Source organism: Massilia suwonensis, from assembly GCF_042655665.1.
Classification (GTDB): domain Bacteria; phylum Pseudomonadota; class Gammaproteobacteria; order Burkholderiales; family Burkholderiaceae_D; genus Telluria; species Telluria suwonensis.
The window spans coordinates 57672-143338 of the sequence record NZ_JBHSMR010000011.1 but is presented as its reverse complement, the minus strand read 5'-3'; the positions used below and the strand labels follow the sequence as shown (position 1 = coordinate 143338).

Annotated in this window: 64 protein-coding genes (1 of these 64 only partly in view); 42 read left to right on the top strand and 22 right to left on the bottom strand. The window is 65.2% G+C overall.

Translation table 11 applies throughout. The features are described from left to right. Nucleotides 1-203: 203 nt before the first annotated feature. The 6 genes from ACFPQ5_RS07165 (at nt 204) to ACFPQ5_RS07140 (ending at nt 6348) form a co-directional block, all read left to right on the top strand. Complete coding sequence (locus tag ACFPQ5_RS07165; protein WP_379752797.1) at nt 204-1505, top strand: metallophosphoesterase; 1302 nt, start codon at nt 204-206, stop codon at nt 1503-1505. A gap of 38 nt (nt 1506-1543) precedes the next feature. Further along, entirely contained in the window at nt 1544-2233 is a 690-nt protein-coding gene (locus ACFPQ5_RS07160; RefSeq protein WP_379752794.1) for a response regulator transcription factor, read from the top strand. Beyond that, nucleotides 2220-3506, top strand: coding sequence for a sensor histidine kinase (locus tag ACFPQ5_RS07155; RefSeq protein ID WP_379752791.1), 1287 nt, complete (start codon nt 2220-2222; stop codon nt 3504-3506). The genes ACFPQ5_RS07160 and ACFPQ5_RS07155 overlap by 14 nt, the downstream gene beginning before the upstream one ends. A gap of 66 nt (nt 3507-3572) precedes the next feature. Then, nucleotides 3573-5213: a phosphoethanolamine transferase gene (locus ACFPQ5_RS07150; RefSeq protein WP_379752788.1), complete on the top strand. Its 1641-nt coding sequence runs from the start codon at nt 3573-3575 to the stop codon at nt 5211-5213. Between the two features lie 2 nt (nt 5214-5215). Then, on the top strand, nt 5216-5989 hold the full coding sequence (locus tag ACFPQ5_RS07145) for a phosphatase PAP2 family protein (RefSeq protein WP_379752785.1): 774 nt from the start codon (nt 5216-5218) through the stop codon (nt 5987-5989). A gap of 71 nt (nt 5990-6060) precedes the next feature. After that, nucleotides 6061-6348: a hypothetical protein gene (locus tag ACFPQ5_RS07140; RefSeq protein WP_379752782.1), complete on the top strand. Its 288-nt coding sequence runs from the start codon at nt 6061-6063 to the stop codon at nt 6346-6348. 1 nt (nt 6349) lies between these two features. Here the strand turns inward: ACFPQ5_RS07140 and ACFPQ5_RS07135 are convergent, their stop codons facing one another. Both ACFPQ5_RS07135 and ACFPQ5_RS07130 read right to left on the bottom strand, forming a co-directional pair. After that, entirely contained in the window at nt 6350-7780 is a 1431-nt protein-coding gene (locus ACFPQ5_RS07135; RefSeq protein ID WP_379752779.1) for a DHA2 family efflux MFS transporter permease subunit, read from the bottom strand. Between the two features lie 123 nt (nt 7781-7903). Continuing rightward, entirely contained in the window at nt 7904-8461 is a 558-nt protein-coding gene (locus tag ACFPQ5_RS07130) for an acyloxyacyl hydrolase (protein WP_379752776.1), read from the bottom strand. 105 nt (nt 8462-8566) lie between these two features. Between ACFPQ5_RS07130 and ACFPQ5_RS07125 the strand changes: the two genes are divergently transcribed. Further along, nucleotides 8567-9466, top strand: a complete 900-nt coding sequence (locus ACFPQ5_RS07125; protein WP_465263124.1) for an NAD(P)-dependent oxidoreductase — start codon at nt 8567-8569, stop codon at nt 9464-9466. Between the two features lie 118 nt (nt 9467-9584). Here the strand turns inward: ACFPQ5_RS07125 and ACFPQ5_RS07120 are convergent, their stop codons facing one another. Next, a complete protein-coding gene (locus ACFPQ5_RS07120) occupies nt 9585-10778 on the bottom strand; it encodes a M20 aminoacylase family protein (protein WP_379752770.1) in 1194 nt (397 codons plus the stop codon). Nucleotides 10779-10925: 147 nt separating this feature from the next. Here ACFPQ5_RS07120 and ACFPQ5_RS07115 point away from each other — a divergent pair, with 147 nt between their 5' ends. The 6 genes from ACFPQ5_RS07115 to pbpC all read left to right on the top strand — a co-directional run bounded on the left by ACFPQ5_RS07115 (nt 10926) and on the right by pbpC (nt 25924). Beyond that, nucleotides 10926-13031: a molybdopterin-containing oxidoreductase family protein gene (locus tag ACFPQ5_RS07115; RefSeq protein WP_379752767.1), complete on the top strand. Its 2106-nt coding sequence runs from the start codon at nt 10926-10928 to the stop codon at nt 13029-13031. Continuing rightward, entirely contained in the window at nt 13015-14133 is a 1119-nt protein-coding gene (locus ACFPQ5_RS07110; RefSeq protein ID WP_379752764.1) for an aminopeptidase, read from the top strand. The genes ACFPQ5_RS07115 and ACFPQ5_RS07110 overlap by 17 nt, the downstream gene beginning before the upstream one ends. 160 nt (nt 14134-14293) lie before the next feature. Then, complete coding sequence (locus tag ACFPQ5_RS07105; protein WP_379752803.1) at nt 14294-15991, top strand: long-chain-fatty-acid--CoA ligase; 1698 nt, start codon at nt 14294-14296, stop codon at nt 15989-15991. Nucleotides 15992-16090: 99 nt separating this feature from the next. Continuing rightward, entirely contained in the window at nt 16091-17773 is a 1683-nt protein-coding gene (locus tag ACFPQ5_RS07100) for a long-chain-fatty-acid--CoA ligase (protein ID WP_379752761.1), read from the top strand. A gap of 340 nt (nt 17774-18113) precedes the next feature. Beyond that, complete coding sequence (locus tag ACFPQ5_RS07095) at nt 18114-23834, top strand: alpha-2-macroglobulin family protein (RefSeq protein ID WP_379752758.1); 5721 nt, start codon at nt 18114-18116, stop codon at nt 23832-23834. After that, complete coding sequence (gene pbpC / locus ACFPQ5_RS07090; RefSeq protein WP_379752755.1) at nt 23834-25924, top strand: penicillin-binding protein 1C; 2091 nt, start codon at nt 23834-23836, stop codon at nt 25922-25924. The genes ACFPQ5_RS07095 and pbpC overlap by 1 nt, the downstream gene beginning before the upstream one ends. 5 nt (nt 25925-25929) lie before the next feature. On the opposite strand, the gene ACFPQ5_RS07085 is transcribed toward pbpC, so the two are convergent. Both ACFPQ5_RS07085 and ACFPQ5_RS07080 read right to left on the bottom strand, forming a co-directional pair. Further along, nucleotides 25930-27492, bottom strand: coding sequence for an alkaline phosphatase D family protein (locus tag ACFPQ5_RS07085; RefSeq protein WP_379752752.1), 1563 nt, complete (start codon nt 27490-27492; stop codon nt 25930-25932). Beyond that, nucleotides 27493-27933 (bottom strand): acyl-CoA thioesterase, encoded by a 441-nt coding sequence (locus ACFPQ5_RS07080; protein WP_379752749.1) that lies wholly within the window; start codon nt 27931-27933, stop codon nt 27493-27495. It abuts the gene before it with no gap. Nucleotides 27934-27995: 62 nt separating this feature from the next. Here ACFPQ5_RS07080 and ACFPQ5_RS07075 point away from each other — a divergent pair, with 62 nt between their 5' ends. Further along, a complete protein-coding gene (locus ACFPQ5_RS07075) occupies nt 27996-29846 on the top strand; it encodes an ABCB family ABC transporter ATP-binding protein/permease (RefSeq protein WP_379752746.1) in 1851 nt (616 codons plus the stop codon). Between the two features lie 140 nt (nt 29847-29986). Here the strand turns inward: ACFPQ5_RS07075 and ACFPQ5_RS07070 are convergent, their stop codons facing one another. The 3 genes from ACFPQ5_RS07070 to ACFPQ5_RS07060 all read right to left on the bottom strand — a co-directional run bounded on the left by ACFPQ5_RS07070 (nt 29987) and on the right by ACFPQ5_RS07060 (nt 33724). Continuing rightward, a complete protein-coding gene (locus ACFPQ5_RS07070; protein WP_379752743.1) occupies nt 29987-31072 on the bottom strand; it encodes a type II asparaginase in 1086 nt (361 codons plus the stop codon). 26 nt (nt 31073-31098) lie between these two features. Next, nucleotides 31099-32382 carry a metal-dependent hydrolase family protein gene (locus ACFPQ5_RS07065; RefSeq protein WP_379752740.1) on the bottom strand — a complete coding sequence of 428 codons (1284 nt, stop codon included), beginning with the start codon at nt 32380-32382 and terminating at the stop codon, nt 31099-31101. Between the two features lie 73 nt (nt 32383-32455). After that, the gene (locus ACFPQ5_RS07060) at nt 32456-33724 is read right to left on the bottom strand and encodes a dicarboxylate/amino acid:cation symporter (RefSeq protein WP_379752737.1); all 1269 of its coding nucleotides are present in this window, start codon (nt 33722-33724) and stop codon (nt 32456-32458) included. A 180-nt stretch (nt 33725-33904) separates the two neighbouring features. Here ACFPQ5_RS07060 and ACFPQ5_RS07055 point away from each other — a divergent pair, with 180 nt between their 5' ends. The 5 genes from ACFPQ5_RS07055 to ACFPQ5_RS07035 all read left to right on the top strand — a co-directional run bounded on the left by ACFPQ5_RS07055 (nt 33905) and on the right by ACFPQ5_RS07035 (nt 38091). After that, nucleotides 33905-34630 (top strand): amino acid ABC transporter ATP-binding protein, encoded by a 726-nt coding sequence (locus ACFPQ5_RS07055; RefSeq protein ID WP_379752734.1) that lies wholly within the window; start codon nt 33905-33907, stop codon nt 34628-34630. 178 nt (nt 34631-34808) lie between these two features. Further along, a complete protein-coding gene (gene pyrC / locus ACFPQ5_RS07050; protein ID WP_379752732.1) occupies nt 34809-35858 on the top strand; it encodes a dihydroorotase in 1050 nt (349 codons plus the stop codon). Further along, on the top strand, nt 35859-36659 hold the full coding sequence (locus tag ACFPQ5_RS07045; RefSeq protein ID WP_379752730.1) for a DUF3025 domain-containing protein: 801 nt from the start codon (nt 35859-35861) through the stop codon (nt 36657-36659). An 11-nt stretch (nt 36660-36670) separates the two neighbouring features. Beyond that, nucleotides 36671-37663 carry a Gfo/Idh/MocA family protein gene (locus ACFPQ5_RS07040; protein ID WP_379752728.1) on the top strand — a complete coding sequence of 331 codons (993 nt, stop codon included), beginning with the start codon at nt 36671-36673 and terminating at the stop codon, nt 37661-37663. 86 nt (nt 37664-37749) lie between these two features. After that, nucleotides 37750-38091 carry a hypothetical protein gene (locus tag ACFPQ5_RS07035; RefSeq protein WP_379752726.1) on the top strand — a complete coding sequence of 114 codons (342 nt, stop codon included), beginning with the start codon at nt 37750-37752 and terminating at the stop codon, nt 38089-38091. A 44-nt stretch (nt 38092-38135) separates the two neighbouring features. On the opposite strand, the gene recG is transcribed toward ACFPQ5_RS07035, so the two are convergent. Continuing rightward, complete coding sequence (gene recG, locus ACFPQ5_RS07030) at nt 38136-40196, bottom strand: ATP-dependent DNA helicase RecG (protein WP_379752724.1); 2061 nt, start codon at nt 40194-40196, stop codon at nt 38136-38138. A gap of 106 nt (nt 40197-40302) precedes the next feature. Here recG and queA point away from each other — a divergent pair, with 106 nt between their 5' ends. The 5 genes from queA (at nt 40303) to secF (ending at nt 46107) form a co-directional block, all read left to right on the top strand. Next, on the top strand, nt 40303-41328 hold the full coding sequence (gene queA / locus ACFPQ5_RS07025) for a tRNA preQ1(34) S-adenosylmethionine ribosyltransferase-isomerase QueA (protein ID WP_379752722.1): 1026 nt from the start codon (nt 40303-40305) through the stop codon (nt 41326-41328). Between the two features lie 6 nt (nt 41329-41334). Continuing rightward, complete coding sequence (tgt, locus tag ACFPQ5_RS07020) at nt 41335-42474, top strand: tRNA guanosine(34) transglycosylase Tgt (RefSeq protein WP_379752720.1); 1140 nt, start codon at nt 41335-41337, stop codon at nt 42472-42474. Between the two features lie 321 nt (nt 42475-42795). Next, nucleotides 42796-43128: a preprotein translocase subunit YajC gene (gene yajC / locus ACFPQ5_RS07015; protein ID WP_379752718.1), complete on the top strand. Its 333-nt coding sequence runs from the start codon at nt 42796-42798 to the stop codon at nt 43126-43128. Between the two features lie 66 nt (nt 43129-43194). Next, a complete protein-coding gene (gene secD, locus ACFPQ5_RS07010) occupies nt 43195-45072 on the top strand; it encodes a protein translocase subunit SecD (RefSeq protein WP_379752716.1) in 1878 nt (625 codons plus the stop codon). 15 nt (nt 45073-45087) lie between these two features. Further along, nucleotides 45088-46107, top strand: coding sequence for a protein translocase subunit SecF (gene secF / locus ACFPQ5_RS07005; RefSeq protein ID WP_379752714.1), 1020 nt, complete (start codon nt 45088-45090; stop codon nt 46105-46107). Nucleotides 46108-46584: 477 nt separating this feature from the next. Here secF and ACFPQ5_RS07000 read toward each other — a convergent pair whose 3' ends face one another. From ACFPQ5_RS07000 to ACFPQ5_RS06990, 3 genes are all read right to left on the bottom strand, one after another. Next, on the bottom strand, nt 46585-47418 hold the full coding sequence (locus tag ACFPQ5_RS07000; RefSeq protein ID WP_379752712.1) for an HDOD domain-containing protein: 834 nt from the start codon (nt 47416-47418) through the stop codon (nt 46585-46587). 177 nt (nt 47419-47595) lie between these two features. Further along, nucleotides 47596-47877 (bottom strand): hypothetical protein, encoded by a 282-nt coding sequence (locus ACFPQ5_RS06995; protein ID WP_379752710.1) that lies wholly within the window; start codon nt 47875-47877, stop codon nt 47596-47598. Next, the gene (locus tag ACFPQ5_RS06990) at nt 47874-48344 is read right to left on the bottom strand and encodes a MarR family winged helix-turn-helix transcriptional regulator (protein WP_379752708.1); all 471 of its coding nucleotides are present in this window, start codon (nt 48342-48344) and stop codon (nt 47874-47876) included. The genes ACFPQ5_RS06995 and ACFPQ5_RS06990 overlap by 4 nt, the downstream gene beginning before the upstream one ends. Before the next feature lie 119 nt (nt 48345-48463). Between ACFPQ5_RS06990 and ACFPQ5_RS06985 the strand changes: the two genes are divergently transcribed. The 4 genes from ACFPQ5_RS06985 (at nt 48464) to ACFPQ5_RS06970 (ending at nt 52568) form a co-directional block, all read left to right on the top strand. Beyond that, nucleotides 48464-49366, top strand: coding sequence for a DMT family transporter (locus tag ACFPQ5_RS06985; protein WP_379752706.1), 903 nt, complete (start codon nt 48464-48466; stop codon nt 49364-49366). 21 nt (nt 49367-49387) lie between these two features. After that, nucleotides 49388-50329, top strand: a complete 942-nt coding sequence (locus tag ACFPQ5_RS06980) for a GlxA family transcriptional regulator (RefSeq protein ID WP_379752704.1) — start codon at nt 49388-49390, stop codon at nt 50327-50329. Nucleotides 50330-50521: 192 nt separating this feature from the next. Further along, on the top strand, nt 50522-52159 hold the full coding sequence (locus ACFPQ5_RS06975) for a mechanosensitive ion channel family protein (protein ID WP_379752702.1): 1638 nt from the start codon (nt 50522-50524) through the stop codon (nt 52157-52159). 55 nt (nt 52160-52214) lie between these two features. Further along, nucleotides 52215-52568, top strand: coding sequence for a hypothetical protein (locus ACFPQ5_RS06970; protein ID WP_379752700.1), 354 nt, complete (start codon nt 52215-52217; stop codon nt 52566-52568). On the opposite strand, the gene ACFPQ5_RS06965 is transcribed toward ACFPQ5_RS06970, so the two are convergent. Then, a complete protein-coding gene (locus tag ACFPQ5_RS06965) occupies nt 52565-53014 on the bottom strand; it encodes a DUF488 domain-containing protein (RefSeq protein WP_379752698.1) in 450 nt (149 codons plus the stop codon). The two genes, ACFPQ5_RS06970 and ACFPQ5_RS06965, sit on opposite strands and share 4 nt — an antisense overlap. 211 nt (nt 53015-53225) lie before the next feature. On the opposite strand from ACFPQ5_RS06965, the gene astC reads away from it, so the two are divergent. The 9 genes from astC (at nt 53226) to ACFPQ5_RS06920 (ending at nt 67763) form a co-directional block, all read left to right on the top strand. Continuing rightward, nucleotides 53226-54470 carry an acetylornithine/succinylornithine family transaminase gene (gene astC, locus ACFPQ5_RS06960; RefSeq protein WP_379752696.1) on the top strand — a complete coding sequence of 415 codons (1245 nt, stop codon included), beginning with the start codon at nt 53226-53228 and terminating at the stop codon, nt 54468-54470. Between the two features lie 97 nt (nt 54471-54567). Next, nucleotides 54568-55593 (top strand): arginine N-succinyltransferase, encoded by a 1026-nt coding sequence (locus ACFPQ5_RS06955; protein WP_379752694.1) that lies wholly within the window; start codon nt 54568-54570, stop codon nt 55591-55593. 10 nt (nt 55594-55603) lie between these two features. Continuing rightward, a complete protein-coding gene (gene astA, locus ACFPQ5_RS06950) occupies nt 55604-56635 on the top strand; it encodes an arginine N-succinyltransferase (RefSeq protein WP_379752692.1) in 1032 nt (343 codons plus the stop codon). Then, nucleotides 56628-58097: a succinylglutamate-semialdehyde dehydrogenase gene (gene astD, locus ACFPQ5_RS06945; protein WP_379752690.1), complete on the top strand. Its 1470-nt coding sequence runs from the start codon at nt 56628-56630 to the stop codon at nt 58095-58097. The genes astA and astD overlap by 8 nt, the downstream gene beginning before the upstream one ends. A gap of 3 nt (nt 58098-58100) precedes the next feature. Beyond that, complete coding sequence (gene astB, locus ACFPQ5_RS06940; RefSeq protein ID WP_379752688.1) at nt 58101-59444, top strand: N-succinylarginine dihydrolase; 1344 nt, start codon at nt 58101-58103, stop codon at nt 59442-59444. Nucleotides 59445-59740: 296 nt separating this feature from the next. After that, on the top strand, nt 59741-64453 hold the full coding sequence (locus tag ACFPQ5_RS06935) for an NAD-glutamate dehydrogenase domain-containing protein (RefSeq protein WP_379752686.1): 4713 nt from the start codon (nt 59741-59743) through the stop codon (nt 64451-64453). Between the two features lie 3 nt (nt 64454-64456). Continuing rightward, the gene (locus ACFPQ5_RS06930; RefSeq protein WP_379752684.1) at nt 64457-65452 is read left to right on the top strand and encodes a succinylglutamate desuccinylase; all 996 of its coding nucleotides are present in this window, start codon (nt 64457-64459) and stop codon (nt 65450-65452) included. Nucleotides 65453-65665: 213 nt separating this feature from the next. Beyond that, nucleotides 65666-66778 (top strand): NADH:flavin oxidoreductase/NADH oxidase, encoded by a 1113-nt coding sequence (locus ACFPQ5_RS06925; protein ID WP_379752682.1) that lies wholly within the window; start codon nt 65666-65668, stop codon nt 66776-66778. Nucleotides 66779-66899: 121 nt separating this feature from the next. Beyond that, a complete protein-coding gene (locus tag ACFPQ5_RS06920) occupies nt 66900-67763 on the top strand; it encodes a head GIN domain-containing protein (protein WP_379752680.1) in 864 nt (287 codons plus the stop codon). Nucleotides 67764-68060: 297 nt separating this feature from the next. On the opposite strand, the gene ACFPQ5_RS06915 is transcribed toward ACFPQ5_RS06920, so the two are convergent. Together ACFPQ5_RS06915 and ACFPQ5_RS06910 are read right to left on the bottom strand one after the other, a co-directional pair. Beyond that, complete coding sequence (locus tag ACFPQ5_RS06915) at nt 68061-69257, bottom strand: globin domain-containing protein (RefSeq protein WP_379752678.1); 1197 nt, start codon at nt 69255-69257, stop codon at nt 68061-68063. Between the two features lie 86 nt (nt 69258-69343). Beyond that, nucleotides 69344-69808 (bottom strand): RrF2 family transcriptional regulator, encoded by a 465-nt coding sequence (locus ACFPQ5_RS06910; RefSeq protein ID WP_379752676.1) that lies wholly within the window; start codon nt 69806-69808, stop codon nt 69344-69346. Between the two features lie 178 nt (nt 69809-69986). On the opposite strand from ACFPQ5_RS06910, the gene ACFPQ5_RS06905 reads away from it, so the two are divergent. From ACFPQ5_RS06905 to ACFPQ5_RS06895, 3 genes are all read left to right on the top strand, one after another. After that, nucleotides 69987-71456 (top strand): APC family permease, encoded by a 1470-nt coding sequence (locus tag ACFPQ5_RS06905; RefSeq protein WP_379752674.1) that lies wholly within the window; start codon nt 69987-69989, stop codon nt 71454-71456. A 186-nt stretch (nt 71457-71642) separates the two neighbouring features. Further along, the gene (locus ACFPQ5_RS06900; RefSeq protein ID WP_379752672.1) at nt 71643-74111 is read left to right on the top strand and encodes an MASE4 domain-containing protein; all 2469 of its coding nucleotides are present in this window, start codon (nt 71643-71645) and stop codon (nt 74109-74111) included. A gap of 22 nt (nt 74112-74133) precedes the next feature. Next, nucleotides 74134-74565, top strand: a complete 432-nt coding sequence (locus ACFPQ5_RS06895) for a thiol-disulfide oxidoreductase DCC family protein (protein ID WP_379752670.1) — start codon at nt 74134-74136, stop codon at nt 74563-74565. 15 nt (nt 74566-74580) lie between these two features. On the opposite strand, the gene ACFPQ5_RS06890 is transcribed toward ACFPQ5_RS06895, so the two are convergent. From ACFPQ5_RS06890 to ACFPQ5_RS06875, 4 genes are all read right to left on the bottom strand, one after another. Beyond that, complete coding sequence (locus ACFPQ5_RS06890) at nt 74581-76113, bottom strand: methyl-accepting chemotaxis protein (protein ID WP_379752668.1); 1533 nt, start codon at nt 76111-76113, stop codon at nt 74581-74583. Between the two features lie 212 nt (nt 76114-76325). Continuing rightward, on the bottom strand, nt 76326-78485 hold the full coding sequence (locus ACFPQ5_RS06885; RefSeq protein ID WP_379752666.1) for a S46 family peptidase: 2160 nt from the start codon (nt 78483-78485) through the stop codon (nt 76326-76328). Nucleotides 78486-78589: 104 nt separating this feature from the next. Continuing rightward, nucleotides 78590-79867 carry a phospholipase D-like domain-containing protein gene (locus ACFPQ5_RS06880; RefSeq protein WP_379752664.1) on the bottom strand — a complete coding sequence of 426 codons (1278 nt, stop codon included), beginning with the start codon at nt 79865-79867 and terminating at the stop codon, nt 78590-78592. 74 nt (nt 79868-79941) lie between these two features. After that, entirely contained in the window at nt 79942-80211 is a 270-nt protein-coding gene (locus ACFPQ5_RS06875) for a GlsB/YeaQ/YmgE family stress response membrane protein (protein ID WP_056336677.1), read from the bottom strand. 298 nt (nt 80212-80509) lie between these two features. Between ACFPQ5_RS06875 and ACFPQ5_RS06870 the strand changes: the two genes are divergently transcribed. Continuing rightward, entirely contained in the window at nt 80510-82003 is a 1494-nt protein-coding gene (locus ACFPQ5_RS06870) for a hypothetical protein (protein ID WP_379752662.1), read from the top strand. 78 nt (nt 82004-82081) lie between these two features. Here ACFPQ5_RS06870 and ACFPQ5_RS06865 read toward each other — a convergent pair whose 3' ends face one another. The 3 genes from ACFPQ5_RS06865 to ACFPQ5_RS06855 are packed head-to-tail and all read right to left on the bottom strand — an operon-like array spanning nt 82082 to nt 83775. Next, a complete protein-coding gene (locus tag ACFPQ5_RS06865) occupies nt 82082-82651 on the bottom strand; it encodes a YceI family protein (protein ID WP_379752660.1) in 570 nt (189 codons plus the stop codon). 24 nt (nt 82652-82675) lie between these two features. Beyond that, nucleotides 82676-83227 carry a YceI family protein gene (locus ACFPQ5_RS06860; protein ID WP_379752658.1) on the bottom strand — a complete coding sequence of 184 codons (552 nt, stop codon included), beginning with the start codon at nt 83225-83227 and terminating at the stop codon, nt 82676-82678. Then, a complete protein-coding gene (locus ACFPQ5_RS06855; RefSeq protein WP_379752656.1) occupies nt 83224-83775 on the bottom strand; it encodes a cytochrome b in 552 nt (183 codons plus the stop codon). Before ACFPQ5_RS06855 ends, ACFPQ5_RS06860 begins: the two co-directional genes overlap by 4 nt. Nucleotides 83776-83957: 182 nt before the next feature. On the opposite strand from ACFPQ5_RS06855, the gene ACFPQ5_RS06850 reads away from it, so the two are divergent. Next, nucleotides 83958-85667: the 5' portion of a TOL_0244 family TonB-dependent receptor gene (locus tag ACFPQ5_RS06850; protein ID WP_379752654.1), read on the top strand. It continues 240 nt past the right edge of the window; only the first 1710 of its 1950 coding nucleotides appear in the window; the start codon lies at nt 83958-83960; its stop codon lies beyond the right edge, outside the window.

The window sequence follows — 85667 nt, the reverse complement described above, 5'->3', positions numbered from 1 at the left end:
AGTGCTGCAACCAGTGTGAAAGTAGGTTATCGTCAGGCTAGTTATAAAGAAAAAACCCGCTGATTCAGATCAGCGGGTTTTTTTTCGTCCCGATTCTTTTTGCAACTCGGCTGCGTTATTCGGCAGTTCGTCGCAAATACACGAACTTCTATTCATCCCCCAATTATGATTTCCAGTCAGAAATGACTTAAAGGATGGGGCGCATGAAGCGTGCAGCAAAACTGAAATGGTCAATGATCGGTACAGCCGTGTTCGTTATCGGAACGCCGCTCGTCATGCTCATGCAATCGAAGGTCGAGATGACGCCGAACGGCGTGCACACGCGCCTCCTATTGCCTGCCGGTGACCGCAACATCGGCATCCACCTGTATTCCGGCACCGGCGACACCCCGCGTATCCCCCAATTCCTCGACGGTCCCATCGTCCGGCCGGCGCCGAATGGACAGTGGACCGCCACCTGGTTCTGCGAGGACGCCGTGCACCGGCAATCCGGCAGCGGCGACGTACTCGAGATCGACTGTGCAGGCAGGCAGACGCGCTATCCCATGCGCGCAGCCGGCATGCAGCCCGCAAACGACATCGCTGCGCCAGGGCGCATGCTGGTGTTGAGCGATATCGAGGGCAATGCCGCCTTCCTCGACGCCGCCTTGCGCGAACTGGGCGTGCAGGATGCCGCCGGACGCTGGTCGTATGGCACGGGGCACCTCGTCATCGCCGGCGATGCCGTCGACCGCGGCCGCGATGTGTTCGCCGTGCTCTGGCGACTGTATGCACTGAGCCTGCAGGCGGCCGAGCAGGGCGGGGCAGTGCATCTCGTGCTGGGTAATCATGAGCAGTACATGTTGCTAGGGAATATGTCCCGTGCGAACCGCGAACATATCCATAGCGCCGAACGCATGGGCGGCTTCAGTCAGGCCTTCGGCGCCGATACGGTCCTGGGCGCATGGCTGCGCCGCCAGCCGGTCATCCTGAAAGCGGGACGCGTCGTGGTCGCGCATGGCGGGATCAGCCCGCAGGTGATTGCAAGCGGCATGTCGGGCGAACAGCTCAACGAGGCCCACCGGCATTACTGGCAAGGTCCCGCGAAGCCGGTCCCGGTGCTCCAGGCGGTGTTCGGTCCCGCCGGCCTCACCCAATACCGCGGCTACTTCGACGGCGACAAGGAGGTGCCCCGCGCAACGCCGGCCCAGGTGACGCAGGCGCTCGAGCACTTCGATGCCGATACCATCGTCGTCGGCCATACGCCGGTGGAACAAATCACTCCCTTGTACCAGGGACGCGTCTACGCCATCGATGTGAACACCCCCAGCGCCAGCTCCGAAGCACTGCTTTTCGAAGATGGCATGGCACGGATCGTCCCCCTGCAGGCCCGGCGCATGCTGGCCGCCGAGCGGCCGCCCGTGAAAACGCGCGCGCTGAACCTGGCGGACGCCGGGGATTGGCGCATCATCCAGCGCTGGCTGGCACGCAGCCGCGAGCTGACCCAGCTGTCGCATCCCTACTGAGGCGCACGCTCCGCGCCGGCTCGTCTTACAATAGGCCGATGCGCATCCTCATCGTCGAAGACCATCCCGACATCCTGGCCAACCTGTACGGCTTCCTGGAGCCGAAAGGACATGTCCTCGACTCCGCCCGCAATGGCTACGCCGGGCTGGCCCTGGCCTCGGAAAACGAGTACGACGTGATCGTGCTCGACATCGGCTTGCCCGGCCTGAACGGCCTCGAGCTATGCCAGAAACTGCGCGGCGAACTGGCTTTGTCGACGCCCGTGCTGATGCTCACCGCGCGCGACAGCCTGAACGACAAGGTCGCCGGCTTCGACAGCGGCGCCGACGACTACCTCGTCAAACCCTTTTCGCTGGTCGAACTCGACGTGCGCCTGAAAGCCCTGGTGCGGAGAGCGGAAGGGCGCAACTCTGCCAACAGAGAGCTGCGCTTCGGGGAGCTCGCCTTCGATCCGGACACCCAGCAGGCCAGCCGCGCCGGCCAGCCGGTGACGCTCACCCGCACCGGCTACGTGCTGCTGCACGCCTTGCTGAAAGCCGCGCCGCGCATCGTCACGCGCGAGACGCTCGAACAAGCTGTCTGGGGCGAGGACCGCCCGGACAGCGACGCCCTGCGCACGCACATCCACGCGCTGCGCCAGGCGATCGACAAACCGTTTACACATTCCATGCTGCTCACCGTTCCCGGTGTCGGCTACCGCCTGGCGCTCCCCGATGCAAGCACGTGAATCCCTGCGGCGGCGCATCGTCGTCGCCTTTGTCTCCTTCGGCATCGTCCTGTCGCTGTTCTTCGCGGTGCTGGCCGCGGTAGCGGTCGAGGGCATCGAAGTGCACCTGGTCGACAACCGCCTGGCCGAAGTCGCGAAATGGGCGCTGCCGCGCCAGGCGGCCGGACTCGCCGTCGACCTGCCCTCGGGCCTGCGTTTCCATCGCGGCGGCGCCATCCCCCTGTCCCTGCGCGACTTGCCTCCAGGGGTGAGCGACGTCGAAGTCGATGGCGTCGGCCTGCACGTGCTGACCGGCAGCGACGCCGCGGGTCCCTACGTCGTGGTCGACCACGAAAGCGACTACGAGAAAATCGAGCTCGTCGTGTATTCGCTGTTCGCCGCCTTTTTCATCGGCTTCCTGGTATTCGCCGCCGGGCTCGGCGGTTTTGTTGCGCGCCGTATCGTCAATCCCATCAGCGAACTGGCCGATGCCGTCGGCCGTGGCGGCACGCCCTTGCCGGGCCTCGAGCGCAAGGACGAGCTCGGCATCCTGGCGCGCGCCCTCGCGGCCCACACCGCCGAATTGCGCGCCTTCCTCGACCGCGAACGCTTTTTTACGGGCGATGTCAGCCATGAGCTGCGCAGCCCGCTGACCGTGATCATGGGCGCCGCCGAAATTTTGATGGCGAACGCCGCCAGCGAGACGACCCGCGCGCCGGCCGAGCGCATCTACCGCGCCGCGCACGAGGCGGCCGAATGCGTCACCGTGCTGCTCCTGCTGGCCCGCGCGCCGGAACTGAAACGCCTGCCGCTGGTCGACATCGACGCCATCGCCGCGCGCGAAGTCGAGCGCTATCGCCCGCTGGTGGACGCCAAACCGGTCGAGCTCGGATACGACGACGGGCCCGCGTTCGCGATCCAGGCGCCGGCCGAACTGTGCGCCGCCGCCATCGGCAACCTGGTGCGCAACGCCTGCCAGTACACCGCGCAGGGAGCAGTGAGCGTCGCCCTCGGAGCGGGCCGCGTCGTCGTCGAAGACACCGGCCCCGGCTTGCCCGCAGCCGTGCGCGAGACCCTGGCCGGCCATGGCGCGACAGCGCACGCGATTCCTTCGCGCGGCTCGGCCGGCACGGGACTCGGCCTGTCGCTCGTGCTGCGCATCTGCGAGTATCTCGGCGCCACGCTCGCCTACGAAGACCGCCCCGGCGGCGGCAGCCGTTTTACGATCAGCTTCGCCGCCGCCCAGCCGGCGCCGATTTCACGCGATCTTAACGCCTCCCTGACCGGGCACTGACAGGCTCCCCTCTATCCTCGCTGCATACGTGGCCGATTCCGGCCGCAATGCTTCGATGGATGAGTTTTGGATAAATTGCTTGCACGGCGCATCAGCGCACCTTTCCTGACCCTGGCCGTTGCCTTCCTGCTGGCCTCGGCCGGCAACCTGCCGTTCTGGTCCACCCTGACGCGCGCGGCCGGCGGCCTGACGCTGGACAACCTGCCGCTGCTGCTCGGTGCCTTTGCCATCGTCGTGCTGTTCTTCAATGCCTGCCTGACCCTGGCCAGTTTCCGTTTCGTCGCGAAACCGGTCCTGATCGTGCTGGTCCTGAGCGCGGCCAGCGCCAGTTATTTCATCGCGAATTATGGCGTCGTGATCGACAAGGCGATGATCCAGAACGTGTTCGAGACCGACACCCGCGAAGCGGCCGAACTCTTCAGCTGGCACATGGTCTTCACGATCGGCCTGCTCGGCTTGCTGCCCGCCATCCTGATCGCGCGCGCCAACGTCGGCTTTCCGCAAGGGATGCGCGGCCTGCTCAAGCGCGCAGGAATTGCCGGCGGCTCGCTGGCGCTCGCCGTGCTGTTGCTGGTGGTCTTTTTTAAAAGCCTGGCGCCGGCCGTGCGCGAGCACCGCGAACTGCGCTTCCTGCTGACGCCGACGAATACCATCCAGGCCCTGCACGGCTACCTGCGCGGCAAATGGGCGACGCCGGTGGTGGTCGCGCCGCTCGGACGCGATGCCATGAAGGGGCAAGCCTGGGCCGGGCAGCAGCGGCGCACGGTGACGATCCTGGTGGTCGGCGAAACGGCGCGCGCCAAAAATTTCTCCCTGAACGGTTATGGACGCGAGACCAATCCGCTGCTGGCGCGCCAGCCGGGCCTGATCAATTTCTCGCAAGTGTCCTCGTGCGGCACGGCGACGGCCGTCTCCGTCCCTTGCGTGTTTTCCGCCCTCGGCCGCGAGCATTACTCGGAAACCAAGGCCTCGAGCCAGGAAGGTTTATTGGACGTCCTGCACCACGCCGGCTTCCAGGTGCTGTGGCGCGACAATAACTCGGGCTGCAAGGGCGTCTGCGCCCGCGTCGGCTTCGAAGACCTGTCGCAAGCCACGCCGGGCGACCCGCACTGCGAGAGCGACGAGTGCCATGACGAACGCCTGCTGGCCGGCTTGCCGGAACTGATCCGCAAGAGCAGCGGCGACATGGTGATCGTCCTGCACCAGAAGGGCAGCCATGGCCCGGCCTATGCACGGCGCTACCCGGCCGGCTTTGGACGCTTCGGCCCGGTCTGCAATACCAACGAATTCGAAAAGTGCTCGCGCGAATCGATCGAGGCGGCCTACGACAACACCATCCTGTACACGGATTATTTCTTGAGCAAGACCATCGACCTGCTGCGCCAGACCGCCTCGAACGAAGGCGTGGACACGGCGATGCTGTATTTTTCCGACCACGGCGAATCCCTGGGCGAAAACAATATGTACCTGCACGGCGCGCCTTACCTGTTCGCGCCGAGCGAGCAGACCCGGGTGCCGATGATGCTGTGGATGTCCGATGGTTTCAGTTCGCGCTTCAGGATCGACCGCACTTGCCTGATCGCGCGCCGCAACCAGCCGATGTCGCACGATAACGTGTTCCACTCGGTGCTCGGCATGCTGGATGTGAACACGGCGGTCCTGAATCCGAAACTGGACTTGTTCCGCGCCTGCACCCGGGGCGCCTGACGATGCGCGCTCCCATCGACTCCGCACCGACCCTGCTCGGTGCGCGCCAGATCCTGTTCCTCTGCGCCGGACTGTTTGCTTCAGCACTCTTGATCCTCTGGATAGGCCGCGCCACCGATCTCGACCTGGTGCTGGCCGACGCCCTGTACGACGCCGGCGCCGGTACCTTCCCCTGGCGCCATGCCTGGCTGACCGAAACTTTTAATCACACGATCCTGAAAAGCATCCTGACGCTGGCGGCCGCCTGGTTCATCGCCGCGGCGGCTTGGGATGCCTTCCGCCCGCGTGCCGGGCGCCAGGCGCTCGAGCGCTTGCGCCTGCGCGTGGTCGGCGCCTCAGCTTTGCTGGTGCCGCTCGTGATCAGCACCCTGAAACAGGCGAGCGTCGCCCATTGCCCCTGGGACCTGGCGCGCTATGGCGGCACGCAACCCTACCTGCGCCTGTTCGATGCCTTGCCGCTGGGCGTGCAGGCAGGTCACTGCCTGCCGGCAGGGCACGCATCGAGTGCGCTGTGGCTGGTGTCGCTGTGCGTGTACTGGCTGCCGGGAAGGCCGACGGCGGCGCGCCAGGCGGCGCTGGTGGCGCTGCTGTTGGGCGGCCTGGTCGGATGGATGCAGCAATTGCGCGGCGCGCATTTTCTGACCCATACGCTGTGGTCGATCTGGCTCGCCTGCGCAGTGGTGTTGATCGTGATCGTCAGCCTGCAACGCCTGCCGGCGCGGCGCACGGCCAGCGTGCCCGACTATCTGGCGGAAACGGTCGAAGACGCCGGCTGATTGCTTCAGCTCAGCGCGTAGTATTTTCCAAGCGGCAAACTTTCCAGGTTACTTACCACCTGGAGAAACCCATGCACGCTGACGCATCCGGCCTGACCGACAAGCTGGCCGCTCCGATGAATGCCATCGTTTCGCGCCACCGCGCTGCCCTGATGCCGATGCTGGGAGGTAGCGGCCCGGCCGCACGGGCCGCGCTGGAGAACGACGAAGCCGTACGTAAAGTCGCCATGTTCTGCTATCCGCTGCTGCCCGGCATCGTGCGGCTGGCGGTGAAGGAACACAGCTTCGTCAACTTCGTGATGAACAACCGCCAGCACCTGCTCTCGCGCCTGACCGTGGATACCCCGAGCGCAGCCTGAATTACTGGGCCACCGGCTCGGCTTCCTTGGCGACAGCACGGCCGCGGCTGATGCTGTCGCCGTCCTGGCGGCGCAGGCGCCAGAAGATCGCGGCCGACAAGACCGTCATCACGGCCAGCGCCCAGAAAGCGTGATGCAGGGCGCCGGTCACCAGCACCTGGTTCGTCTGCGGCACCCGGCCCAGGAACCAGGCCGTCACCAGCGAGCCTGCCGCCAGGCCAAAACTCATCGACAGCTGCTGGAAGGAGCTGGAAATCGTGCTCGCCATGCTGGTGTCGTTCGCTTCGATGTCGGCATAAGCCAGCGTGTTCATGCTGGAAAACTGCAGCGAATTGAAAAAGCCCTGCATCAGGCTGATGCAGACGATGGCGGCCAGCGGCGTCTCGCGTCCGACCATGCCATACAGGGCGATCGTCAGGCCGATGAACAGGGTATTGAAGACAAGAACTTGCCGGTAGCCGAAGCGAGCCAGCACCTTCGGGGCGATCAGTTTCATGCCCATGGCCGCAGCTGCCGACGGCATCATCAGCAGGCCCGACTGCCAGGCCGGCAAGCCCAGGCCCAGCTGATATAAAAGCGGCAGCAGGAAGGGCAGGCCGCCCACCCCCAGGCGCGTGACGAAGCCGCCGACCACGGAAATGCGGAAAGTACGCACCTTCAACAGGGCCAGGCGCAGCAGCGGAAAGCGGATGCGGCTCGCATGCCAGGCATAGGCGGCGAGCAGCCCGATCGAGACGCCCAGCATCAGGGTCATCGTCGCGCCGCTCAAGGTATGTTCGCCGAACACTTCCAGCAGCCAGGACAGGATGGCCGTGCCCGAACTGAAGAGGATCAGTCCCAGCACGTCGAGTGGACGCCGTTCGTCGCCGTGGTAGTCCGGCATGTGGCGCCAGACCAGGTACATGGCGATCAGGCCGAAGGGCACGTTGATGAAGAAGATCGCGCGCCAGGACGTCCAGTGCACCATCAGGCCGCCGACGGTCGGTCCCAGCAGCGGACCGATCAGGGCCGGGATGATGACGAAGTTCATCGCCCCCAGCAACTCCGATTTCGGGAAGGTGCGCACGATGGCCAGGCGCCCGACCGGCATCATCATCGCCCCGCCCAGGCCCTGCAGCAGGCGTGCGGCCGTCATCATGGAAGCGTTCGGCGCCAGGCCGCACAGGACGGAAGCGAGGGTAAAAATGCCGATGGCGGTAAGGAACACGCGGCGGGTGCCGAAGCGGTCGGCCATCCAGCCGCTGACGGGAATGCCGACGGCAAGACCGAGGATGTAGCTGGTGACGACCGATTTCAGGCTCAGCGGCGTGACCCCGAGGCTGGCCGCGATGCTGGGAATGGCGGTATTGACGACCGTGGCGTCGAGCTGCTCCATGAACAGGGCAGTGGCGACAAGCCAGGGTAAATAGGTCTTGACGGTGGAACTATTCAAACGGGCCTCATCCAGACAGGCGCGCGCGGGTGCGCAAGCTTGTCTGGATTGTCACATAAATCATGAGATGCCGATTTTCTGGCGGACGCTGTCTGTACGGCATCCGCTTACCCGGCTGCGCTCTCAGAACTGGTAGCGGGCGCTCGCGACCAGGAAGTTGGCGCCGCTGTTCGGACGCTTGATGCTGGCGTTCGAATAGTGCTGGATTTTCAGGCCCAGGTCCCACTTGCTTTGGGTGACGTAGCCGACGCCGATGTGGTCGCCGAACTGGAAGGCGGTCGACAGCTGGTTGTCGTCGTTGTTGTACAGCTCCGAGAACAGGTTGGCGCCGATGCCGCCCTCGACGTACCAGCCGAGCTTGTCGTCACGCTGGTAGCGCGCGACTGGCGTGATGCCGACCACGAACAGGTTCTGGTGCTGGCCCGGCACGTTGCGGTAAGCGGTGCCGCGCCAGTAGGCGGCCGACAAATCCCAGTAACCACCCAGGTGGCGTCCGTTCGAGGCGAACCAGCGGGCATCCCAGTTCTTTTGCACGGCCAGGCGCGCCATGCGCACTTTCGGACCGGTGCCGAAGTCGAAGGAAGCTGAGTCGACCCAGCCGCTGTCCTGGGCATGGACGCCGCCGGCCAGCAGGGCGGTAGCGATGCCGGACAGGATGGCAATTTTCTTATTAATGGCCATAATTGCTTTCGTAAAGGTATACGCCAGTCCATGCTGGCGAATAGAAATATTGTACTAGCGCGAACAAAAGCGCGTAGCGCACGTCAACACTTTGAAAGGAACCGCATGCCCCATTCTACTGTCGCTTTCCTTGGCATCGGCCTGATGGGTCATCCGATGGCCGCACGCCTGGCCGGCGCCGGCATCTACCCGCGCGTCTGGAACCGGACGCTTGCCAAGGCCGAGGCATTGGCCGGCACGGGCGCCATTCCCTGCGCGTCCGTGGAAGAAGCGGTGAATGGCGCGGCGATCGTGATTTCGATGCTGGAAGCGGGGCCGGCCGTCGCCGCGACCATCGAGGCCGCCTTGCCGGCGATGGCGCCGGGAACCCTGTGGATCGACATGAGTTCGACCCGCCACGACGAGGCGCTGGCCTTCCATGCGCGCCTGGCGGGGCAGGGCATGCGCTTCATGGATGCGCCGGTGTCGGGCGGCGTTGGCGGCGCCGAAGCGGGAACACTCGCCATCATGGCCGGCGGCAGCCTGCACGATTTTAACGAGGCGGCTAGCGTGTTCGCGCCCATGGGCAGCGCGCAGCTGGTGGGGCCGCATGGCAGCGGGCAGGTTGCCAAGCTGTGCAATCAATTGATTGTCGGTGCGACGATCAATGTGGTGGCCGAGGCTTTATTGCTGGCGCAGGCGGCAGGGGCCGATCCGGGCGCCGTGCGCGAGGCGATCCGCGGCGGCTTTGCGGGCAGCCGGATTCTCGAGGTGCATGGGCAGCGTATGCTGGACCGGAATTTTATTCCTGGTGGGCAGGTGAAAAGCCAGTTGAAGGATCTGCGCAATGTCCTGGCGGCGGCGGGGGAGGCGGGATTGGTGTTGCCGCTGACGAGTGCGGCGGCGCGCAGTTACGAGTCGATCGAAGGGGAATTGCCGCATGCGGATCATGCGGCGGCCTTATTGGCGTTGGAGCGGATCAATCCGGGGCAGCGGGTGGGGAGTGGGCCGGATCGGTTGCCGTGATGTTGCGGTGTGCACCGGCACGTACGCGTGGACTCGGGAGTCCACCCTACAGTAGGGTGGGCTCCGCCCACGCGTTATCACCGTCCGCACATCGGCGCTTTAACTCTGGGCCGCACACTCACGCAACCGGCAACCCCGTCTCCACCAACCTCACCCAATAACTTGCCCCGATCGGCAGCAACTGATCATTGAAATCATAACTCCCGTTATGCAACTGGCACGGTCCTAACCCGTGCCCGCCCGCGCGGTGCTCGCCCTCGCCATTGCCGATAAAGACATAGCACCCCGGCTTCTCCTGCAGCATGAACGCGAAATCCTCCGCGCCCATGGTCGGTTCGACCTCGGTATTCACGTTCGCCGCACCCACCACCGCGCGCATCGCCTCGACCGCAAACGCGGTCTGCTCCGGATGGTTGATCAGCGGCGGATAATTGCGCTTGAAGCCGAAATCGACGCTGGCCTTATAAGCCGCTGCGATCCCGTTCGCCATCTCCGACATGCGCTGTTCCACCAGGTCGAGGACAGAGGTCGAGAAAGTACGCACCGTACCGATCATGACCGCCTCATCGGGAATGACGTTCGTCGCGCTGCCTGAATGAATCTGCGTGATCGACAGCACCGCCGTCTCCAGCGGATTTTTCTCGCGCGAGATGATGGTCTGCCAGGCTTGCGCGATCTGCACCGCCACCATCACCGGATCGATGCCGCGATGCGGTTGCGCCGCGTGTGCTCCCTTGCCTTTGACGACCACGCGGAACTCGTTACTCGATGCCATCATCGGCCCCGGAATTACGCCGAAGCTGCCGGCCGGGAGGCCTGGCCAGTTATGCATGCCGTACACGGCTTCCATCGGAAACTGGTCGAACAGGCCATCGTCCATCATGCGCCGCGCGCCGGCGCCACCTTCTTCGGCCGGCTGGAAAATCAGATACACGGTGCCATCGAAGTTGCGATGACGCGACAAATAGTGGGCTGCGCCCAGCAACATCGCCGTATGACCGTCATGGCCGCATGCATGCATCTTGCCGGGGTGGCGCGACGCATGGTCAAATGTGTTGAGTTCCTGCATCGGCAGCGCATCCATGTCGGCGCGCAGGCCGATCGCACGGGGCGAATTGCCATTCTTGACAATGCCGACCACGCCGGTGCCGCCCAGCCCACGGACGACCGGGATGCCCCAGTCTTCGAGGCGCGCGGCGATGACGTCGGCGGTGCGGTGTTCTTCGTAGCAGAGTTCCGGATGCGCGTGCAGGTCGCGCCGGATGGCTTCCAGTTCGGTCTGGAAGGCGAGGATAGGTTCCACGAGTCTCATCTTGTTCTCCCTGTTTGCATGGACATGAATGCAAGCTGTTTGAAGATTGTAGCCCGCCTCAACATGGGAAATCCAGCATCAGACACCGGCCCCGGCCGAATCAGCTAAAGTATTGGTTTGTCGACGTTTTTCCCAAGAATAGATCCGATGTCCATCACACAAGTCCGCGCCGCCTGCCCTCACGATTGCCCCGATACCTGCGCCTTGCTCGTCACCGTCGAAGACGGTGTCGCGACCGAAGTGCGCGGCGACCCGGAGCATCCGACCACGGCCGGTGTGTTGTGCACGAAAGTGTCGCGCTACGTCGAGCGCACCTATTCGCCAGACCGCCTGCTGCACCCGATGCGCCGCGTCGGCAAGAAGGGTGAAGGAAAATTCGAACAGATCAGCTGGGACGAGGCGCTCGATGAAATCGCGTCGCGCCTGAAACCGATCGCCGCGCGCGACCCGCAAGCGATCCTGCCCTACAGCTATTGCGGCACCATGGGCCTGGTGCAGGGCGAGGCGATGGCCATGCGCTTCTTCAACCAGCTCGGCGCCTCGCTGCTCGACCGCACCATCTGCGCCACGGCCGGTTTCACGGGCTACAAGTACACGGTCGGCGCCTCCATCGGCACCGACATGGAGCAGTTCCAGGACGCGAAGTTGATCATCATCTGGGGCGGCAATCCGATCGCCTCGAACCTGCACTTCTGGATGCGCGCGCAGGAAGCGAAACGCCGCGGCGCGAAGCTGATCGCGATCGATCCCTATCGCTCGCTGACGGCCGAGAAGTGCCATCAGCACATTGCGCTGCTGCCCGGCACGGATGCCGCCTTCGCGCTCGGCCTGATGCATGTGCTGATCGGGGAAGACCTGCTCGACCACGACTACATCGCGCAGCACACGCTGGGCTTCGAGGAGCTGAAGGAACGCGCCCTTGAGTGGACCCCGGAACGCACGGCCGAGACTTGCGGCGTGACAGCGGCCGAAGTGGTCGACCTCGCACGCCTGTACGGCGAGACCGCCAAGCGCGGCGAGCCGGTCGCGATCCGCTGCAACTACGGCGTGCAGCGTGCGCGCGGCGGCGGCATGGCGGTGCGCAACATGAGCTGCCTGCCGGCCCTGGTCGGCGCCTGGCGCCATGCGGCCGGCGGCATCCAGTTGTCGACCTCGGGTTCCTTCCCGGCCAACAAGGCCAAGCTGCAGCGTCCCGATTTGCTGGCCGGCCGCAACCCGCGCACGATCAACATGACCACCATCGGCGATGACCTCCTCAAGGAAGCCTCGCCGGAATTCGGCCCGAAAGTCGAAGCCGTCATCGTCTACAACGCCAACCCGCTGGCGATCGCGCCCGATTCGAGCAAGGTACAAAAGGCCTTCGAACGCGAAGATTTGTTTACCGTGGTGCTGGAACATTTCAGGACCGACAGCGCCGACTATGCCGACATCCTGTTGCCGGCCACGACCCAGCTCGAACACGTCGACGCCCACCTCGCCTATGGCCATTTGTACATGATGGCGAATAACGCGGCCATCGCGCCGATGGGCGAAGCGAAGCCGAACACGGAAATCTTCCGCCTGCTGGCCGCGCGCATGGGATTCACGGATCCATGCTTCCAGGAGAGCGACGACGAACTGGCCGCGCAAGCTTTTGATAAGACGCATACGCGCGCCATCCACTTCGACTGGGAATCGCTGAAGCAGAAGGGCTGGCAAAAGCTGAACATGCCGGACGCGCCGTTTGCCAACGGCGGCTTCCCGACCCCGTCGGGCAAGTGCGAGTTTTATTCGAGCTCGATGGCGAACGACGGCCTCGATCCGGTGCCGGCCTATATCGCGCCCTACGAGTCGGTCGCATCGAATCCGGTCTTGGCGAAAAAATATCCGCTGGCGATGATTTCTCCGCCGGCACGGAACTTCCTGAACTCGACCTTTGTCAATGTTCAGAGCCTGCGTGCAACCGAGGGCGAGCCGCACCTCGACATTCACCCGAACGACGCCGCCCCGCGCGGCATCGCGCACGGTGACATGGCCCGCATCTATAACGACCGCGGCTCTTTTGTTGCCAAGGCGCGCGTGACCGAGAAAGCGCGACCGGGCCTCGTGGTGGGCTTGTCGATCTGGTGGAAGAAACTCGCCAGCGACGGCAAGAACGCCAACGAAGTGACCAGCCAGCGCCTGACCGACATGGGTCGGGCGCCCACTTTCTACGACACCCTGGTGCAGGTCGAAAAGGCCGCACCCCGACCCGGACATGAAATCCATCGCTAAACTTTCCCCCTTGGTCCGGCGCGCGCTCGTCGCCGCCGGTGCCGTCTCCGTACTTGCCAGTTGTTCTACTCTGAATTACTACACCCAGGCCGCCCAGGGCCAACTCGAACTCCTCTCCGACGCACGACCCATCGATGACTGGCTGGCCGATCCGGCCACCAACACCACGCTGCGGCATCGCCTGGAAACGGCGCGCCAGATCCGCCGCTTCGCGGTCCAGCAGATGGGCCTGCCCGACAACGACAGCTACAAGAACTATGCGGCCTTGAAGCGCCAGTACGTGCTCTGGAACGTCGTCGCCACGCCGGAACTGTCCCTGAAACCCTTGCAGTGGTGCTTCCCGGTGGCCGGTTGCGTCAACTACCGCGGCTACTACAGCAAGGACGACGCGCAAGCCTATGCGAAAGAGTTGCGCGCCCAGGGCCGCGATGTCGAGGTCGGCGGCGTCAGCGCCTATTCGACCCTCGGCTGGTTCAGCGATCCGCTGATCTCCACCTTCATCAATTATCCCGACGCCGAACTGGCGCGCCTGATCTTCCACGAACTGGCGCACCAGGTGACCTATGTCGCAGGCGACTCGCGTTTTAATGAATCCTTCGCCAGCGCGGTGGAAGAGGCCGGCGTCGAACTGTGGCTGGAACGCTTCGGCAATCCGCAAATGCGCGAGGGCTATGCGCGTTACACGGCGCGTCGAAAAGATTTCCTGGCGCTGCTGCTGAAGTACCGCAAGGAGCTGGAACGCACCTATGCGTCCATCATTCCCGACGAGGAAAAGCGCATCGGCAAGGCACGCCTGTTCATCGCGCTGAAAGAGGAATACCAGGTGCTGAAGGCGAACTGGGGCGGCTACGCGGGCTACGACCGTTTCTTTGCCGAGCCGCTCTCGAATGCGCACCTGGCCTCGATCGCGACCTACAACGACTACGTGCCGGCCTTCCGCGCCATGCTGCGTGAGGAAAAGAATTTCGGCGCGTTTTACCGCAAGGTGAACCGCCTGGCGAAACTCGATAAATCCGAGCGCCAGGCTGCTTTGAGGCTGATCGACGTCGCTTCGCCACCGGCAAATTTCATGGTGCAGCGCACCAATGCGGCGGCGCCGTAGAGTCCCTGTTCCAATCGTGCCAAAAGCGCTTGCTTCCGCGAGCGCTGCCCGATAGCATCATAATCAGCAATAGCAAAGGCACAAGCACGCCTGGCCCTTTCGCTGTGCGGACGAGGCCACGGACGATAACGATTCTATTCGAGACAAAAGGGCACTGATGATGGACAAAATTTGGCTGAAGTCGTATCCCCCCGGCGTCCCCGCCGAGATCAATCCTGACCAGTACACCTCGCTCGTCCACTTGCTGGAAGAGTCGTTCCAGAAGTACGCACAGAACAATGCGTACGTCTGCATGGACAAGTTCCTGACCTACGCCGAACTCGACGCCTGCTCGAAGCGCCTGGCCGCCTGGCTGCAAAGCCGCGGCATGGCCAAAGGCGCGCGCGTGGCCGTCATGATGCCCAACGTCTTGCAGTACCCGATCGCGATCGCCGCCATCCTGCGCGCCGGCTACACCGTGGTCAACGTCAACCCGCTCTACACCGCGCGCGAACTCGAGCACCAGCTGAAGGACTCGGGCAGCGAAGCGATCATCGTGTTGGAGAACTTCGCGCACACGGTCGAGCAGGTATTGAAGAACACCGCGGTGCGCCACGTCGTGGTGGCCAGCATGGGCGAACTGCTCGGCGGCGCCAAGGGCATGCTGGTCAACTTCGTGGTCCGCAACGTCAAGAAGATGGTGCCGGACTTCGCGCTGCCGAACATGGTGCGCTTCAAGGATGCGCTTAGCCAGGGCGCGAAGATGCCGTTCGCGGCGCCGACCCTGAGCGCGTCCGACATCGCCTTCCTGCAGTATACGGGCGGCACCACGGGCGTGTCGAAGGGCGCCACGCTCACGCACCGCAACGTGATCGCCAACGTGCTGCAGGCCGAAGCCTGGGCAGAACCGGCCAATTCGCAGCCGCCGCACGTCGAGTTCCCGACCATCGTCTGCGCGCTGCCGCTGTACCACATCTTCGCGCTGACGGCCTGTGCCATGTGGGGCATGCGCGTCGGCGCCCTGAACATCCTGATCCCGAACCCGCGCGACATCCCCGGCTTCATCAAGGAACTGCAGAAGTACCAGATCACCACGCTGCCGGCGGTGAACACGCTGTACAACGCGCTGGCCAACCATCCCGACTTCGCCAAGCTCGACTTCTCGCACCTGAAAACCGCGAACGGCGGCGGCATGGCCGTGCAGCAGGCGGTCAACGACAAGTTCAGGCAAGCCACCGGCAAGAGTATCATCGAGGGTTACGGTTTGTCCGAAACCTCGCCGGTCGCCACCTGCAACCGCGCCGACGAACAGGGCTTTACCGGCACCATCGGCTTGCCGGTGCCCTCGACCGACATCGCCATCCTGGATGACGACGGCAATCCGGTCCCGCTCGGCCAGACCGGCGAGATCGCGATCCGCGGCCCGCAGGTGATGGCCGGCTACTGGAACCGTCCGGACGAAACGGCCAAGGTCATGACGGCCGACGGCTTCTTCAAGTCGGGCGACGTCGGCATCATGGACGAACGCGGCTACGTGAAAATCGTCGACCGCAAGAAGGACATGATCCTGGTCTCGGGCTTCAACGTCTACCCGAACGAACTCGAAGGCGTGATCGCCGGCCACCCGGGCGTGCTCGAATGCGCCGTCGTCGGCGTGCCGGACGAGCACTCGGGCGAGGCCGTCAAAGTGTTCGTGGTGCGCCGCGATCCGAACCTGACGGAAGCCGCGCTGATGGACTACTGCAAGCAGCAGTTCACCGGCTACAAGAAACCGAAGTACATCGAATTCCGCGACGAACTGCCGAAGACCAACGTCGGCAAGATCCTGCGGCGCGCGCTGCGCGACGAGCAGCCGCAAAAACAAAAGCAAGCAGCCTGACGCTTCATTATAGGAGCGTCTGGTTGGCAAAGCCGCCCGGCTTTTCGGGCGGCTTTGCATTTTTATCGGACAAAGAGTTTTAAGAAGGCGAGGCATCAGATGGACAAGTTTTGGCTCAAGTCGTACCAGGGAGGCGTGGCGGCGGAGATCGACCCGACGCAGTACCGTTCTCTCACCCATTTGCTGGAAGAGTCCTTCCGCAAGTACGCGAACCAGAACGCCTTTGCCTGCATGGACAAGACCCTGACGTACGCCGACCTCGACCGCCTGTCGGCCGGGATGGCCGCCTGGTTCCAGAGCCGCGGCCTGCAGCCGGGTGCGCGCGTGGCGATCATGCTGCCGAACGTGCTGCAATATCCGGTGGCGATGGCCGCGGCCCTGCGCGGCGGCTACACCATCGTCAACGTCAACCCGCTGTACACCCCGCGCGAACTGCAGCACCAGCTGAAGGACTCCGGCGCCGAGGCCCTGGTCGTGCTGGAAAACTTCGCGCACACGGTGGAGCAGGTGATCGCCAACACCCCGGTAAAACACGTCATCGTCGGCACCATGGGCGATTTGCTGGGCGGCGTGAAGGGCGCGATCGTCAACTTCGTCGTCCGTAAAGTGAAGAAGATGGTCCCGGGCTGGTCGCTGCCGGGTGCCACCTCGTTCAAGAAGGTGCTGGCCGAGGGCGCGCGCCTGACGTTCAAGCCGGTGAAACTGGGTCACGACGACATCGCCTTCCTGCAGTACACGGGCGGCACCACGGGCGTCTCGAAGGGCGCCGTGCTCCTGCACCGCAACGTGCTGGCCAACGTGCTGCAGAACGAAGCCTGGTTCGGTCCTTCGCTGGGCCGCGCCCCGGCCGGCCGCCAGCTCGAATTCATGTGCGCGCTGCCGCTGTACCACATCTATGCGCTGACCGTCTGCGCGCTGCTCGGCATGCGCCTGGGCGCGATGAACGTCCTGATCCCGAACCCGCGCGACATGGACGGCTTCATCAAGGAACTGGGCAAGTACCGCATCAACGTCTTCCCGGCCGTGAACACCCTGTACAACGGCCTGGTCAACCAGCCGGCATTCGCCAACCTGGATCACTCGAGCTACCTGGTCTGCCCGGGCGGCGGCATGGCGGTACAGCAGGCGGTGGCCGACAAGTGGCTGAAGATTACCGGCACCCCGATCGTCGAGGGCTACGGCCTGTCCGAGACTTCGCCGGTCGTCACCGCCAACCGCTGCGACATCACCGATTTTACGGGCACCATCGGCCTGCCGCTGCCTTCCACCGAAGTGCTGATCCTCGATGAAGCGGACAAACCTGTCCCCTTCGGCCAGTCGGGCGAGATCGCCGTGCGCGGTCCGCAGGTGATGGCCGGCTACTGGAAGCGCGACGACGAGACGGCCAAGGTCATGACCGCCGACGGTTTCCTGAAAACGGGCGACATCGGCATCATGGACGAACGCGGCTACACCCGCATCGTCGACCGCAAGAAGGACATGATCCTGGTCTCGGGCTTCAATGTCTACCCGAACGAAGTCGAGAACGTAGTCGCTTCGCACCCGGGCGTGCTGGAAGTGGCCTGCGTCGGCGTGCCGGATAAACATTCGGGCGAAGCGGTGAAGCTGTACGTGGTCAAGAAGGACCCGGCGCTGACGAGCGAGGCGCTGATGGACTTCTGCAAGGAAGAGCTGACCGGCTACAAGCGTCCACGCCTGATCGAATTCCGCGATACCCTGCCGAAGACCAACGTCGGCAAGATCCTGCGCCGCGAGCTGCGCGACGAGAAGCAGAGCGCGTAAGGGGCGGGGGCGCTTGGGCGAATCAACCGTTGAATCCGCGTGGGGCCAGCGAGGCCAATGGCCTCGATGGCGGTTTCACTACGGAGTGCCCACTCTACGGTGTACCGCCACCACAGGTACTTATCGCTCCCCGGCGCATCCCGTAGGGTGCGCACTCCGTGCGCACGCGGATTCAATGCGCCGCTAACAGTGCAGGCAACAGCCCCACGACCGTCCCCGCACTGAGAATCCGTTGACTCTTCCACACCTTTTTGCAACACTCATCTGGCTGTTGACCTAGGCCAGACACGCCCCTTGCGCGCCACCGTAGGTTGGCAGTTTCCCCTCTGCGGAGCTGCGAATGCGCGCCTTGTCCCGAGTGTTGTCCGTCCTGGCCCTGACCCTGTGCGCGCACGCCGCCACGGCCCAAACCACCGTCTCCGCCTTCTCGCCCGAAGGCGCCGTCAAGGGCGTACGCCAGGTCACCGCGCGCTTCTCGAACCAGATGGTGGCCTTCGGCGACCCGCGCGCCGCCGACCCTTTCACGGCCGACTGCGCCGAAAAAGGCAAGGGACGCTGGATCGACGGCAGCACCTGGAGCTACGACTTCGAACGCGACCTTCCCGGCGCCACGGCGTGCACCTTCACGCTGCGTCTTGATGCCCGCGACCTCGCCGGCCAGCCGCTGGCCGGCCAGCAGGCCTTCGCTTTCAATACGGGCGGCCCCTCGGTACTGCGCTCGCTGCCGCACGAAGGCAGCCAGCAGGTCGACGAAGGGCAGGTCTTCCTGCTCGCGCTCGACGCCCCGGCGCGTACCAAAGACATCGAAACCCACGCCTGGTGCCGCGCCGGCGGCATCAACGAAAAGATCGGCGTGCGCGTGCTCCAGGGAGAAGAGCGCGAACGCCTGCTGGCGCTGCGCCGCGATTTCGTCGACCGCCACCTCACCTTGTACTGGCGCGCGCGCGGCCAGACCTGGCAGGCCTCGGTGCCGCTCAAGAACAAGCTCGACGACGGCTTCCCGATCGTCGCCCTGCAGTGCCGGCGCACGCTGCCGGCCGATACCGACCTGACCCTGGTCTGGGCCAAGGGCATCGCCGCGCCGAACGGCGTCGCCACCGGCGCCGACCAGGAACTGGCCTACCAGACGCGTCCCGACTTCCACCTGGCGCTGCGCTGCGACCGCGTCAATGCGAAAGCCGGCTGCGTGCCCTTCCTGCCGGTGCGGCTCGACTTCAGCGCCCCGGTGCCGCTGGCCGCGGCGCGCCAGATTTATCTCGAAGACTTGAGAGGCCAGCGCTTCGCGCCCGCCTTCGGCGACGAGTCAAAAAGCGGCTTCGTCAGCGACATCAACTTCCCCGGTCCCTTCCCCGAGCTGGCGACCCTGCAGTTGCGCCTGCCCGCGGACCTGAAGGACGACGCCGGCCGCCCGCTTACCCTGGGCAAGCCCGGCGTGCCGGTGCTGCGCGTCGACCGCCAGCCGCCGCTGGTCAAGTTCAGCGCGCCCTTCGGCATCATCGAAGCGCGCGGCGACCGCCTGCTGCCGGTCACGGTGAGGAATGTCGAAGCGAAGCTGGCGACCAGCGTGCGCAGCAGCGGCGCCAGCCTGCGCGTGAGCCAGGAGCAGGACGTGATGGCCTGGCTCGCCAGATTGAACCGCTACGGCGGCGCGGCCGCGACCCCGCGCGAGCAGTACGGCGACTCCCTGGAAAAGCAGGTCTTGGGGCCGCAGGCCACGGACGAGGTAAAACGCTTCGCGCTGCCCAAGCCGAACGGACGGCGCGCCTTCGAAGTGGTCGGCATCCCGCTGCGCCAGCCGGGCTTCTACGTCGTCGAACTGGCCAGTCCCCAGCTGGGCCGCGCGATCAACGACAAGGGCCGTACGGCCTATGTGCACACCACGGCGCTGGTCACGAACCTGGCCGCGCACTTCAAGCACGGCGCGGAGTCCTCGCTGGTCTGGGTCACCTCGCTCGACAAGGGCCGGCCGGTGGCGGGCGCCCAGGTCGCGGTGCGCAGCTGTGCCGGCAAAGTGCTGTGGAGCGGCGCCACCGACGCCAGCGGCGTGGCGCGCATCCGGCAGGCACTGCCCGCCAGCAGCTGCCGCAATGGCCGCGGCTACTTCGTCAGCGCGCGCAGCGGCGAGGATTTCACCTTTACCTTGTCGGAGTGGCAGCGCGGGATCGAGCCATGGCGCTTCCACCTGAACACGGAGTCGCTCGACAAGGACAGCCGCTTAGTTGCCACCGTGTTCGACCGCACGCTGCTGCGCGCCGGCGAGACGGTGCACATGAAGCACTTCCTGCGCCGCCGCGTCGGCCGCGGCCTGGCACTGGTGAACCCGCGCGATCCGGCGCCGCGCAACGTGTCCTCGATGCTGGACGAGGACGCCGCCGCCGACAAGGCGCCGCGGCCGTCGAAGGGCGTGCTGGTGCACCAGGGCAGCGGCGAAAAAACCGTCTTCGATCTCAAGTGGGATGCAGGCGGCCAGTCGCATGGCGAGTGGACGATCCCGCGCGAGTCCAAGCTGGGCCAGTACGACGTCGTCATCGGCGGACAGGTGGCCGGCAGCTTCCGGGTCGAGCAGTTCCGCGTGCCGACCATGAAGGCGGTCTTGAAAGGGCCGCCCGAACCGGCGGTGGCGCCGCGCGCCCTCACGCTCGACGCCCAGGTGAACTACCTGTCCGGCGGCCCGGCCGCATCGGCCCCGGTCAAGCTGCGCACGCTGCTGGAGCCGGCGGCGCTGCGTTTCGACGACTACGAGGGCTTCGCGTTTGCCGGCGGCGACGTCAAGGAAGGCGTCGAGCAGGAGGGCTCGCAGTCGGACGATGACGAAGGCTGGGCGGAGGAGGAGAGCGGCGCGGAAGGGAAAAGCGGCGAGGCCGCGCGTACGCACAGCCTGACGCTGGACCGCGCCGGCGGCGCGCGCATCACGGTGCCGGACCTGCCGCCGCTCGAGCGCCCGCGCAGCCTGCTGGCGGAGCTGAGCTACCAGGACGCGAACGGCGAAACCTTGACCGCCTCCACGCGCGTGGCCCTGTGGCCGTCGCGCCTGGTCGTCGGCATCAAGCAGGGCAGCTGGCTGAGCGGCGACACCCTGAAATTCCAGGTGGCCGTGCTCGACGTGAAGGGCAAACCCGCACCCGGCGTTCAGGTCGACGTCGACGTGTTCCAGCGCCAGACCTATTCGCACCGGCGGCGCCTGGTGGGCGGCTTTTATGCCTACGAGAACAGCAGCGAGACCCGGCGCATCGGCGCGGCCTGCGCCGGCGCCAGCGATGCACGCGGCTTGCTGCTGTGCGAACTGAAGGCGCCGGCCGAGGGCAATTTGATCCTGCGTGCGCGCGCCCTCGATGCCGATGGCCGCCCGAGCATCGCCCGCAGCGAGGTCTGGGTGGCCGGCCACGATGAACAGTGGTTCGAAGCGTCCGACAACGACCGCATCGACCTGCTGCCCACCCAGCCGCGCTACGAGCCGGGAGAGAACGCGCGCTTCCAGCTGCGCATGCCCTTCCGCTCGGCTACCGTGCTGGTGACGGTGGAGCGCGAGGGCGTCCTCGACACCTTTGTCCGGCGCATCTCGGCGCAGGACCCGAGCATTACCCTGCCGATGAAAGCCAGCTATGCGCCGAACGTGTTCGTCTCCGCGCTGGTGGTGCGCGGCCGCGTCGCCGGCGTGCAGCCGACGGCGCTCGTGGACCTGGGCAAACCGGCCTATAAACTGGGGATCGCGCCGGTGCGGGTCGGCTGGGCCGCGCACGAACTGAAGGTGCAGGTCGCCAGCGACAAGCCGGTCTATAAGGTACGCGAGCGCGCCGCCGTGCGCGTGAAAGTGACGCGCGCGGACGGCAAGCCGCTGCCTGCCGGAGCCGAGATCGCGCTGGCGGCCGTGGACGTCGGCCTGCTGGAACTCAAGCCCAACGACAGCTGGAAGCTGCTCGACACCATGATGAGCGAGCGCGGCCTGCAGGTGGAAACATCGACCGCGCAGATGCAGGTGGTCGGTAAACGCCACTTCGGCCGCAAGGCGGTCGCGCACGGCGGCGGGGGAGGCCGCGGCGCCAGCCGCGAGCTGTTCGACACCCTGCTGCTGTGGCAGGGAAAAGTGAAACTCGACGCCAATGGCGAAGCGCAGCTGATCGTGCCGCTGAACGATTCGCTCACCAGTTTCCGTATCGTGGCCGTGGCCAGCGCCGGCGCCGGCCTGTTCGGCACCGGGGCAGTGGAGGTGCGCAGCACGCAAGACCTGATGCTGATGTCCGGCCTGCCGCAGCTGGTGCGCGCCGGCGACCGCCTGCGCGCCGGTTTCACGGTGCGCAATGCATCCGTACGCACGCAGCAGGTCCAGCTGGCGGCGCGCATGACGGCCGACGAGGGCGCGCCGCACATCCTCGCCGCGCAAACCGTGACGCTCGACGCCGGCGTCTCGCGCGAAGTCGGCTGGGACATCGCGGTGCCGCAGGCGCAAGCGCTGCGCTGGCAGGTCGATGCGAAGAGTGCCGTGGCGAGCGACAGCATCCGCATCACGCAACAGGTCGGCGCCGCCGTGCCGGTGCGTACGCTGCAGGCGACCTTGCTGCAGCTGGACGGGCCGAAGACGATGCAGGTCGAGCGCCCGCTTGATGCGCTGCCGGGCCAGGGCGGCGTGCGCACCAGCTTCAGCGCGCGCCTGGGCGGCAGCCTGGCCGGCGTACGCGACTACATGGCGGCCTATCCCTATACCTGTTTCGAGCAGCGCACCTCGCGTGCCGTGGCGCTGGGCGACGACAAGGAGTGGACGCGGGTCGTTGCGACCCTGCCGGCGCATCTCGACAGCGACGGTTTACTCAAATACTTCGCTTCGATGGATGAAGGCAGCGACAGCCTGACGGCCTACGTGCTGTCGGTGACGGGGGAGGCAGGCTTCGAGATCGACGCCGAGCAGCGCGGCCGCATGCAGGCCGGTCTGCTGGCCTTCGTCGAAGGGAAGATCGTGCGCGGTTCAGGCTTGCGCACGGGCGAGCTGGCGGTGCGCAAGCTGGCCGCGCTGGAGGCGCTGTCGCGCATCGAACCGGTGCGTGCCGACTGGCTGCAGTCGTTCACCATCGCGCCGACCCTGTGGCCTACCTCGGCCGTCATCGACTGGTATCTGGTGCTGCAACGCTCGCCCGCGCTGCCCGACCGCGACAGCCTGCTGGCCCAGGCGCAGCAGATCCTGCGCGCGCGCCTGAACCTGCAAGGCACGACGATGGGCTTCTCGACCGAACGCAGCGACGACTGGTGGTGGCTGATGGCCTCGCCCGACGTGAACGCCAACCGCCTGCTGCTGGCCATGCTCGACAATCCGGAGTGGCAGGGCGACATGGGGCGCCTGGCGCGCGGCACGCTGGGACGCCAGCACCAGGGCCGCTGGGGCACGACCCTGGCCAACGCATGGGGCAAGCTGGCGCTGGACAAATTCTCGGCCAGGTTCGAAGCGCAGCCCGTCACCGGCAACAGCAGCGCCGTGCTGGCCGGCGCCGGCAAACCCGCCAGCTGGAGCAGCAGCGTGCCGGCCACTGTGCTGCAAGGCTGGCCGCAAGGTCCGGCCCAGCTGACGCTGCGCCACGAGGGCGGCGGCAAGCCCTGGGCCACGGTGCAGAGCCTGGCGGCCGTGCCTTTGAAAGCGCCACTGTCCTCGGGCTACCGCATCGCGCGCACCGTCACGTCGGTCGAGCAGGCCAGGCCGGGCGCCTGGACGCGCGGCGACGTCTACCGCGTCAAACTCGAACTGGAAGCCCAGGCCGACATGAGCTGGGTCGTGGTCGACGATCCGATTCCCGCCAGCGCCAGCATCCTCGGCACCGGCCTGGGGCGCGATGCGCAGATCGCCAGGGCTGGCGAAACCCGGCGCGGCTGGGTGCAGCCGGACTACGAGGAACGGACCCATGGCGCTTTCCGTGCCTATTATTCCTGGGTCCCGAAAGGCAAGTGGAGCATCGAGTACACGGTGCGCCTGAATAACGAAGGGACGTTCAGCCTGCCGCCGACGCGGGTCGAAGCCATGTACAGCCCCGAGATGTTCGGCGAAGCGCCGAATGCGGCGCTGGTGGTGGAGCGCTGATGCGGCGTCTCCTGTTGGCGGCATGCGCGCTGGCGAGCGCCCTCGCGCAGGCCGCGGTCCCGACGCCGGTCCAGGTGCAGGCCGCCTACCAGGCGTCCGACGCCCGCCTGCTGGACCGTCACGGCGAGCCGATCGACGCGATCCGCATCGACATGCGGGTGCGGCGCCTGGCCTGGACGCCGCTGGCCGAGATCTCGCCCGCGCTCGGCGCGGCGGTGCTGCAGGCCGAGGACCAGCGCTTCATGGAGCATGGCGGCGTCGACCTGCGCGCCGCCGGCCAGGCCGCCTGGGACAACCTGTTTCGCGCGCGCCCGCGCGGCGCCTCGACCATCACCATGCAGCTGGCCGGCCTGCTCGACGCCGAACTGCGCGCAGGAAGCGCCGGCCGCTCCTGGCGCCAGAAATGGAACCAGGCGCTGGCCGCGCGCGAGATCGAGGCCGGCTGGAGCAAGGGGCAGATCCTCGAGGCCTACCTGAACCTGGCCTCTTTCCGAGGCGAGCTGCAGGGCGTGCGCGCGGCGTCGAATGCACTGTTCGGCAAGGCGCCTTCCGGACTGGACCAGGCCGAGGCCAGCATCCTGGCCGCGCTCCTGCGCGCACCCGGTGCCGCGCCACAGGCGGTGGCACGCCGGGCCTGCGCGCTGGCGCGCGAACTGCAGTCGCAGGCCGGCTGCACCACGATCGAATGGCAAACCGAGGTCGCACTGGGCCGGCCGGCGGCGCAGCCCGGACAGGGACTGGCGCGCCAGGCCGCGCGCAGGCTGCTGGGCGAGGCGGGCCTGTCCGGCCGCAGCACGCTCGACGCCGGCCTGCAGCGCTTCGCGTTCGAGTCGCTGCGGCGCCACCTGCGCGAACTGGCCGAGCGCAACGCCGGCGACGGCGCTGTGCTCGTGATCGACAACGCCAGCGGAGAATTGCTGGCCTATGTCGGCAATGCCGGCAACAGCGAAGTCGACGGCGTGACGGCGCTGCGCCAGGCCGGTTCCACCCTGAAACCCTTCCTGTACGAGCTCGCGCTCGAGCGGCGCCTGTTGACGGCGGCTTCCCTGCTCGACGACAGCCCGATCGACGTCGCCGCCGGCGCCGGCATGTACGTGCCGCAGAATTACGACCGCCAGTTCAAGGGCTATGCCAGCGTGCGCACCAGCCTGGCCAGTTCGCTCAACATCCCGGCCGTGCGCACCCTGCTGGCGACCGGCCTGGAACGCTTTTACTCCCGTCTCAAGACGCTCGGCCTGGAATCGCTGACCGAGGATGCGCAGTTCTACGGCCCCTCGCTGGCGCTCGGCTCGGCCGACGTCTCGCTGCTGGACCTGGCCAACGCCTACCGCACGCTGGCCAACGGCGGCCTGCACGGATCGCTGACTTTGCGCCGGCGCGCGCCTGAACCGGGGCGGCGCGTGCTCGACGCGGGCGCCAGCTTCATCGTCGGCGACATCCTGGCCGACCGCGCCGCACGCAGCCCGACCTTCGGCCTGCGCAGCGAGCTCGCCACCGCCTACTGGAGCGCGGTTAAAACCGGCACCAGCAAGGACATGCGCGACAACTGGTGCCTGGGCTACTCCGACCGCTACACGGTCGGGGTCTGGGTCGGCAATTTCGACGGGCAGCCGATGTGGGACGTGTCGGGCGTGTCCGGCGCGGCCCCGGTCTGGCGCGATGTCATGGATTACCTGCACCGCGACCGCGCGGGCCGCCAGGGCGCCGCGCCTCCCACGCTGGTCCGGCGCGAAGTGCGTTTCCTTCCCGCGCACGAGGCGGCGCGGCCGGAATGGTTCCTGGCCGGGACCGAGAGCGCCGTGATCGAAGCCGTGCCGGCCGCCCGGCGCGCGCCGCGCATCGTCTATCCGCTTGATGGCAGCATCATCGCGACCGATCCCGACATTCCCGAACAGCTGGAACGGGTCGTGTTTCGCGCCCAGGCCGGGGCCGGGCTGCGCTGGCGCCTCGACGGGGCCGACCTGGGGCCTGCGGAAGCGTCCACGGCCTGGCGTCCCGTCGGGGGCGAACACCGGCTCGAGCTGGTCGACGGCGCCGGCAAGACGATCGCCACCAGCCGCTTCGAGGTGCGCGGCAATCGCGCACCGTAAGCTGGTCAGGCGCGGCGCAGGTTGGGCGAGCGGTCCGCCACCACGAACACGGCCGATTCCGACTGGCCGGATGCCGGATCGCGCACGTCGTCGAGCGCCATGAAGCGCGTGCGCGCGGCCTGCGGCGTCAGGTCGATCAGCATGTAGCCGCGGCGGTCGCTGCGGCCATAGTGCATGTGCGGATTGCGCTCGACGTTCTCGGCGGTGCGCGCCTGTGGCCGCGAGCTCGAGGTGATCGAGGTGCCGCACAGTTCCGCCGCGACGACCGGGTTCGCTTTCGACACCGGCCGCGAGAAATCGCGCCGCAGCTCGCTCGCATAGAAGGTGTGAACGTCGCCCGCCAGCACCAGCGGATTCCTCGCGCCGCTCTTCACCAGGGTATCGAGCAGGCGCCGCCGCGCCAGCGGATAGCCATCCCAGCCGTCGGTCCAGAAGCGGCCGTCCTCGGGAGATTGAATCGGCACGCCGCTCGACTGCGCCATCGGCGTCTGCTGGGCCAGGATGTTCCAGTACGCGCGCGAGGATTGCAGGCCCTGGGCCAGCCAGGCTTCCTGTTCGCCGCCCAGCATCGTGCGCGCGGGATCGCGCAATGCGTCGCAGGCGCGCGCCAGCACGACATTGGAGCCGCCGCGGCCCGGTTTCGAACAGGGTAGCGGCGAGCGGTACTGGCGGTCGTCGAGTACGTGGAAGCGCGCCAGGCGGCCCCAGTCATATCGTTGGTACATGCGCAGGCTGCCGAAGCGCCCGTCGCGTGGCGGCGGCAGGCGCAGCGGCATATGCTCGTAAAAGGCCTGATACGCAGCGGCGCGGCGGGCGGCGAAGTCGCCCGATAAGCGCTCGTCGATGTCGCCGGCGTAGTCGTTGGCCACTTCGTGGTCGTCCCAGGTCACGATCCAGGGCGCGGCCAGGTGCGCCGCCTGCAGGTCGCGGTCGCTCTTGTATTGCGCGTAGCGCGCGCGGTACTGGGCCAGCGTGAACGACTCGTCGCTGCGTACCGCGCGCGGCGGATGCTGCAGGCGATACGGACCCCACTCGTAGATGTAATCGCCGAGGAAGGCGACCAGGTCGGGCGCGGCGGCGGCGATATGGCGATGCGCCGCGTAGTGGCCGAATTCCCAGTGCTGGCAGGAGGCGACGGCGAGTTTCAGGTTCGCGGGCAGGGCATCGCGCGCGGGTGCGGTGCGCGTGCGGCCGACGGGACTGACGGCGTCGCCCAGCATGAAGCGGTACCAGTACCAGCGGTCCGGTTTCAAACCCTGGGCGTCGACGTGCACGCTGTGGGCGAGGGCAGGAGAGGCGACCGCGCTGCCGCGCACGGCAATCTTGCGGAAGGCTTCGTCCTCGGCCACTTCCCAGCGCACGTTCAGGGCCAGCGGCGGCACCGATGCCGCGTTCAGCGGATAGGGCAGGATGCGGGTCCAGAGGATGACCGCGTCGGGCAGCGGCGAGCCGGAGGCGACGCCGAGGGAGAAAGGATAAGCGGGACTGGCAGCGGCTGCACCGGAAGGTACGGCTGCCGCGGCCGTCAGGCGCGCCGCATCGAGGAGAAAAGTGCGGCGCGTGTTCAATTAGGGATGCGAGATCAGCGATTCGATCGGCGGCAGCTGGCGCGGCTTGCGGTCCGGGCCGGTGGCGACATAGGTCAGGGTCGCTTCCGTCACCTTGACGATGTTTGACTGCAGCCGGTTGCGCTCGGCGTAGACCTCGACATAGACCGTAATCGAGGTATTGCCGACCTTGACGATGTCGGCGTAAAAGGAGAGCAGGTCGCCGACGAAGACCGGGTTCTTGAACAGGAAGGAATTCACGGCAATGGTGGCGACGCGGCCGTTGGCGCGGCGGGTGGCCGGCAGCGAGCCGGCGATGTCGACTTGCGCCATGATCCAGCCGCCGAAGACGTCGCCGTAGACGTTCGCGTCCGGCGGGCCCGGCATCACACGCAGCTGCGGCATTTTTCCTTCCGGCAGACGGTTTGTATGGGCAGGAGCGGTGTTTTCTGGCGTCGTCATCTTGAAATCTCGTGAAAAGCTACAATCGTCCCGAATTGAACCATAAATCCCGGACCCCTGCCATGCGACGCTCTTCACCCAGTTCCCTCCCGCCCGCGCCGAACGCGACCGGCCGCCAGCGCAGCGACTGGGCCACGCTTAAAACCCTGTTTCCATACCTGTGGGTCTACAAATGGCGTGTGATCGCCGCGCTCGGCGCGCTGATTGGCGCGAAAATGGCCAACGTCGGCGTGCCGCTGGTGCTGAAACAGCTGATCGACCAGCTCGCCATCGATCCGGCCCACCCGCAAGCCCTGCTGGTGCTGCCGCTGGGCGCGTTGGTCGCCTACGGTTTATTACGCCTGTCGACCACGGTGTTTACGGAGCTGCGCGAATTCCTGTTCGCACGTGTCACCCAGCGTGCGGTGCGCACGATTGCATTAAAGGTGTTCCGGCATTTGCACGCGCTGTCGCTGCGCTTTCACCTGAACCGCCAGACCGGCGGCATGACGCGCGATATCGAACGCGGCACGCGCGGCGTGAATTCGCTGATCTCGTATTCGCTTTTCAACGTGCTGCCGACCCTGGTCGAGATCACGCTGGTGCTGGGCTACCTGGTCATCCACTACGACAAGTGGTTCAGCATCATCACCGCCGTCGCGCTGGCGACCTACATCACGTTCACGGTGCTGGTGACCGAATGGCGCACCCACTTCCGCCGCACGATGAACGAGCTCGACTCGAAAGCCAATACCAAGGCGATCGACTCGCTGCTGAACTACGAAACGGTGAAATACTTCGGCAACGAAGACTACGAAGCCAAGCGCTACGACCAGGGCCTGCAGCATTACGAGAACGCGGCGGTGCGCTCGCAGACCTCCTTGTCCGTGCTGAACACGGGCCAGTCGCTGATCATTGCCACCGCCGTGACGCTGATCCTGTGGCGCGCCACCGAAGGCGTGATTGCCGGGACCATGTCGCTCGGCGACCTGGTGCTGGTGAACTCCTTCATGATCCAGCTGTACATCCCGCTGAATTTTTTAGGCGTGATCTACCGCGAGATCAAGCAGGCGCTGGCCGACATGGAGCGTTTATTCGGCCTGCTCGACCAGAACCGCGAAGTGGCCGATGCGCCGGGCGCCCAGCCGCTGGTGACGAAGGGTGCGCAAGTGGCCTTTTCGCACGTCGAGTTCAGCTACGAGACCAAGCGCCAGATCCTGTTCGACGTCGACTTCGCGATTCCCGCCGGGACTACCACGGCGGTGGTCGGTCATAGCGGCTCGGGCAAGTCGACGCTCTCGCGCCTGCTGTTCCGCTTCTACGACGTGAACAAGGGCGCGATCAGCATCGACGGCCAGGACATTCGGAACGTCACGCAAGCCTCGCTGCGTTCCGCGATCGGCATCGTGCCCCAGGATACGGTGCTGTTCAACGACACCATCGAATACAACATCGCCTATGGCCGCCCGGGCGCGAGCCGCGAGGACATCGTCGCCGCCGCGCGCGCCGCGTCCATCCACGAGTTCATCGAGAGCCTGCCGGACGGGTACGCGACCATGGTCGGCGAGCGCGGTCTGAAACTGTCGGGCGGAGAAAAGCAGCGCGTGGCGATCGCGCGCACGCTATTGAAGAACCCGGCGATCCTGATCTTCGACGAGGCAACGTCGGCGCTCGACTCGAAGTCGGAGCAGGCGATCCAGGCGCAGCTGAAGGAGATTGCACGGAATCGCACCACGCTGGTGATCGCGCACAGGTTGTCGACGATCGCGGATGCGCAGCAGATCATCGTGCTCGATCACGGCAAGATCGTCGAGCGCGGCACGCACCAGAGTCTGCTGGCGGCGCGCGGCCTGTATGCGCAGATGTGGGAGCGCCAGTTGGCGCGGCCGGATGAGGAGTTGGCGAGTCCGCCCTTGGAGTTGCAGGGCGAGTGAGAACGTGGCGCCGTCGCGTGATACGTTAATGGTCGGTTGAATCCGCGTGGGCATGCCCACCCTACAGTGACCGTAGGGCGGGCATGCCCGCGCGGATTCAACCGGCCACGAACACAACACGCGACAGCGCCACAAAGGTATCAGTACGTATAAAACATCTTCTGGATATCGCGCGTATTGGTCGTCTTGGTCAAGGCCAGCATCAGCAAAATACGCGCCTTCTGCGGCGACAGGTTATCCCCCGCCACGAAGTCCAGCTCATCGTCATTTGCTTCGCCATTCCTCGCCACCATACCCTGGCCGACGCGGCTCGAGCGCACGATGATCACGCCCTTCTTGCGCGCGGCGGAGAGTGCCGGACGCACCTTCGCCGGCAGCGAACCGTCGCCCACGCCCGCATGCACCAGCCCCTTGGCGCCGGATGCCACCAGCGCGTCGATCGCGACCGGACCCACGTTCGCATGGGCGTAGGCGACTTCCACCTGCGGCAGCACCGACAGGTTCATCACGTCGAATTCGGTGTCGACCGTGTGCTTGCGCGTCGTGGCGCGGTAGAAGAAGGGCTTGCCGCCGACGATGTAGCCGAGCATGCCCAGTTCCGTCGTCTTGAAGGTATCGAGCGAGGTCGTATTCGTCTTGCTGACGTCGCGCGCGCCGTTGATCTGGTCGTTCAGGGCCACCAGCACGCCGCGTCCGGCAGCGTCGGGCGAGGCGGCCAGCAGCACGGCGTTGTAGAGATTGGCCGGACCGTCGGCCGACATGGCGGTCGAAGGACGCATCGAGCCGACCAGCACCACCGGTTTTTTACTCTTGACGACCAGGTTCAGGAAATAGGCCGTCTCTTCCAGCGTGTCGGTGCCGTGGGTGATGACGATGCCATCCACGTTCGGCTGTGCCAATAAGGTGTTCACGCGCTTGGCGAGAAGCAGCCAGTGCTCGTTGCCCATGTTCTCGCTGGCGATCTGGAACACCTGCTCGCCGCTGACGTTGGCGATCCTGGTCATCTCGGGCACGGCCTGGATCAGCGCCTGCACGCCGACGGTGGCGGCCGTGTAGCCGACCGTGGTGGTGCTGGTGGCGCCGGTGCCGGCGATGGTCCCGCCGGTGGCGAGGATGGTCACGTTCGGCAGTTTGACTGAGGTGGTTTGCGCCTGCGCGGCAAGCGCAAGGCATAACAGGAAGCCGAACAGCGCGGCGGCCGAACGGGCGGTTTGACGGAACAACATGGACATCTCCTTTTACTAAAAACGCGTTACAACTTCTTGTAAACGACGCCGTCCTTCATCACAAATTTCACTTGTTCGAGCACCTTGACGTCGCGCAGCGGATCGCCGTCGACCGCGACGATGTCGGCCGCGAAGCCCGGCGCCACCATCCCGAGGCGCTGCGACTGGTCGAGCAAGGTCGCCGCGTGGATGGTCGCGGCGCGGATCGCCTCGATCGGCGCCATGCCCGCTTCGACCATGTAGCCGAACTCTTTGGCATTCTCCCCGTGCGGGAACACGCCGGCATCCGTGCCGAAGGCGATTTTGACGCCGGCCTTGTGGGCGCGCGCGAAGGTCGCCTGCAGCTGCGGGCCGATGGCGGCCGCTTTCGGGCGTACCAGCGCCGAATAATACGAGGGATCCTTGGCCTTGTCGGCGACGTAGCGGCCGGCCGAAATCGTCGGCACGTACCAGTGGCCGGTCTTCTTGAAGAGGGCGATGGTTTCGTCGTCCATCAGCGTGCCATGCTCGATCGAGTCGACGCCGGCGCGCAGGGCGCGTTTCATGCCTTCTGCGCCGTGCGCGTGGGCGGCGACGCGAAAACCGTAATCTTTGGCGGTGCTGACGATGGCGCGCAGTTCGTCCTCGGTGTACTGCGAGTTCTGGCCGTTGGCCGCCTGGCTCAGCACGCCGCCGGTGGCGGTGATCTTGATGAGGTCCGCGCCTTCCTTGTAGCGGGCGCGCACGGCCTGGCGGCCCTGCTCGGGGCTGTCGATCACGCCCTCGGTCGGGCCCGGGGTGCCGATGGCCTCGCCCAGGAAGTGCGACAGGTTGTTGGTCGGATCGGCGTGGCCGCCGGTGGTGGCGATCGACTTCCCGGCCGTGAACATGCGCGGACCGGGAATCGAGCCGGCGGCGATCGCACGCTTGAGCGACACGTTCAGGGCCTGCTCGGCGCCGAGGTCGCGCACCGTCGTAAAACCGGCCAGCAGGGTGCGCTCGGCGTACTTGACGGAGCGGTAGGCCATGTCGGCCGGATCGGCCGTGAGGCGGTCGCGGTAGGCGTCGACGGCCGGCTGGGTTTCGCTGGTGAGATGTACGTGCATGTCGATCAGGCCCGGCAGGCAGGAGCGGTTCGACAGGTCGATGTGGTCGGCACCTTGCGTCATCGGGTTCACCGCCGTGACGACGCCGTTCTCGATCACGATGCTGACGCGCTCGCGCCAGGTGCCGCTTTTCACGTCGAGCAGGCGGCCGCAATCGACCGTCTGCGTGGCGCCGTGGGCGCCGTTCAATGCAAGCAGCATCGCTGCCGCGGCCAGCTGTTTCATACCTGTCTCCTGTGTTTTTATAAGAAAAAAAGGCCTCCCATCGCTGGAAGGCCTTGTCCGCGTCCCGCCGCGATCAGCGTAGCGGCGAGGTGGCGACGTCCTTGTGCGGTACCGCCTCTTCGAGATCGCCTTCCCACTTCGCGACCACGGCGGTGGCGATGCCGTTGCCGATCACGTTGGTGGCCGAACGCGCCATGTCGAGGAAGTGGTCGATGCCCAGCAGGAGCAGCAGGCCCGCTTCCGGGATGTTGAACTGGGCCAGCGTGGCGGCGATCACGACCAGCGAAGCGCGCGGCACGCCGGCCATGCCCTTCGAGGTCAGCATCAGCACCAGCATCATCATGATCTGGGTCGACATCGGCAGCTCGATGCCGTAGGCCTGGGCGATGAAGACGGCGGCGAAGGTGCAGTACATCATCGAGCCATCCAGGTTGAACGAGTAACCGATCGGCAGCACGAAGGCGGCCAGGCGGTTCTTGACGCCGAATTTCTCGAGACCTTCCAGGGTTTTCGGGAAGGCCGCTTCCGACGAGGCGGTCGAGAAGGCCAGCAGGGTCGGCTCCTTCAGCAGGCCGATCAGGCGCAGCACGCGCGGGCCGAGGAAGGCCATGCCGATCAGGATCAGGATCACCCACAGCAGGATGATGCCGAGGTAGAACTCGGCCATGAAGATGCCGTAGGTTTGCAGCACGCCCAGGCCGCTCTTGGCGACGATGCCGGCCACCGCCGCGAAGACGGCGATCGGCGCGAAGTTCATCACGTAGCCGGTCACTTTCAGCATGATGTGGGCGACGCCGTCGACCGCGTCGATCAGCGGCGTGGCGCGCGCGCCGACGGCTGCGGCGGCGGTGCCGAAGAAGATCGAGAACACGACGATTTGCAGGATCTCGTTCTTGGCCATGCCGTCGACGATCGAGGACGGCACCAGGTGGGTGATGAATTCCTTCAGGGTCAGGCCGGAGGTGACGATGCCCGAGGAGGTGCCGACCGCCGGCAGGTGGCCCGAGACCGCCATCGCGTCGCCCGGACGGAACAGGTTCACCAGGATCAGGCCCAGCGACAGCGAGATGACGGAGGCGATGATGAACCAGCCCAGCGCCTTGACGCCGATGCGGCCGACTTCCTTGGCGTCGCCCATCTTGGCGATGCCGACCACCAGGGTCGAGAAGACCAGGGGCGCGATGATCATCTTGATCAGGCGCAGGAACAGCGTCGTCACCAGCGACATGGTGTCGGCGAAGCCGGTCGGATTGGCGGTGTTCGCATTGACGAAGTAGCCGACGACGACCCCGAGCACGAGGCCGATCAGGATATAAGTGGTGAGACGGTTTCGATTGTTCATAAACTTCCTGTGTCAGCCTGCGCGTTCAGCCCGGCATGCAGGGTGGATTCTGCGTGTCGGGGTCGTCAAATGAAGGTGATTCTGCGTGCGAACGAGGGGTCGTTCTGAGTAACTTGGCAAGTTCCGCAGTATCCTAGGGGCTGTTAGTGCTGTCAAGCACGCTCACAGGTGTGGTGAAACGTGATCGAAATCGACAAGGTCAGCAAGTGGTACGGCGACTTCCAGGTGCTCGCCGATTGCAGCACGCAGGTGGCGCGCGGCGACGTCGTCGTGGTCTGCGGCCCCTCGGGTTCCGGCAAGTCGACCCTGATCAAGACCGTCAACGGCCTGGAGCCGGTGCAGCAGGGCGCGATCCGGGTCGACGGCATCACGGTAACCGACCGCAGGACCGACCTGCCGAAGCTGCGCGCGAAGATCGGCATGGTGTTCCAGAACTTCGAACTGTTCCCGCACCTGTCGGTGCGCGAGAATCTGACGCTGGCGCAAATCAAAGTGCTGGGGCGGGCGAAAGGGGAGGCGCTCGAGCGAGGCCTGCGCTACCTGGACCGGGTCGGCCTGCTGGCGCACCAGGACAAATTCCCGTCCCAGCTTTCGGGCGGCCAGCAGCAGCGCGTGGCGATCGCGCGCGCCCTTGCGATGGACCCGGTGGCCATGCTCTTCGACGAACCGACCTCCGCGCTCGACCCGGAAATGATCGGAGAAGTACTGGACGTGATGGTGAAGCTGGCGCAAGAGGGCATGACGATGATGGTCGTGACCCACGAAATGGGCTTCGCGCGCAAGGTGGCGGACCGGATCGTGTTCATGGATCACGGTCGCATCGTCGAGGACACGCCGACGGAGGCGTTCTTCAGTGCTCCGCGCTCGGAGCGGGCGCGGGAATTCCTGGCCAAGATCATCCACTGACGGCAGGTGTTCGCAGGGTGGGCATGCCCACGCGGTACGAACGCCTCCGCGAGTCCTCAGCAGTCGTCCCATCGCTCGTCTTGCCATTCTGTTCACACCTCCTGGCACCGAAGACAAGCGCGGCGCGCCGCCCCCTATACAGGTAAAATGACGCCGTCCCGCAATCCGAGAGCCCGCCATGTCCCCCATCGAGACCCCCAATTCCATCACCATCACCCGTCCAGACGACTGGCACGTGCACCTGCGCGACGGCGCCGGGCTGGCCAGCGTGGTATCGCACACGGCGCGCCAGTTTGCGCGTGCGATCGTGATGCCGAACCTGAAGCCGCCGGTCACGACCGCCGCAGCCGCGCAGGCCTACCGCGAGCGCATCCTGGCCGCGCTGCCGGGCGACTTGAAGTTCGAGCCGCTGATGACGCTCTACCTGACGGACAACACCGATCCGGACGAGATCCGCCGCGCCCAGGACACGGGTTTCATCCATGCGGTCAAACTCTATCCGGCCGGGGCCACCACCAATTCGGATGCCGGCGTGACCGATCTGAAGAAGTGCTACAAGGTGCTGGAAGTGATGCAGGAAGTCGGCATGCCGCTGCTGGTGCACGGCGAAGTCACCGACCACGACATCGACCTGTTCGACCGCGAGGCCGTCTTCATCGAGCGCGTGATGCGTCCGCTGCGGCGCGACCTGCCGGCGCTGCCGATCGTCTTCGAGCACATCACGACCAAGGATGCGGCCCAGTACGTGGCCGAAGCAGAAGGCCCGATCGGCGCGACGATCACCGCGCACCACCTGCTCTACAACCGCAACGAGATTTTCAAAGGCGGGATTCGTCCGCACTATTACTGCCTGCCGGTGCTCAAGCGCGAAGAACACCGCCTGGCGCTGGTGACGGCCGCCACCAGCGGCGACGAGCGCTTCTTCCTCGGCACCGATTCGGCGCCGCACGCCGTCGGCGCGAAGGAGTCGAGCTGCGGCTGCGCCGGCTGCTACACGGCCCTGCACGCGATGGAGCTGTACACGCAAGCCTTTGCCGACGCTGGCGCGCTCGACAAACTGGAGGCCTTCGCCAGCCTGAACGGCCCGGCCTTCTACGGCCTGCCGGTCAACGAAGGCACGGTCACCCTGACGCGCGAATCGTGGACGCTGCCGGCCACCGTGCCTTTCGGCGAGAACGACCTGGTGCCGCTGAATGCGGGCGAACGCATCGACTGGAAGATGCTGTAAGTGACGCAGGCGCTCGCGCAGATCGACTGGTCGCGGCCCTGGTACGACGCCGTGCGCCCCGCCTGGCAGGCCCTCGGCCTGGAGGGCGAGGAGTTCGCCGGCGCCTTCAACCGCCAGGCCGCGCAGCGGGCGCTGCGCAATCACCGCGATCTGCCCATCACCTTCGTCCCGCAGGAATCGCTGCCCGAAGGGATGGCGTACGAGGAGTTCATCAGCGCCACGGGCAATGTGCCGACGCGCGAGAACCTGCACGATTTTTTCAATGGTCTCGTGTGGCAGACCTTCCCGCTGATCAAACGCGAACTGAACGCCTTGCAGGCGGCGCAGATCGAAGCCGCCGGCGGCAACAAGGCCCGCGGTCCGGCGCGCGACGCGGCCACCATTTTCGACGAGAACGCGGCCTTGCTGGTGGTGCGTGCCTCCAGCGCAGGGCGCGAACTGGTGGACGAGCTGCGCGCCCACTGCTGGGATGCGGCGCTGTTCGAAAAGCGTGCCATGTTCGGCCCCGATGCCCAGTTGTGGCTGTTCGGGCACGCGCTGATGGAAAAGCTGGTCGCGCCGCGCAAGGCGATCACGGCGCACGTGCGCGTCGTGTTCGCGCCGGATGACTATTTCGGCTTCGATGCGGACGCCCAGCGCGCCTGGATCGACGGCACGGTGGCGCAGACGCTGCGCGCCGAGGGCCTGAGCACCTCCAGCTTCACGCCGCTGCCGGTGCTCGGCGTCCCGGGCTGGTGGCCCGGACAGGACCAGGCCTTTTACCTGGACACGGGCGTCTTCCGGCCCAAGCGGGTCAATTGAGGGGAGCGGTCATGGACAAGCCAGTTCGTTGGGGCATCCTTGGTACAGGCAAGATCGCGCGTGCCTTCGCCACCGCGCTGCAGGACGTGCCGGATGCGGTACTGGCCGGCGTCGCCTCGCGCAGCCTGGACAAGGCCGACGCCTTTGCCGCCGAATTCCGCGCCGGCGCCGCCTATGGCTCTTATGAGGCACTCGCGCAAGCCGACGGCATCGACCTGGTCTACGTCGCCACGCCCCATCCCCAGCACGCGAGTAACGCGCTGCTGGCGCTGGGCGCCGGCAAGGGAGTATTGGTCGAAAAGCCGTTTACCATGAATGCGCGCGAGGCCGAACAGCTCATCGCACTGGCGCGTGCCAACAAGCTGTTCCTGATGGAGGCGATGTGGACGCGCTTCATGCCCGCGCTGGCGGAAGTAAAGCGCCTGATCGCCGCCGGCGAGATCGGCAGCGTCCAGCAGGTCGTGGCCGACTTCGGCTTCACGGCCAACTTCGGTCCCGAACACCGCGTCTTCAATCCGGAACTCGGCGGCGGCGCGCTGCTCGATCTCGGCATCTACCCGCTCTCGATCGCCGCCAGCCTGCTCGGTCCCGTGCTCGAGGTGAAAGCGCAGGCGATCATGGGCCCGACCGGCGTCGACGTCCAGACCGGCTTCACGATGAAGCACGCAAGCGGCGCCATGTCGGCCTGCAGCTGCTCCTTCCTGGCGCGCACGCCGGGCGAGCTGACGGTGTCCGGCGCGCGCGGCCACATCCGCATGAACACCATGTTCCACCGCGCCCGTTCGATCACGGTGGCGCTGGACGACGGCAGCACGCGCACGATAGCCACGCCTTATCTCGGCAACGGCTACGTGCACGAAGTGATCGAAGCCCAGCGCTGCTGGCGAGAAGGCTTGGTCGAAAGCCCCGGCATGAGCCATGACGAGACGCTGGCCCTGATGCGGGTGATGGACGAGATCCGGCGCCAGATCGGGCTGCGCTACAAGGCCGACGACGCGTCGTGAACACGCAACGCCGCGCGGCGTATGCATGTTGACAACATATCGTGATGGCCGAATACTCGGCAGCTCATTGCCTCCGTGAGTTCATCATGCACCTGCTTCGCACCCTCATCCTCAGCGCCTGCCTGCTGCCGCTGGCCGCCCAGGCCGATCCCGTTCCGGTTCCGCCCGAGAAGATGGCCTATGTCGGCGACTGGCAGGGCAAGGACATGCGCATCCAGATGGCCAAGGACGGCAAGGTCAAGTACAAGCGCAACCAGCCCGGCAAGAACCTCGACCTCAGCGTCGACCTGCAGGGTTTTAGTGGCGATAACTTCGATGTCGGCGTTTTTCTCGTGCGGTCCACGTTCGTGGTCAGCAAGCCGCCGCATCGCGAGAATGGCAAGTGGACGATGACGGTGGATGGGGTGGAATTGACCCGCGTCGATTAACACGGGCGGCGCATGAATGGTGGGCGCCCCGAGCCCACCATGCATTACACCTTCAGGAACTCTTCCCGCCCACCCAGCCAGCGCGCCAGGTGCGCATCGACGATCTCCACATTCGGCCCCGTCTCGCTCTCCAATAAACTCGCCGCGATGTCGCGTGCGTGCTCGACCAGCCACTGGTCCGTCTCCAGGTCCGCAAAACGCAGCATCGCCTGCCCCGACTGGCGTGCGCCCAGGAACTCGCCCGGTCCGCGGATCTCCAGATCGCGCCGCGCGATCTCGAAACCGTCGGTCGTCTCGCGCATCGTCAGCAATCGCTGCTTGGCCACCTGCCCGAGCGGGCTTTGGTAGAGCAGCAGGCAGACGCTGGCCGCCGAACCGCGCCCGACGCGCCCGCGCAGCTGGTGCAGCTGCGAGAGGCCGAAGCGCTCCGCGTGCTCGATCACCATCAACGAAGAGTTCGGCACGTCGACCCCGACCTCGATCACGGTGGTCGCCACCAGCACGTGCACCTCGCCCGCCGAGAATGCATCCATCACCGCCTGCTTCTCAGCCGGCTTCATGCGGCCGTGGACCAGCCCGACCTGCAGGTCGGGCAGCGCTTCGGCCAGGGTTTCGTAGGTCTCGGTCGCCGTCTGCAACTGCAGCGCTTCCGATTCCTCGATCAGCGGACAGACCCAGTAGGCCTGGCGTCCCTCGAGCACGGCCGCGTGCACGCGTTCGATGACTTCATCGCGCCGGTTCTGGTCGATGGCGCGGGTGACGATCGGCGTGCGTCCAGGCGGCAGTTCGTCGATCACCGACACCTCGAGATCGGCGTAATAGGTCATGGCCAGCGTGCGCGGGATCGGCGTGGCCGACATCATCAGCTGGTGCGGCACCAGGCCGTCGCTGCCCTTGTTGCGCAGGGTGAGGCGCTGGCCGACGCCGAAGCGGTGCTGTTCGTCGACGATCACCAGGCCGAGTTTGGCGAACTGCACGGTATCCTGGATCAGGGCGTGGGTACCGATCACCAATTGCGCTTCGCCCGATTCGACCATCTCGCTGGCCGCCGTCTTTTCCTTTTTCTTCAGGCTGCCCGTGAGCCAGGCGACTTTCACGCCGAGCGGCTCCATCCAGGCGGCGATCTTCCTGAAATGCTGTTCGGCGAGGATCTCGGTCGGCGCCATCAGGGCCGCCTGGTAGCCGGAATCGATGGCCTGCGCCGCGGCCAGCGCCGCAACGACGGTCTTGCCGCTGCCGACGTCGCCTTGCAGCAGGCGCTGCATCGGGTAGCCTTCGTAGAGGTCGGCACGGATCTCTTTCACCACGCGTTGCTGGGCGCCGGTGAGCGAGAAGGGTAAGGCACGCAGAAAACCTTCGGACAGTTCGCCGACCGCGCGCAGGTGCGGCGCGCCCTTGTCGCGGCGGGCGCGCTGGGCCCGTTTCAGGGACAGCTGCTGCGCCAGCAGCTCGTCGAACTTCATGCGCGTCCAGGCCGGATGCGACTTTTCCATCAGCGCGTATTCGTCGACGTCGACCGGCGGGTAGTGCAGCAGTTTCACCGCCGGCTCGAAGTCCATCAGGCCCATCTGGCGGCGGATCGCGGGCGGCACGGTGTCGACCCAGCTCACGCGCCGCATCGCTTCCGCGATCGCGCGGCGCAGGATCGGCTGCGACAGGCCTTCGCCCGACGGGTACACGGGCGTGAGCGAGGTCGGCAGCGGTGCGTTCTCGTTCACGACCTTATAGGTCGGGTGCACCATCTCGGCGCCGAAGAAGCCGTGCTTGATCTCGGTACGCGCCCGCACGCGCACGCCCTCGGCCAGCTGCTTGACCTGGCTGCCGTAGAAATTCATGAAGCGCAGCAGCACCTCTCCGCTGTCGTCGGCGATTGTCACCAGCAGCTGGCGGCGCGGTTTCAGGGCGATCTCGTTCTTGATGACGATGCCCTCGACCTGCGATACATGGCCGCCGCGCAGGCAGGCCTCGCGGATCGGCACGATCTTGGTCTCGTCCTCGTAGCGCATCGGCAGGTGCAGGATCAGGTCCATGTCGCTGCGCAGGCCGAGCTTGGCGAGCTTGGTTTGTGTCGTTTTCGGGGCGGGAGGCGTCTTGGGAGCGGGCATAAAAGCGGCGAATTGGCAGGGTTCAGCGTAAAATAGAGGGTTCGCCGTACCTACTTGGGGCCATATTGTAAGGCTGCCAGCACTTATTTTCCCAGAATTGAACAGAATGTATTCGCTCTCCGATTTCGATTTCGACCTGCCGCCCGAGCGCATCGCCCAATTGCCGCTGCCGGACCGCAGCGCCTCGCGCCTCCTGCAACTCGATGGCGAGCAGATCACCGACCGCCATTTCGCCGACATCCTCGACCAGCTGCAAGCCGGCGACCTGCTGGTGATGAACAACACCCGGGTGCTAAAAGCGCGCTTCTTCGGCGTGAAGGAAACCGGCGGCCAGGTGGAAGTGCTGGTCGAGCGCGTGCTCGACAGCCGCACCGTGCTGGCCCAGGTGCGCGCCTCCAAATCGCCGAAGCCCGGCAACCGCATCCGCCTGGCCGACGCTTTCGACGTCACCACCGGCGAGCGCGCCGGCGAGTTCTTCACCTTGCACTTCGAGGGCGACGTGTTCGAGCTGATCGAAGCGCACGGCCGCCTGCCGCTGCCGCCCTATATCGAGCACACGGCCGACGAATTCGACGAGCAGCGTTATCAAACCGTGTATTCGAAGGAACCGGGGGCAGTCGCCGCGCCGACCGCCGGCCTGCATTTCGACCAGCCGCTGCTCGATAAACTGGCCGCGAAAGGCGTGAACATCGCCTACGTCACCCTGCACGTGGGCGCCGGCACTTTTCAACCTGTGCGCGTGGAAGACCTTTCGCAGCACAACATGCACACCGAGTGGTACACGATCGCGCAGGAGACGGTGGACGCCGTGCGCGCCGCAAAAGCGGCAGGGCGCGACGTGGTCGCCGTCGGCACCACCAGCTTGCGCGCGCTTGAATCGGCATCCCAATCGGGCGAACTGGTCGCCGGCAGCGCCGACACGGCCCTGTTCATCACGCCCGGTTATAAATTCAAGACGGTGACGCGCCTGATCACCAATTTCCATTTGCCGAAGTCGACCCTGCTGATGCTGGTGTCGGCCTTTGCCGGCTATGCCGAGATCCGCAAGGCCTATGCCCATGCGATCGCCAACGAATACCGCTTCTTCAGCTATGGCGATGCCATGCTGCTGACGACTCACTCCCGCCAATAATCACCGATGCTCGAATTTACCCTTCTTAAAAAAGACACCAGCGGCCTGTCGCACGCGCGCCGCGGCCGCCTCACACTGAATCACGGCACCATCGAAACGCCGATCTTCATGCCGGTCGGGACCTACGGTTCCGTGAAGGCGATGGACCCGATGGAGCTGAAGGAAGTCGGTTCCCAGATCATCCTCGGCAATACCTTCCACTTGTGGCTGCGCCCCGGCACCGAGGTGCTGAACAAGTTCGGCGGCCTGCACGGCTTCATGGGGTGGGACAAGCCGATCCTCACCGACTCGGGCGGCTTCCAGGTGTTTTCGTTGGGTGCGATGCGCAAGATTACGGAAGAGGGCGTGACCTTCGCCTCGCCGATCGACGGCTCGCGTAAATTCCTGTCGCCGGAAGTGTCGATGCAGATCCAGCGCGCGCTGAACTCGGACATCGTGATGCAGTTCGACGAGTGCACCCCGTATGAAATCGACGGCCGCGCCGCCACCGCCGAAGAGGCGGCGAAGTCGATGCGCATGTCGCTGCGCTGGGCCCAGCGCTCGATGAACGAATTCAAAGGGGGCGAGAACCCGAACGCGCTGTTCGGTATCGTCCAGGGCGGCATGTACGAGCACCTGCGCGACGAATCGCTGGCGGGACTGGAAGACATCGACTTCCCGGGTCTCGCCATCGGCGGCCTGTCGGTGGGCGAGCCGAAGGAAGACATGCAGCGCATCCTGGCCCACGTCGGCCCGCGCCTGCCGGAGAACAAGCCGCACTACCTGATGGGTGTCGGCACGCCGGAAGACCTGGTCGAAGGCGTGGCGAACGGCGTCGACATGTTCGACTGCGTGATGCCGACCCGGAATGCCCGGAATGGCTGGCTGTTTACCCGCTTCGGCGACGTCAAGATCAAGAACGCGCGTTATAAGGAAGACATGGCGCCGCTGGACGAGTCCTGCGACTGCTACTGCTGCAAGAATTTCTCGCGCGCGTATTTGCACCACCTGCACCGCTCGAACGAGATCCTGGGGGCGCGGCTGAACACCATCCACAATCTGCACTATTACCTGAAGCTGATGCAGGAGATTCGTGATGCGATCGATGCGGATGGCTTCCACGGCTTCCGCCTGAAGTTTGCTGCGGATCGCGCCCGCGGGGTGTAAATACTGTCGCGGCATCGCTGCCGCCCGTTGACGCGTGGAGTCGGGACTCCACCCTACATCTGTTTGGACGCGTGGGCGGGGAACCCGCCCACCTTACATTCCCTGCTCACGCGGCGACACTGACCCGTAAGGTGGGCGGGTTTCCCGCCCACGCGGTCAACGAACGCCCGCTATCCACTTCCCGTCGCATTCCTCCGCATTTTCTGCGATTTCCATCTTGCAATTTATGAATGTCATTCCCACATACCGCGGAATGGCCGCTGGCAGTTCGCCGGTGCTAGAATACAGCGCTGTTTTTTTTATCTCACAATCGGAGTCCTTGTGTTCATTTCCAACGCGTACGCGCAAACCACCACTGCTGCCTCCCCTGGCCTGATGGACAACATTGGTGCCTTCGCCCCAATCCTGATCATGTTCGTGGTCATGTATTTCCTCATGATCCGCCCGCAGCAGAAGCGTCAGAAAGAAATGAAATCGATGATGGAAGCGCTGGCCAAGGGCGACGAAGTCGTCACCGCCGGCGGCATCCTGGGCCGCGTCGTGCAAGTGAAAGACGCCTACGTCACCCTCGAAATCGCGGCCGGCACCGAGATGGTCGTGCAGAAGAACGCCGTCACCACGCTGCTGCCGAAGGGTACGCTGAAGTCCCTGTAAGCCTGCGTCGCGGCCCCCGCTCGACACCGGCAGGGGCCGCCGCTCAACACCCAACGCTGGAACACTATGAATCGCTATCCCGTCTGGAAATACATACTGATCGCTGTCGCGCTCCTGCTGGGCGCGCTGTACACGGCGCCTAATTACTTCGGCGAATCGCCGGCGTTGCAGGTCACGACCGGCAAAACGGCGGTCAAGATCACGAGCGACACCACGGCGCGGGTCGCGGATGCGCTCAAGCGCGAAGGTGTTCCGGCAAACCAGGTTTCCCTGGAAGGTTCGGGCAACTCGGCGGCCGTGCGGGCCCGCTTCAGCACCACCGATGCCCAATTCAAGGCCAAGCTGGCGCTCGAGCGCCAGCTGAACCGCGACGCGGCCGACCCCGATTACATCGTCACCGTCAACCTGGTCAAGAATACCCCTGCCTGGATGCAGGCCCTGCACGCGCTGCCGATGAACCTCGGCCTCGACCTGCGCGGCGGCGTCCACTTCCTGCTGCAGGTCGACGCCAAGGCCGTGCTGGAAACCAAGATGAAGGGCACGCAAGCGAGCGTGCGCAGCATCCTGCGCGACAAGAACGTGCGCCACGCCGGTATCGAGCGTAACGGCAACACCGTCGAAGTCAGCTTCCGCGATGCCGAAACCCGTAATGCCGCCCGCAACGTCCTGTCGTCCCAGATCCAGGACCTGCAACTGGCCGACGCCGCCGACGGCAGCGACCTGAAACTGCTCGTCACCCTGAAGCCGGCCGCGCTGCAGCGTACCGTCGAAGAAGGCGTGAATCAGAACATCACGACCCTGTCCAAGCGTATCAACGAACTCGGCGTGACCGAGCCGGTCATCCAGCGCCAGGGCGCCGACCGCATCGTCGTGCAGCTGCCGGGCGTGCAGGACGTGGCCCGTGCGAAAGACATCATCGGCCGCACCGCGACCCTGGAAATGCGCATGGTCGATCCGACCGTGACCCCGGGCACCGAACTGTCGGCCGCGATTCCCCTGAATTCGGAACTGTTCACCGAAGGCCGCGGCGGCCCGGTCGTGGTGTCGAAAGACATCATCCTGACCGGCGACTACATCTCCAGCGCCGTCGCCACCTTCGACCAGAACCAGCAGCCGGCCGTCTCGATCGACCTGAACGGCGACGGCGGCCGCAAGATCCGCCTCGTGACCCGCGAAAACATCGGCAAGCGCATGGCGGTCCTGCTGAAAGAGAAGGGCAAATATACCGTCCCGACCGCCCCGACCATCCAGGGCGAACTCGGCTCGACCTTCCAGATCACCGGCATCGGCAGCATCCAGGACGCCAATGAGCTGGCCCTGCTGCTGCGCTCGGGCGCGCTGTCGGCGCCGATGGAATTCATCGAAGAACGCGTGGTCGGCCCGCAGCTCGGCGCCGAGAACATCAGCCGCGGCCTGCACTCGACCCTGTGGGGCTTTGTGGCGATCGTGGTGTTCATGGTCATCTACTACCACATGTTCGGCGTGTTCAGCTCGCTGGCGCTGGCCGCCAACGTGCTGTTCCTGCTGGCCCTGCTGTCGATGCTGCAGGCAACGCTGACCCTGCCGGGTATCGCGGCAATCGCGCTGGCGCTCGGTATGGCAATTGACGCCAACGTGCTGATCAACGAGCGTATCCGCGAGGAGCTGCGTGCCGGCGCCACGCCGCAGCAAGCCATCACGCAGGGCTTCAGCCACGCCTGGGACACGATTTTCGACTCCAACGTGACCACCCTGATCGTCGGCCTGGCGCTGCTGATCTTCGGTTCGGGCGCGGTGCGCGGCTTCGCCGTCGTCCACACCCTCGGCATCCTGACCTCGATGTTCTCGGCCGTGTTCGTCTCGCGCGGCATCGTCAACCTCTGGTACGGCCGCCGCGGCAAGAAAGTCGCCAAGCTCTCGGTGGGCACCGTCTGGACCCCGGGCCTGCCCGCTGAAAAGAAATAAAGACTAGGAATCGTCATGGAATTTTTCAAGATCAAGCGGGACATCCCGTTCATGCGCCACGCGTTGATTTTCAACGTGATCTCGGCGCTGACTTTTGTTGCCGCGGTGTTCTTCCTGGTGACCAAGGGCCTGCACTTCTCGGTCGAGTTCACCGGCGGCACCGTGATGGAACTGCGTTATCCGCATGCGGCTGACCAGGAAAAGATCCGCGCCACGCTGCGTTCGATCGGCCATGAAGCGCCGGAAGTGGCCAGCTTTGGCACCGCCCAGGACATCATGCTGCGCCTGCCGCCGGTCAAGACCGCCGCCGGTTCGACGGTGTCGTCGGAAGCCTTCAAGGCGGTCTGCGCTTCCGAAGGCGGCACCCCGAAACAGGTGACGGTGACGGAAAAGGGCCAGCCGGTGGAACGCACCAGCTGCGCCAACGCGGCCGGCGCTGAGGTCGTGACCCTGCAGCGCGTCGACTTCGTCGGCCCGCAGGTCGGCGACGAGCTGGCCGAGAGCGGCCTGCACGCCCTGATCATGGTCGTGGTCGGCGTCGTGATCTACCTGGCCGTGCGCTTCGAATGGAAATTCGCCGTCGCCGCGATCCTGGCGAACCTGCACGACGTCGTCATCATTCTCGGCTTCTTCGCCTTCTTCCAGTGGGAGTTCTCGCTGACGGTGCTGGCGGCCGTCCTGGCCGTGCTCGGCTACTCGGTCAACGAATCGGTCGTCATCTTCGACCGGATCCGCGAAACCTTCCGCAAGCAGCGCAAGATGAGCGTGACCGAGGTCATCGACCACGCGATCACCAGCACCATCTCGCGGACCATCATCACCCACGCCTCGACCCAGATGATGGTGCTGTCGATGCTGTTCTTCGGCGGCCCGTCGCTGCACTACTTCGCGATGGCCCTGACGATCGGTATCTGCTTCGGTATCTACTCGTCGGTGTTCGTCGCCGCCGCGCTGGCCATGTGGTTCGGCGTCAAGCGCGAAGACCTGATCAAGCCGGTCAAGGAAAAGGACGAAACGGACGGCGCCGTCGTCTGATCGAGTCAGGCATCTTCGGATGCCCCGATTAAAAAAATGCCGCCTGACAGTCAATCAGGCGGCATTTTTCATTCAAGAGCCGGTTTTGTCGTGCAATGACCCGTTCCGCATATCGATTTGCACAAAGAAACTGCTGGATTATGAGATTTCAGTCTCATGTGTGAGTTATCGCACAGAGGGGACAGATAGCGGAACCTTATAGTGGAACCGTCTCTTTCAGGACATCCCTAGTTTTGGACTTCACCCGCTCCCCCTCGGAGCGGGTTTTTTTTGCCCTGAATGGAAATTGTGACAACGGCAGAGAAAGATGTCACAAGTGTGAAGTGGCGCACAGAGTATGCGGGAACCGGGAACTATTATGGACTCGTCTCTTTCAGGACATCCCTAGTTTTGGACTTTGCCCGCTCCCTGAGCGGGCATTTTTTTTGGGATCGTTCCGCGTGGGCACCCCGTGCCCACGCGGGAACGATGCGTACCTTACAGCAGCGCCGAGGTCAGGCTCTGCACCTCGTGCGCCGACTCTTCCATGATGCGCGCGAGCGTGCCGTCGCCGACGGCGAAGTCGATGGTGGCGGCCGCCTGCACCGTGGTCGCACCCGGACGCTCGAGCAGGGGAGAAGGCACCGGCGACAGGTCGTTCGCCAGCAACAAGGTGTCGCCCAGGGTTTCCGGCGGCAGCGCGCGCATGCCGTTCCACATGGCCTCGATCGCGCCCATTACCGGCGCCGGCACGCCCAGGCGCAGCAGGACGCCGCGGCCGACGGCCACTTCGCCATGTTCGAGCCACTCGTCGGCATCGCCATCGAGCAGGCCAGGGTACAGATGCGCCTGCGACAGCATGTAGAAGCCGCCGACTTCGTGCACGATGCCGGCAAACATCGCCGTTTCCGGGTCGACGAAGGAAACGCGGCGCGCGATTACCTGGGCCAGCGCGGCCACGTGGGCCGAGTGGCGCCACAGGGCGTCGGCGCGGGCGCGCAGGTCGGGTTCGGTGATTTCGCTGCTCAGCTGGCGCACGATGACGCTGGCCGCCAGCGCGCCCAGCGTGCGGAAGCCCACGCGCTGGACCGCCGCACGCACGTTGGTCACGTCGTTGCCGGAGCGGTTATAGGTAACGGAGTTGGCAATCGCCACGGTGCGCGCCGCCAGCAAGGGCTCGGCCTGGACCAGGCGGGCCGCCGCATCGGCGTGGCAGTCGGGATCGTTCAGGGCTTGCTGCAGCCTGAGCGTGGCGTCGACATTCGTCGGAAAGCTGAGTTCGCCGCGAATGGCCTGTGCCGCGATACTCTTGAGGGCGTCGAGTCTGTCCATCGAAAAATTATACCTGTAACGGACAGACTCACCCCAGGCAAAGTTTGCCTTGGGGCACTTTTACAACGTGGAGCGAGTGGAAAGATCGTCAGGGCAAGGCGCATCGGCGAAGACAGTACAGTGGTACGGCGAGACGATGCAACGCAGCCATGGCGATTTTTCCACTCGCTCCGGTGCTTACTCTTCACTAAAAATCGCGTCGCAGCCTTCTTTCAGCTCTTCGGTGTCCTGCAGCTCGTCCACCAGGCCGAGGTCGATCAACTCTTCGACGGCATTCATGAAGTTGTTCAATTTCGCAGCGCCGATCAGGCGATAGATTTCGCCGGCTTCGTTGCGCACGCCGATCAGCATCTTGTGCTGGCGGACTTCGTCCTCGGTAGCCACGTCGAGCAAGATATTGCCGATGATATGCTTGTCGAAATGGGCGGGCTTTTTGCCCTCGAGCAGGGTGGTTTTCAAGATTCTTCCTTTTGTTGTAGAGATAAGGGGGATGGGCGCCCGGCATTGCCAATGCGCTCGCGCAGCTTTTTCAGGGCGCCATCCATTTCGTCGAATTCGGCCTCGCTGTACTCCGCAAACAACTGCTTGCCATGGGCAACCACTTTCGGGAACACCTCCCGGAACACGGCATCGCCCGCATCGGTCAGGCGCACATGGAAGGAGCGCTTGTCGTCGCTGCTGCGTTCGCGCAGTACGATGCCCTTCTGTTCCAGGCGCTCGATGACGCCGGTCAGCGTGCCCTTGGTAATCAGGGTGCGCTCGCCGAGTTCCTTGTAACTCATCCCGTCGGTATTGCCGAGTGTCGCGATGATGTCGAATTGCGCGTGCGTCAAACCGTACTGCCGCACCGTCTCGCCCGAATACCGCTCGAAACCTTGCAGGCATTCGGCCAGCAAGCGGACGCTTTTTAGATATCGTTCCCCCATGACCTGGAATTATAGCTGTCCAGGGGCGAGGGGCGCGCCTGTCAGCAAGCATAGGCGGCCGCGGTTCGCGTTTTATGGAAGAGGCGCGTACCATAGACGCTTTTGCCGCTTTTTCAAGAATGACCCGTCACCTCCACGGCATCCTCGCCTTGCTGCTCGTCACCCTGGTCTGGGGCACGACTTTCCCCGCCATGAAAGATTTGACGGGCCATTTCTCGGCGGTGTGGATCATTCTGGTGCGCTTCGCCTTGGCGGCCTTACTGCTGTCGCCCTTCCTGTGGCGCGCGAAACTGGCCGACGTCAAATCGGGCGCGATTCTCGGCGGCCTGCTGTTCTTCTGCTTCGTGTTCCAGGTCGAGGGCCTGGCGCTCACCAGTTCCAACCGCAACGCCTTTATTTGTGGCCTCAACGTGCTGGTCGTGCCCCTGCTCGGCGTGCTGGCCGGACGCCTGCCCGAGCGGCGCATCGTGCTGGCCTTGATCATGTCGATCGCCGGCTTGGCCGCCCTGTGCTGGGACGGCGGCGCCTGGGGCCTCGGCGATTCGCTCGCCCTGATGAGCGCGCTGTGCTTCGGCGTCTATATCAAGGTGATGGAAGTGCGGACCCGCAGCGCCACCCGACTGCTCAGCGTCACCGCTGCCCAGATCGGCATCGTCGCCCTGTGCGCGATGGTGTGGCTGCTGGCGCGCGAGGTGCCGGCCGATGCAGCAGAGCGCGGCGCCCGGATCGGCGGCGTGGTGAGCGCCATCGGCCAGCACGTGTGGAACTTCGCCTACCTCGGCGTGATCGCCACCGCCGCCATCATCTCGCTGCAGACCTGGGGCCAGTCGCGCACGACGGCCAACGAGGCGGCCGTCGTCTACGCCTTCGAGCCGGCCGCCGCCGCCTTCTTCGGCTACTTCTGGCTGGGAGAAGCGATGACGGCGCGGGGCTGGCTCGGCGGCTTGCTGTTGATCTCCGGTATGATAGTCAGCCAATGGAATTCCGAACGCCGGCCCGCCGCCGCGCTGGCCCCCGAGTGATGACGCTGTCAACCCGTCCCGATGCCGCAAGCTGAACTGTCCGTCCTGGCGCAGGAACGGCCGCTGCGCATCCTGCTGGTCAACGCCGGCGAACCGGACGCGCTTACGTGGTCGGGCCTGGTGCAACCCCTACGTCAGGCCGCCAAGATCCTCGGTCCCGAGCGCCTGCACGTCGACGTGCGCAGCCCGGACAAGTTTACAAGCGACGCCCAGCGTCATTGGCACCTGGTCTTGCTTGCCGCCGACGAAGCCCAGTCTGGATTAAAGCCTGCCAACTTCCGCGCGCTGGTCGAGCGCTGCCGTGCTGCGCCTTTCTGGGGCGGCGTCGGGGCAGGGGTATTGTGGCTGGCGGAAGCCGGGGCCTTGAATGGCGTACGTACCGCGTTTCCGTGGTCGCTGTATGCCGATGCGGATAGCCGGGCGGATCAGGCGATTTTTACGCCGCACCTGTATGAGATCGATGGGAATCGGCTGACTTGCTGTGGGGGCGCTGCCTCCGTCGATTTTGCGCTGACGCTGATCGACATCATTTTCGGCTCCAACGTGCAGGCGCCTGTGAAAGAGTTGCTGTGCGTGGATCGGGTACGCGGCAAGGAGGAGCGGCAACGGGTGGCCTTGCAGGCGCGCTTCGGGACCTTGCAGCCGAAGCTGACGGAAGCGGTGACCTTGATGGAAGCGAATATCGAGGAGCCGCTGTCGACCGATGAGATTGCCCAGCTGGCCGGTGTCTCTCGCCGGCAGCTCGAAAGACTGTTCAAACAGTACCTCGGCAGCTTGCCATCGCGTTATTACCTCGAGCTGCGTTTGAACCGGGCGCGGCAGTTGCTGCTCGATACGAATTATTCGATCGTACAGGTGGGGCTGATGTGCGGATTTTCGTCGGGGTCGCACTTTTCGACGGCCTTTGGCGCCTTGTTCGGCAACACGCCGCGCGAAGAGCGGCAGCGCAAACTGGCCGAGTAAGCGTGTGGGCGCCTGTCGCGTCCGGTGCTAGACTTGTAGCCGTCTGACATCCAATGCCGGCTGAGGGCGCGCACATGTGCCGCGTGCCTCACCCGTATCCCGCGTTCCGGTTTTCGCCGGCAGCGCCACCCGGCCCACGCCCGCAGGCTGCGCCCGCTATCCCCATTTCCAGCTTCAAGGAGTTTTTTGAGCATGCGGTTTTCTCCTTTCACATTCGTGCTTCTGATCTTGCTTGCCTTGGCCTCGCCGGCCCGCGCCAGCCTGCTGCCCGGGGCGCAGGCGTCCGCGCCTCCTCAGCCCGTCGTGCTGCCCGATCCCCTCAAGCGCGAGACGCCGCGCTCGATGATCTCCGGCCTGATCGCCGCCCTGGCCGAGCACGACTACGACCGCGCCGCCCAGTACTTCGATTCGCCCCTGAACAGCAACCGCCAGCGCATCAACGCCGCCACCCAGGCCCGCAATTTCCAGGCGCTGCTCGATAACGGCGGCTCGCTCGAACCTTATGCCGCCGTCTCGAACGACGCCGTCGGCCGCATCGACGACGAACTGCCGGTCGAACAGGAGCGCGTCGGCCAGGTCACCATCGGCGGCAAGAAAGTCCCGGTGCTGCTGAGCCGCGCCGAAGAAGACGGCGTGCAAGTATGGAAAATCTCGCGCGACACCGTCAGCCAGATCGCAGCGGCGGCCCAGCGCGCGCCGCAGGCGGCCACGCAGGACGAGCTGATCGTCGCCGGCGCCCCGCTCAAGGACTGGGGCATGCTGATCGGGCTGGGCGTGATGATCTTCGGCGGCCTGTGGATCGTGGCCGCGCTGCTGGTGGCCGCCATGCGGCGCGTGGTCGCCGACCCTGCAAGCGGCCTGTACCGCTTCTTCGAGGCGGCTTTGCCGCCATTCAGCCTGCTCATCGCCGGCTTCGTGTTCTTCACCTGGGCCGAACGGCTCCCGGTCGCCATCGTCGCGCGCCAGACCCTGCTGCGCTACACCGGCATCGTCTCCGTGATCGCCTTTGTCTGGTTCGGCCTGCGCATGGTCGATGCCGTCTCCCAGCTGGCGATCGCCCGCATGCAGCGCCGCCAGCGGCGCCAGGTCGTCTCCGTGATCACCCTGCTGCGGCGCACGGTCAAGGTGCTGTTGCTGCTGTTCTCCGGCATCGGCATCCTCGACACCTTCGGCATCGACGTCACCACCGGCATCGCCGCCCTCGGTATCGGCGGTATCGCCCTGGCCCTCGGCGCCCAGAAAACCGTGGAAAATCTGGTGGGCAGCGTGACCGTGATTGCCGACCGCCCCGCGCAGGTAGGCGACTTCATCAAGGTCGGCGACCTGGTTGGGACCGTGGAGGACGTCGGCATCCGCTCGACCCGCATCCGCACCCTCGAACGCACGCTGGTGACGATTCCAAACGGCGATTTGTCGGCGCGCCAGATCGAAAATTTCGCTGCGCGTGACCGCTTCCTGTTCAATCCCGTGATTGCCATCGACTACCAGGTGCCCTCGGCCAAGCTGCGCGAGGCGCTCGGCATCGTGCACGGGGTGCTGGCCGAGCACGACAAGATCGCCGAAGGCTTCCGCGCCCGCCTGGGACGGATCGCCGAGCGTTCGTTCAATATCGAAGTGTTTGCGTATATCGACGTGAGCGACTTCGAGGTCAATGTCGTCATCCGCGAGGAGCTGCTGTTGACGATTTACGAGCGGCTGGAGAAGGCGGGGATCGGGCTGGCGTTCCAGACGCAGATGACGGTGTTTTCGCCGGAGCAGCTGGGGGTGTTGACGCGGGATCGGTCATTGTTGCGGGAGCGGGCGGCGAATGCGTCGCGCATTGGCTCCTAATCGCAAAGGCCGACGCCGGGAGTAGACTGGCTGTATGCAAAAAGGGAGGTGCGCCATGAGAACCGTTGTGGCCGCGCTGCTCGCCAGCGTCGCCTTTTCCGCCCACGCCGATTTTAGCGCTGCCCATCAGGTTAACCTCGACACGCCCGGAGCACTCGAGCGTGTTCAGCGCGACAATCCCACCCATTTCCGCGCGATTAGCGAGATCCTGCGGGAAGCACCATATCGGCAGCCACAGGCACTGTCCGGCTGGGTGCGCACCGCATTCGATGCAAAAATGGCGTCGGCTATGCTGATCAAGACCAGTTATCCGCCGCAGGCCCGGCTCCAGTTCGTGCTAGACGATACGGAATACCGGGCGCTGGTCACGCTGCGCAATGTTGAACCGTCTGTGACTCCTGCACGTTAAAAAAGATGAGAGACATTGAGCTTGCCACCCCATCTGGCATTGAGATACTCGGTTGCAAGCCGCCGATGGCAGTGGTGCGGCTTGTCCTCGCTACAGAGCAGGCACCCTCCCTCGAACAGGGACATGTCCAGGTGATCTTCCACGCGGCGCCGCTCCAGCAGGTCGATATAGAACTGTGCATAGGCGTCCCACGTCATCTCTTTCGCCCGGTAACGCTTGAGCATTGCTCCTTCTGGCGCCAGGTCAGGTAATTCGATGTACTGCGCCCCAAGCAGTTCAGAGAGAAAAAATTTCAGGTCGGTCTTTTTGGCGAAACCCGCGAGTTGCGACGTGTTATTCAAGCGGACGTCGAGCATGGTGCGCACGTTTGCTGTGCGCAAGAGTTTGAAAAAAGTTTCTGCTGACTTGTTGGTGAAGCCGATTGTCGAAACTGCAATTTTCGTCATAGCCTGCTCCTTTTTTCGTCAGCGGTGCGGACAAGCCTGGCACTGGGCCATTTTACTTTGTTGAGGTAGCCAGCGCCCCTTCATTCCCTGCCAAAAATGAAAATCCCCGTCGCACTTCTGCAAGAACCCGCCAGCCCTCCCTCCGTATAATGCCCAGACTCGGCGCCCGCGTCCCGGCGCGCCTGTCACTACATAGGATGAGGAAAAAGTCATGAATGCAAAGCTTGATTCGGGTGTCACAACGCGGCCTGTCACTCGGCAGACCTTCGACGAAGTCCTCGTTCCGACCTACGCTCCCGCCGCGATGGTGCCGGTGCGCGCTTCGGGCCTGGACGTGTGGGACCAGGAAGACAAGCACTACCTCGACTTCACCTCGGGCATCGCCGTCTCCAGCCTCGGCCACGCCAACCCGGTGCTGGTCGATGCGCTGACCAAGCAGATCAACACCCTCTGGCACCTCGGTAACGGCTACACCAACGAGCCGGTGCTGCGCCTGGCCTCGGCACTGGTCGAGGCGACCTTCGCCGACCGCGCCTTCTTCTGCAACTCGGGCGCGGAAGCGAACGAAGCGGCCCTCAAATTGGCCCGCAAGTACGCGCACACCAAGTTCGGTCCACACAAGTCGCGCATCATTTCCTGCCTGTCGTCCTTCCACGGCCGCACGCTGTTCACCGTCTCGGTCGGCGGCCAGCCGAAGTACACCGAAGGCTTCGAGCCGCTGCCGCAGGAAATCAATCACATTCCGTACAACGACATCGAAGCGGCGCGCGCCGCCATCCTCGATGACGTGGCCGCCGTGATCGTCGAGCCGATCCAGGGCGAGGGCGGCGTCATCCCGGGTAACCACGACTATCTGGAAGCGCTGCGCGAGTTCTGCGACAAGACCGGCGCGCTGCTGATCTTCGACGAAGTGCAGTCGGGCGTGGGCCGTACCGGCGCCTTCTACGCGTACATGGACACCCCGGTCATTCCGGACATCCTCACCAGCGCCAAGGCCCTGGGCAACGGCTATCCGATCGGCGCCATGCTGACGACGAACGAGATCGCCCAGCACTTCAACGTCGGCTCGCACGGCACCACCTACGGCGGCAACCCGCTGGCTGCGACCGTCGCGCTGAACGTGGTCGAGATGATCAACCAGCCGGCCTTCCTGGCGCGCGTCAAGGAAGCCAGCGCCAAGATCTTCGCGAATCTCGAGAAGCTGAGCGCCGATTACCCACAGCTGTTCGGCAAGGCACGCGGCATGGGTCTGCTGATCGGTCTCCCGCTGGCCGAAGGTTTTAAAGGCCGCGCCAAGGACGTCACCAAGATAGCCGAGAAGATGGGCCTGATGCTGCTGATCGCCGGCCCGGACGTGATCCGCATGGCGCCGGCGCTGATCGTGTCGGATGCGCAGATCGCGGAAGCGGATCGCATCCTGCGCGCCGCGGTCGATGAGTTCCTCGCCGCCGCTTGAACGCCAGCGCTTGAACTGCCGTCCCGGCTTGTCGCTGCAGAGCGCGGCCGGGATTCGTTCGTAATGCCCCCGCAGTGACCCCAATAAGGGAGACCCTATGTATGTTGTCCGTCCGGTAGAACTTGCGGATGTCGACGCGCTGGTGCGCCTGGCGGCCGTGCTTGAGGGCGGCGTGCACACGCTGCCGCGCACGCCCGAGACCATCGCCGCCTTCGTCGAGCGCTCGATCGCTTCGTTCGCGGCGCAAGTCGATATCCCGAGCGAGGAGTCCTACCTGTTCGTGCTGGAAGATTCGGCCAGCGGCGAAGTCGTCGGCACGGCCGCCGTGCACGCCTCGGCCGGCTCGAACGGCACCTACTTCGCGTTCCGCAACGACGTGATCCAGCAAGTCTCGCGCGACCTGAACATCTCGCACAGCGTGCATGCGCTGACGCTCTGCTCCGAACTGACGGCCTGCTCGCAGCTGGCCGGTTTTCACTTGCGCGACCGCGAACACGCCGGCATCGAAGCCGCGCTGCTGTCGCGCGCGCGCCTGCTGTTCGCGGTGCTGGCGCCGCACCGCTTCGGCGACCGCTTCTTCGTGCCGCTGGCCGGCGTCACCGATTCGGACGGCCAGTCGCCGTTCTGGAATGCGCTCGGCCGCAAATTCTTCAAGATGGATTTCCTCGACGCCGAGCGCGTCATCGGCGGCGCGAGAAATCGCACCCTGATCGTCGAGCTGATGCCGCACTATCCGGTCTACGTGCCGCTGCTGCCGGGCGACGCCCAGGCGGCGATGGGCCAGATCCACCCGAGCGGCCAGCTGGCTTTCAAGCTGCTGACGGAAGAGGGCTTCGAAGCGGACGAATATGTCGACATCTTCGACGGCGGTCCAATCCTGGCGGCGCACAAGCTCTCCTTGCGTTCGTTCTGCGCCTCGCAGAAGCGCCGCGTGGAGAACGCGTCGCGGGGAAGTGCGGAGAACCTCGTCACCTACGCGGTGGCGACCAACGCCGAGCGCTTCCGCGCCATCACCGTGTCCTGCCCGCCGTGCGACACCTCCGACGCCCTGTGCCTGCCCGCGGCGGCACAGCAGGCGCTGGGCGTGGCGCCGGGCGACAGCGTCATTTGCGTCCGAATCTGAGGAAAGCACCATGCTAGTCATCCGTTCCATTGCTGCCTCGGACCTCGACCCGCTGATCGACATGGCGCGCGAGGTCGGCGGCGGCATGACCACCCTGAAACCGGACCGGCAAATGCTGGGCGACCGCGTCGCCTGCGCCGTGGCCTCGTTCCAGGAAACGATCCCGCCCGAAGAACGCGACTATATGTTCGTGCTCGAGGATACCGACACCGGCAAGCTGGCCGGCGTCTGCGCCATCAAGGCCGCCGTCGGGCTGAACGAGCCGTTCTACAACTACCGCATCGGCACCCTGGTGCACTCCAGCCGCGAACTGAACGTGTTTACGCGCATGGAGACCCTGTACCTGTCGAACGATCTCACCGGTGCGACCGAACTGTGCTCGCTGTTCCTGCAGCCGGATTACCGGGTCGGCTACAACGGCAAGTGGCTCTCGAAAAGCCGTTTCCTGTTCATCGCCCAGTTCCAGCAACTGTTCACGGAAAAAATCATCGCCGAGATGCGCGGCTACCTGCTGGAAGACGGCACCAGCCCCTTCTACGAGGGCCTGGGACGCCACTTCTTCAAGATGGATTTCAACCACGTCGACGGCCTCACCGCGATGGGCAAGAAGTCCTTCATCGCCGAACTGATGCCGCGGCAGCCCTTGTACGTCGACTACCTGCCGGAGTCGGCGCGCGAAGTCATCGGCCAGGTGCACCGCTCGACCCTGCCGGCCCGTAAGCTGCTGGAGCAGGAGGGCATGCACTACGAGGGCTATGTCGACATCTTCGACGCCGGTCCGGTGCTGCAGGGACGGGTAAAAGAACTGCGCTCGGTGCGCGACAGCGTGCTGCGCGTGTCGCGCGAAGGCCGTCCGGAAGGCGAGACCGAATGCCTGCTGGTCTCGAACACGAAGCTCGACGATTTCCGCATGGTGCTGGCGCAGACCACGATCGAGGGGCTTGAGGTCTGCCTCTCGACGCAGGAACTGGCGCTGCTGCACGTCCAGGCGGGCGACCCGGTGCGCACGCTGACACTCAACGTAAGGAAGAACAATGGCTAACCTGTCGAATTTTATTAACGGCGAGTGGCTCGCCGGCAGCGGCGCGGAACTGGTCACGATCGACCCGTCGAATGGCCGCCAGACCTGGACCAGCAACGAGTCCACCGCAGAGGACGTGGCCCGCGCCGCCGAAGCCGCGCGCGACGCCTTCGAGGAATGGGCACTGCATCCGCTAGAAGAACGCATCGCCATTGCGACCCGTTTCCGTGACCTGCTGAAGGAACACGCGGAAGAGCTGGCGGGCATCATCGCAGAAGAAGTCGGCAAGCCGCTGTGGGAAGCGCGTACGGAAGTCGCGACCATGGCCAATAAAATCGACATCTCGGTCCAGTCCTACGGCGCCCGCACCGGCGAGACGAATGCCAAGGTCGCCGACGGCAATGCCGTGCTGCGCCACCGTCCGCACGGCGTGTTCGCCGTCTATGGTCCGTATAACTTCCCGGGCCACCTGCCGAACGGCCACATCGTGCCGGCCCTGATCGCCGGGAACACCGTCGTCTTCAAGCCGAGCGAGTACGCGCCGCGCACCGCCGTGAAAACCGTGCAGCTGTGGGAGCAGGCCGGCCTGCCGAAGGGCGTGCTGAACCTGGTGAACGGCGGCCGCGACACCGGCATCGCCCTCGGCCAGAATTCGCTGATCGACGGCGTGCTGTTCACCGGCAGCAGCCAGACCGGCGCCGCCCTGCATAAACAGTTCGGCGGCCAGCCTGGCAAGATGCTGGCACTGGAAATGGGCGGCAACAACCCGCTGGTGGTGTGGGATGTCGAGAACGTCGACGCCGCCGTGCACCACGCCGTGATGTCGGCCTTTGTTTCGGCCGGCCAGCGCTGCACCTGCGCGCGCCGCCTGATCGTGCAGGACTCCCCGGCAGGACAGGCCTTCGTCGAGCGCCTGGTGGAAGTGGCGGCCAAACTGCAGGTCGGCGCATCGAAGGCCGAGCCGCAGCCGTTCATGGGTCCGGTGGTGTCGAGCGCCGTGGCCAAGCGGCTGGTGCAGGCACAGGCCGAGATGGAAGCAAAAGGTGGAAAAGTGCTGCTGCAGATGCGCCAGCTCGATCCGAACGCCGGCTTCGTCACGGCCGGCATCGTCGACGTGACCGATGCGAAAGGGATTCCGGACGAAGAGTGGTTCGGCCCGCTGCTGCAGATCATCCGCGTCAAGGATTTCGATGCGGCGGTGAAGGCGGCAAACGCCACCGAGTTCGGCCTGGCTGCCGCGCTGCTGTCGCCATCCGAAGAGCTGTGGAAGCGCTTCGCGATCAAGGCGCGCGCCGGCATCGTCAACTGGAACCGTCCGACCACGGGCGCGGCCAGCTCGGCGCCGTTCGGTGGCGTCGGCAAATCGGGCAATCATCGCCCAAGCGCGTATTATGCTGCCGATTACTGCGCTTACCCGGTCGCCTCGATCGAGACCTCCGAACTTGAACTGCCGGCCAAGCTGTCGCCGGGACTGGTGTTTTAATTTATGCGTAACGCTCGCGAATATAACTTCGACGGCCTCGTCGGCCCCTCGCACAACTATGCCGGCCTCTCGTTCGGCAACGTCGCTTCGTTCAGCAATGTGCGCAGCGCCTCGAACCCGAAGCTGGCCGCGCTGCAGGGCCTGGCCAAGATGCGGGATCTGGCCGCGCGCGGCTTTGCGCAGGCCGTGATGCCGCCGCAGGCGCGTCCGAACTTCCGCCTGCTGCGCAGCCTCGGCTTCTCGGGGACCGACGCCGACGTGCTGGCGCAAGCCTGGCGCGACGCGCCGGTGATCCTGTCCTGCGCCTGGTCGGCCGCGCCGATGTGGACCGCCAACGCGGCCACCGTCAGCCCCTCGGCCGATACCCGCGACGGCCGCGTGCACTTCACCGCCGCCAACCTGAACAACAAGCTGCACCGCTCGGAAGAGCACGTACAGGCCACGCGCACGCTGCGCGCGATCTTCGGCGACCACGACCACTTCGTTGTGCACGATCCGCTGCCGGCCACGCCGGCCTTCGGCGACGAGGGCGCGGCGAACCACACCCGTTTCGCGGCGAACCATGGCGCGGCCGGTGTCGAGTTCTTCGTGTACGGCCGCGTCGAGTTCGATCCGTCGGCGCCGTTCCCGAAAAAATACCCGGCGCGCCAGACCCTGGAAGCCTCACAGGCGGTTGCGCGCCTGCACGGCCTCGATCCGGCGCGCACCGTGTTCGCGGCGCAGAACCCGGACGTGATCGACCAGGGCGTGTTCCACAACGACGTCATCGCGGTCGGCAACGGGAATGTGCTGTTCTACCATGAGGAAGCGTTTGCCGACGAAGCGGCGACCATCGATGCGCTGCGCCGTTCGGTGGCCGGCGTCGGCGCCGATTTTATTCCAGTGCGTGTCGCCGGCGGCATGGTCCCGGTGGCGGACGCTGTCGCCAGCTACCTGTTCAACAGCCAGCTGTTGACCAAGCAGGACGGCAAGATGGCGCTGCTGGTGCCGCATGAGTGCCGCGAGAACGCGGCGGTCGCGAATTACCTGGCCGGGCTGGTGTCGAGTGGCGGGCCGATCGACGAGCTGCTGGAATTCGACCTGCGCCAGAGCATGCGCAATGGCGGCGGGCCTGCCTGCCTGCGTTTGCGCGTGGCGCTGACGGATGATCAGGCGGCGGCGATGCATGGCGGCGTGATCATGACGGAAACGCTGTACACGCAGCTGGTGAGCTGGGTCGAGAAGCATTACCGGGATCACGTGGAGCCGAAGGATCTGGCGGATCCGCAGCTGGCAATCGAGTGCTATGCGGCGCTGGAGGCCTTGCAGGGCATCCTTGGTTTGCCGGGTTTGTACGATTTGAGTTAATTCGCCGGTGAGCGGACCGTGAGGCGGCGTGGGCACGGAGTGCCCACCCTACCAAAGCGGCATACCGTAGGGTGGGCACTCCGTGCCCACGCGGTACGGCGTTAAAGAGCAAATACAGCAGCAAAGAACCGGACCCGGCGCACAACGCGCTGTTCCGACCAAAACGAGTTACACGCTTCTGGAACAAGGAAGCCCAGGACCTGGACGGGACAACCCTGTCCAATAAAACGCCGGTGCACGCAAAGCCACAAGCCGCAGCGCGCACGGGCGACAACATTAGCTTTGGAGAAGCAACAATGAACGACATGTCGCACGATTTGCGTACGCAGACCCTCAACCTGGTGAGCAGCCAGCCCGCCGCCGGCGCCACCGACAATGTGCGCGCCCTGATCAGCGCCTGGCTTGGATCGCTCGATGAGGAAGACCTGGCCGGCACCGCGCCGCAAGCGCTGGCCCCCGTCCTGTGGGACGGCTTCACGCAGGCCGCGAAGCGTACTTCGCAGGGCTGCCAGATCACCCAGCTGCGTTACACCGATACCCGCGGCGGCATGGCGACGGCGCTGCTGATCCTCAACGACGACATGCCTTACCTGGTCGACTCCTTCGTCATGGCCCTGCGCAAGGAACGCGTCACCGCCACCGGCGTGATGAACGCCGTGCTGCCGGTCCAACGTGACGCGAACGGCGTCGTCACCAGCGTCGGCACCGCCGGCGCGCCGCTCGAATCCTATGTACTCGTGCTGCTGAACGACGAACTGGCCTTCGAAGAACTCGACAAGCTGACCGCGCGCATCCGCATGGTCGCCAACGACGCCGCCGTCGTGCACCGCGACGCGCTGGCGATGGGCGACCGCATGACCGAAGTGGCGGCCGCCGCTGCCGCCCACGGCACCCCGGCCGGCCAGGAAGTGGCCGCCTTCCTCGAGTGGGCCAAGAACGAAGGCTTCGAGCCTTTCGGCTACGCCTACTACGAAGTGCAGCCGGGCCAGCCGCAGCTGGTGCGCGACATCCCGAGCCGCATCGGCGTCCTGAAAGACACCGCGCACCCGGTCTACGGCACCTGCCTGGCCAACATCCCGGGCGAACTGGCGACCCTGTCCGCCCGCGCCGAGACACTGTCGATCGTCAAGGCCGACGTCGAAGGCACCCTGCACCGCGACCAGCCGCTCGACTTCATCGGCGTGCGCAACACCGACGCGCAAGGCAACATCCTCGGCGAGCACTGCTTCGTCGGCCTGTTCACCCGCGCCGCCACCTCGACCCCGCTGGCGCGCCTGCCGTTCGCGCGTGGCCGCGTGGCCAAGGTCCTGAGCCTGGCCGGCGTGCGTCAAGAGGGCTTCCGTGCCGAGAAATTCCTCGAGATCCTGGAATCGCTGCCGCGTACCGAAACCGTCGAAGCCGATCCGGAATGGCTGGCGCAAGTCTGCGGTTCGGTCGTCTCGCTGTACAAGCAGCCGCGCCCGAAAGTCTTCGCGCGCCGCGACGTATATGGCCGCCACCTGAACGCGCTGGTCTACCTGCCGCGCGAGCGCTACAGCGCCGCGGTTGCCGCCAGCCTGGCGCAAGCCCTGAAGGAAAGCTCGGGCGCGCACGACGTGCGTTCCTTCACCCTGGTCGCCGACGGTCCGCTGGCCCGCGTCTACTTGATCGCCCATGGCGCGCGTTATCCGCTCGACCTCGAAACCGACATCCAGCAGCCGCTGCTGGCGGTGCTGGACGGCTGGCATGACCGCTTCGCCACCATGACCAACGGCGTCGAAGACCACGCCCAGCGCAGCAGCCTGCGCAAACTCGGCACCAACCTGCCGGTCTCGTTCGTGACCGCCACCGCCCCGGACGTCGCCTTCCGCGACCTGCAGGCGATGCTGGGCCTCGGCCAGCAAGACCGCGTCGCCGTGCGTATCGAACCTGGCAGCGGCGCCGGCAACGAAGCCCACGACGCCTCGATCCGCCTGTACTCGGGCGAGAACGTGCCGTCGCTGTCGCGCATCCTGCCGGCCCTGCAAAACGCCGGCATCGCGGTCGACCGCGAGCAGACCTGGTCGATCACGACCACCGACGGCGTGCGCCACCACGTGACCGCGCTGGCGGTCGACGACGAAAGCGGCGACAAGCTGGTGAAAGCCGGCATCGCCCCCGTCGCCGAAGAGCTGTTCACCGCCCTGTTCAACAACGAAGCCGAAGACGGCCGCCTGAACGGTCTGACCATCGAAGGCGGCCTGTCGGTGCGCGAAGTGCAGCTGGTCCGCGGCTACATCAGCTACTGGCGTCAGCTCGGCTCGAAGTTCTCGGTGCGCTACATGGCCGAGACGCTGCGCGCGCAGCCGGCCCTGGTGAAGGAATTCGTCACCGCCTTCCTGCAGCGCTTCAACCCGGCCGCATCAAACGCCGAGCGCGAAGCCGGCACCGCGAAACTGGTGTCGCTGAAGGCCGGCCTGTCGAGCGTGAACCACGCCGACACCGAGGAAATCATGGCTGCCCTGGTCGAGCTGGCGCTGGCGACGGTCCGCACCAACTACTTCCAGAACGACGGCGAGAAGATCATCTTCAAGTTCGACACCAGCAACCTGTCGCTGGCGCCGGAACCGCGTCCGTACCGCGAGATCTACGTGTTCTCGCGCCGTTTTGAGGGCGTGCACCTGCGCGGCGGCCCGGTCGCCCGCGGCGGCCTGCGCTGGTCGGACCGCATGGAAGACTACCGCACCGAGGTGCTGGGCCTGGTGAAGGCGCAGATGGTCAAGAATGCCGTCATCGTGCCGGCCGGCTCGAAGGGTGGCTTCGTCTGCAAGCAGATGCCGAAGGACGCCGTGCGCGAGACCATCGCGCAAGAAGGTGAAAGCGTCTACCGCCTGTTCATTTCCAGCCTGCTGGAAGTGACCGACAACCGCGTGCGCGGCACCATCGTCGCACCGGAAAACACCGTGCGCTACGACCAGGACGACCCGTACCTGGTGGTCGCCGCCGACAAGGGCACCGCGACCTTCTCCGACATCGCCAACAGCATCGCCGTCCAGCGCGGCTTCTGGCTGGGCGACGCCTTCGCATCGGGCGGTTCGAACGGCTACGACCACAAGAAGATGGGCATCACAGCGAAGGGCGCCTTCGAAGCCGTCAAGCGTCACTTCTACGAAATCGGCCATGACATGAGCACGACCCCGATCACCATGGTCGGCGTGGGCGACATGTCGGGCGACGTGTTCGGCAACGGCGTGCTGCTGTCGCGCCAACTGAAAGTGCTGGCCGCGTTCGACCACCGCCACATCTTCCTCGATCCGACGCCGGACGTCGCCGTCTCCTTCGCCGAGCGCCAGCGCATGTTCGCGCTGCCGCGTTCGTCGTGGGAAGACTACAACAAGGACCTGATCTCGGCGGGCGGCGGCGTGTTCCCGCGCTCGGCCCGTTCGATCGAATTGAGCCCGCAGATCCGCGCCGCGCTCGACATCCAGGAAACCGCGCTGGCACCGGAAGAGCTGATGCACCGCATTCTGCTGGCGCCGGTCGACCTCTTCTACAACGGCGGCATCGGCACCTACATCAAGTCGTCGAGCGAGACCCACGCGCAGGTGAAAGACCGTGCCAACGACCGCATCCGCGTCAACGGCAATGAGCTGCGCTGCAAGGTGGTGGCCGAGGGCGGCAACCTGGGTGCGACCCAGGCCGGCCGTATCGAGTTCGCACTGGCCGGCGGCCGCATCTTCACCGATGCGATCGACAACTCGGCCGGCGTGGATTGCTCGGACCATGAAGTCAACATCAAGATCTGGCTGGATACCGAAGTCAGCGCCGGCAAGCTGCCGGAAGCCGACCGTAACCGCATCCTGAACGAGATGACCGGCGCCGTCGAGAAACTGGTCCTGCGCGACAACGAGCAGCAGACCCACCTGCTGACCCGCGAAGTGCAGGCACAGCAGAACGGCTCCGTGGTCGACAGCTACGCTGCCCTGATCACCAGCCTGGAATCGGAAGGCGCTGTCTCGCGCGAGCTGGAACAGCTGCCGACGGACACCGAACTTCAGCGCCGTAAAGCGCTCGGCGTCGGCCTGACCGCACCGGAACTGGCCGTCGTCGTCGCCAACGTCAAGAACCGCTTCAAGCGCATCCTGGCCGCGCTGCCGCTGACCGACGAACCATGGGCGGAAACGGTGCTGCGTCCGTACTTCCCGGCGCAGCTGGTCGCGACCCGCGATCCGCTCGATCACCCGCTGGCCAACGCGATCCTGGCGACCGTGCTGGCGAACGAAGCGGTCAACCGCTGCGGTCCGCTGATGATCCGCGACCTGGCCGCCGAGCACCGCGTCGACGAAGCCGAAGTCGTCAAAGCCTGGGGCCGCGCCTGGTCGGCGCTGAACCTGGCGCCGACCTTCGACGCGCTCGACGCCGATGCCCTGAGCGTGCCGCGCGACGTCTCGGTCGCCGTCGACCAGCGCACCCGTGCGCTGCTGCGCGCCGTGATCGAAGGCGTGCTGTCGCTGCCGCAGGGTACGGACGGCATGCAGGAACTGTCGCAACTGTTCGCGAATAACGATCAGCTGCGCCAACTGATGCCGGCCAAGTCGGAGGCCGACGGTCACGCTGGTCTGAACGCCGGTTTCGTGCAGGCCTGGAAGTCGGTCGAAACGATCGAGTCGCTGGCCACCTTCCTGTTCGCGGCAGTGTCGGTGCAGCGTCCAGCCGGCATGTCGCTGGCCCAGTTCCTGCAAGTGGGCATGGCGCTGCGCGAGAAGGCCGGCATCGACACGCTGGAGCGCGGGCTGAAGCTGCCGCCACAAAGCAAGTCGCAGGAACAGCTGCGCAACTACGCGATGCAGGCACTGCGCCGCACCCAGCAGCGCCTGCTGCTGCAGGTGATCGAGCGTGCCGGCAGCAGCGGCAACGCGCTGGCGGCGGTCGATGCCGTCACCTCGGACATGGGCCTGACCGGCTACGCGCCGGCCACCGACCTCGAACAGGCAATGCTGGACGTCTGGTCGCTGTCGGAAGGCTCGAATCCGGAACGCCTGGCGGCCTGAGCGATGAGCGCGCCCTCGCCCCACATGGTGCCTGACGCGGTGCGCGCGCTGGCCGAGGCCGATTTCGGCACGGTCGCGCAGCGTTTCAGCGATGCCGGCTTCGTCGTCGCGACGCCTGCCAAGGGCATCCTGACGGTCAAGGGCGTGCAGCCGGCACCGCGTCCGGCGGTGCTGCTGTCGGTCGGCGTGCATGGCGACGAGACCGGGCCAATCGAAATGGTCGCGCACGTGATCGAAGCCCTGTCGCGCGAGCCGCAGGCCTTGGCGGTGGACCTGATGCTCTGCGTCGGGAACGTCGAGGCGATCGCCGCCGGCAAGCGTTTCATCGATGCCGACTTGAACCGCATGTTCAAGCCGGATCGTGGATCGCTGGCCGGCACGGCGGAAAGCACGCGTGCCGATGCCATGATCGCCGCCACCGACGCCTTCTTCGCGGGTGCGGGCCCGGTGCGCTGGCACCTGGACCTGCACACGGCGATCCGCGCCTCGCACTACCCGATGTTCGCGATCGTGCCTGATTTGATCGCGGACGAAGGCAAGACGATGCTGATCGACTGGCTGGGACAGGCGGCGATCGGCGCCATCGTCATGAATCCGAAATCGGCCGGGACGTATAGTTACTACTCGGCCGAGCATCACCGCGCGGCGGGCAGCACCGTGGAGCTTGGGCGGGTCGGTACGCTGGGCCAGAACAACATGGACCAGTTTGCCGAGTCCTCGGCTGCATTGGACGCGCTGCTGCGCGGGTCGCAGCTAGCCGCGAAGAGCGCGCCGCATGTGTTCAAGGTGGCGCAGGAGATCGTCAAGTTGTCCGATGGCTTCCAGATGGGGTTCAGCCGCGAGACGCCGAATTTCGCTTCGCTCAAGCGGGGCGAGGTCATCGCCACCGATGGGGAGACCGTGTATTCGGTGTTCCATGAGGAGGAGATGGTGGTGTTTCCGAATCCCGATGTGAGAGTCGGGTTGCGCGCCGGGTTGATGGTGGTGCGTGTGAATTGATCGAAACGCCGCGAAGTTCGCGGCGTTTTTTATTCCACGATCTACGTAGGGGTGGGCGAGGCCAATGGCCTCGCCCACGGTTTCACCGGGCGCCCCGTGCCCACCATGGATGCGCACACGGAACGCGTGCGATTGGTGGGCACGGAGCGCCCACCCTACACGATTTCTCTGTCCGCGTTAGACTGCCCATTCAACAAGAATGGAGCCCTCCCCATGAGCATGCTGTTCAGCCCCTATAAACTCGGGCCACTGGAACTAAGTAACCGCATCGCCATCGCCCCCATGTGCCAATACTCGGCCATTGATGGCCTGGCCACCGACTGGCACATGATCCACCTCGGCCAGCTGGCACTGTCCGGCGCCGCCCTCCTGATCATCGAAGCGACCGCCGTGACGGAAGAGGGCCGCATCACGCCCGGCGACCTGGGCCTGTGGTCCGATGCGCACCTGGAAGCATTAAAACCCGTGATCGCCGCGATGCGCCGCCATGCCCCCATCAAGATCGGCATCCAGCTGGCCCACGCCGGCCGCAAGGCCTCCAGCGAAGCGCCGTGGGACGGCGGCGCCAACATCCACCCGGACCAGCCGCGCGGCTGGCAAACCGTGGCTCCCTCCGCCGTGCCGCATGCGCAAGGGGAGAGCGTGCCGCTGGCGCTGGACCAGGAGGGATTAAAACGCATCAGGCAAGGCTTCGTCGACGCCGCCCTGCGCGCGCAACAGCTCGGCCTCGATGCCATCGAACTGCACGGCGCCCACGGCTACCTGCTGCACGAGTTCCTGTCGCCGCTGGCGAACAAACGCGAAGACGAGTACGGCGGCTCGCTGGAAAACCGCATGCGCTTCCCGCTGGAGGTGTGCGCCGCCGTGCGCGCGGCGGTGCCGGAGATGTGCGTCGGCATGCGCATCTCCGCCACCGACTGGGTCGAGGGCGGCTGGGATCTGGAACAAAGTGTCCGCTTCGCGCAGGAACTGGAAAAGCTGGGCTGCCACTTCATCCACGTGTCCAGCGGTGGGGTGTCGCCGCTGCAGAAGATCCCGGTCGGCGCCGGCTACCAGATCGCCTTTGCCGAACGCATCAAGCGAGAGACCAGCTTGCCGACCATCGGCGTCGGCCTGATCACCGAGCCGCAGCAGGCCGAGCACATCCTGCAGTCGGGCCAGGCCGACATGGTGGCGCTGGCGCGCGCGATGCTGTACGACCCGCGCTGGCCCTGGCATGCGGCGGCGGAGCTGGGCGCCCAGGTGGCCGCGCCGCCGCAGTACTGGCGCTCGCAGCCGCGTCAATACAAAACCCTGTTCGGCGAGACGCGCCTGGGCCAGCGCTGAGCAGCGCTCTGGCGCGGTTCAACCCGTGAAAAATGCAGTTCGTCGCAGGAAGCGCGACGGCAGGAGGGCCACGCTCTAGAGTGGACGCATTGATAAGGCAACCACTAAGGAAAGGTTCTCCATGCGTACCCTGATCGCCCTTGCCTGCGCCGCCACCCTGAGCGGCTGCATCGTCATCGCCACCCCGTCGGATAACGGCCGCGACTACCAGGTCCACACGCCCTTCAGCGGCCAGACCGTCGACGGCAATGGTGTCGCTGCACGCGATACGCGCGCCGTGGCGGCGCTGACGGGGCTGAATGTAGGCGGCTCGATGATCGTCGACGTGCGCGTCGGCGGTGCGCCGTCGCTGGTGGTGGAAGGGGACAGCAACCTGCTGTCCTATGTGAAGACCGAGACGCGCGGTTCCACTCTCCACATCGAGACCGAGCGCCGCCTGCGCAGCACCACGCCTTTGAAGGTGACCTACACGGTGCCGCGCCTGACGGACCTGAACTCCGGCGGCTCCGGCCATGTGACGGTGCGCGACCTCAAAGGCGAGCCGCTGGCGGTGCGCCTGGGCGGCTCGGGCGTGGCGCGCCTGTCGGGCGATGTCGCCGAACTCGATGCCCGGGTCTCGGGTTCGGGCAAGATCGAAGCGGGCGACCTGCGTGCGCGCAGCGCCGACGTCACCGTCAGCGGTTCGGGCGGGGTGGTGATCGGCCAGGTGCGCGGCGATAACGCGCGCATCCAGATCAGCGGTTCGGGCACGGTCCAGACCAGCGGCGCGGTGCGCAGCCTGAACGTGCGCGTGAGCGGTTCGGGCAGCGCGGACCTGGCCAACCTGACGAGCGAACAGGGCGACCTGACCAGCAGCGGCTCGGGCGGCATCTCGGCCACCGTGCGCCAGTCGGTGTTCGCGTCGACCAGCGGCTCCGGCCCGATCCGCGTGTATGGCCAGCCGACCCAGCGCAATACCAGCGGGCGCAACGTCCAAATGTTGTGATTGGCCGGAAGCGCGTAGGGTGGGCACTCCGTGCCCACGCGGTACGGGCGTGTCCTTGCACCATACGCTCTCAAATACCGCTCGTACAGTATCCGCGAGTCGCGTTCGATTCAATCGTTTTTGATCGTGGCACGGTGACACCGCGCCAGCGACGTGTTGCGGTAGGCGGTGCAAGGATAGACACGTACCGCGTGGGGCCATAGAGGCCAATGGCCTCTATGGCGGCTTCACTGCAGGAGCGCCCACCCTACGTGAGCCGGCAGATCGTCGTCGGCGTCACGCGCACCCGATCCGGGCTTACAGCAAATGGTCCAGCAGGTCCGGCCCGAACACTTCGCGGTGCAGGCGCGGCGCCGGCACGCCGGCATTCAGCAGCGCCAGCCACTGCGCCTGCATGAATTTCAGCGGACCGCACAGCCACACTTCCGTCATGTCGAGATCCCAGGCCGGCAGGCGGGCGATGTCCATGCGGCCGGCCATGACGCCGTCGCCGGCAGTGCCGATGTCTTCATAAAAGGTCGCGACGTGCAGGTTCGGCATGACGGCCCTGGCGGCGGCGACGTCGTCCTGCAGCGGGTGGTGCGCCGCATCGCGCGCGGCGTAGCCGAAGATGACGCGGCGCTGCGGGTGCACCAGCGCGATGCGGTTCAGGCTTGATACCATCGGCGTGATGCCGACGCCGGCCGACAGCAGCACGATCGGCGCCTCCGATTCGGTGTCCGGCGTGAACTCGCCGAACGGATGCGTCACCTGCAGCACGCTGCCTTCCTTCACGTTCGCGTGGATCCAGTTCGAGACTTCACCGGCCGGCGCTGCTTCCAGCGCGTCCTCGCGCTTGACCGAAATGCGCAGGCTGTCCTTGCCCGACGCATCCGACAGGCTGTACTGGCGCAACTGGTGACGGCCGCCCGGCAGGTCGACGGCGACGCTGACGTACTGGCCGGCTTTAAAGGGCGGCAGCGGCTTGTCATCGGTCGGAACAAAGCGGATCGACAGCACGTTCGCGCTCTCGCGCTTGACGTCCGTGACGCGCATCGGACGTGTCTCGCCCGGCTCGATGCCGGCGGTGCTGTACATCCCGGCTTCGGCGCTAATCAGCAGATTGGCCAGCGAACCGTAGGCTTCGGCCCAGGCGTCGAGCAGGGGCTGCGTGGCCGCGTCGCCCAGGGTTTCCGCAATCGCGGCCAGCAGGTGGCGGCCGACGATCGGGTAGTGCTCGGCGCGGATGCCGATCGAGACGTGTTTATGCACGATGCGCTGCACCACCGGTCCCAGTGCCTCTGGCGTGCCGATGTTGGCGGCGTACGCGAACACGGCCGACGCCAGCGACTGCTGCTGCGCGCCGCTGGCCTGGTTGCCCATGTTGAACAGGCGCGTCAGTTCCGGATGTTCGGCCAGCATGTTCTTGTAGAACAGGCGGGTAATCGTCAGGCCGTGCTCGCGCAGGACGGGGACGCTGGCGTCGATATACGGACGGGAAGCAGCAGAGATCATCGTGTATTCCTGAGTTCTTGCATTTCAAATGCAACTTTAAAGTTCAAAAAAATGCCCGCGGACGGGCGTATCGGTGCCGGCAGGTGTCAGGCCGTGCCGGCGGCGGCGCCACTCCAGAACATCTTGTGCATCCGTACGATTTGCTCGCCGGTGCTGCCTGCCGTGATTTGCGCCAGCGTGTAGCGGTCCATCTCGGCATAGAAGGCGCGCATGCCGGCTTTCAGAATGCCGCGCAGCTGGCAATCGAGGCTGAGGGCGCAGCGCGTCGCTTCGCAGTCGACGAGTTCGTCGTCGCCTTCGAGTTCGCGCAGCACCTGGCCGACCGTCAGCAGCTGCGGATCGGCCGCCAGGCGCAAGCCGCCATTGCGGCCGCGCAGGGCGCGCACCCAGCCGGCACGCGCCAGGTGGCCGACCACTTTCACCAGGTGGTTTTGCGGGATCGCGAACTGCTTGGCGATCTCGGCAACCGTCACCGGATGCGGGCGTTCGCCGGCGCGCTCGAGGTAAATCAGCACGCGTAAACCAATGTCGGAAAAGCGGGTCAGGCGCATAAGATGTCTTCAGGAAAGAACGACCGTATTCTAGCCTATAAAATAAGTATGGCCAATGCATCTTTAAGAAAAACTATTTTCTCAACAACAGCGGAACGGCCCTATAATCGCGAGCTTTGGCGGCTTATGTACTCATCATGTGCTCAGCCGTTTCTCCATCGAGTGACAAAGGATTACCGTGAACCTGACACTGGGCCAGAAGCTGATTCGCACCAAACCGGCTGAACGCGCGCACGAAGACAGCCAGGCCGTCCATGGCGGCGGCCTGAACCGTACCCTGGGCCTGTTTCCGCTGACGATGATCGGCGTCGGCGCCACGGTCGGCACCGGCATCTTTTTCACGATGGTCGAAGCGGTGCCGAAAGCGGGACCCGCCGTCATTCTGTCCTTCCTGATCGCCGCAGTCACCGCCGGCTTGACGGCCCTGTGCTACGCCGAACTGGCCGGGCGCGTGCCGGCCTCGGGCTCCTCGTATTCCTTTGCCTACGCCACGGTGGGCGAGTTCGCCGCCTTCATCGTCGCGGCCTGCCTCCTGCTCGAATACGGCCTGGCCGGCAGTGCGGTGGCGATCGGCTGGTCGGATTATTTAAATAACTTCCTGCAGAACGCGTTTGGCTGGGAAATCCCGGCGTCCCTGCGCTCGCCCATGTTCGTCTCGGACCACAGCAACCTGACGGTCCACTCGGGGAACTTCAACCTGCCGCCGGTGCTGCTGGTGGCCATGTGCTGCGTGCTGCTGGTGCGCGGCACCAAGGAGTCGGCCACGACCAACGCCATCATGGTGGTCGTGAAACTGGCGATCCTCGCTTTCTTCGCGGCGATCGCCTTTACCGGTTTCGACGCCAATAACTTCACGCCCTTCTTCAATCTGGACAACAGCAAGGGTTTCGCAGGCATGGCCGGCGTCACGGCCGCTGCCGGCACCGTGTTCTTCTCCTTCATCGGCCTGGACACGATCGCCACTGCCGGCGAAGAAGTCAAGGATCCGCGTCGCAACGTCCCGATCGGCATCCTGGCCGCGCTGGTCATCGTCACCGCCTTTTATATGCTGGTGGCGCTGGCCGCGATGGGCGCGCAGCCGGCCCACATGTTCGAGGGCCAGCAGGCCGGCCTGTCGGTGATCCTGCAGAACGTCACCGGTAAAGCCTGGCCGGCGCTGGTGCTGTCGGCGGGCGCGGTGGTGTCCGTGTTCTCGGTGACCCTGGTGACGATCTACGGCCAGACGCGCATCCTGTACGCGATCAGCCGCGACGGCCTGATCCCGAAGACTTTCCAGAAAGTGAACCCGAAGAGCGGTGCGCCGGTCAGTAACACCCTGATCGTCTGCCTGGTGGTGGGCCTGGTGGCCGGCCTGGTCGACTCGACCTTCTTGTGGGACATGGTCAGCATGGGCACGCTGACGGCATTTATTGTCGTCTCGATCGCTGTGCCCGTGATTCGCGCCAAGCAGGGACCGGACGCCGAACACGGTTTCCGCGTGCCCTTCGGCCCCTACGTGGTGCCGGGCCTGTCGATCGCGGCCTGCCTCTACATCATGAAGGACTTGCCGCATGCGACCTTCCGCGTGTTCTTCATCTGGATGGCGGCGGCGATCGCCACCTACTTCCTGTACAGCGTGCGGCATAGCCGGCTGAACAAGAAGCTGTAATGCCGATCTGCTGACAAGAACGCCGCGCTCGACGCGGCGTTTTTTTTGCGGACGAGCCCGGTAAGTTTTCGGGAAGCGTATGCCAAAGGGTGATACCCTGCAACATTTCGCAAGGACGGTGTCACGTTTGAACCGTCGTCGGCAGCGACCGGATCTTGCTTTCACCGCAGCACTTCAGGTACAGCAATGACCCAGACCGCTTCCACCCTTCCTCGAGCAGGCCAGACCGCAGGCAAGTTGTTGCCTTTCCAGCGCCAGGCATTGCTGGCCGCCCTTGCGATTGCGCTCCTGACTGCGCTCCTGATGCCGATCGCGGCCCATAAATGGCCCGCCATTCCGTCCTTCCTGCCGTCCTACCAGACCGCCATCATCGGCGCCTATAGCGTCGCCGCCTATCTGCTGTACGGCTACTTCAAGCAGACGGGTACATACGCCATGCTGTACTTGTGGGGCGGCTCGGTGTACACGGCGGCCATCCTGCTGGCCCAGTTCCTGTCCGTGCCAGGCGCCTTCGTTCCGAATGTGCGCCTGCTGGGCGGCGGGCAGACGACCAGCTGGCTGTGGTTCTTCTGGCACCTGAGCGCGACCGGCATGCTGTTCTGCTATGCGCTGGCCGAACTGCGCGCACCCGGCCTGCGCGTTGCCGATACCGGCGCCGCTTTCCGGCGCTGCCTGAGCTGGACCGGCGCGGCCGTAGTGGTCACGCTCCTTGGCGTGACCCGTTTCGAGCCGCTGCTGCCGGTGGTCGACGTGGCGGGCGACTTCAACCGCATCACGCACAGCGGCTACGCGCCCTTCATCCAGGCCGTGATCATGGCCGCCCTGGCCATGCTGTGGCGTGCGACCCGTTTCAAGACGCCGATCAGCGCCTGGATCGGCGTGGCGATGGTGGCGCTGGCCTTCGACAATGCGATCACGATGGCGGGCGGCACGCGCCTGTCGGTCGGCTGGTACGTCGGGCGCATCAATGCGCTGCTGGCGGCGCTGGTAATGCTGGGCCTGTACCTGAAGGAAATCAACCGGGTGTATCTGCGCGCCGCGCAGCATGCCGAACTGCTGGCGCAAGCCAACGAGCGGCTGGAGAGCCAGCACGCGCGCCTGCTGAGCCTATTCGAACAGGCGCCCGGTTTCGTGGTCGTACTGGGCGGCGATCATTGCCACATCCAGATCGTGAACGCGGCCTTCGCGCGCCTGGTCGGCGCGCGCCTGCTGGTCGGCCTGCCGATCCGCAAGGCGCTGCCGGAACTCGAGGGGCAGCACTGGTTCGAGCTGATCGACAGCGTCAGCCACAGCAAGCGGCCGCATGTGGAAAACGGCATGAAACTGGTGCTGCGGCGCGGCCCCGACGGCGCCGGCGAAACGCGCTACATCGACGTGCTGTTCCAGCCGAACATCGGCGCGGACGGGGCGCTTGCCGGCATCTTCATCCAGGGCCAGGACGTGACCGAGCAGCATCTCGCACGTGTCGAACTGGAGCGCCATCAAACGCACCTGGAGAGCCTGGTGCGGGAACGCACCCGCTCGCTGGAAGAAACGCAAACGGCCCTGATGCATGCACAAAAGCTCGAAGCCATCGGCAAGCTCACCGGCGGCGTCGCCCACGATTTCAATAACGTGCTGCACATCATCAACGGCAACCTCGACCTGATCAAGATGCTGGCCGTCGCCAACGCCAAGGTGCAGGAGCGCTGCCAGTTGGCGCAGACGGCCGTGCGGCGCGGCGCCAAGCTGTCGGCGCAGCTGCTTGCCTTTGCCCGCAAGCAACCCTTGCAGCCGAGCGCGCTGAAGCTGGACGATGTCTTCGAAGGCATCGACCTGCTGCTCAAGCGCGCGGTCGGCGAGCGCGTCGAGATGCGCTACGAGATCGCGCCGGATGCCTGGAACGTCGAAGCCGACCCGCAACAGCTGGAAAACGTGATCCTGAACCTGGTCCTGAATGCCAGCGATGCGATGCCGGAAGGCGGCGTGCTGGCCGTTTCCGTTGCCAATACGTTGCGCGACGGCGCCGAATATGTGCACCTGGCGCTGCGCGACAGCGGGGTCGGCATGCCCGAAGAGGTCAAGGCCCGTGCCTTCGAACCCTTCTTCTCGACCAAGGGCGTGGGCAAGGGAACCGGCCTGGGCCTGAGCATGGCCTATGGTTTCGTCAAGCAGAGCGGCGGCCATATCGACCTCGACAGCGCACCCGGCGCGGGCACGACGGTGAATATCCTGCTGCCGCGCACCGACGAGGCGGCGAGCGCGCGCAAGAGCGAGGCAGCGGCGCCGGTGCAGGGCGGTGACGAGACGATCCTGGTGGTGGACGACGAAGCCGAGATCCGCGACAACGTCGGCGCCATGCTGACCCAGCTCGGCTACAAGGTGCTCAGCGCCGCCAGCGCCGACGCGGCGGCGGCCATGCTCGAGGCGCAAGAGCGCATCGACTTGCTGTTTACCGACGTGATCATGCCGGGTGCGATGAGCAGCACCGTCCTGGCCGAACGCGCACGCGCGCGTCATCCGGGCATCCGTGTGCTGTTTACCTCGGGATATACTGAGAATGCGGTGATGCACAACGGCCGCCTCGACGAAGGCGTGAACCTGCTCAGCAAGCCGTACGCGCGCGAGGAACTGGCGGCGGCGGTGCGCAAGCTGCTGTCGGCGAAGGCGGCCTGAACGATCGATTGGTGTGAGGACGATGCAAAAAATTCCCTACCTGGGCGAGCACGAAAACGTCGTCCTGTTCGACGGCGTCTGCAAGCTGTGCAATGCGTGGAGCAATTTTTTGATGCGCCACGACCACCGGCGCCGGTTCAGGCTGGCCAGCGTCCAGTCGCCGGAAGGCAAGGCGATCCTGGCGCATTTCAATTATCCGACCGACTATTACGACACCATGCTGGTCGTGCACGGCGGGCGCGCCTTCGACAAGAGCGATGCCTTCTTCGCCGTGATGGGAGAGCTCGGCCTGCCCTGGAAAGCGGCCCTCGTGTTCAAGCCGATCCCCAGGAGGCTGAGGAATTGGCTCTACGACCGTATCGCCCTGAACCGCTACAAGCTGTTTGGAAAGTACGAATACTGTGCGCTGCCCGCGCCGGGCCAGGAAGAACGCTTCCTGGGCGGCGCGAAATAGCGCCGCCCGCACCGCTTACGCCAGCTGGAACACCCGTACCTGCTGCGCCAGCGCCTGCGCCTGCTCGCGCATCGATTCGGCGGCAGCCGCCGCCTGTTCCACCAGCGAGGAATTCTGCTGGGTCAGGTTGTCCACATGGTCGACCGCGACATTGATTTCGCGGACGCTCGCAGCCTGCTCGTCGCTGGCGGCGGCAATGCGCTCGATCAGGGCGTTCACGTCCTGCACGCTGCCGAGCAATTCCTTCATGGTGAGGCCGGACTGGTCGACGAGGACCGTGCCGTCTTCGATTTTCGCCACCGAGCTGTGAATCAGGCCCTTGATCTCCTGGGCCGCGCTCGCGCAGCGCTGGGCCAGCTGGCGCACCTCCGAGGCGACCACGGCGAAGCCGCGGCCCTGTTCTCCGGCGCGCGCCGCTTCGACCGCGGCGTTCAGGGCCAGGATATTGGTCTGGAAGGCGATGCCGTCGATGGTGGCGATGATTTCGACGATCCGGCCCGAGGCCTGGGTGATGTCGCCCATGGTCTTGACGACGTCGTCGACGATGGCGCCGCCCTTGCCGGCGATCAGCGAGGCTTGCGCCGCCAGCGAACTGGCCGAGCGCGCGTCGGCGGCGTTGCGTCCGACCGTCTCGGTCAGCGAGTGCATGGTCGATACCGTCTGCTGCAGCGAGCTGGCCGAGGCCTCGGTGCGCGCCGACAGGTCCTGGTTGCCCGAGGCGATTTCGCTGCTGCTGATCGACATCGCTTCGGTTCCGGAACGCACGCCGTTGACGATCTCGACCAGGCCGCAGCGCATATTGCCGAGGGCGCGCATCAGGCTGCCGATCTCGTCCCTGGAGCCGGCATCGATGCTGCGCCGCAAATCGCCCACCGCGACCGCTTCCGCGAATCTCGTCGCGCGCACCAGCGGCACGACGATGCTGGCGGTGACGCGCCAGGCCAGCACGGCGCCGATCAGCAGCGCAAGCAGGGTGATGGCCGCGATCATGGTCTTCGACTGTTCCAGCACCTGGTCGACCTTGTCGCCGGCGCCGTTCAAGGTGGTTTCGATGCCGCCGATGACGACGTCGAGGTCGGCGACGATGCGGCGGCGCAGCGGACTGCATTCGTCGACCAGGAAGACGCCGTATTCCTTCATCTGCCCGGCGCTGCGGTATTGGCGCGGGCGCGACAGCTCATTGGCCATCGCCTTCAGGCCGGCGTTGGCCTTGTCGAAGTCGGGCTGGCCGGCGAGCAGCGGTTCCAGCCGCTTCAGGCTGTCGAGGTAGATCGCGCGCTGCTCGTCGAGCACGCCCAGCTCGCGCAGCGCATCTTCTTCGCGTTCGTAGATGTAGGCGTTGCGCGCGGCGATGCCGGTCTGGCCGAGCGCTTCGCGCAGCTTATACAGCTGGGCCAGTTGCGTGGTGCGGATGTTCTTTTCTTCGGCGACCGTCTGCGCCGTGTCCGCCATGCGCACGAGCGCAATCGCGGCCAGGGCCAGCATCAGCATGCCGAGGATGCTGAAGCAGACGGTCAGGCGCGCGCCGATCTTGAGTTGGTTGAACATGATACTGGCTTTCCTGGACAGACGATAAAATCGAAAAAATCGGAATGGATGAGTTCAGTCTAATCCAGGACTTGATGATTCTTCTCAGTATTTAATCTTGTAACAAGGAAATATTTTAACTGTCGTTGCTATCCAACAAGGCGAAAAAAAGCCACGCTCCTTGCGGCAGCGTGGCTTTCGCTGTTGAAGAGGTGCCGCAGCACCTCGCCAGATTACAGCGCGTTCATTTCCTTCAGCAGGTTATCCGCCTTGTCCACGTGCTTCATGTTCCACAGCATGTAACGCACATCGACCTGGATGTCGCGGGTGTTGGCCGCATTGAAGTCCCAGTCGGAGATGATCGAATCCAGGGTGCCATCAAAAGCCAGGCCGATCAGCTCGCCGCGCTTGTTCAGTGCTGCCGAACCCGAGTTGCCGCCGGTGATGTCCAGCGTCGCCAGGTAGTTCACAGGCACCGTTTTGAGGACCGGGTCGACGTACTTGCCGAAGTCCTTGTTCTTGATCGCAGCCAGCTGGGCGGTAGGCGCGTTGAACTCGCCTTCGCCGGTGTGCTTGGCGACCACGCCCTTGACGGTGGTGAACGCGGTCCACGAACCGGTGCCGTCGGCGCCATGGTCGCGGCCGGCGATCTTGCCGAAGGTCACGCGCAGGGTGCCGTTGGCGTCCGGGTAGACGGCCTGGCCCTTGCTGTTCATGTAGGCGATCTTCGCTTTCATGTAGCCCGAATAGGCCTTCTGGATCTTGCCGCCGAGTTCTTCGGCTTTTGCTTCGTCCTTCAGGTCGGCGTCATACATGGCGACGGCTGCCTTGATGAAGCTGTCGTCGCTGGCCTTGAAGTCGGCAGGCGATTTCTTCAGCCACGCGGTGCGCTCTTCCTTGTTGGCCAGCTTCGAACCGGCGTAGACCTTGTCGATCGCGGCCTTCAGTTCGTCCTGGCTCATGCCCGAACGAATGCCGAGGGCGGTGTTGAAGGCCGTGTCCTGTTCCTTGGCCGGCTGGGCCAGGTACTTGGTCAGGAAGTGCAGGACCAGTGCCTTGTCGACTTTTTCGTCGTAGGTGCGGTCCTGGCCGGTGATGACCGAGGTCATGCGCGCCATGTCACGGTCCTGGTAGCCCGATTTACGCGCGGCGTCCGGTTTCGTGCGCTCGTTGGCCAGGCGGTACAGGGTACGTGCCGAGCTCAGGAAACGCGGCTGGGCGTAGCCCAGGTAGAAGCCTTCCTTGGTGTGGCTGTCGCGCTCAGCGATCAGCTTTTCGACGGCTTCGATGTCGCCGGCGAACTGCTTCTTGCGGGCGGCGTCGGCGTTGACCCAGGCCTTCATCGCATTGTGTTCGGCGGTCTTGCGCTGCAGGAAGTCGCTGTTCTCGTACGAGGTCAGCATGCCCTTGCGGTTCTTGTAGTAGTTGTTGACGCCCGCGATCTGGCCGGCGTACTTCAGCTTGGCAGCCGGGTCGTTCTTGGTTTCGCGCTCGATAATGGCGAGCACGTCACCCGAAGCGGCGACGAAGGCCGGGTAGTTCCAGTCGAAGGTGTACTGCACTTCCGACGGCAGGCGGTGACGGTTGGTGCGGCCAGGGTAGCCGACGACCATGATGAAATCGCCTTCCTTCGAGCCTTCGGTGGCGACTTTCAGGAAGTGCTTCGGCACGTAAGGCACGTTGTCGGTCGAATAGTCGGCAGCCTTGCCGTCTTTCGACACGTAGGCGCGATAGAAACCGTAGTCGCCGGTGTGGCGTGGCCACATCCAGTTGTCGGTATCGCCGCCGAATTTGCCGACGCCGGCCGGTGGCGCGTGCACCAGGCGCACGTCGCGGATTTCCAGCTGTTTCAGGCGGTAGAACTCGAGGCCGCCGTAGTAGCTGGCCACGGTGCAGCGGTAGCCCGGGGTCTTTTCGCAGGCTGCGACCATTTCTTTCTGGTTCTTTTCGATCGCGTCGATGCGCGCCTTGCCGGTCAGCCTGGCGACTTTCTTGTCGATGATCTGGTCGGTGACGTTGGTCACTTCTTCGGTCACGAACACGCGGCTGCCCGGCGAAGCAGGCACTTCCTCGGCCAGGGTCTTGGCCAGGAAACCGTTGGCCAGCAGGTCTTTCTGCGGGGTCGAGTTGACGGCGACGCTGTTATAGACGCAGTGGTGGTTGGTGACGACCAGGCCTTGCGGCGAGACGAACGAAGCCGAGCAGCCGCCCAGGCTCACGACTGCGCCCATCGGGAATTCGGTCAGTTTGGTCAGCGAGGCCGGATCGAGCTCGAGGCCGGCGGCTTTCAGTTGCTGGGCTACTTGTGGCAGCTGCTGCGGCATCCACATGCCTTCGTCCGCTTGTGCGGCGAAGCTGGTCAGGATGGCCAGCGAGAGGAGGGTCTTTTTCATTCGCGATCGATCAGGAAGGGTTGGAGATACATATGGCTCCGCGGAGCAGCCCAGAGTATCCGTAATCCCTGCCTAGCTCGTCAACCGATATTTCCTGGCCGTCTTTACAGCTGTGAGCCGAACAGCGACGCAAATTCCCCGCTCAGTTTTTCCGTCCAGGAACGGTTCTGCCAGGCCGTATAGGTGATGCGGCGGGCGCGCTGCCAGTCCTGGTCGAAAATGGTGTCCTGCGCCTTCGCGAAATCGGCGTCGAGCACGTTCAAATTCGCCTCGTCGTTGATGCTGAACGAGCGGTTGTCGAAGTTGGTCGAGCCGACCGATACCATCAGCGAATCGACGATCAGGGCTTTTACGTGGTACATGGTCGGCTGGTATTCGGCGATCTCGACCCCGGCCTTCAGCAAATCGCCCCAGCGCTCGCGCGAGGCCAGGCGCACCACGTCGGAATCGATTTCCTTGCCCGGCGTGATGATGCGCACTTTCACGCCGCGCTTGGCGGCGGCGATCAGGGCGCGGATCGTGAGTTCGTCCGGCACGAAGTAGGAGGCCGACATGTTGATCGAGGTGCGCGCTGCCGTGATCGCCATCAGGTACATCAAGTGCATGCTTTCGCTGCCGCCGGTGGGCGAGCTGGAAAACATCTGGGCCGGCATGCTGCCGACCGCCTGCAGCGGCGGGAAATACATTGGGCCGTCGAGCACGACGCCGGTGGCTTTCAGCCAGTTATCGGTGAACACGGCCTGCATCTGGCCGACCACCGGGCCCTGCACGCGGAAATGGGTGTCGCGCCAGTGATCCTCGTCCTGGGCGTTGCCGCGCCACTGGTCGGCAATGCCGACGCCGCCCGTGAACCCGACCACGCCGTCGACAATCAGTAATTTGCGGTGCGTGCGGTTGTTCAGCCGCGCCAGTTTCCACCAGGCCGGCTTGTGATAGCGCTGCAATTGCACGCCGGCGTCGCGCATTTTCTGCATGGCTTCGTCCGTCATCTTGATGCTGCCGATGAAGTCGAGCATCACGTGCACTTTCACGCCGGCGCGGGCGCGCTCGGCCAGCGCCGCGGAGAATTCTTCGCCGATCGTCTCCGACCAGTAGATATAGGTTTCGAAGGTGATCGTCTTTTGCGCGCCGCGGATCGCCGCCAGCATGGCCGGGAAGATCTGGTCGCCGTTGAGCAGGGTCTCGACCTGGTTGCCCTCGATGATGGGCGGCCCCAGCAGCACGCCCATCGAACGCCGGAACTGGGCGTCGTGGACATCGTACTGGCGCGTCAGCTGGGTCTCGATCTGCTTCTCGGCCGGCATGAAATTGAGCGCCAGAAAGCCGACGAGGAGCGTCAGGATGCAGGTGGTAATCGAAATCGTGACTTTACTGGCGCGCATAGGGCAATTCTCAAAATTTCAGGCGAAAAAAAACCAACGCGTGGAAGCGTTGGTTATGTGGGGCCAAACACTGATTAACGTACCCGACCGCGACGCAGCAGGTTGACGATAGCCAGCAGGATGACGGCACCCAGGAACGAAACCAGCAGCGACGACACGCTGAAGTCATCCGAATTGATAGTGCCAGTACCGAACAGTGGGGAGAGCAACCAGCCGCCCAGGAAGGCGCCGATGATACCGACCACGACGTTCAGAATCATGCCTTGTTCCGCATCGGTCTTCATGACCATGCTTGCAAGCCAGCCCAGGATACCACCGACGACGATCCAGATGATGAATAGCATTTTAGTTCCTCCTCATAGTAAAAAAAACCTACCCGAGGCCAATTGATTGCGGTGGCCATGTGAAAAAGTCTACGGACTCACGGTACAGCGGGTCGGTGCGGCAACGAACGTTAGACGACGAATCTGCAAATCGCGTTCCGCATGTTTTTTCCGACGATTTTCTTGCCGCTTTGGAATGTCCTGAAGTGGGTGCGTCATCGAACAGAAGGGCAATAGGACGGGGCATATTGTTCGGCTACTGGCAACCGATTTGTTGCAAGACTTGACCGCACCACGACAACTTTGAAAGGGATACATCATGAGCTACGACACCAATAAGCAGAATTCGCGCATGGTCACCGGCCTGTTCCCCGACCGCGCCAGCGCAGAGCGCGCTTATGGCACGGTTTCGGACCGTGGATACACCAAGGACGACGTCAACCTGATGATGTCGGATTCGACCCGCACCACCCATTTCGCCGATACCGATACTGAACTCGGCAGCAAGGCTGCGGAAGGCGCCGGCATCGGCGCCGGTATCGGCGGCACCATCGGCGCCGTCCTGGCAGGCATCGCCGCCGTCGGCACCACCCTGGTCCTGCCGGGCTTCGGCCTGGTCGTGGCCGGCCCGCTGGCCGCCGCACTGGCCGGTGCCGGCGCCGGCGGCATCACCGGCGGCCTGATCGGCGCCCTGATCGGCGCAGGCATTCCGGAAGAACGCGCAGCACACTATGAAGAAGGCATCAAGAGCGGCGGCATCGTGATGGGCGTGAATGCCCGCACCGACGAAGACGCTGCCCACTTCGAGCGTTCGTTCAATGAACACGGTGCTTCGCACGTGATCGGCACCGGTGTCGGCGCCGTCGGCGGCGCGCTGGCCGGCGCTGCCATCGGTTCGGCAGCCGGTCCGATCGGTACCGTCGCAGGCGCCGCCATCGGCGGCATCACCGGCGGTATGGCCGGCAAGGGCGTGGGCGAAGTCGTCAATCCGAAAACCGGTGACGACCTGAACGAACACCACCTGGCCAAGGGCGTCGGCGCCAGCGCCGGTGCAGCCACCGGTGCCGCACTCGGCGCCGTGGGCGGCCCGGTCGGCATGGCGGCGGGTGCCGTCGTCGGCGGCCTGGCGGGCGGCGCTGCAGGCCGTGGCGCAGGCGAAGTCGTGAATCCGAAAGGCGACGACCGCCTGGACGAACATAATCTGGCGCAGGGTGTCGGCGGTGCCGGCGGTGCAGTTGCCGGCGCGACGGTCGGTGCCGCTGCCGGTCCGGTCGGCATGGCGGCAGGTGCCGTGATCGGCGGCCTGGCCGGCGGCGCAGCGGGCAAGGGCGCCGGCGAAGCCGTCAACTCGAAGCCGGGCGACGAGCGCAGCGACCATCACCTGGCCACGGGCGTGGGCGCCGGCGGCGGCGCGCTGGCGGGCGCATCGGTCGGCGCGGTCGGTGGCCCGGTCGGCGCAGTGGTCGGCGCGGGCGTCGGTGCCGCGCTCGGCGGCATGGCCGGCAAGGGCGTCGGCGGCCTGGTCAACCCAGCGGCGGAAGACGCCCACTGGCGCGACAACTACCAGACCCAGCCGTACTACACCCCGGGCTACACCTACGACGACTACGCGCCTGCTTACGCGCTGGGCTACAACGGCAAAGGCCGTTACACCGGCAGCTACGAGCAGAACGAGTCCTACCTGGCCGACGACTGGAACACCAGCCGCGGCAACTCGCGCCTGTCGTGGGACCAGGCCAAGGCAGCCAGCCGCGCTGCATGGCACAAGGTCGAGCGCGCCATTCCGGGCGATGCGGACCGCGACGGCCGTTAATCCACGTCTGAACGAGCTCTAAAAAGTAAAAGCCCCGCTGCCTTACGGTAGCGGGGCTTTTTTATGCCGGCGCGGTGCTTACTGCTTGACGGCTTCGACCTGGATCGCCAGGCGCACTTCCGGCGAGAAGTTCGGCAGGCCGAAATTGACGCCATAGTCGCTGCGCAGGAAGAAGCCGTGGGCGTCGGCGCCGCAGACTTCGCGTTTCAGCATCGGGTGCTGGATGCACTTGAACTTGGCGATGTTCAGGGTCAATGGTTTCGTCACGCCGTGCAGGGTGAAGTCGCCCTCGACGGCCACCAGGTTCTCGCCTTCGAAGCGCAGTTTACTGCCTTTGAACGTGGCGGTAGGGTACTTGGCGACGTCGAAGATGTCCGGCTTCTTCGCATGTTCGTTCATCTTTTGATGGCCGAAATCGACGCTGTTCATGTCCACCGTGATGTCGAAGCTGCCGGTTTTCGCGGCGCGGTCGAGCGTGATGGTGCCGTCGGTCTTGGTGAACTTGCCGCGCCAGACCGAGATGCCCATGTGATCGGCTTCGAAGCTCGGGTAGGTGTGGTTCGGTTCGATCTTGTAGGTGTCGGCGGCGGCGCAGGCGAAACCGGCGCTGGTGGCGAGGGTGGCGGCAATCAGAAGCTTGAGTTTCATGTATGTCCCTTGGTGGATGAATGTTTAATTTCCCGCAGTCACGCGGAATTTGATCACAACTTCGTCGGCGACCATGCTGGTGTCTTTCCACTCGCCTTCGCCGATATTAAAAGCCAGGCGTTTAATCGGCAACTGTCCTTCGAACACTTGTTTGCCGGCTTCAGTTTTTACCGTCAGCGGGAAGGCTACGTCGGCGGTCTTGCCCTTGATGGTCAGCTTGCCGGCCACGTTCAGTTTGCCGGCGCCGGCCGGCTTGATCGAGGTGGAGACGAAGCTCGCTTTCGGGAACTGGGCCGTATTGAACCACTCCTTCTTTGCCACCTCGCGGTTGTATTCGGCGTCGCCCAGGTCCATGCTGGCAGTCTGGATGTCGACGCTGGCCTTGGCGGCTTCCGGGCGCGCGGCGTCGTAGTCGATGGCGGCGGTGAAGGTCTTGAATTTCGCTTCGACCGGCACGTTCATCTGTTTAAAAACGGCGGCGACGCTGCTTTTTGCCGGGTCGGTTTTCAGGACTGCAGCAGTTGCAACAGCGGACGCGAACAGCGAGGCAAGCGCCAGGGCGCGCAGAGGTTTCATTTGGTGACTCCTTGTTTGGTCGAAAAAGGCAGCATGCGGCTCATGATGCCGTCGCGGTCGATCAGCAGGTGTTTCAATGCAGCCAGCACGTGGATCGCCACCAGCGCGGCCAGCCCCATGTTCAGCCAGTAGTGCAGGGCGCCGAGCACGGGTTTCAGGGCCGGGTCGGCTTCGATCAGGACTGGCAGCGGGAACAGGCCGAAATACACGACCGGCACGCCGGCGGCGAGGCTATAGAAATATCCGGACAGCGGCACGGCGAACATCAGTACATAGAGCAGGGCGTGCAGGCCGTGGGCGGCGCGGCCCTGCCAGGCGGGCATGGCGGCGGGATAGGCGGGCGGCGTGCTGCGCAGGCGCCACAGCAGGCGCAGCGTGGCGAGCAGCAATACCGTGACGCCGGCCCACTTGTGCCAGGAAAAATAGCGCAGCTTGGTCGGCGTCAGCCCGGGAATGTCGGTCATCACCAGCCCCAGCGTGAAGGTGCCGATGATCAGGAGGGCGATCAACCAGTGCAGGACGATCGCGGGGAGAGAGTAGCGCTGCATAGGGTGGTCTTAGTACTGACTAGAACAAAACTATAGCAAAAAAGCGTGTACGCCGCTCGCCAGCAGATGTTTCTTTTCGTACACTAGCATGGAATGTTAAACGTGCACAGCAGAGTGGCGCTCAAATGTAAAATCGACACCAGCGCGCACCAGATCAGAAGGCATCCCTGTCGAGGAGTCGTATGTACAATTGTTTCCCCAGCCACCCAGGCCCGCGCGCACTGGTCCTGCTGCTTGCCGGTGCGCTGGCAAGCCTGGCCCATGCCGCCGACCCGCAAGGGGCCGACTTCGCCGACCTGTCGATCGAAGAACTGGCCAATATCCAGGTGACCTCGGTGTCGAAGAAGCCGGAGCGCCTGCTCGATGCGCCTGCGTCCGTCTTCGTCATCACGGCCGACGACATCCGCCGCTCCGGCGCCGCCACCCTGCCCGAAGCACTGCGCCTGGCGCCCAACCTGCAGGTGGCGCAAGTCAACGGCGCCGGTTATGCGATCACGGCGCGCGGCCTGAATGGCGGTGGCAACAGTGCTCCGAACAAATTGTTGGTGCTGATAGACGGACGCTCGGTGTACACGCCGCTGTTTTCCGGCGTGTTCTGGGACGTGCAGGACGTGCTGCTCGAAGACATCGAACGGATCGAAGTGGTCAGCGGTCCGGGCGGCACCCTGTGGGGCGTGAACGCGGTGAACGGCGTGATCAACATCACCACACGCTCGGCGCAGGAGACCCAGGGCAGCCTGGCCGTGCTGCGCGGCGCCAACAACGGCGGCGACATCGCCTTTCGCCAGGGCGGGCGCATGGAGGACGGCAGCTGGCGTGCCTACGGCAAGGCCCAGGGACGCTCGCATACCGAGCTGGCCAGCGGCGCGCCGGTCGACGACGCCTGGCATTCCGGGCAAGTCGGCTTTCGCGCCGACTGGGAGCGCGGCGCCGACCGTTTCAGCCTGAACGGCAACGTCAACCGCGGCAAGTTCGAGCAGCCCCGGCCCGGCACGATCGCCGTCTCCGGCACCAATCCCGGCCTCGCCACGGTCGATACCGAGGGCGTGAATTTCACCGGCGGCTGGCAGCATGCGCTGCAGGACGGCGGCAAGGTCGACGTCCAGTTCTATTACGACTACACCCGGCGCGAAGTGCCGCCGACCTTTACGGAGTCGCTCGACATCGTCGACCTGCAGGTCCAGCACACCCTGCCGGCCATCGGCAGGCACAGCCTGGCCTGGGGCGCGAACGCCCGCCACAGCTGGGATCGGGTGCAAGGCAGCGAATATGTCGCCTTCCTGCCGGAACGCCTGAGCCAGACCTGGCTCAGCCTGTTTGCCCAGGACGAAATCGCGCTCATGCCGACGCTGCGCGCGACCCTGGGCGCCCGCGTCGAGCGCAACGATTACACGGGCACCGAATTCCTGCCCAGCGCGCGCCTGTCGTGGAGCGCCGCGCCCGAACACGCGTTCTGGACCGCCGTCTCGCGCACCGTGCGCGCACCCTCGCGCATCGACGCCGACACCTATATCCCCGGCCGCCCGCCCTACGTCCTCGCCGGCGGCGAGGGCGTGCGCTCGGAGGTGGCCAAGGTCTTCGAGCTGGGCTACCGCGGCCAGCCCCTGCCGCGCCTGTCGTATTCGGCCACGTTGTTCTACAGCGATTACGACCACCTGCGCACCCAGGAACTGGCGCCGAGCCGCACCGCGGTCAGTTTCGCCAACCTGTCGGAGGGCCACGTGTTCGGCCTCGAGATGTGGGGCAGTTTCCAGGCGACGAAGTCCTGGCGCCTGTCGGGCGGGCTGACGACCATGCGCGAACGCTTCGCCCTGAAAGAGGGCAGCAACGACGCGGGCAGCCTGCTGCGCGCCGGCTTCGATCCCGCCCACAGCCTGCAGCTGCGTTCGACC

Bases quoted from the DNA above. Each gene is read 5' to 3' on its own strand.
- ACFPQ5_RS07165 (WP_379752797.1), top strand. From the start codon at position 204: ATGAAGCGTGCAGCAAAACTGAAATGGTCAATGATCGGTACAGCCGTG.
- ACFPQ5_RS07160 (WP_379752794.1), top strand. From the start codon at position 1,544: ATGCGCATCCTCATCGTCGAAGACCATCCCGACATCCTGGCCAACCTG.
- ACFPQ5_RS07155 (WP_379752791.1), top strand. From the start codon at position 2,220: ATGCAAGCACGTGAATCCCTGCGGCGGCGCATCGTCGTCGCCTTTGTC.
- ACFPQ5_RS07145 (WP_379752785.1), top strand. From the start codon at position 5,216: ATGCGCGCTCCCATCGACTCCGCACCGACCCTGCTCGGTGCGCGCCAG.
- ACFPQ5_RS07140 (WP_379752782.1), top strand. From the start codon at position 6,061: ATGCACGCTGACGCATCCGGCCTGACCGACAAGCTGGCCGCTCCGATG.
- ACFPQ5_RS07130 (WP_379752776.1), bottom strand. From the start codon at position 8,461: ATGGCCATTAATAAGAAAATTGCCATCCTGTCCGGCATCGCTACCGCC.
- ACFPQ5_RS07125 (WP_465263124.1), top strand. From the start codon at position 8,567: ATGCCCCATTCTACTGTCGCTTTCCTTGGCATCGGCCTGATGGGTCAT.
- ACFPQ5_RS07120 (WP_379752770.1), bottom strand. From the start codon at position 10,778: ATGAGACTCGTGGAACCTATCCTCGCCTTCCAGACCGAACTGGAAGCC.
- ACFPQ5_RS07115 (WP_379752767.1), top strand. From the start codon at position 10,926: ATGTCCATCACACAAGTCCGCGCCGCCTGCCCTCACGATTGCCCCGAT.
- ACFPQ5_RS07110 (WP_379752764.1), top strand. From the start codon at position 13,015: ATGAAATCCATCGCTAAACTTTCCCCCTTGGTCCGGCGCGCGCTCGTC.
- ACFPQ5_RS07105 (WP_379752803.1), top strand. From the start codon at position 14,294: ATGGACAAAATTTGGCTGAAGTCGTATCCCCCCGGCGTCCCCGCCGAG.
- ACFPQ5_RS07100 (WP_379752761.1), top strand. From the start codon at position 16,091: ATGGACAAGTTTTGGCTCAAGTCGTACCAGGGAGGCGTGGCGGCGGAG.
- ACFPQ5_RS07095 (WP_379752758.1), top strand. From the start codon at position 18,114: ATGCGCGCCTTGTCCCGAGTGTTGTCCGTCCTGGCCCTGACCCTGTGC.
- pbpC (WP_379752755.1), top strand. From the start codon at position 23,834: ATGCGGCGTCTCCTGTTGGCGGCATGCGCGCTGGCGAGCGCCCTCGCG.
- ACFPQ5_RS07080 (WP_379752749.1), bottom strand. From the start codon at position 27,933: ATGACGACGCCAGAAAACACCGCTCCTGCCCATACAAACCGTCTGCCG.
- ACFPQ5_RS07075 (WP_379752746.1), top strand. From the start codon at position 27,996: ATGCGACGCTCTTCACCCAGTTCCCTCCCGCCCGCGCCGAACGCGACC.
- ACFPQ5_RS07070 (WP_379752743.1), bottom strand. From the start codon at position 31,072: ATGTTGTTCCGTCAAACCGCCCGTTCGGCCGCCGCGCTGTTCGGCTTC.
- ACFPQ5_RS07065 (WP_379752740.1), bottom strand. From the start codon at position 32,382: ATGAAACAGCTGGCCGCGGCAGCGATGCTGCTTGCATTGAACGGCGCC.
- ACFPQ5_RS07060 (WP_379752737.1), bottom strand. From the start codon at position 33,724: ATGAACAATCGAAACCGTCTCACCACTTATATCCTGATCGGCCTCGTG.
- pyrC (WP_379752732.1), top strand. From the start codon at position 34,809: ATGTCCCCCATCGAGACCCCCAATTCCATCACCATCACCCGTCCAGAC.
- ACFPQ5_RS07040 (WP_379752728.1), top strand. From the start codon at position 36,671: ATGGACAAGCCAGTTCGTTGGGGCATCCTTGGTACAGGCAAGATCGCG.
- ACFPQ5_RS07035 (WP_379752726.1), top strand. From the start codon at position 37,750: ATGCACCTGCTTCGCACCCTCATCCTCAGCGCCTGCCTGCTGCCGCTG.
- recG (WP_379752724.1), bottom strand. From the start codon at position 40,196: ATGCCCGCTCCCAAGACGCCTCCCGCCCCGAAAACGACACAAACCAAG.
- queA (WP_379752722.1), top strand. From the start codon at position 40,303: ATGTATTCGCTCTCCGATTTCGATTTCGACCTGCCGCCCGAGCGCATC.
- tgt (WP_379752720.1), top strand. From the start codon at position 41,335: ATGCTCGAATTTACCCTTCTTAAAAAAGACACCAGCGGCCTGTCGCAC.
- secD (WP_379752716.1), top strand. From the start codon at position 43,195: ATGAATCGCTATCCCGTCTGGAAATACATACTGATCGCTGTCGCGCTC.
- secF (WP_379752714.1), top strand. From the start codon at position 45,088: ATGGAATTTTTCAAGATCAAGCGGGACATCCCGTTCATGCGCCACGCG.
- ACFPQ5_RS07000 (WP_379752712.1), bottom strand. From the start codon at position 47,418: ATGGACAGACTCGACGCCCTCAAGAGTATCGCGGCACAGGCCATTCGC.
- ACFPQ5_RS06990 (WP_379752708.1), bottom strand. From the start codon at position 48,344: ATGGGGGAACGATATCTAAAAAGCGTCCGCTTGCTGGCCGAATGCCTG.
- ACFPQ5_RS06985 (WP_379752706.1), top strand. From the start codon at position 48,464: ATGACCCGTCACCTCCACGGCATCCTCGCCTTGCTGCTCGTCACCCTG.
- ACFPQ5_RS06980 (WP_379752704.1), top strand. From the start codon at position 49,388: ATGCCGCAAGCTGAACTGTCCGTCCTGGCGCAGGAACGGCCGCTGCGC.
- ACFPQ5_RS06975 (WP_379752702.1), top strand. From the start codon at position 50,522: ATGCGGTTTTCTCCTTTCACATTCGTGCTTCTGATCTTGCTTGCCTTG.
- ACFPQ5_RS06970 (WP_379752700.1), top strand. From the start codon at position 52,215: ATGAGAACCGTTGTGGCCGCGCTGCTCGCCAGCGTCGCCTTTTCCGCC.
- ACFPQ5_RS06965 (WP_379752698.1), bottom strand. From the start codon at position 53,014: ATGACGAAAATTGCAGTTTCGACAATCGGCTTCACCAACAAGTCAGCA.
- astC (WP_379752696.1), top strand. From the start codon at position 53,226: ATGAATGCAAAGCTTGATTCGGGTGTCACAACGCGGCCTGTCACTCGG.
- ACFPQ5_RS06955 (WP_379752694.1), top strand. From the start codon at position 54,568: ATGTATGTTGTCCGTCCGGTAGAACTTGCGGATGTCGACGCGCTGGTG.
- astA (WP_379752692.1), top strand. From the start codon at position 55,604: ATGCTAGTCATCCGTTCCATTGCTGCCTCGGACCTCGACCCGCTGATC.
- astD (WP_379752690.1), top strand. From the start codon at position 56,628: ATGGCTAACCTGTCGAATTTTATTAACGGCGAGTGGCTCGCCGGCAGC.
- astB (WP_379752688.1), top strand. From the start codon at position 58,101: ATGCGTAACGCTCGCGAATATAACTTCGACGGCCTCGTCGGCCCCTCG.
- ACFPQ5_RS06935 (WP_379752686.1), top strand. From the start codon at position 59,741: ATGAACGACATGTCGCACGATTTGCGTACGCAGACCCTCAACCTGGTG.
- ACFPQ5_RS06930 (WP_379752684.1), top strand. From the start codon at position 64,457: ATGAGCGCGCCCTCGCCCCACATGGTGCCTGACGCGGTGCGCGCGCTG.
- ACFPQ5_RS06925 (WP_379752682.1), top strand. From the start codon at position 65,666: ATGAGCATGCTGTTCAGCCCCTATAAACTCGGGCCACTGGAACTAAGT.
- ACFPQ5_RS06920 (WP_379752680.1), top strand. From the start codon at position 66,900: ATGCGTACCCTGATCGCCCTTGCCTGCGCCGCCACCCTGAGCGGCTGC.
- ACFPQ5_RS06915 (WP_379752678.1), bottom strand. From the start codon at position 69,257: ATGATCTCTGCTGCTTCCCGTCCGTATATCGACGCCAGCGTCCCCGTC.
- ACFPQ5_RS06910 (WP_379752676.1), bottom strand. From the start codon at position 69,808: ATGCGCCTGACCCGCTTTTCCGACATTGGTTTACGCGTGCTGATTTAC.
- ACFPQ5_RS06900 (WP_379752672.1), top strand. From the start codon at position 71,643: ATGACCCAGACCGCTTCCACCCTTCCTCGAGCAGGCCAGACCGCAGGC.
- ACFPQ5_RS06895 (WP_379752670.1), top strand. From the start codon at position 74,134: ATGCAAAAAATTCCCTACCTGGGCGAGCACGAAAACGTCGTCCTGTTC.
- ACFPQ5_RS06890 (WP_379752668.1), bottom strand. From the start codon at position 76,113: ATGTTCAACCAACTCAAGATCGGCGCGCGCCTGACCGTCTGCTTCAGC.
- ACFPQ5_RS06885 (WP_379752666.1), bottom strand. From the start codon at position 78,485: ATGAAAAAGACCCTCCTCTCGCTGGCCATCCTGACCAGCTTCGCCGCA.
- ACFPQ5_RS06880 (WP_379752664.1), bottom strand. From the start codon at position 79,867: ATGCGCGCCAGTAAAGTCACGATTTCGATTACCACCTGCATCCTGACG.
- ACFPQ5_RS06875 (WP_056336677.1), bottom strand. From the start codon at position 80,211: ATGCTATTCATCATCTGGATCGTCGTCGGTGGTATCCTGGGCTGGCTT.
- ACFPQ5_RS06870 (WP_379752662.1), top strand. From the start codon at position 80,510: ATGAGCTACGACACCAATAAGCAGAATTCGCGCATGGTCACCGGCCTG.
- ACFPQ5_RS06865 (WP_379752660.1), bottom strand. From the start codon at position 82,651: ATGAAACTCAAGCTTCTGATTGCCGCCACCCTCGCCACCAGCGCCGGT.
- ACFPQ5_RS06860 (WP_379752658.1), bottom strand. From the start codon at position 83,227: ATGAAACCTCTGCGCGCCCTGGCGCTTGCCTCGCTGTTCGCGTCCGCT.
- ACFPQ5_RS06855 (WP_379752656.1), bottom strand. From the start codon at position 83,775: ATGCAGCGCTACTCTCTCCCCGCGATCGTCCTGCACTGGTTGATCGCC.